Origin of the sequence: Maritalea myrionectae DSM 19524 (genome assembly GCF_000423365.1) — a bacterium.
Taxonomy (GTDB): domain Bacteria; phylum Pseudomonadota; class Alphaproteobacteria; order Rhizobiales; family Devosiaceae; genus Maritalea; species Maritalea myrionectae.
This window is the reverse complement of sequence record NZ_AUHV01000003.1, coordinates 560,816-676,158: the sequence shown is the minus strand read 5'-3', so window position 1 is coordinate 676,158 and position 115,343 is coordinate 560,816. Positions and strand designations below refer to the sequence as shown.

The following is a 115,343-nucleotide window of genomic DNA, read 5'->3' as shown; positions in this document are numbered from 1 at the left end:
AAGCCAATGATAAAGTTGATGCGGTTGTGCTAGACGCTGGCGGCGACGTTGCGCGGCAGATCGCTCAAATGGAAGACCTTATCCAGCAAAATGTAGATGCGATTATCATTTGGCCAACCAATGGCCAAGCGGTAATTCCAGCGGTGCGCAAGGCGCATAATGCTGGCATTCCAGTTATTGTCACCAACTCAAACATTGCCGAAGAAGGCTTTGACTTTGTCCGCTCATTCTCTGGTCCGGATAACGTCACTCAGGGCGCACGCTCCGCTGAAATTATGTGCGACAAGTTTAAAGAAATGGGCATTGAAAACGAAGCCCAAGTTGTGCAGATTTCTGGTCAACCTGGCTACACAACCGCCATCGAGCGGGCCGGCGGCTTTGAAGATCGCCTTCCAGAGGTTTGCCCAAATGTGACGCTGGTGGAAACACAGCCTGGCGACTGGAACCGCGAGAAATCACAACAGGTTATGGAAGCGTTCTTGGTCAAGTATGACGATATTGATGGCGTCTATTCTGGTGACGACAATATGGGTGTAGGTGCCCTAAACGCTGCCAAAGCAGCCGACCGTGCCGGAGACATCATCTTTGTTGGCGCCACAAACTTTGCAGTTGGCTATGAAGCCATGGGTCGCGGGGAATATTGGGGTTCAATCTACCAATCACCCGTTGATGATGCTGAAGCCGCGCTTCAAACAGCGATTGATGTTTTGGACGGTAAAGACATTCCGTTCTTGAACTATTTCGATACGCCAAAAATCACTCAGGACAATATGTCAGAGTTTGATAAGCCCGTATTCTAATCACTCCTGAAATTGGCGCGTATGGCAATCCATGCGTGCCGGTTTCCCGTTATAATACCAAAGAACTCACTGCACGCATCGGTTAGGTCTCGGAGGGGGGAACCATGGCGCAAAGTCATTTGAAAGCTGTCGGCGAGATACTCGCAAAGCACGGCATCTTGGTCGCTTTCATTCTATTTATGATTGCATTTGCACTGCTCAATCCGCGCTTTATCAACTCTGACAATTTGTTGGGTGTGGTGCGCTCTTCTGCCATTCTTGGTGTGATGGCCATTGGCGTCACCTTCGTGGTGGTCAGCGGCAATCTTGACCTGTCCGTTGGCTCAATGATGTCGTTTTCAACAATTGTCGTCCTCGACCTGCATGACAAATTGGGCCCGCTTTTGGGCATTCCAGCTATGTTCGCCATGACCATGGCCCTTGGCGCCTTGATCGGTTTTCTTGTTGGCTATCTCAAGCTCAATTCCTTGATCGTTACCTTGGGGATGTTGTCCGCCATTCATGGCCTCACCTTGACCTATAGCGGCGGCAAAAACATGGATATTGCCGATAAGGATGGCACGTGGTTTGGCTTTTTCGGACAAGGCGAGCTTTTGGGTGTTCCGGTGCCCATTCTCATGTTTGCGCTGTTGGCAGCGGGCCTCACATTAGTGCTGTCCAAAACCCCATTTGGGCGCAAAGTTTATGCTGTGGGTGGCAATGGCGTTGCGGCCACATTTTCCGGCATTCCGCGGGCCCGTATTGTATTTTATTGTTACCTGATCTCCTCGTTCTGCGTTGCCATGGCGGGCCTCATTCAGGCCAGCCGCAGTCTTGGCAGTCAAAACACTGTTGGTCAGGGTCTTGAGCTTCAAGTCCTTGCGGCCGTCATTCTGGGCGGGGCGTCGCTTCTGGGCGGGTCTGGCACCATTTTTAAAACCGTTATTGGCGTGCTCATTTTGGGCTTCATTCAAAACGGCCTTTTGTTGGTCGGGCTTGAATTTTACGTCCAATATATTGTGACTTGGGTCATCATCATCTTGGCAGTCTGGCTCGATATCGCAGCCAAACGTGGCCAACTTTGGTCACCGATAGCCTGATTGGATATGGTGATGAAAAACACAAATCTCGCAAAACGTCTTCAAGACAGCGCCATCTGGATCTTCATCGCGCTTGAACTGGCCTTTTTCGGTATCGCAGGTGAGTTTCTCTCCCTGTCGGACGGCAACTTTTTGGCCCCCGACAATATGCTTTTGCTGATCAAGCAAACGGTCCCCTTGGGCATCATTGCGTTGGGCATGACCATCATCATGATCAATGGCAATATTGATTTGTCTGTTGGCCCGATCTTCGCCTTGTGCGCTATTGTTATGCTGGATTCCATGACCTGGCCAATCTTTGCCGGGCTAGGCGATGGGGTTATCGTTATTGCTTGGGCGTTGGCGATCCTTGTGGGCGTCGTGCTCGGCGCCATCAACGGCTTCATTGTTTGGAAAACCGGGGTCGATGCCTTTATCGTGACCCTTGGGTCGATGCTGGGCTATCGCGGCTTGGTGTTCTTATATAATGGCGAGCAACCGACCTATCATTTGAACTGGACTTTGGTGGATATCGCGGAATCGGCACCGCTTGGCATTCCCTTGCCAATCCTGATTTTTGCCGGGTGTATCTTATTCACCTGGTGGCTCACCAAACGCACGGTGCACGGCCGCAACGCTTTCGCCATTGGCGACAACCGCACCGCTGCGGTAAATGCTGGCATTCGCGTTGGCCCGCACATGGTGTGGAACTATGTCTTGATCGGCCTTTTGGTCGCCATCAGTTCAGCCACCTTCTATTCAGCAAGCGGCTCTGTAAATCCCAATGATGGGATGTTGTATGAGCTTTGGATCATCACCGCTGTGGTGCTTGGTGGCACCAAACTCACAGGCGGCAGAGGCTCCATCATCGGCACTGTGGGCGGCGTGATTGCCATCCAATTGATGCGGAAAGGCTTGGGCCATATCGGTGCAGACACAGCAATGGTCAATCTGGTCATCGGCAGCATCTTGATTGTGGTGCTTTACCTCGACCGCCAGTTGAACCGGAAGGGCGAAGAGGAGTTAAACTCATGAGTGCACAAGCGCCAGTCCTTGAACTGAAAGACATCGTCAAAACATTTCCCGGCGTGATCGCGCTTGATCACGTCAGCCTCGACATCCTACCCGGCGAAGTGCACGCCCTTATGGGCGAAAATGGTGCCGGCAAATCAACACTGATGAAGGTGCTTGGTGGCATTTACCAGCCGGACGAAGGCGACATTCTGGTTGCCGGGGAAAAAACAATTTTGCGTACACCGCTGGAAGCCAAAGGCAAAGGCATCGTCTTTATTCACCAAGAACTCAGCCTGGCGGAAGAGCTTTCTGTGGCTGAAAACATCTATATGGGTGAACTCCCCCGCAAGAGCTTGGGCCGTGTGGACTGGTCCAAGCTCTTCAGCGATGTTGACGAAATATTGGGGCGGCTGAATTGCAACTTCAATGCGCAAACCATTGTTGGCGATCTCTCTATTGCCAACCAGCAAATGGTGGAGATCGCGCGCGCGCTCACAGTTGAGGCAACCACGGTTATTTTTGATGAACCGACCGCATCCCTCACCGATGCGGAAAAAGTGGTGCTCTTTGACATTATCGAAGATTTGAAATCACGCGGCGTGGGCATCGTTTATATTTCGCACCGCATGGAAGAGATATTCAAAATTTCTGACCGCATCTCTGTTTTGCGGGATGGCGAATATCGCGGCACGTTAAAGGCCAGTGACACCAATCAGGACGAGCTTACACAGCTTATGATTGGCCGCAGTCTGGAGCATACGCGGCCCGACCTTTCCCAATCCAATGGCGATGTTGCATTGGAGGTGAAAGGGCTGAGTTGTGGCAAGCTGTTTCATGATGTGAGTTTTAAAGTCCATGCGGGCGAAGTTGTTGGCTTTTATGGTCTTGTTGGTGCTGGCCGCACCGAGGTGGCCGAGACGATCTTCGGCATGCGCAATAAATCCAGCGGCGAAATCTTTTTGAATGGCGAAAAAGTTGAGATCAATTCGCCGGCAGATGCGATTGCGCACGGTATTTCATTGGTGCCGGAAGATCGCAAAGGGCAGGGGCTTGTGTTGGGCATGAATTGTCGCGACAACATGACCTTGCCGCAAATTGATGATCTCACCGTGAGCGGCCTCACAGCGCCTCAATCGGAGCAAGAGATTTTCAAAAAATATCGTGACCAGCTTGAAATCAAGACTCCCAATTGGAAGCAAACAGTTGGTAATTTGTCTGGTGGCAATCAGCAAAAAATTGTGATTGGCAAATGGCTGTCCATGCACCCCAATCTGCTTATCGTGGATGAACCCACGCGCGGCATCGATGTGGGATCAAAGTCTGAAATTCACAACCTCATCCGTGAGCTGGCGGGCCAAGGTTACGCCATCATCGTCATTTCCTCAGAAATGCCTGAGATCTTGAGTGTTTCCGATAAAATTGTGGCAATGTTTCATGGCGAGATTGTCCATACATTCACGTCATCAAACGTGACCGAGGATAAGTTGGTGCAAGCCATTTCAGGCATCTATGAACCCGAAAATGCGGCCTAGACTCACCAGTTTTTGCGCGTCCCTTATCGGCTAAGCCGCTTCAAAACGCATTTCGATTGCAGGCGACCATTTTTTGCGGTCTTCTGTTTGCTATAGTGGCGATGTTACGTGGCAATTGAGGTGCGTTGGTTCAAATGGATAGAGCATTCCAACAAGAAGGTGAGTGGGATTATGTCATCATCGGGGCGGGCACTGCTGGCTGCGTGTTGGCCAATCGTTTGAGCGAAAACCCGGCGCACAAGGTGTTGTTGTTGGAAGCGGGGGGCAATGACAATTATCATTGGGTCCATATCCCTGTGGGTTATCTTTATTGCATCGGCAATCCCCGCACCGATTGGATGATGAAAACAGCCCACGAAGAAGGTTTGAACGGGCGGTCGCTGGTTTATCCGCGCGGTAAAGTGTTGGGTGGCTGCACGTCCGTCAACGGCATGATCTATATGCGCGGTCAGGCACGTGATTATGATATCTGGCAGCAAATGGGCAATTCGGGCTGGTCTTGGGATGATGTGCTGCCCTATTTCTTGAAATCTGAAGATCATCACAAGGGCCAGTCTGCCTTTCATGGCGGCAACGGCGAGTGGAAAGTGACCAAGCAGCGGTTGAAATGGCCCATTCTTGAAGCCTTTCAGGAAGCCGCGGCTGAATTTGGCTATATGCCGACCGATGATTTCAATGATGGCAGCAATGAAGGCTCTGGTTTTTTTGAAGTTAATCAAAAGAACGGCGTACGCTGGAATGCAACGAAGGCTTTTCTTCGACCCGCCATGAAACGTCCCAATTTGAAAGTGGTCACGAATGCCTTGGTGGACCGCATTATTCTAGAGGGGAAGAAGGCCACGGGTGTTGCCTACCACCATAAGGGCCAATTGGTGAATGCAATGGCCAAGCGTGAAATCGTGTTGAGCGCTGGAGCGATCAACTCACCCAAAATCCTGGAGCATTCCGGTATCGGGCGCCCTGATGTCCTGAGTGACTTTGGCATCGAGGTGCTGCATGAGGCCAATGGGGTGGGTGAAAATTTGCAGGATCATTTGCAAATACGCACCGTTTATAAGGTGCATAATACGAAAACGCTAAATGAGGCTGCCAACAGTTGGATCGGCAAAATTGGCATTGCGGCCAAATATGCGTTCAACCAAAGTGGTCCCATGTCGATGGCTCCGAGCCAGTTTGGTTTGTTCACGAAAAGTGACCCTTCGCTGGAAACGCCCAATCTTGAATATCATGTGCAGCCCCTCTCCACGGACAAGCTGGGCGATCCGCTTCACCCCTTTCCGGCGATCACCGTGTCGGTGTGCAATTTGCGGCCGGATAGCGTGGGCAGCAGCCACATTGTTTCGCGCAATCTGGAGGCGCAGCCCAATATTAAATTGAATTATCTGAGTGCAAAATCTGATCAGGATGTGGCGGTAAAGTCTTTGCGGCAGGCGCGCATGATTATGACAGCCCAACGTTTGAAGCCTTTTGCGCCGGAAGAGATTTTGCCGGGGCCGGACAAGAAAACCGATGAGGAGTTGTTGTTTGAAGCTGGTAATATTGCCACCACAATCTTTCATCCGGTTGGCACCTGCAAAATGGGCAATGATGAAAAAAGTGTCGTTGATCCAACCCTAAAGCTGCATGGAATTGGAGGCCTTCGCGTGGTTGATGCTTCCATCATGCCAAAGATCGTTTCGGGCAATACCGCTTCGCCCGTTATCATGATTGCGGAAAAGGCCGCCGACATGATTAAGCAGGACGCACGACGCTGAGGGCTCGAAAAATCCATCATGGCGTTTACGGGCAATGATGTGTTTCGACGTGTCGGCAGATAATAAAAATAACGCCTTGACCTTATAGTGACTGGAAGGATTAAGTTGGCTGAAATCGTCAAGATTCAAGTGAAAGAAAAGCCATGTCCGCCCAAGTAAAGACCGAAGATCAAATCCTCAATCTGTCCATTTCCGGCCTGAGTTGCGCCTCCTGCGTCAAACGCGCCGAAACGGCTATTTCTGGCGTTGAGAGCGTTTCGGATGTGTCGATCAACCTCGCCACAGAAACCGCGCGTATCCAGATGAAAGATGCTGCGGGCCTTCCCGATGTAATCCGGTCAATTGAAACTGCCGGATATGGGGTGCCGACAAAAACGATCACCCTCGATATTGAAGGCATGACATGTGCCTCCTGTGTGAAGCGCGCGGAAGATGGTCTTAAAAAAGTCGAAGGCGTTTTGAGCGCCAATGTAAATTTGGCGACCGAGAGCGCCCATGTTGAGGCCGCATCGAATGTCGCTGTGGCGGATCTGATTGCTGCTGTTAAAAATGCGGGCTATGTGGCGAAGACGCAGATTGATGAGCCCAGCGCGCATGAGGATCGCAGCGCCAAAAAAGATGCCGAATATCAGACGCTGAAACGCAATCTTTGGGTTGCGGCGATTTTCACCGTGCCGCTTTTTGTGCTGGAAATGGGCTCACACTTCATTCCGGGTGTGCACAGCCTTTTGATGGAGAATATCGGACGGCAGAACCTTTATTATTTCTACTTCCTGCTGGCGACCATTGTGCAGTTTGGTCCGGGGATGGTTTTTTATAAAAAGGGTATTCCCGCGCTGTTACGCATGGCCCCGGAAATGAATTCTCTTGTGGTGCTGGGGTCTTCCGCTGCGTGGGGATATTCAATTGTTTCCACGTTTGCCAGCAGCATTTTGCCTGCAGGCACAGCGAATGTTTATTACGAAGCCAGTGCCGTGATCATCACGCTCATTTTGCTTGGGCGGGTGCTTGAAGCCCGGGCGAAGGGGCGAACCAGCGAAGCGATCACCAAATTGATGCAGTTGCAGGCCAAGTCTGCGCATGTTTTACGCGATGGGGCCTTTGTGGAAGTGCCTTTGCATGAAGTTGTGGCCGGAGACATTGTGCGCGTGCGTCCTGGTGAGAAGGTGCCTGTTGATGGTGAATTGACGAAAGGCAGCAGCTTTGTTGATGAGGCCATGATTTCCGGCGAGCCTGTGCCGGTGGAAAAGACGACCGGCAGCGAAGTGATTGGCGGGACGATCAATAAAACCGGTAGCTTTGAATTTAAAGCGACCAAAGTTGGTGCTGATAGTGCGTTGGCGCAGATCATCAAAATGGTTGAAAACGCTCAAGGGGCGAAGCTACCGATCCAAGCCTTGGTGGATAAAGTCACTGCAATATTTGTGCCTTTCGTGATGTTGATCGCGGCGCTGACGGTTGCTGTGTGGCTGTTCTTTGGACCAGATCCTGCCCTCTCATTCGCGTTGATCAATGGCGTTGCCGTGCTGATCATTGCGTGCCCTTGTGCCATGGGGCTGGCGACGCCAACCTCCATTATGGTGGGCACGGGCCGTGCCGCTGAAATGGGCGTGTTGTTCCGCAATGGCGAGGCGTTGCAGGATTTGAAAAATACCCATGTTGTGGCCGTGGACAAGACTGGCACATTGACCTTGGGTCGACCCGTTTTGACCGATTTGAATGTGCTGAATGGCTTCGACGAAGCCGAAGCGCTTTCCCTTGTCGCTGCGGCAGAAGCCAATTCAGAACATCCGATTGCTGAAGCCATTGTGGTGGCGGCGAAGGAGCGGGGATTGGACGTGCCAGAGACCACGCGTTTTGACTCTGTCACCGGCTATGGGATCGAGGCGGAAGCCAATGGTCGCAAAATCGAAGTTGGCGCAGATCGCTATATGGTGAAATTGGGCCATGATTTGAGCGAACATGAGCACATCGCTGCCCAGTTGGGTCGCGAGGCGAAGTCTCCGCTTTATGCCGCGATTGATGGTAAGATCGCTGCCATTATTGCCGTGGCTGATCCGATCAAGGAGACCACGCCAGCCGCAATCAAGTCCTTACATGATTTGGGGCTGAAAGTGGCCATGATCACAGGCGACAACAAGGCGACAGCCGAGGCGATTGCGCGCGAGCTAAAGATCGACAGTGTGATTGCCGAAGTGTTGCCTGCCGGCAAAGTGGACGCCATCAAGCAATTGCAAGAAAACAATACCCATGTGAGCTTTGTGGGCGATGGCATCAATGATGCGCCAGCGCTTGCTCAAGCAGATGTGGGTGTGGCCATCGGCACGGGCACGGACATTGCAATTGAAAGCGCTGATGTGGTGCTCATGTCTGGCGACATGCGTGGCGTGGCGAATGCGATTTCCTTGTCGAAGGCGACCATTAAAAACATTCACCAGAACCTGTTTTGGGCGTTTGCCTACAATGTCAGCTTGATCCCTGTTGCGGCGGGCCTTCTTTATCCATTCACGGGCACAATGCTGTCGCCAATGTTGGCGGCTGGGGCCATGGCGCTGTCCAGTGTGTTCGTTTTGGGGAATGCACTACGTTTGCGGCGCTTTAATGCGCCAGCAGCAGTTGCTGTGACTGAAGGCTAGAGGCCGTCGTGACAAGATATTGGATCATTGGCGGATATGGGGATGTCGGCTCTGCGGTGGCGCAGAGCCTGATCACAACCCTGGCGGCGGGCGATGAACTTTTCATCGCGGGTCGCAATTTAGGCAAAGCGGAAGCGTTGGCCGGTGAATTGGGCGACCAGGCTAAAGCCATTGAATTGAATGTGAACGGCCCTGTTGTGGCCGGACAGTTCCAACCAGGCGATGTGGTGGTGAACACCGTTGAAACCATTAGTGACGAATGGCTGTCGGCTCTGGCGCAAACGGGCCTGTCATTCATCGATGTGTCGGCCACCGAGGACTATTTAAACCGGGTGAGGGGGCTGTTTGGCCAGTATGGGCAAAACAGCCTTTGTATCACCGAGGTGGGTGCATCGCCCGGGCTGACCAATTTGATGGCCGCAAAACTGGCGGAGCAGGAAGCTCAGGTCGACCGTATTCACACCTTCATTGAAATGGGCATGGGCGAGCATCACGGTTATGCGGCCACCAAATGGTTTTTTGAGGCCTTGGCCAGCCCTTACCCTGTTTTGATTGATGGCGCGCAAAAAGTGCTTTCGCCGCGCGATCAGCTCATGAGTGTTGAATATAAGTTGCCGAAAACGCGGCAGGCGACAGCGATTGGTGTTGGATTTTCGGATCAAATATCCATCGCAAATCGACATAATCTCCATGCTGCGCAGACATTTGTGGGTGTTGCGCCAAATTGGATGAACAATGTGCTTGGCCAATTGGTGCGTTTGCCGTTCAGCACTGTGTTGCGTCGCCATTCGGGATTCTTAGCGGGCATGATGTCGAAATTTCCGCCCGTTGGCCCTGTGCGGACCTCGATAAGATCGGTCGCTTATGATTCTGAGCAACAGATTTTGGGGAGCATTGAGATGCTGGGGGGCGATCAGTCCGAATTGACCGCAGAAATTGCGGCAATGGGTGCGCGAGCTGCCGACGTGCAAAAGCAAACAGGTGTTATTTCCCTGCCGGATATTTTGGACCTTGATCAAGTCAAACAGCAATTGCCGCGCCTCACCTGGCGATGAAACGCGTGCTAAATTGTGTGATTTTTAGTGGTGAGCGTGCTGTTCTGGATCCGCAATCCATTTGCCCAAATAGTAGCGCTCAAACACAAAGACCGCAGCGATAGCCACCCACGCGATAACCACAATGGTGGGGTCGCTGCCCGCTTTGGTGATGCTAAACGCGGCCAGCACGACAGCATCGAACACGAGTGCGGCGATCAAGATATAGGGGGAAGCCCCGATCTCTTTTCGGCGATAGCGGAACACGCCCCAATGCACCAGCATATCCATCACCAGATAGAAAAAGGCACCAAGCGACGCAATGCGGCTCAGGTCGAAAAAGATCGCGAGAAATGAGGCAATCACCACAGTGTAGATTAATGTGTGACGCTGGATCGTGCCGCTCATGCCGAAATGGCTGTGCGGGATCATCTTCATATCGGTGAGCATGGCCAACATGCGCGACACCGCAAAAATACTGGCAATGACGCCTGACGCGGTCGCAATCGCGGCCAAAAGGATGGTGAGCGTAAAGCCAATTTGGCCCAAGGCAGGTTCGGCGGCTTCGGCCAGCGCATAATCCTTTGCAGCGATGATTTGGTCGATGGGCAAGCTGGCATTTACGCCGAAGGCGACCAGCAAATAAGTAGCGGTGCAAATCAGGATTGAAATCACAATGGCGCGTCCCACATTTTTATGCGGGTTTTCGACTTCCGCGCCGCTGTTGGTGATGGTGGTGAAGCCTTTGAAGGCGAGAATACCGAAGGCAATCGAGGCAACAAAACCGAACCCATCGACATTTGATGACGCGGTTTGGGAGATCGAGAAATCAAAGCCGCTAGCCCAAAGCGCGGCACCGCCAAACAGGCCAATACCAGCGATTTTGAACACAGCCATAACAATGGAAATCATGCCGATGGAACGATTGCCCGCAATATTGACGATAAAGGCGAACAATATGACGCCAACAGCCAGAACGGGCACCAATATGCCGCCGGAAATATCAAAGAATCGCAATACATAGGTGGCAAATGTGCGTGCCACCAGGCTTTCTGCGATCACCATGCTCAGGGCCATGAGCAAGGCTGCGCCCGCCGCAACGGCGCCCGCGCCATAGCATTTTTGCAAGATCATCGCGATGCCCCCTGCGGAGGGCCAGGCGTTGGACATTTTGATATAGCTGTAGGCGCTGAACAGGGTGACAATTGCGCCGATGATAAAGGAAAGCGGGAAGAGGTTGCCCGCGAGTTCGGCCATCTGCCCGGTGAGGGCAAAGATACCTGCGCCAATCATAACGCCGGTGCCCATGGCAACTGTGCCGCTCAAGGAAATTGAGTTGGCCTTATAGTCACCTTGCTTTTGGTCGCTTTCCATCTCTCCCCCTTCGTGGCCGTGTTGTCGATCACATATTATGTGCTTGGTACTCAACGCCGTTGGCCACCTGCAGTTCCCGAATATATTTGACGATGGCGGCAATGTGCAATTGGGTCATGTCCGGTCGGGGCGGCATATTGCCAAAGTTCCAGTGGTGTTGCGGCACACCATTTTGGGCTGCGCTTAAAAATGCGCCGTCGCCATGATGGCCCGGATTATAGATATCGTGCACCAATGGTGGCCCGCTATCGCTGCCGCCTGCATTTTCACCATGGCAGCTGGCGCAGTTGGCTTTAAAGATTTCTTCGCCCTTTGCTGCCAGAGGCGAGAGCTCGGTTGCGTTGACCGCGACGCGCCCCGACATATTTTGAGTGTCAGGATAATTTGTGGCGGTGAGCATGTTATATCCCACCCCGACAAGGCCAAGGATTACAAATCCCAATAAAACATACTTCAATGCTGCATCCTTCCCCGACAAATCTAATGTGCGCCTAGGTTGCAACCTTCCAGCGCTGGAAGGTCAAGGGAGATGTGGCGCACTGCGGCAATTTAACCTCGGCATACTGTGCACCGGGTGATTGACCTTACCCCTGCTGGAACCTACATTTTTAGTTAAGATTTTATTCATCGCCTAATTTTGAACTTTTTGTCTGGGCACAAGGGCCACATGAACAAGAACGTCCTCATCCTCTCAGCGCTGGCCATTGTGGCGCTATTGGCTTTCGTTTATGTGCGGAGCAATACGCCCGCACCGACGCGCGCGCCGATGGTTTCGGTGACGCCGATTGAGGTGAGTGGGCAGACCGCGCTCGGAAAATCAAAATTTGAAGAGAATTGCGCCAGTTGCCACGGGGAAAACGCAACTGGACTTGATGGAGTTGGGCCACCTCTTGTGCATAAGATTTATGAACCCTCCCATCATGCGGACATTGCCTTTATGTTGGCCGTGCAAAATGGTGTTCGCGCCCATCACTGGCCGTTTGGAAATATGCCCGCCGTCGACATTGAGGAAAGTGATATGCAGGCGGTAATTGCCTATATCCGGAAATTGCAGGTGGCAAACGGAATTGATTAGAACAGCTTGTCATAAACTCAGTTTGCTTAATGTGACGTTCTTGGCGCTCGCATTTGTGCTCGCCATTGCGACGGCATTGCCGGTCAATGGGGCGACGTTGGTTTTTGGCGATCACGGACACGAGGTGGTTGCGCAAGATACACATGCCCATTCGGCCAAGACTGGCTATGAAATGGGCTGTGGTGATCAGGCAAGTGTTCATTGTGGCGTGAAAATTGCTGTTGCTGGCTGGCACTTGCCGACAGGTTTTGTGGCCATCGCCCATAGTTACGCACAAAGCAATATGCAGATGCTTTTGGCGCGTTCGATCGCGCAGGAGATACCTCCCCCCCGACTCTAAATGTTGAGCCCAAACCGCTTTTCAAAAATTTAGAGGACAATCATGAACAAAATTGAACTTACAATCGGCGCTGTGTTTTCATTGGCAATCACTGGGGCTGCGCTCGCCCACGGGGGTGCAACCGGTGTTGTTAAAGAACGTATGGACGGCATGATGGCGATGGGGAAGGCCGTTAAATCCCTATCGTCAATGATGCGCGGCGATGTCGATTATGACGCTGATGTGGTCAAAACCAATGCGCAAACCATTCAGCAACATGCGGGCGAAACGCTGACCAAATTGTTTCCAGAGGGCACTGATGGTGCCCCTTCCGAGGCGAAGCCTGAAATCTGGTCTGACTGGTCAGAGTTTGAAATTCTTGCCAAGCAGCTCGAGACTTATGCGGTTGCATTGGAAGCTGCGGCGCCGAACGGGCTGATGATGCAGGGCCAGAACAATGGTGGCATGATGGACAGCTCAGATATGATGAGCGGTTCGGGTATGATGGATAGCTCGGGCATGATGGGCAGTACTGGTGGCATGATGGGTGGTTCGCAAATGATGGACCCGGAAGATCTTGCCAATATGCCCGCCGATGGCGTGTTCAATATGCTGGCGCAAACCTGTGCCAGTTGCCATGGCAAATTTCGCGTTGAGAAGAAGTAATGGTGAACAGACTAATTGCGCTTTTGATGGGCGCAACAGCGGTAGCTGTTGCGTCCACCATTGCCATTGTGTTTTGGCCCATTGGCAATCCACCTGAATTGAAACAACTTGAAGGTAATGCAAAACGGGGCGCCTATTTGGCCAGAATGTCGGGCTGTATCGCTTGCCATACGGATGGCGAAAATGGTGGAGCGGCCCTGGCTGGCGGTGTGGAACTCGACACGGATTTTGGCACCTTTTACTCGCCCAACCTCACCCAATCTGCGGAACATGGCTTGGGCGATTGGACGATTGATGAGTTTGCCAAAGCGGTGCGCCAGGGTGTCTCTCCGGATGGGGAACCCTATTATCCATCATTTCCATATCCGTTTTATGCCAAGATGCCCGATCAGGACATTGCCGATCTGTGGGCGGCATTTCAAACCGTGCCTGCCGTGGATGAACCTTCAGTGCCGCACGCCATGAAGTTTCCATTTAACTTCCGGCCGGGATTGAAATTGTGGCGCGCGGCGTTTGTGGATTTTTCTACATTCGAGCCGGACGAGACCCAATCGGATATTTGGAATCGCGGCAAATATATCGTGAGAGGGCCCGCCCATTGCGGTGCGTGTCATACCCCACGTAATTTTGCGGGCGCGCGCAAGGCGAGCTTTGATTTACAAGGGGCGAACAAACTTCCAACCGGTGGCAAAACACCTGCCATTCACGCGACGGCGCTCAAGAAAAAAGGCTGGACCCAAAGTGCGCTTGCCTATGCGTTGAAAAGCGGTGTGAAGCCAGACGGTGACGTATTCGGTGGCAGCATGGTTGAAGTGGTGCATGACGGCACATCATTTCTTGCACCGAAGGACCTTGAGGCCATTTCGATTTATTTGTTGGGAGAAACCGATGTTGCAACCCAGTAGGCGAGATGCGCTGAAACTATTAGGTGGCGGCGCGGCAGCGCTGGTTATGATGCCATCCATGAGCGGGGCAAAAGAGGGAGCCGGGACCAGTTTCAAACTGGTGGCACAGCCGGTGCAGCACAAACTGCACCCCGCTCCTGATGCTCAAGAATCCACATTGTGGAGCTACAATGGACAGGTGACCGCGCCAACCTTGCGCATCAAGCAAGGGGAGCGGGTGACCATTGAGTTTACCAACGCCTTGCCGGAACCTACATCCATCCATTGGCATGGATTGCGGATCGCAAACGAAATGGATGGTGTGTCCGGATTGACGCAAGACCCTGTGCCGCCCGGTGGGCGTTTCACCTATGAATTTGTGGCGCCTGATGCTGGCACCTATTGGTATCATGCGCACCACAAAAGCTGGGAACAGGTGGCCCGCGGCCTTTATGGCGGTCTGATTGTTGAACCGGCAGACGGGTCAATATTGCCGGAAGCGCAAGATCATCTTTTGATTATTGATGATTGGCGGTTGGATGGCGAAGGCAAGTTTGATGCGGCCAGTTTAGGTGCGCCCATGGATTGGAGCCATGGGGGGCGTATGGGCAATTGGCTCACGGTGAATGGGCAAAGCCTGCCTACTATCTCACTGCCCAAGAATGCGCCTACCCGGTTGCGGTTGGTCAATGCCAGCAATTCGCGCATTCTGGACATTGATCCCGCACGATTTGGCGGCAAAATTCTCGCGTTTGACGGACAGGCTTTGCCCGACGCCCCGATGGAGCTTGGCTATACACCCTTATTGCTTGGTCCGGCCCAACGTGTGGATCTGCTGGTCGAGCCAGAGGAGGACTTTGTGCTTGAGGAACTGTCTCAACAGCCTTTCGCCTTTTGCTCGTTTGAGGTGCGTAACCCAGCGCAAGAAGTGGCTGCGTTTACGGTGCCAAAACCAAACAAACTGCCCCTACCTGCGAAGGATGATCGGTTCAAGTTTGACTTGCGCATGACCGGAGGGGCGATGGGGCAGCTTGATAATATCTATTATCAGGGTGAAAAGTTGGACCGTGGTGGGTTTCAACGCACCAAGCAGTTTTGGGCGTTCAACAATGTCGCCAACCTGGCTGAGGAGCCGCTGTTCAGCGTGAAGAGGGGGCAGACGGTGGAGTTGAATGTTTCTAACATCACAGCCTTTATGCATGCGATGCATGTGCATGGACATCACTTCCTGATTGAAGATCGCGATGGGGGCGGCGTTGAGCAAAGCCCATTGTGGCGCGACACCTTCTTGGTGGGTGCGGAGCAATCAACGCGTATTGCGTTTGTGGCCGACAATCCGGGTAAATGGCTGTTCCATTGTCATATGCTTGAGCACGCGGCATCAGGCATGAATGCATGGTTTGAAGTGACGGATTGACCTCGATGCACATGTTTGGACTAGAAATGGCGCTCAGTGGCGGTTAGATTGTGTTTATGATCCGGATTTTCACTCTTTTGGTCGCAGCGATTTTGTTGCTGGGCCAGCTCAACATGGCCAGCAATGCGGCGCAAGGCGGGAGCTTTGCGCTGATTGAGGTTTATGAGCAATCAGTGGAAAGTGCGCATGGCTGCTGTGATGACAAGGCGGCGGCCACATTGGGCGCAATGGATTGTGCCAGCGAGTGCGTGCACGCCATCCTAAGTGGTTTTGTGCTTGTGATGCCACCAAGGTTAGAGCGCGCTTCTGAAACATTCGTCTTGCCGATGCGGGCCATCGAGGAATGGCCAAACGGACCACCGCCCATATTGCACAACGTCTAAGTCACCTTTTGATGTTGAACAGCCCGTGCCCACGCGCATGGCCTATTATTATATGTGGTAAAAATGAACTCATCTTATTTCTCGCTGGAACGGCGACATATGCTGAAAGGGGCAGGCGCTTTTGCTCTTACCGGCGTGTTGGCTGGTTGCACAACGACGGCCAGTGAAGTCCCCGACCTATCTGCGGCCAAAGCGCTTTATGGGCCTTTGCCGAAAGAACGTTTTCCGATTGCGGCGCTGCCGGTGGAAAAAATTGACCCGCAATATTATCGCCAGACCGTGCGCTATCGCACCAAAGAACCTGTGGGCACGATTATCGTCGATACGTCAGCGTTTTTCCTTTATCTGGTGCAGGCTGACAATAAAGCGATACGATATGGCGTTGGCTTGGGCCGCGCCGGCTTTTCGTGGTCGGGCCGGGCCATGGTGCAATGGAAACGCAAATGGCCAACCTGGACACCGCCTGCCGAAATGATCAAACGCGAACCGCATTTGGCAAAATATAGCCATGAAAATGGCGGTATGCAGCCGGGGTTGAAAAATCCGTTGGGTGCGCGCGCGCTTTACATTTTTAAGGATGGAAAAGATACGCTTTATCGGCTGCACGGTACGCCGGAATATTGGAGCATTGGCAAAGCGGTCTCCAGCGGCTGCGTCAGGCTATTTAATCACGATATTATCGATCTTTATCAGCGGGTTCCGAATAAGACCCCCATTGTGGTGATGTAAAATGAAGAACTTGAATAAATGGACACTCGGTGCGGTGGCTGCACTGATATTGGCTGGCGGATATTGGGGCTATGCCCAATATGTGGTGCCACAAGCAGAGGCGCAAACGGGCCTTATTCCCTATAAAAACACCCAAGTGGTGGCGAGGGGCCAAGAAATATATCAAGCCAATTGCGCGGCATGCCATGGTGATAATCTGGAAGGCGAAGAAAACTGGAAGCAACCCAAGTCATCCGGCCGCATGCCAGCGCCGCCTCATGATGAGACGGGCCATACCTGGCATCATAATGATGAGTTGCTGTTCAACTTGACCAAATATGGGATCGCAAGGCTGAGCAACAATCCAGATTATCAAACGGACATGCCGGTTTATGACGGGGTGCTGAGCGACGATCAAATCATCGCGGTTTTGGCTTATATCAAATCGACATGGCCGGAAGAAATTCAGCAGCGTCACGACCAAATGAACGCTGGCGGATAGCTGAACCCAAATGCCGCGTCGCTTTGGTGACGCGGCAACCCTATCCTCAACGGTGAGGAATGCTATTCAACCTTGCAGATATATTTTGAGTAGACAAACCCGACATCCGGGTCGGCCGAAAACATATCAGCGACGCCATACATCGGGACAACCTGCCGCCAATTGTTTTGTGCGGTCGGCTCCATGGTCCACATGAATGTGCCGGGCAAAAGCTTTGTAATCACATCGCAATCCGTGCTGCCGCAGGTGCGCATGCTGAGGAAATTGTCTCCGTCGGGATTGAGGCCGCAAACGCGATAGAGCTCGCCGGAATAGGCGAATGCGGAGGTGGCGGCAAAGACGATGCCAAAAATGAAACTGAGGCCGAGCAAATATTTCTTCATGATGGGTCCCCTTTTGAACAGGAAAGGATAGCTCTGCCTAACAGTGCGCGGGACCGGGGATGCGGGTCAATGCGGCATGATATCCGGGTTATCGCCTGAGTGGGCAGTTGTCATCTGCTTGTTGACCGAAAATGTTTATATCCCCTATGCTGCGGCTATTGGTTTTGCGTGATGGCGTCACGTTGAAACTAAACTTCCTTTCCGTCCTGGACGCCCGGACAGTCCCTCGTTGAGTGCACAAGGGAAACTATTGTGGGTGAGATCATGAACAATCCAAACACTGCCCATTCCGCTCATTCAAATGCGGATAGCGATATTAATGTGGGCATGGCCTTTATGATTGTGGCCATGCTTTTGCTGCCGGTGGGCGATACGTTGGCGAAGATTTTGACTGACGTTATGCATCCGGTGGAAGTCGGCATGTGGCGCTTTGTGTCGCAAGCCATATGGTTTGTGCCAGTTGGCATTTTCATGCGGCGCTATTTGCGCGGGCCGATGTTGTCGCCGATTGTGGCGCTCTCCGGCGCCCTGATGGTGATATGTGTCGTTGCCTTGATCACTGCTTTTAAGGTCATGCCCATTGCAACGGCTATCGCGATCTTTTTCGTTGAGCCGCTGGTGTTGACGCTTCTGGCGGGTTTGATCTTGCGAGAAAAGATCGGGCCACGCCGCTTGGTCGCCATTGGTGTGGGGCTGGTGGGCGCAATGCTGGTGATCCGGCCCAGCTTCGCTGAATTCGGCTGGCCCGCGCTATTGCCGCTAATTTCAGCCGTGACTTATGCGCTGAATATGATTGTGCTGCGCCATGCCAGCAAGCAACGCTCAGCGCTTACGGTGCAGTTTGGGGCGACGATTTACGCCGCGATTGGCATGGTGCTGTTGAGCACAGTGCTTAGTTTGTCTGGTGGCGTGGAGTTCGCCGGTCCACTGGCAGGCGGTTGGGCTTGGCAGGTGATCGTGGCCGGTGGTGCGCTTTCCGCTGTCACCTTTGTGTTGGTTGCCGAAGCTTTCCGCCGGGCAGAAGCCGGCTTGTTGGCCCCGTTCCAGTATCTGGAAATATTGGGCGCGACGGCTGCGGGCTATCTGGTGTTTGGCGATTTTCCCGACTGGATCACATGGGTTGGCATTGCGATCATCCTGGCCTCAGGCATCTATGTGTTTCACCGCGAACGGGAAGTGGGGCGCTATCGCCCCACCACGACAGAGATTGAGAATGAGTGTGCCCGCTAGGCGCGCATTCAGTTGAGGCAAAGCAAAAAGGGCGGCCCATTGGGCCGCCCTTTTTTTATTAGATATGCAAGTCCGGCTTAGCCTGGGCTAAGGCCACGCAAGCGCTCTGAACGACGACGCAGCAACTCAACTGTGGTCAACAGCAGGATGGACACGGTCACAAGGATCGTGGCGGCTGCCAGAATGGTTGGTGAGATTTGCTCACGCAAGCCAGTGAACATCTGCCATGGCAGAGTTTGTTGACGGGCCGAGCCCACAAACAACACAACAACCACTTCGTCGAATGAGGTGATGAAGGCGAACAAGCCGCCTGAAATCACGCCCGGCAGGATGAGGGGCATTTGCACACGGAAGAAGGTTGTGACCGGATCAGCACCCATATTGGCTGCCGCGCGGGTCAAAGACCGATCAAAGCCGACCAACGTTGCGGTCACCGTAATGATCACAAAGGGAATGCCCAACACGGCGTGGGCGAGGATCACTTTGATATAGCCCACAAACGCTTGGTTGAGACCAAGGCTTGCCTGCAACCAGTTGCCCAAAGGCGCATAGAAGAAGAACATGCCGGTCGCTGAGATGATCAGCGGCACAATCATGGGTGAAATCAAGATCGCCATGATGGCTTGACGACCCGGCACATGAGATTGGCTCAAACCGATCGCGGCCAACGTGCCCAAGCTCACCGAAATGATGGTGGCGATTGGGGCGATGATCAATGAGTTCTTCAGGGGCACCATCCATTCGTCGGACCCGAGGAAATCATAATAGTGCTTCAGGCTGTAGCCTTCTGCCTTAAAGGCAAGCATTTCTGGCGTGAAGGTGAAGAAGTCTTCAGCGTTGAAGCTGAGCCATACAACGGGCACCAGCGGTGCGATCAGAAAGAAAAACACCAGCGCACAAATGAACAGGAAGCTGTTGTGCCACAACACTTGTGCCGGGGTGTAATAGTTTGGCACGCCAGCACGATATTTGCCGGAGCCAATCCAGATGGCAAACCAGCTCATGGAGACGCCCACGACAAGGCCACCCACGATGCCGGCGAACCCACCAAAGATGGCGCCAACTGCGGCAAAGACTGCGGCAGCGCCCCAAATCTTTTTCCATGGTTTGATCGAAATGATCTGGGCCAGCACGGCGGCAAGCGCCGCGCCAATCAACGCACCTATGGGCAGCCCGATTGCTGGGGCGCCATAGATGTTGCCGGTGATAAAGCCAAAGACTGCGCCCAGCACCGCCACCACGGGCATGGTGAAAGTGTACAGATTAGGGCGTTGAATATATGCAATAATCTCGCTCATTGGTTAGCCTCCCAGCTTCACATTGTCGATGCCCACGATCTTATCGTAAGCCCAGTACAGCACCAGAACGACCACCAGAAGGATCGAGCCAAGTGCAGCCGCAAGGCCCCAGTTCAGCGAGCTAGAGATGTGATAGGCGATACGGTTCGAAATAAAGATGCCGCTTGTGCCGCCAACGATTTCAGGGGTGATGTAATAGCCGATGGCCAAAATGAACACCAGAATTGACCCCGCGCCGATCCCCGGAACAGATTGAGGGAAATAGATCCGCCAAAAGGCTGTCCAGTTGGTGGCGCCAAGTGACTTGGCTGCCCGCAAATAGCTGGGCGGGATTGTTTTCATCACCGAATAAAGCGGCAAGATCATAAAGGGCAACAAGATGTGCGTCATTGCCACGATGGTACCGGTTGCGTTGTTCATCAAGATCAATCGGTCAGCGTCGCCAACGAAGCCGAGCCAGACCAATATGTCATTGATCACGCCTTGCTGTTGCAACAGCACCTTCCAGGCGGATGTGCGCACCAATAGGGATGTCCAGAACGGGAGCAGCACCAAAATCATCAAGGTGTTCGCCACGCGCATTGGCAGGTTGGCCAAAAGCCACGCCACTGGATAACCCAGCACAATGCAGGCACCCGTGATGACCAGGGCCATCCACAATGTGCGCATAAACAATTGCATGTAGATTTGCTGGTTTTCAGGCTTGGCCTGCACGCCATCTGGCGTCAGCTCAAGATCAACCGCGTTCAAGAAATAGCCCGGCGTATAATTGGCGGAAAAGACTTGAATGGTGGACCAAACTTCGGGGGAAGCCCAATCTTCTTTAATCTTAGCAAAGCCTTCACGGAAATTGACTTCAGGCAGTTTGTCCACATTGTTGGCAGCAGCCTGCAACGCCTCGGCACCTGGACCTGAATAGTTGGAAATGGCCGTGATGGTTTCAGGGTTTTGCAGATCCTGTGCGAGACCCGCATAAACGGCCTCCCAAGGATCTTCTTCTGCCACTACATCTTCGTCATCAATGACGGTCCAAATGGCAAAATCTGTGTAAGCGCGTGTCGTCCAAGGCAGCATTTCAGCCATTTGGGCAGAAGGCACGAAGCCGATATCACCGGCCATGCTTTCGCCAACGCCCATGCGCCATAATTCCCGACGGCTTTCCAGAAGCTCTTCGCCACCTTCGCCATTGAGCATTTCATACCAAAATGCACCTTCTTTGAAGCGTGGATCAATTTCTTCGAGCGGATCCTGATATTCCTCACCCAGATCGTCAAGTGAACGTCCGGATGTGCGGAACAAAGAGGAAAGCCCGGTTTGTTCGTAGTTTAGGCGTGAGCCAAGTTTTGTGTGTTCTTTAGATTCAACAGCACGGAACAAATCAAAATACAGGTGCCGGTAGACTTCTTCATCCGGGGCCTGATTTGTTGTGCCATCCCACTCTTGCAGCGCCACAACAGTGTGCGGCAGCGTGTTGGAGACAATTTCGTTTTCGACGGAGCGAAAAAGCATGGAGAGAATGGGGATAATAAAGGTTACCACCACGAACAGCAAAAGCGGTGCGATTAGCAACAACGCTCTAATTTTTTGCCGCCGCAATGCGCGCGCTAAGCTCTGCTTTAGCGGCCGACCATCCGCCGATAGCATTGGTTGTTGTGTTGTGTCGCTCATCTTGCCCCCGTCAATCTGCCTGTTTCGGTCTTTTATTTGGATTTATGCATCCGGTGAAAAAGGGGGCACGAGTGGCCCCCTTTTCCTCAAAGATTATTGAGCCAACCAAGATTGGAATTTGGCATCAATATCGTCACGGTAATCAGCCCAGAACTCGTAGTTATAAAGGAACGTGTTCTTAGCGTTGTTAGGATCGGTAGGCATATGTGGTGCCATGTCGATACCCAATTCAGCGTGCTTGCTTACAAGCGGAGCTGAAGATTCACGTGCTGGACCGTATGAAATGTATTTTGCTTGGTCCGCAAGACGTTGAGTGTCTGTTGCGAATTTCACAAAATCTTTAACACGGGCAAGACGCTCTTCAGGCAAGTCAGCTGGAATTACCCAACCGTCAAGGTCAAACACTTGCGCATCCCACAACATGCCGATTGGCTGGTCTTGCTCAACAATAGCTGAGAACAAACGACCGTTATAGGTTGAACCCATGAACACTTCACCGTCAGCAAGAAGTTGCGGTGTATCCGCACCAGCTGACCACCAGATTACATTGTCACGAATTGTGTCGAGTTTCGCCAATGCTTGCTCTTGGCCTTCAGGTGTGGCCAGAACGTCATAAACGTCTTCTTTTGCCACGCCGTCACAAAGCAAAGCCCATTCCATGTTGTTCAATGGACGCTTCTCAAGGGCACGCATGCCAGGATATGTGGCAAGGTCGAACAAGTCACAGATATCGCTAGGTGCTGGTGTACCTTCAGGTACCAAGTCTGTGCGATAGCCTACAGTTGTTGAATACACAATCTGTGGGATAAAGCAGTCGCTCACGATCAAGTCACCAAAGTCATCGCTGGCTGATGTGCCATCAGGCGCTTCAGCAAGCATTTCATCATGGTCAACTTCCATGGCCAAGCCTTCGTCGCAAAGACGGATGGCGCTGGCGGCGGTTACGTCAACAAGATCCCAAGTGACGTTGCCCGCTTCGTTCATGGCACGCATTTTCGCTACAGCTTCAGCTGAGCTTTCGTCCCAAGTGATGGATACGCCATCATTCATTTCCATATAAGGTTCTGCATAAGCCTTGATTTGGCTATCTTGATATGCACCACCCCAGCTTACGATAGTCATGTCTGAAACCATATGGCCGTCTGCCATCGCCATAGTGCTGAGCGAGGCGATTGCCGTTGCTGCAGCCATGGGCTTAATGAATTTCGTAATGAGTTTCATTGAATACTCCCTTTAATTGCCCGGACATTTGAGTAAGAACTGACACCCGGGCATAGCCAGTTCTGTTTATACCTAACCGAGTGATTTACGCATCGAGTGCGCGGCAATCCTCTGCCATCCAACCGATCTTGATCTGTTGGCCCGGCTTTAGACGCACTTGGTCAGGCGCGTTTCTTGTTTTGATGACGAAATCTTCATTGCCCGCCACGCGCAAACGTGTGCGGAAGATGTCGCCCATATAAATGAATTCCAACACTTCAGCGTTGAGCGTGTGCGCATCCGGATCGAGGCGGTCAGTGTTATATTCGACACGCTCTGGGCGGATCGATACACGCGTACGCTCGCCGACTTCGCTTACATTTACAGGCACCGCGTCGAGCACTTCGCCGTCATCCAGCTGCACCACGCAGGTTTTGCCCTTGATCTCTTTCACCACGCCTTCGAGCGTGTTGTTTTCACCGATAAACTGCGCCACGAAGCTGTTTTCAGGTGATTCATACAATTGATCCGGTGGGGCCAATTGTTGAATACGCCCATCGTCGAACACCGCAACACGGTCTGACATGGTCAAGGCTTCCGTTTGGTCGTGGGTCACATAAACTGTGGTAATGCCCAAACGGTGTGCCAAGTGGGTGATCTCAAACTGCATTTTTTCCCGCAGTTGCTTGTCGAGCGCGCCGAGCGGCTCGTCCATCAACACCAATTCAGGTTCAAACACCAAGGCCCGTGCCAAGGCGACCCGCTGTTGCTGCCCGCCAGACAATTGCGCCGGGCGGCGGCCGCCAAAGTCACCCATTTCAACCATGTCGAGCGCGCGCATTACTTTTTCTTCGCGCGTGGATTTGCCCAATTTGCGCACTTCCAAGGGGAAGGCGAGGTTTTCCGCAATGGTCATATGCGGGAACAGGGCGTAGTTTTGAAACACCATGCCGATGCCGCGTTTATGCGGTGGGATACCGTTGATGGATTCCCCGCCCAAACGAATGTCACCATGCGTGGCGTGTTCAAAACCAGCAAGCATCATAAGGCAAGTTGTTTTGCCGGAGCCTGATGGCCCAAGCATCGTCAGGAACTCACCTTTCGGCATGGTCAGGTTGAGGTCTTTTACGACGAGTGTTTCGCCATCATAGCTTTTCTGTACACGTTCGAACTCAACGAATGCGTCGTTGGATGCATCATTTGCCAATTTGTGTCCCCCTAATATTTCCAAGCGTTTCTTCGTGTTTTTGTTTTGCCGATTTGGTGGTCAATAGTTCAATTTCGCTTCTTGCTTCCTATCTTAAATCGGCTTTGTTTCTCTCGTTCGACAAGGTTGTCCCGCAGTGACAAATGATATTTCACGCGTCGCATATTCAGATGTCTCTGGGGCAAATTAATCTTTGATATTTGCGTGCTTTGGTGGCGTAGCTTGCCTGCAGCAAATTGGATGCTTGTGTGTTTGATAAACCTAATTGATGAGCAGCGCTGATCCAACCGGAGGTCACCAAGCGCGTAAACTCGCCGCCAGCGTGGCCAGTTGCCCGCTTATATTTGTTTATCAGCCCACATATTGAGGCACCGATTTTTGTAGGCTGTGGTGCCATTATAGAGCCTCTTTCCGCATGGTTGACCAAAAGGCAAGCGTCATGCGTGTCGCAGCTGAGAGCAGGCGACTGACTTGCAGGTCAATTGAATTTTGGAAATAAGCGTGAGCAGTAGTGCCATCCGCCCGGCGTCCGATGCGGCGGCATCGTGGGCATGCAATTCGAAACTGGTTTTCACACGTTTGTTTCATAATCAATGACTTAAGGATTATAGATAAATGCCTCTCAACGCAAGTCTTGTGCCTGATTCTGACCAGCCCTTTCGCTCAATTTGGGGGTTTTTCTAAATCAAACGGTCAAAATAATTCGATCTTGAAAATATTACTTTTGGTTTTAAAACAATATCTTACGCAGGTTCCGGGGGTGTGATTGGTGCTTTTGTTTCGGTTTCACGAATAAACAGTTACAAATGTGGATATTTCTTCGGTTAAACATATTAAGTGGCTCAATTAACAGGTTAATTCTTGCCGCCCAGGTGGCAATATTTGCGCTGTGCGGGGCGTGAGAATCAGGTGCGCACCGATGCCGATTGTGTGCAATTGAGCGTTGCGCGAATGGAAATCTGTGGCATGGCACGTAGACGCCGTGAGGCGGCGGTTGGCTATTTCGCCCGCGCCGCGTCTAGCCCGTTGGTCAATTTTTTCAAAAGGCGTTGCAGCTCATTGAGTTCGGCATGGTCTAACGATGTGTTGTTGACCATGCAGGCGGTGATGGCTGGTGCTTTATCTTGCAGCGCGCGCCCGGCGGGGGTGAGGCGCACAATGATTTGGCGTTTATCCTGATCGCCCCGGGTGCGCTTGATGTGTCCCAACGCCTCCAGCCGCTTGAGCAGCGGGGTGAGGGTGTTTGTGTTCATCCGCAAGATTTTGGCCAGTTCGGTAACCTTTTGCCCATCGCGCTCCCACAACAGGGTGAGGGTTATATATTGCGGATAGGTAAGCCCAAGCTGCGCCAGATGCGGCGCGTAGCTTTGGTTGATGACGTGGGACGCGGTGTACACCCCATAACAGAACATATCCTCAGCGCGGGTGGGCAATTGCTCCATTGTCATCCTGATGTCCTTAAATTTGGTCGCACACGATATTATTATTGACATGGGCATGAGGTTTCATCAACACTGTCAAATTATATCGCGCACGATACAAAAGGAGAAAGAAGATGAGCTGGTTGCCGAATTTGAAAACAGAAACTGCAGAAGAAGGTTTTGAGCTGGCGATTAAACTTTCGCGGATGGCGGTGAAGAAAACCCAACCAGACGACGCCACCCGCACCAAACTGCGCGACGACTACGCCAACAGCGCCGACAGTTTGACGCTGGCCTCACAAGTGGTGGCGACGAATTTTCAGACCGTCGCGGCGGCTAATGATTATTGGCGGTGAGGGGGTAATTGTGTGGTAAGCGGTCCTTCATAAAGCGGCGGCGCAATTTATGATTTGGTCGCCATACTCAATTGGTTTTCCCAAGGATCAAAAACACTTCATCAGGTGTCACAAACCTTGGGAACCCACCGTCAGCCCACATAGCTTCGTCGTGACTCCAAATCCATTCCACAAAAGGTGAGACTACAAAGTGCTCGATCCGCTTAACTGAGGAATAGTCGTAGTTCTTTCCGGCCGGGTTTTTCTTGATGAAGTGCTTCAAGCTTTCAACCTGTTCAAGTTTATCAGTTAGGCGATTTATTCGGCCATTTATGGTTTTGGGGTTGCCGATTTCAAAGTCAAGAGGGCGCTCAATGGAGACGCATTCAAATACATAAAGGCAGTCACCTATCTGAACGCCAGCGTCCAATTCTCGGTCGCCAGCAGCAGAAAGTAGATTCCCCGAAGTCACGACGAAGCCTCGGCGCTTGAGGGCATCGCGAAATAGTTTCTCAAAAACGGTACCGCTGCTCCCGATCTTGTCTGGCATGAAAACAAATAATGTCGCCAACACATTGGGGATACCTACAAAGTCAATAATACTTGTATTGGCTGCTGGGATTACGGTCGCGCGAGGTCCGCCGCTCCAAGGCGAAATGCGCGATTGATGGCTCCCCCCAAGCGAAAGGTCTGCGACTACCTTGCGAATTTCCTCCAAGCTATGGTCTTTTTGGGAGAGGATTTTTATTCGTTTCACCAGCATCCGGCACAAATCCTCGGAGGAGCCGGCAAACACATGATATCCGCGGGATAATGTTTGCAAGAATGCGTTCGATTTTATCGATTTTAGCAGATTTTCATCGCCTATGTTCAGCGACTTTTGCGGCAAAATCGAGAGCGTCGATAATGCTTCCAATACACTTAGAAAAATCTTAAAGTTGTACCCGTGTTTTTTTGTGAAGGCGGATTCCATAAAATTATGGAATTGAAGAAACCGACCAACGTTAAAAAAATAGGGAATAAAGTTGGTGACGCTTCCGTCAGCGAGTATATGGCCATGGAATTCGCTGCCAGCTAGGTCTCGCTTTGTAAGATTGTAAACGGGAAAGAATACCGTGCCGAGTTCAGAACTATTGGTGACTTCTGGATCGTCCACTTTTTCTTTTGATGAGGCCGTGAGAACTTTGTTGTCCAACCACACGCCCAAAAGAGATGAATACGTGTTTAAAGACTGGTTTCTGTCATCAAATGAGCGAACTAGCTTTCCCAATTCTCTATTCGGTAGGTAATTCCAGTCTCCTTGTTCGTCAATTTGAATGGAAAAACCCTTTCCTATTGCTCTAAGCAATGCGGTTATTCGCCAGTATTGGTAGGCCACCCCTTCGACTTCATATATGCTAAGAAAGTCTTTTTTTCCAAATTCCCGCAGTACAATAATTGGCTCACGTCTTAGCAATTTGCAGTAACTTCGGTAAAATCGTTCGCCGCCGCCGTTATTGCGGCCGATGGTCTTCAGGCCTTTCTTCATCCAGCCGCCCAAGATTAAGTTTGGACCAAGCTGTGTTGAGTTTCCGAATTCTCGTATACTCTCTAACCTGCCGTGCTTTTGGATTGCGAGCTCGACAATTTGGCGCACTAAGCCAACAGTTACCGGATCGGTTTTTTCTTCATGGTTGGGCGATAGAGATACGCCTATCCTGCGGTAGATGTGGAGCCAATAGGCAGCACTTCGCCTAGAGAGGATTTTACCCATTTTGGCATCAAGAATGTCGAGGGCGTTTCTTGCAAAATCCCAAGCGGTTTGGTCTTCGATTGGAACACTGGGTTTAAATTGACTTAAAAACAGCTCACCTCTAAACGTGGCGCATTTTTGTGTGAGAGCAAAATTAATCTCTTCATTGAACAGGGTCATTAGACGCATGAACGCAGGTTGGTGGTAAGGTAGTGAAACTGCTTGGTTCGTATCGTCTTCCACTGCATGTTTCTCCGAATTTGCGTTTAGGCGCGTGTTAGCTGAAGCTTATATGAATCTTTCAAGGATACGAAGGTTTCGCACGGATCAATAAAAAAGAATGACTTTTAATTTGGCTAGGAGGCTGGAAACGCCTTTCAAAAAAACACCGCCCCGAAAAACTGGGACGGTGCAAATTAACACGCATTAATCAAATCCTCTAAACACTCGCCGCAGCACTCAGCCCCTTATCCAACGCCCCAATCATCCGGGTCACATCATCTGCCGTGATCACTAGAGGTGGTGACAAGATAATATTGTTGCCGGAGACGCGGATGGTTACGCCTGCCTCATAGGCGGCGTCGAAGGCGGCGGCTATGGCTGGTTTTGAGGCGGGGGTTTTGGTGGGGCGGTCGTCGACCAGTTCGATGGCGGCCATCAGGCCGATGCCGCGTGTGTCGCCGACGATCTGGTGTTTTTCTTTCAGTTGGGTGAGGCCGTTTTGCAGCTCTATGCCGCGTGCTTTTGCGTTTTCCCACACTTTGGCTTTTTTGATTTCGGCCAAGGTGGCGAGGGCGGCGGCGCAGCCGACCGGGTGGGCCGAATAGGTGTAGCCATGGCCGATATTGCCCACAGCGTCTTTATTGCTTTCGAAGGCTTCGACCACTTTTTCGCCCATCATGGCCGCGCCGAAGGGGAAGTATGAATTGGTGATGGCTTTGGCGGTGCACATCATATCTGGCGCCACGCCCCAGAGGCGCGAGCCGTGCACATCGCCTGTGCGGCCAAAGGCGGTGATCACTTCATCGGCGATCAGCAAAATGCCGTGTTTGTCGCACACGTCGCGTACCATGGGCATAAAGCTTTTGTGCGGCACGATCACCCCGCCCGCGCCCAGCACCGGCTCCATGATCATGGCGGCGATGGTATCTGCGCCTTGGAAGGCGATTTCATCTTCCAGCATGGCGATGCAGCGGTTGGCGATTTCTTCTGCATTGTCGGTGCCGAAAGGATTTCGGTAGGTCCAAGGGGCCGCGATTTGGAAGCAGCCGGCCAGCATCGGCTCATAATTACGGCGGAAATTGGCGTTGCCATTCACGGACGCGCCGCCAAAATGGGTGCCGTGATAGCCCTTTTTGAGGCTGATAAATTTGGTGCGTTCGCCTTCGCCGCGCACCTTATGATATTGCCGCGCCAGGCGCAGGCAGGTTTCAACAGAATCGGAGCCGCCGGAGGTGAAGAACGCGCGGGTCATGCCTTCGGGTTTGAACCAATCGTTCAGCTCAAAGGAGAGTTCGACCGCCTTATCATTGGTGGTGCCACGGAAGGCGGAATAATAGGGCAGCTCGTTCATCTGATCAGTGATGGCCTGTTTGATGCTGTCCACCGAATAGCCCAGATTGGCGTTCCACAGGCCGCCCACCGCGTCCAGCGTGGTGTGGCCATCAATGTCGGTGATTTCCACGCCCTTGGCGCCGCGGATCATTTTGGGCGGATTGTTGCGCATATCGGCCGGGTGGGCCATGGGGTGCCACATATGTTTGGCGTTGTTTTCTTTCAAAAAGTTTGACTCGAGCATCTAGGCCTCCTGATCGGGTGACAAGCCGAGCGACTTTGGCGCTGCGGCGAAACAATTGTTGGCGTGTTGAATATGGGCGGGCGGATTGCTGAACCCTGGGGTGCCGCCGCAAAGGCTTGGTGAAAATGAGCAAACCATCATACGCCCCTAAACAATCAATTTTTGAATGCTGGGGTGCACCACGCCGCCAATTGCGGTGGTGATCCGCGCTGAAGCGGCGGCGACGTGTTGTTTCACCATATGGATTTGTTCATCGGTTTTGCGGGTGGTGGGCATGGCCACCGCAATGGCGCCCGCGGCTGTGCCATCCGCATTAAGATAGGGCGCGGCGAGGCCCGCAACATCGGATTCGAAACCGTGCTCGTTCAAATAATAGCCGTCTCTGCGCGCCCGTGCGACGCGTGCGCGAACGGCATCGGGGTCGATTTCTGTATGATCGGTGTGTTTTTTCAGCGGCTTTTTTAAAAGATTTTCCAATAGATCAGCATCGTTAAACGCCAAAAAAACGATACCAGACGCGGTGGCGTGGAACGGCAGCGGTTCGGTGGGATCGATCATCACGACGGTGCCGCGCTGTGGCTCTTTATGGGCGATGGTGATCAAGGCGTTGGGGCTGCCAACGCTGGCGTGGGCGGTTTCCCGCGTGCAGTCACACAACCACTCCACCGTTTGTGTGGCGATGGCGGTGATCGGCGTGGTGGCTTCGCGCACGCGGGCAAGGTGCAAAAATCCGCTGCCCAGGCGATAGGCCTTGGTAATCTGGTTTTGCTCGATAAAATGATGTTTGCCCAGCGACACCAAAATGCGCCGCGTGGTGGCTTTGTCCATCTCCGCCATGCGGGCCAGCTCAGAAAGGCCAATTTCAGGCTGCGATGGCGTGAAAAAGCTTAGCAAGCGCATCGTTTTATCGATTGTCTTCATGCGGGGTAATACTCAATTAGTTCATATGTTCACAAAAATGTTGACTCAGATTGGTTCCTAATGCAACCATTAAATGTGCCGATGGTGATAATAGTGAACCGTTGGCAAAATTTCGAACGCGGTAGGGAGGAAAACATGCGTGCGATCCGTTCACTAATCTCGGCGGTCCTTATAGGTCTGGCGACAATTTTGGCTGCTCTTTCGCCAGCGATGGCTGAATATCCAGAAAAACCAGTTTCATTTGTGGTGCCATTTCCACCAGGGGATCTGGAGGATGTGCTGACCCGCATGATTGCGGAAGAATTTCAAGACATGTATGGCGTGCCAGCTGCGGTGGTGAACAAGCCCGGTGGGGGTGGTGGACCTTTCCCCGGTGCTGCGGAAGTGGCGCAAGCGCCAGCTGATGGCTATACAATCGGCTCGTTTGTGGTGGATGTGCCGTTGGTGGGCCCTTATGTGGGCATCCCAGCGCTGAACCCAGATCCGTTTGAGCCTGTTGGCATTTTTCTGACCTACCCGTTTGTCATTGCTGCGTCTAAAGCGGCGCCTTATCAATCCATGGAAGAATTGGCCGAGTTTTCAAAATCCAACAATCTTTTGCTGGGGCATTTTGGTTCGTTCCTTGTGCCAACCCAGGTCACAATGGCTTTGGCCGAAAAAAACGGCACCCTTTATTATTCAAACGCGTCATTTGATGCGCTGGATTGTAACACTTTGGCGTCTGGCGATGCGGACGTGATCAACACCACATTGCAACTGATCTTGCCTTGCTTGGACAAAGTGAATGTGTTGGCCACCGTGACTGAAGACCGCATTCCGCTGGTGCCAGACAGCCCAACTGTGGGTGAGCTTGAGCCATCGCTGAACATCGCGTTGTGGAATGGTTTGTTTGTGCATAAAGACACGCCGGCTGATGTGCGTGAGAAAATCGCGGCGGCAGCCCAAAAGGCACTGGCTAGCGATGCAGCCAAGAAGCTTGCTGAAGAAACCGGCGCTGGTGTTTATTGGAAAGGCGCAGAAGAAGCGGCGGCTCAGATTGAATCTGACCGTGTCGTGGCCGAATCCATCGCCAAATTTGCTGAATAATCTCTTGGCCGGGGCCATCGCCCCGGCCATTTTTAAATGGTGAGTTTGTTCAGCCCATGATTCAAGAAAATGAGATTGGCGGCAAATCTAATCGTGCGCTGAAAGTCGACGATTATTTTGTGTCGCCCTACAGTTCGGCACTTGTCTGGTTTGGCATTTGCACATTTTTGGTGGCGGTCTTTCTGGCCAGTCAGCTCGGTGTACAGGCCAAGTTTTTTGATAATATGCCTTTGGAAAAGCAGCCCGGGCTTTGGTCCGCCATCGGCATTATCGGGATGCTGATTTTCGGCTTTTTCCAAATCGTTCAATTTTGGTTTCACCGCAATGGTTTGCAAGCGCCGGGCTTTGTTTCTGAAGCGTTGATCTGGTTGCGTGCAGCTGAGTATGTGCTGTGGTTCATGGCGTACGTTTATTTGGTGCCTGTCGTGGGCTATTTGCCGACAACCATTGGATTTTTGATGCTGATGACATGGCGGTTGGGATACCGCCATCGGCTCTATTTTGGATTTGCGGCGCTCTCCGGATTGTTGATTGTGGTGATCTTCAAAAGCTTTTTGCAGGTCAAAATTCCCGGCGGTGCGCTTTACGAATATTTGCCAGATATGGTGCGCAGCTTTGCCATTCTTTATCTCTAGGGGCTCTTTGTGGAACTTTTGCTGACAAGTTTGAGCGCGTTGGCGCGAATTGATGTGGCAATCGCGTTGTTGATTGGCTCGGTTGGGGGCGTCATTATCGGGGCCATTCCCGGCGTGGGACCAGCTATTGCGATCGCGATTTTGTTGCCGGCGACATTTGCGCTGGAGCCAATAGTGGGCCTGACCCTTTTGTTGGGGATTTACGGGTCGTCCATGTATGGCGGGGCAATCCCGGCGATTTTGATCAATGCGCCCGGCACTGCGGTGAATGCGTTGACCACTTATGACGGTTATCCCATGACCAAACGCGGTGAGGCGACAAAAGCCTTGTCGCTGGCGTTTGGCGCCAGCTTTTGCGGCGCGATTATTTCGATTGTGGCGCTGATGTGCCTGTCGCCCGTTCTGGCGGCAGTGGCCCCAATGTTTGGCTCACGCGAGATCTTTTTGGCGGCGCTATTGGGCATGATCCTGGTGGTGGTGACGCACCGCGGGCAGGCTTTGGCCGCAGGGGCATTGTTGTGCTTTGGCATATTTATCAACACGGTTGGGCTGGAGCCGATCCGCTATACGCAGCGCTACACTTTTGAGCAAGCCTGGCTGGCGTCCGGTATCGATTTGATCGTGGTTGTGTTGGGGTTATTTGCGCTGTCGCAGGCCTTTTTGTTGTTGGTGGGGAAAGACGAACATAATAAACCGCCCGCGCTGGTGGGGCGGCTTTTCGATGGGCTGCGCGATGTGCTGCGTTTGCCAAAAATTGTATTGCCATCTGCCGGGTTCGGCGTGGTGATGGGCATGATCCCCGGTGTGGGTGAATTTCTGGCCCAATTCTTTTCCTATTCACTGGCACGCAAAACATCGGGCAATGGCAAGAATTTCGGCAAAGGCGCGCCCGAAGGGCTGATCGCCTCGGAAACTGCAAACAACGCAGTGCCCGCTGCGGCGATGATCCCGCTATTGGCGCTGGGTATTCCCGGTGAAGCCCTGACGGCGATGATGCTGGCCGTGTTCTATGTGCACAATGTGATCCCCGGGCCACAGCTCTTTGCCAATGATTTTGACTTTATTCTTAGCCTTTATATGGCGCTTTTGATCCTCAATGTTTTGGCCTTCGCGTTCTTGCTGGGCACCACAAAATGGATCACGCAAGTGGTGCGCATTCCCAACCGCTTTTTGGGCATGGTGATTTTGATTTTGAGTTTTGTCGGCGTTTTTTCGCTTCGAAACTCCATCATCGACTGCGCGATAGCGGCGGCATTTGGGATGCTGGGGCTAATGTTGAAGCGGCTAAACTTGCCTATTGTACCAATCATTCTCGGCATGGTGTTGGGCGGCATTATGGAAGTGAAGTTCCGCACCAGCATGGCGCGGGTGCAAACCCCATTTGATTTTATCGAGCGGCCCGTGGCGCAGGTGCTTTTCGCGATTATCGTGATTGTGCTGGTGGCGCATATCTATTCGCTCTTTCGAGCAAAAAAATCTGAGGACTTGGAAGCATGATCAGCCAAAGTGAAATTGATGCACTGCGTCAGCAGGAAATCGCGCCGCAAAAGCTGTTGATTGACGGGCAGTGGGTGGACGCTGCCGATGGCGGCACCATCAAAGTGGTCAGCCCGATTGACGGGAAAGAGCTGACAACGATCGCGGCGGCGACACCGTCAGATGTGGATGCTGCGGTGGTCTCGGCGCGGCGGGTTTTTGAGCGGGGCGACTGGGCGCGCATAGCCCCTCAGGGCCGCATGAAAGTGCTCAATAAGATCGCTGACCTGATCGAAGCCAATGCCAAGGAGCTGGCGGTTTTGGGCGTGCGGGACAATGGCACAGAAATTGGCATGGCCATCAAGGCGGAGCCGGGCTCTGCGGCGGGGACATTTCGGTTTTACGCAGGGGCGATTGATAAGGTCTATGGTGAGATTGCGCCCACGGCAGATGATCAATTGGCATTGGTGCATCGCGAACCGGTGGGTGTGGTTGGTGCTATTGTGCCGTGGAATTTTCCAATGATGATCGGCGCGTGGAAGATCGCGCCCGCCTTGGCGGCGGGCAATAGCGTTGTGCTTAAGCCGTCAGAAGCAGCGTCGTTGAGCCTACTAAGGCTAGCCGAGCTTTGCCTTGAAGCGGGATTGCCCGCAGGTGTGCTCAACGTGGTGACCGGCAATGGCGCTGTGGCGGGGGAAGCCCTGGGGCTACACAATGATATTGATATTATCGGCTTTACCGGGTCTGGCGGGGTCGGGCGGCGTTTAATGGATTATGCGGCGCGGTCCAATATGAAACGCTTATTTCTTGAACTGGGGGGCAAGTCGCCTAACGTTGTGTTTGCCGATACGCCAGATTTGGATCAGGCGGCAAAGGTTTCGGCGGCGGGAATTTTCCGCAATTCAGGTGAAGTCTGTGTGGCTGGGTCGCGCATTCTGGTTGAGCGCACTGTGCATGACCAATTTGTTGAAAAGCTGAAAGCGCAGGCGGCAAAGCTGAAGGTGGGCGATCCACTCAATCTCGATAACAATATCGGGGCGATTACCACCAAACAGCAATTAGAGGGCGATTTGGGCTTTGTTGAGCGGGCGCAAAAAGAGGGTGGCACCTTGGTGTGTGGCGGGGCGCAACTACATCCAGAAGGTGGCGGCTACTATATGGAGCCGACGATTTTCACCGATGTGAAGCCGGAGATGGACCTCTTCCAAAATGAAGTGTTTGGCCCGGTGGTGGCGATCACGCCATTTGACAGTGAAGAGGAAGCAGTCGCACTGGCCAACGGCACTGACTTTGGCTTGGCGGCGGCGGTTTGGACGTCGAACTTATCGCGGGCTCACCGCATGGTGCGCAACATTAAATCGGGCGTGGTGCATGTGAATACCTATGGCGGCGCGGGCAATAATGTGCCGCTTGCCGGCATGCGCCAGTCGGGCAATGGCGCGGATAAATCGCTGCACGCATTGGAGAAATACGAGAATTTGAAAACGGCCTGGATACAGCTGTAGGGGGACACACATATGGCGCAAGATAAAACCATTTTGGTGATTGGCACCTATGACACCAAATCCGATGAGCTCGAATATTTGACCAACGCGATTGTGGGGCAAGGTGGCAAAGTGCTCACCATGGATGTGAGTGTTTTGGGCGATCCGCCGACACCGACCGATGTGTCCAAACATGCGGTGGCGGAGGCCGCTGGTGCGAGCATTCAAGACGCGATTGATGCGGGCGACGAAAATGTGGCCATGCAGATTATGGCGCGTGGTTCGGCTGCGCTTTGCCAGAAGTTGCAGGCTGAGGGGCGGATTGATGGGATGATTGCCATGGGTGGCTCCATGGGCACAGATTTGGCGCTGGATTGCGCCCGCGCACTGCCACTGGGCGTGCCGAAATATATCATTTCCACCATTGCCTTTTCGCCGCTTATTCCAGCGGATCGGTTGGCGACGGATATTCAAATGATCTTGTGGGCGGGTGGCCTTTATGGCCTCAATTCGGTTTGCAAGGCTTCGCTGAGCCAAGCCGCCGGGGCGGTGCTGGGTGCGGCGCGTGCGGCGGTGTTGCCGGATGAGAAGCGCCCCATGGTCGGCATGACCAGCTTGGGCTCAACCTGCCTCAAATATATGAAGGCGCTAAAGCCTGCACTGGAAGAGCGCGGATTTGAAGTGGCGATATTTCACGCCACGGGCATGGGCGGCATGGCGTTTGAAAATCTGGCGCGCGAGGGCAAATTTGCCTGCGTGATGGATTTCGCGCCGCAGGAAATGGGCAATGATTTGATGGGCTCCAGCGTGAGCTCTGGTCCTGATCGATTGCGCGGGGCGGCAACGTCCAGCACACCCGCGATGATCGCGCCGGGATGTGTCGATCTGGTGGATTTCCCCGGGTGGCAACCTTTTCCCGATCAGTTTAATGATCGCTCCTTTCATGCCCACAATCGGCTTTTGTCTTCCGCCACATTGAATGCGGATGAGCGGCGTTTGGTGGCGCGTGAACTGGCCGCGCGCGCGGCGGAGAATAGTGCGCCGACGCATATTATTTCGCCGATTCAAGGCATTGAAGAGTGGGATAAGCCGGGTGAACCGGCGCATGAGCCAGATAATCATGCGGCCTTTGTGGCTGAATTGGCGAAGGCGGTGAGCGCGCCTGTCGGCTTCACTGAAATTGACTGCCACATCAATGACGCTCTGTTTTGTGAAACAGTGTTGTCGATTTTTGATCAATGGCTGGCTGATGGCACGGTGGCCAATCCTAAGGGGTAGCGCCTAAAGCTCTTGCCCTTTTCCGTCCAAAATCAAGCGGGTTTGCAGCAATTGGCCTTCCCGCTTGAGGATAGGATAAGCGATGGAGACCAGCTGCGCATTCAATTCCTTCAGCGCGGCGAGGCTTTCCAGATGCTGTTCACTGGTGGCGATGCTTTTTTCCAAGCCTTCGCGCAGGCGCAACAGGTGCTTTTTGCGGCTCTTCGCCACCAACATGCCCAACTCGTCCTTATCGCGGAAGATCTCACGGGCGGTTTCAATATCTTCATTGACCAGCAATTCGTAGGAATTGATCATATTGTGCAGGCATTGCTCGGCGATGGTGCGCAGTTCCGCTGCGCCGCTTTCAGAGAAATAGAGATTTCGGGCATGCTGCGCCCGGATAACGCCTTCGAGCCGTTGGCTCAAAATGGCGGTGCTGGCTTCGATGGACAGCGCATAGTCTGCCAAGTCCCGCAGGCGGCGGAACTGTGCCTTGGTCATCTCTTTGCTGGGCATGCGGGTCACATATAGGCGAACAGCCTGACCTGCATTGTGCAGCAGGTTGCTCTCACGTTCCAACTGATCGAAGTTGGGGAGCTTTTGGCACAGATACCAGGCCAGCGATTCACGGATCATCTGTTCTGAAATATTGGTCATGCGCACCACTTCGCGCCGCAATGAGGCGAGAGACTGCTGCACTGAATCCAGCGCATTTTCGTCCAGCAAAGAACGCTCCGCCATGGGAGTGGGGTGGTCGCCTTTGCCATTGGTCATTGCCCGCTCGACGGCGCTGCCAATCCAAGGTGTGAACGGCAGATATAACAACAGCAACACGTTAAAGGCGAAGTGGACCAGCACAAGGCTTGGCAGCATGTGCACCCACTGATCGATGAGTTGATAGGCATAGAGGGTGGCAATGAACGCGGCGGTGAGCCCACGCAGGGCCACATTGGCAACAACCGGGCGACGCGCTTCAATAGGCATGGCGCGGGTGATCCAAACGGGCACAAGGGCACCGCCAAGGTTTGCACCGAGGATCAACATAATCCCCACGGGTTGCGAGATCGCCTCGGCGGCAGAAACCACTGCAATCATCAAGACCGCGGCCACGCTCGAATGCATAAGAAAGGCCAGGACCATACCCACCAAAAAGGCCAGGACCAGATCAGCCTCCAGAAATGCCTCCATGGCGGGCAGCAGATCACTTTCCTTGATGGGCGTGACGGCATCGCGCAAAAAGCCCAGAGCAACAATGATCAGCGATATGCCGAGCATGATGCGGCCGGTTTGCCGAATGTTGCGGCCATTGAATTTGAGATAGAGCCACGCGCCGACACCCATCAATACTGGGGCCAACCATGTCAGGTCGAGGGACAGGATTTGCACCACAATGGCCGAACCTACATCGGCACCCAAAATGATGGCCAAGCCCATGGCGATGGACAACACGCCCCCGGTTGAAAACCCCGCGGTAAGAATGGCGACCGCAGCTGAGCTTTGCAGCAAAACCGCCATTGCGGTGCCAGCGAGCGCCGCGCGATAGGGGTTTTTGGCATTGGTCAGGATGCGCTTAAATTCTGGCCCCTTCATGCGCTCTATGCCGTTTTGCACCATGCGCACAGCAAAGAGGAGCAACATAGTTGCGCCAAAAATAGCGATGAGGAATTCCAAAAGGGCCATGTGTTTTCCGCAACTATGCCGAGGTCAGAGCAGCGTTTGTGTTTTCTTCAGTGCGCTGCCAGCGAATTTGTTTTTTGATCATTTCGCGTTGTAGGCGTGCTGGGTAGTCGGTGACAATTGCATCCACCCCCAAATCAATCATGCGTACCATATCGTGGGGATCGTTGACGGTCCAAGGAGAAATGAGCAGACCAAGTTGTTTGGCGTGGGCAACATCATGTTCGGTCACGTCTTTGAAATAGGGTGCCCAAATATAGCCACCAGCATCCGCCACGGCTTGCGGCACGGAGGGCAATGTGCCGACATAGGCGTCGAACGCCGAGGCAGGGTCGCCGCCTGCTGTTGCTTCTTCCTCTGGCAATTGTGAGAGGAAGGATGTGGGCATTTCTGGCGCTTCGATCTGGCACATGCGCAGCATCTCCCAATCGAAGCTGTGCAAGACGGTGCGGGCCTGCACATTGTGGGCACGCACGACATTGACGATGGCTTCGACGGTTTGGGCCTGTCGATCCCGATGATCCGGCACATGCGGATCGGATTTGATTTCCAGCATTAGGCGTACATGCCGAAACTCAGGTCGATTGATCAGGCGCAATAGGTCGGCCAATTGCGGCACCTTTTGACCACTCATAAAGATTTGCTCGGGAAAGCGCTGACCATATTCAGTGAAAATGTTCAGGCCGCCCACATCAAACTGTGACAATTGCTCATAGGTGAGATCAGAAATGCGGGGTTCAGGCGCGTTCAACCAATCGCCTTGCGGGGTGCGGGTGATGTCGCGGTTCAAATGGTGATTGTGCACGATGACGGGAACGCTATCCTTCGTGATCATTACATCAAACTCAAGGGCCGCGACGCCCATTTTGATGGTCCATTCAAAACCCAGAAGTGTGTTTTCAGGCATGATGCCGCGCGCCCCGCGATGGCCCACCACGCGAATGCACTGTTCGTCCCCTTTAAACCCAGCTAATTGTTCGTCGAACATCAATTCTCCAAACGCTTTTGGGTTTCTTTATCAAACAAATGATGATTGTCGGGCAGCACATTGAAGCCCAAAACGGAGCCGGGTTCATAATCCCAATGGCCCTGAATGCTGGCAACGATGCCCGTTTTACCATCCTTTAGGACGCCATGCACCAGCGTGTTGGCGCCCAATTGCTCACACAGGTCAGTCACCACTTCAATGGGGCCGTTTTCATCGACGATCATATGCTCGGGGCGGACACCGAATATGGCGTCACCTTGTTGCACCGAGGTGGTTGGAATCTTCTGGCCGTTTTCCAGCTCAATATGCGCATTGGCAAGGTGGCCGGGCAAGAAGTTCATCGATGGGCTGCCGATAAAGCCCGCGACGAAAATGGATGCTGGTTTCTCGTAAAGGTCGATTGGCGTGCCGAATTGTTCGACATAGCCGCCATTGAGCACCATTAGCCGATCACCCAAAGTCATGGCTTCGACCTGATCGTGGGTCACATAGATGGAGGTGACGCCCAGCTTGCGCTGTAGTTTTTTGATCTCTAGCCGCATTTGCACCCGCAATTTGGCATCGAGGTTGCTCAACGGTTCGTCGAACAGAAATACTTGCGGATCGCGCACGATGGCGCGGCCCATGGCCACGCGTTGGCGCTGGCCGCCCGAAAGCTGACGTGGCCGGCGGTCCAAATAGTCTTGAATTTCAAGAATGGTGGCCGCTTCTTGCACCCGACGTTCAATGTCGGATTTGCTGAACTTGCGCAGCTTTAGGCCGTAGGCCATGTTTTCGCGCACGGTCATATGCGGATAAAGCGCATAGTTTTGGAACACCATGGCAATGTCGCGGTCGGCTGGTTCCAGATTGTTGACCATTTTATCGCCGATGAATATTTCGCCGCTGGTGACAGTTTCCAGCCCGGCAACCATGCGCAAAAGGGTCGACTTGCCGCAACCGGACGGGCCAACAATGACGATGAATTCACCATCGTGAAATTCGCCTTCGACATGGTGAAGGACTTCCACCTTACCGTAGTTTTTTACCAAGTCTTTCAGTGAGATCGTTGCCATTTTTGTTTTCCTACTTGTCGGTCTCAGTGAGGCCTTTGACGAACATTTTTTGCATGGCGATCACCACAAACACAGGTGGGATCATGGCCAGCAGCGCTGTCATCATAATGATATTCCATTGAGGGGATTGTTCTGCGGCTTCAAGCATTTGCTTGATGCTCATCACAATGGTGGTCATGTCTGTATCTGTGGTGATCAAGAGCGGCCACAAATATTGGTTCCAACCATAAATGAACAGGATCACGAACAGTGCTGCGATATTTGTGCGGCTTAGGGGCAGCAAAATATCGAAGAAAAAGCGCATGGGTTTGGCCCCATCGATACGCGCACTTTCCAGCATCTCATCCGGGATCGTCAAAAAGACCTGCCGGAACATAAAGGTTGCGGTGGCCGAGGCGATGAGCGGGATGGAAAGCCCCCAATATGAGTTCAACATGCCAAGGTTTGCCACCACTTCAAAGGTGGGCAAAATCCGCACCTCAACCGGCAACATCAGGGTGATAAAGATCAGCCAGAAAAAGCCCATGCGGAAGGGGAATTTGAAATAAACAATGGCGAACGCGCTTAAAAGCGAAATGATGATTTTCCCAATGGAGATCATCATGGCCATGGCCATTGAATTCAACAACATGCGCCAAACCGGGGCCACTTCGCTGCCTGCCAGGCCCGAGCCAAATAGCGTTTTGGTGAAGTTTTCGAAAAAGTGTCCACCAGGCAGCAAGGGCAGGGGCGCCTGCAACATGCGCGCTTCATCATGAGTGGACGCCACGAAAGTGATCCAAATGGGCAGCGCAACGATCACGATGCCGAAAATCAAAATCAGGTGCGTGACAATTTTGAGAATGGGACGATTTTCGACCATTAGTACTGCACCTTCTTTTCGAGATAACGGAATTGAATGATGGTCATAAAGATCACCATAATCATGAGGATCACTGACTGCGCGGCAGAGCCACCCAGATCGAGGCCGACAAACCCGTCATTGTAAACTTTATAAACCAGAATGGTGGTGGCGTTGGCGGGGCCGCCTTGGGTGACCGCATGCACGATGCCGAAGGTTTCAAAGAAGGCATAAACCGCGTTGATGACCAACAAGAAGAATGTTGTTGGCGAGATCAGTGGGAACACCAGGGTCCAGAAGCGCCGGATCGGGCTGGCGCCATCAATGGCCCCAGCTTCAATGATCGAGCGGGGAATGGCTTGCATTGCAGCAAGGTAGAACAAGAAATTATAGGCAATTTGCTTCCAAGCTGCCGCCAAAATGACCAACAGCATGGCTTGAGACCCATTCAGATAATGGTTCCAATCATAGCCAAAGAATTCAAGGAAATAGGGAAATATGCCCAAGGTTGGATTGAACATAAAAACCCACAATGCACCGGCCAAAACCGGGGCGATGGCATAGGGCCAGATCAAGAGTGTTCGATAAACTGTTGCACCGCGAATGACGCGATCTGCAAAGCCCGCCAGGATCAGGGCGCTGGACATGGAGATGAACGCAACAGCGGCGGAAAAGAAGATCGTGCGGCCGAAGCTGTTGAGATAAATCTCATCAGTGAACAGATATTGAAAGTTTTCGAACCATACAAATTCAGTCGACAGGCCAAAGGCATCTTCAATCAAAAATGATTGGTAGACCGCTTGGGTGGCAGGCCAAATGAAGAATATCAAGGTGATGGCGATTTGCGGTGCTACCAGCGCAAATGGCAACCAAGATTTTGTAAAATGAACACGTTTGAGCATGGCAAAATGTCCTTTAGGCAAAGCCAATCCCAGCGCACCGCAAGGCGCGCTGGGGGAAATTGTGAGGTGTTATTTTACAGAACGCTCGAAGCGACGCAGAAGCTCGTTGCCGCGCTTGACGGCAGTGTCCATTGCTTCTTGAGCGGTTTTGTCGCCAGCCCAAAGTGCTTCCAGCTCCTCGTTGATCACATCGCGCACCTGCACCATGTTACCAAAGCGGATGCCGCGTGAGTTTGGTGTCGGTTCGTTCAAGCTCAACTGCTTGATCGCGATGTCTGTGCCTGGGTTTTCTTCATAGAAGCCCTGGCTTTCGCTCAACTCAGCTGCTGCCTGTGTGATTGGCACATAGCCTGTTTCTTGGTGCCACCATGCTTGCACGTCAGGTGAAGACAAATAGGTCAGGAATTGAGCCAGACCTTTATATTCTTCATCTTCATGACCAGCCAGGGCCCAAAGGGTCGCGCCGCCAATGATGGAGTTTTGAGGGGCATCTGCCACTTCAGTATCCAAAGGCAACATGGTTTGGCCGAAGTTGAACTCAGCCTGGCTCTTGATTGAACCGTAATAGGCGGATGAGTTCATCCACATGCCGCATTCACCATTGGTGAACAGGGGCAAGCTGTCGCCGCGGCGACCGCCATAAACGAATTCTTTGCCTTCGCCCATTTCGGCGATTTTGGCCAAGCGTGAGACCACAGCTTCATTGTTGAAGGTGAATTCAGTATCGAAACCGGCGAAGCCGTTTTCTTTCGTGCCAACGGCCATATTGTGCCATGACGAGAAGTTCTCGATCATCACCCAAGATTGCCAGCCAAAGGAAAGGCCACAAGCCATGCCATTGTCCACCAACGCTTTTGCGGCGGCTTCAACGTCATCCCAGGTTTTTGGCGGCTCAACACCAGCAGCTTCCAAAGCGTCGGCGTTGTACCACATCACAGGGGTGGAGCTGTTGAAGGGCATGGAGAGCAATTCGCCCTCAGGTGTTTGGTAATATGAAATCACCGCTGGCAGATAGTCAGATTTGTCGAACGACTCGCCAGCATCATTCATGAGCTGTTCCACCGGATAGATAGCGCCTTTGGCGGCCATCATGGTGGCGGTGCCGACTTCAAACACCTGCACAAGGTGCGGATGTTCTTTGGCACGGAAAGCCGCGATTGCGGCTGTCATGGTCTCGGTGTAGTTGCCTTTATAGACAGGCACAACTTTGTATTCAGATTGCGACGCGTTAAAATCTGCAGCGATTTTGTCCACGCGTTCACCATTGGTGCCGCCCATAGCGTGCCACCATTGAACTTCAGTCTGCGCATAGGCAGAGCTTGCGCCTAAAGCCAGCGCAGCAGTTGTCATCAGAATTGTTTTCAATGACATTCTATCCTCCCAAATAGTTTTAAGGCCGCCAACTTTATCCAAATGATAAAATAACGCAAGCAGAAATTTTTTGCACATTACATAACATAATGTTATGGATTGCTTTGATTTGGTGGGTATGGAGCGGCGAAAATGAAGTTTCAACTGCGACAATTAGAGGCTTTCCGGGCAACTGCGGAAACTGGGTCGGTGACGCAAGCGGCCAAAATTCTGGGTGTGTCTCAGCCTGCAGTTAGTCGATTACTGGCCGACTTTTCCACAGCCGTGGGCTTTGATCTTTTCGTGCGCAAGCAGGGCACGCTGACGCCCACCAGCGAGGCGCGCTATATGTTGGCCGAAGTCTCGCGCGTATTTGACAGCCTCAATCATTTGGAAGATTTGCGCCGCGACCTAAAAGAACGCACGGGCGGACATATGCGCATTGCCTGTTTGCCCGGGTTTGCCACCAGCCATTTGCCGGGCGTGTTGGCCGAATTTTTGGTTGAACGCCCCGGTGTAACGGTGACGTTGGAACCTGATCGACCGGAACGCATTTTGGAATGGGTGATGGGTGAGCAATATGATTGCGGCATCACGGATGGCTTTTCGGGTCACCCGGCAATTGAGCGCGTGGATATACCCATTCGCACAGTGTGCATATTGCCAGAGGGACATGCGCTTGGCCGCAAAGAGGTGATCACCCCGGAAGATTTGGCTGATGAAAAGATCGTTCATTCACGGCGTAACAGCACATTTTTTGTGCAGCTTGAAAGCTGCTTTTCGCAACGGGGCGTGCCGTTTAACTCGTGGATCGAGGTGCGCCAGTTTACGGCGGCGTGCACCTTTGTGAGCCAAGGGCATGGCGCTTCAATCGTGAGTGCGCTGGACGCGGCGCAGTTTGAAGGGAAGGGGTTGGTTGCCCGACCGTTTGAGCCGGATTTGAGCCATGACCTGTCCATTTTGCGGCCGATAACGGGCACACGACCATTGCTTGTGCTCGATTTTATTGAAGCGTTTGTGGAAAGCCTGCAGCCCTTTATCCATCAATAGGACTTGGAATTGCTCATCCCATTTTGGCCGCGCCATCCATGACCATTTGTTTGACCTGATCACGGATCTTTTTGAGTTGGTCCAATTCCGCTTCCAACTCGTCGGATTGGCAATGGGTGAGGACATAATTTGCGGTTGCCAGTACATCGCGCCAGCGTGGATTTTGCGGTAGCGTGTCGATGCTGAAATATTTGTCCAACGTGCGTGTTTGTAACGACGAGCGGTCCAGATGAACGCGCCAAATGCCGCTTTGCTCAGCCAAATCGAACTTGGATTTCTGGCTGCACTTTTGCCAAATCTCCAACGCTTGTGACATCAGCGCAACCGTGGCTTCGCGATAGGCAAGGCGTTGGTCATCCAGGTCGTCGTCAAGGGGAGTATCTCCGGCAGACGGCGAAGTCCGTGGCGTTTTGGGCACCTCAATGGTATCAAGCGCCCGGCGCAGAATGGCGGGGTCCTGATCTTGAGACCAATCGGCACTGTTTGAGGGCAGTAGGATAATATTGAGACCGCCGCCCATTTCCTGATCCATTTCAAAGGCATGTAAGCTGATCGGTTCGGAATGTCCGTGCAACTGAATTTGATCGAGGCGCGCGCTGCCTTCCAGTTTGCAGTTTTCAAGCAGCAATTCAAAGCTGGTGTCCGGCAAGAGCTTTTTGATGTTGGTGCGTGCGCCCGCATGGGTGCCAAGCCATTCTTCCGCAAAGCGGTTGGCGTAGAACAGGTCGCCTGTTTCTTCCACACACCAGAGGCCGACATGAAGGCTATCCAGCAATCCTGCCATGCGTGTTTGCGATAAGCGTAGCGCGTCTTCCACTTGAATACGCCGCTTCATTTCCGCGTGTAGTTGCGCGTTTTCGGCGCTGGCCATGCGCGCCCTTTGCGCTTCGAGCAATGTATCGACTCGGGCGAGTAGTTCGTCTTTTACGAACGGCTTGACCACATAATCATTGGCGCCAGCTTCCAGCCCAGCAATAATATCGCGGGTGCGCGAGCGCGCGGTGACCATGATGATGGGCAATTCCAGCCGATCAAAGCGTTCGCGCAGTCGACGCGCCACTTCCAACCCGCTGAGGTCGGGCATCATCACATCGAGAATGATGAGGTTGGGGCGTTGCTTTTCGATCATTTCAAGCGCTGTGGCGCCATTGTCGGCAGTGCGTACAGCAAAGCCCTGCGGCAGCAACACATTGCGCAGAACCTGCAAATTGATGGGCTCATCATCAACAACAAGAATTTGCGGCACGCCTTCTTGCGCGGGCGTGTCATCTTGCATCCAGTTTTCATCACTGCTGTTGAGCGTTTCTTGATAGCCCTCGGATTGGCGCGAAATGGCGGGGGCACCTTCTTGCTCAAAGTCCTTCGCCGTGGCGGCGTTGAGTTGCAGCGTAAAGACAGAACCTTCGCCCAACGTGCTGTCCGCAGAAAGCTCGCCGCCCAAAATGGTCGCCAAATGCCGCGCAATGGTCAGCCCCAATCCGGTACCGCCAGTTTTGCGCACGGTGTCTACACCGTCGGCTTGCACCAGCGGTTTGAACATGCGGCCCAAATCGGCCTCGGAAATGCCCATGCCGGTATCGGCGATGGAAATTTGGACCTGCTCATTGAGGGTGCTGGCGGTGATGCGAATGGTGCCCGCTTCAGTGTATTTAATGGCGTTGCCCACAAGGTTATGCAGGATTTGCTCAAGCCGTACCGGGTCCGCCATCACCAGCGGTGTGTCATTAGCGATGTCAACCTCAAGGGTGACCGGCTCGCCGCGCAAAAGGGGTTCAGACAACAGCAACACATTGCGCACACTTGTCGCGACATCTACCGGGTGCATATCCAAACGCATTTGCCCTTGTCGAATGCGATAAAGGTCCAGCAAATCATCGACCAGCCGCGACAGTTTGCGGGCGCTGAAAGTGATCAATTGCAGTTGGCTGCGTTGACGTTCTGACAAATCCCCCGCTGCGCCGGCGGTGAGGGTTTCAGAAATGCCCACAATGCCATTGAGCGGCGTGCGCAGCTCGTGAGAGGTGTTGGCCAAGAATGTATCTTTCATCCGGTCAGCTTCTTCGAGCTGGGCGTTCTTTTCCTCAATCGCGGCCACGTTGGCATTGATTTGTAAAAGCTGATCGCGCACCGCGTCGCGCATGCGGCCAAAACTGTCTGTCAGGCGCTTGAGTTCAATGGGTTTTTCGATGTGCGGCATGGTGCGGTTTAAATCGCCCGCCGCAATGGCTTCGGCCGTGTCCGTGATGCGCAGGATCGGGCGGGTGGCGCTGCGCGCTAGATGGGTGGCGATTAAAAACAGGATTGGAATGGCTAAGAGCGCCAGGGCACTGACCGTCGCAATCAGCGTATTCACGCTGGCATAGGCCCTTGATGTGGGCACCTCGCTGACTAGGAGCCAATCGCGGTCAAACACTTGCACCGTGCCGAATGCGGCGAGGGCAGGGCCATTGGTTAAGCCCACAGGGACTTTTGCGGTTTCATTTCTATTGGCCAAAGACGGGATGTTCGCGGCATTGGGCTTATCGCCCAGGTCGAGCTGGCTGTCTGTTGGGCGGCTGAGCACTTGCCTGTTCGAGGAGAGTAAGAAGACATGCCCGGCCTCAGACGTTTCAGACTGGACCAGTCGCTCCACCCCATTGGTGGGCAAGCGGAAGACCACCACGCCGCTGGGGCGGGAATAGAATTTAACTTTGACCGCCAAATAGGCTGCAAATTCACCGGTCACCGTGTCTTGTGCAAAATCGTGGAAGACGATGCCCATATCTTCATCTGTTGAGAGCAGCTGTTTGGCGACGTTTGAGACCGGGGCGTTGGAAAGGGGGCCGTAAATTGAGGTGGCGAGGTAATTGTCTTTTTCAACGGAGTAGACCACGCGACCCTGATTGTTGATCAAATAGAGATTGTCATATTCCGCTGACTCAATGAACGCCTCATATTCACCGTGAAATTGGGCGTGCATATTGTCGTAGATCAGTGCGGTGCTGATCAGCTTATCGCGGTCAGCGCGGTTGGCCGTTCCGCCAACGCCAAATGCGACGCGCAGGATGCGGGCGGCCTCTTCAGGTTCGGGGGAAATCTCGCGAAAGCCGTAGCTGAAACCATAAAACTCACCAATCGAATACCTGACAATATTGGTTTGGCTCAAGGAATCAGCCTGGCGGGAGGCGAATTGTAGATATTGGCGGATTTCAGCTTGCTTCGCGTCGTTGATAAACTCGAGTTTCGCGAAGTTTTCGCCTTCAAGATTGGCGATCAAAACATAGAAAAATGTTGCGCTTACAATCAGAAGCGGTATCAGCGAAATGCTGGTAAATGCCAACAACAGACGCGCATGCAGGCCTTTAGGTGCCATCTTGTTCGGCCGCATATAGTCCAATTTAGGCCTCCCTCGATCACCTTTCGACATCTTATCCACAGTTCTGGTCTTTGTAATTTATACTAAGTGATTGAAACTACTCGCCATAAAATCGATTTTTACGATTTTTCCGCAGATTTTTCAGAATGCGCTGCGTGACTTTTGGTATTCAATTGGTTTGGTATAAAGTCGCCTGCAACGATAAATTTGTCAATAGACGAACAGGTAGGACTGAGGGACTTGCGGCAATCACAATGATCGCAAGTAGAGGATAATATATTAGGAGGAATTCCCATGCGTCGAAGCATGATTCTGTCAGCGGTTACCGCTGCGCTTATGGCTGGCACATCTGTTGCCCAAGCCGAAGATGTCATTTTGACAGCGGTGCCCCACCAAACAACAGCTTTCGCTGAAGTTTATAACCCGTTTAACCAAACATCAGATGTGCGCTCTGTACGTGACTTTATGTTTGAGCAGCTCGTGGTGTTTAACCGCATTCAAGGCGGTAAAGCTGAATATCGCTTGGCCGAGAGCTTTGATTATTCTGAAGATTTGAGCTCGGTTACGTTCAAAATCCGTGATGGCGTGAAATGGTCAGATGGCGAAACATTGGACGCCAATGACGTTTACTTCACTTTCAATTTGATCAAAGAACATCCGGCGCTGGACACACGCGCCCTTTGGGAAAAGATCGACAGCGTTGAGTTGGTTGACGATCAACATGTGAAAGTGAACTACAAAGAGCCAAGCACTGGTTTGATCTTTGACGTTGCACGTATCCACACTGTGCCTGAACATATTTGGGCCGATATCGAAGATCCTGTAAGCTTCACCAACCCAGATCCAGTTGGTTCTGGCCCACTGACCGAAATTCGCCGCTTTACGCCGCAAGAATATGTTCAGTGCCGCAACCCATACTATTTCCAAGCTGAAGATTTGGACGTTGATTGCATGCGCTTCCCGCAAATCGCAACCAACGACCAAACTCTGACCGCTGCGGCGAAGGGTGAGTTGGACTGGTTTGGTTCATTCCTGCCGGACATTGAAAAAACCTATGTGGCAAAAGATCCTGAAAACCACAAATATTGGTTCCCAGGCGGCTCATTGGTTATTTTCAACTTGAACATGAATGCATCTGCTGAAGGCAACAAAGAAGCCTTTAATGATGTTGATTTCCGTCGTGCCTTCTCTATGGCGATGGATCGTCAGGCCATGGTTGACATCGCTGGCTACGGCTACCCGACCATCAACAAATACCCATCTGGTTTGGGCCGTGGTTACCACGCCTGGAACAACCCGGAAGCTGACGCACAATACGGCAAATATACCGAATATGATGTTGAAGCTGCGGCAGCACTTTTGGATGGCGCTGGCTATAAAGATGTGGACGGCGATGGATTCCTGGATACACCTTCAGGCAAGCCAATTCAGTTCGATCTGATTGTGCCGAATGGCTGGACCGACTGGGTGAACACTGTGCAATTGGCCGTTGAAGGTTTGAACGAAGCGGGCATTAATGCCAGCGTTTCAACACCTGAAGCCGCTGCATGGACCCAGCAATTGCTGGATGGGTCTTACCAAGGTGCCATCAACGCGCTGGTGGTTGGCGTAACGCCACATATGGCGTTTGACACGTTCCACTCTTCCAAAGCGATGACGAGCCGCTTCTCTGTGACTGGCTACACCAATGAAGAGTTGGATAAGCTGTTGGATGGTTTCTTTAAGACAGCGAATGCTGATGAGCAGCGTGAGATCATGGACGAAATCCAAATGATTTTGTCAAAAGACATGCCGCACATCCCTGTGTTCAACAACCCTTACTGGTACCAGTACAACACAGCACGCTTTGAAGGCTTCTTCTCTGCGGACAATGCCCAAGCGGTTCCAACCGTTCACGATGGCAACCCAGAGCGTATCCTTCACCTGCTTTCAATCAAGCCGAAGAGCTAGTTCCTCCCTTTTGAAAGCTTGAGTGGATGGGCGGTGCAATGCACCGCCCATCGTTTAAAAGATTGGAAGACCAAAATGTCCTTCATCATCAGACGTATTATGTTTTATCTCGTGGCATTCTTGGTGGCAGCGACCATCAATTTTCTGCTGCCCCGCCTGATGCCGGGTAACCCCATCGATATTATGTTCGCCAATGCGGGCAACACCATGCCCCCAGAAGCCAAGAAGGCTTTGGCCGAAACATTCGGCTTTGTCGAGCGCCCTCTCATCGAAGAATATTTCATCTATCTGAAGTCCGTTTTTTCCTGGGATTTTGGTGTTTCAATCAAAAAATACCCACTTACGGTTATGGATGTTTTGATGCAGGCCCTGCCATGGACATTGTTCCTCGCGGGCACGTCTGTGATCCTTGCCTTTTGCATCGGTTCCTTGCTGGGCATTTATGCCGCTTGGAAACGCGGTGGCGGTTTTGACAGTATAATTTCGCCTTCGGCTTTGGCGGTGCAATCTGTGCCTGCCTTGGTGATCGGCATTCTGACGCTTTATCTGTTTGGCCTGGTGCTCGAGGTTTTGCCCACCAGCTATGCCTATGATCCGTCACTCGATCCCGGTTTTAGTTGGGCTTATATTTCTTCGGTGTTTTATCACTCGCTGATGCCCATTGGCACGCTGGCCTTTGTGTCTATCGGTGGCTATTTGATCACCATGCGCAACAATATGATTGGGCAGCTGGGCGAAGAACATGTGGTCATGGGGCACGCCAAGGGCCTGACGGATAAGCGCGTGCGCTACAATTATGCGGCGCGAAATGCGTTGTTGCCTTCGATGACGGCGTTTGCGTTGAGCCTCGGCTCGGTCATGGGCGGCTCATTGATTATTGAAATTGTGTTCAATTACCCCGGTTTGGGTAACATTTTGTTCCAAGGAATTATCGCGCGGGATTATCCGTTGATCCAAGGGCAGTTGATCATCATGACGTTGGCGATGCTGACGGCGAACTTGTTGATCGACTTCATCTATATTTTCCTCGATCCACGGCTGCGGAAGGCATAAATCATGTTCAAATTTCTCTCGATTATTCTGCGAAATAAGAAAGCTACCGCTGGCCTGTTGATCGTTGTGGCCTATATTTGCCTTGCGCTCGCGGCACCGTTTGTGACCAGCCATGATCCGGCGAAACGGGTGGCCCGGCCACACCAGGCGCCTTCGGTCGAGCATGTGATGGGGTCAACACGCATGGGCCGCGATGTTTATACCCAATTTGTGTGGGGTACGCGCACATCATTGATGGTTGGCTTTTCGGCTGGTCTGATCGTTACTGTGATTGGCACGCTGATTGGCGTGACCGCGGGTTATTTTGGTGGGGTCATAGATGAATCTTTGAACTTCATCACCAATATCGCACTGGTCATACCGCAATTACCGCTCTTATTGGTGCTTGCCGCCTTTATCGGCAAGTCTGACCCCTTTATGATTGCGATTATTATTGGCTTAACCTCCTGGGCGTGGGGGGCGCGGGTCACCCGTGCCCAGACCTTGACCTTGCGACGGCGTGAATTTGTGGAAGCGTCGGAGCAGATCGGTGAGCCAAGCTGGCGCATTATTTGCGTTGAGTTGATGCCAAACCTGTTGTCTATCATTGGCTTCAACTTTATCGGGTCCGTGGTTTACACGATCATTACCCAAGCCACGCTTGAGTTTTTGGGGCTGGGCGATCCACTCGCCGTTTCCTGGGGCAATATGCTTTATAACGCGCAAACCTCTTCCGCGATCACTGTCGGGGCGTGGTGGGAAATGCTGGCGCCATGTTTTGCGATTGTCACCATTGGCATTGGTTTGAGCCTGTTGAACTTTGGTGTTGATGAGATTTCAAACCCACGTCTGCGGACTTTGGGCGCGATCAACAAAGCGGTGAAAGCGCAAAAGAAGTTCGACCAAACCTATAAAAGCGCGAAAGGAGCTGCATCATGACACAATCAGAACGGTTCCTCGATTTGAAAGGGCTTGAAGTCGATTATATGACTTTGGATGGTCCGTTTCGCGCGGTGAAAGGCGTTGATCTGCACATTAATCGCGGCGAGGTTTTGGGCCTTGCCGGGGAAAGCGGATGCGGCAAATCGACAATTGCTTACGCCTTGATGCGGCTGCATCGTCCACCTGCGTTTATTTCAGGTGGCACCATCACCATTGATGGTGAGGATGTTTTGTCTTTTGACGAAGAAAAGCTGGCGCAATGGCGTTGGAGCAAAGTCTCTCTGGTGTTCCAAAGTGCGATGAATGCGCTCAACCCGGTGTTGACGATATTTGAGCAGTTCCGCGATGTATATCATCGGCACACGGGCGAAGACACCGCGGCAGCGCGGGTGCGGGCCGAGGAGTTGATGGACCTAGTGGGCATCGATCCGGCGCGCCTGGACGATTATCCGCACCAATTGTCTGGCGGTATGCGCCAGCGGGTGGTGCTGGCCAATGCGCTTATTCTTGAGCCGCAAATGATCATCATGGATGAGCCAACCACCGCTCTCGATGTGGTGGTGCAGCGCGAGATTTTGCAAGAAATTGCTGGCCTGCAGAAAAAGTTCGGCTTTTCGATCCTGTTTATCACCCATGATTTGGCGCTGATGTCGCAATTTGCAGACCGCATCGCCATCATGCTGCAGGGTGAGATTGTGGAAGTGAACAGTGCGCATGAGATTTTGCACAATCCTCAGCATGATTACACCAAGCAACTTTGGGATGCGATGCCCAGCTTTGATGATGCAAAGGGAGTGGCATAATGGCTGATCAACCCTATTTGGAAGTTAAAGGCGTTTCGAAAACCTATACGCTGAAGACGATATTTAGCGGCAGCAAGCAGGTGAAAGCGCTTCAGGATATTTCCTTCAAACTGGGCCGGGGCGAAGCCTTGGCATTGGTGGGGGAAAGTGGCTCTGGCAAGTCCACATGTGGCCGCGCCATTGCGGGCATGTTTGATATTGATGAAGGCGATATCCTAGTGAATGGCAAGAGCATCACCAGCGCCCGTAACTCAAAAGAAAAGCGCGAAAACGCGCAAAAAGTGCAGATGGTGTTTCAAGATCCATTTGCGTCGCTCAACCCCACCCATACGGTGCGTCACCATTTGGCACGGCCACTGACGTTGCACAAGCGCGTGCCTGAAGGTTCGACGCTGGAGCAAGAGTTGGTGCGCACGCTTGAGGATGTGGAACTAGAGCCAGATGTGATGCTGGACAAATTTCCGCACGAGCTTTCGGGCGGGCAGCGGCAGCGGATCAATTTGGCCCGGGCGCTGGCTGTTGGTGCGGAATTGATCATTGCGGACGAACCCACATCGATGCTCGACGTGTCGATCCGTCGGTCTATTTTGAACCTGATGAACCGGCTGAAAACAGACCGGGGGATTACGTTTCTTTATATCACCCATGATTTGGCCACGGCGCATTACCTCACAGAAAATACTGCTGTGATGTATGGCGGGCGTATTGTTGAATATGGTCCGTCGGATGCAATTGTGCGTGATCCGCAGCACCCATATTCGCAGTTGCTCTTGTCCTCTGTGCCCAACGCGCATACACGCATTAATGCGGATTTTGAACATGCGCGTGATTTCTCGAAATTCGCGGATCGGGTGCGTACGGAAACAGCAGCCAGCACGGCGGGGCTGAAAGAAATCGCTGCTGGACGGTTCGTGCGGGCCGCTTAGTTTGGAGAACGCGTCGCGTCGGTGATGGCGCTTTTAGCTGGAGGATCGATTATGACGAATGCGGCCAAGAATGGATCTGACATGAAGGTGCGCCAAGCGCACCCCAGCGACGAAGCAGCGATCAGCTATATTTGTGTCTGCACTGCAGCTGGCGGCGGCGACGCGCGTTCTCTCTATTCACGGTTGGATTTGCCCGGACTGATTTGGGCGGTGCCCTATTTGCATTTCAACCCGGCGCATTGTTTTGTGTTGGAGCGAGACAACTCGGTTGTCGGTTACATCGTTACCGCGGCCGACACACGCGCCTATGAGCAATGGCAACATGCGCGCTGGTGGCCGCAGGTCAATGAGGGTTTACGCGATTTTACGCCGGAAACGGAAGCGGACCAGAATTTTCTTGATGCCTTGGCGCAAAACCAACAACCCGCGCCTGACTATGCGGATCAATATCCCGCGCATCTGCATATCAATTTGTTGCCAGAAGCGCAGGGCGGTGGGTTTGGCCAAAAGCTGATGCACGCCGCTCTTGATCAATTGCGGGCAGACGGCGTGTCCGGCATCCATCTTGGAGTGAATCGCAACAATGTCCGGGCGATTGGCTTTTACAAAGCCATGGGATTTGAGCAGGTGGCTGACGAAGGCGCGCCCATTTTTGCGCGCGCCCTCTGAGATGTGCTGATTTATTTGCCTTTGGCCCAACGGTACACAAAGGGCAAAATGAGCGCATAGACGATGCCCAATGCCCACACCGCGCTTGCCATGGCGAAAAAGCCATTAAGCGGCTGTTTCAGGAAGTCCCGTGTGGCATTGAGCTGTTCGGCTTTCTGATCATATTCAGGACCTTCGGTCAGACCAGTGTGGGCCAGTTCCTGGGCGTAATAATTGTCCAGAAATTCAGGCATGAAAACTTGCGAATAAAGCACATTGAACAGGCCGAATATGACACCGGCGACCAATGCAACGCCAAGGCCGATCCCAATCGCCGGCAACAAGGCGGGTGCGTGCCCAAGCTGGGCTTTTGCGCCGCTCAGCGCGGGCCAAATCATCGCCAATCCCAAAAACATGCCGATATAGCCTGTTAATGCTGCCAACTGGAAGGTGGTGGGATTGTCGAGCGGGAAAATGGCATAGCCTAATGTGGCCAGTATGCTCATGATGAGGCCGCCGATTGCGCCCCATTTGATTATGTTTAAAGTCATTATTTGCTCCCCAAAAATGTGATAAATGTGCGGTGCTACTTCTTTTGTGCGCGGATGCGGGCGCGCAGATATTTGGCGGCGGAGCGATAATGACTTGGCCCCGCAGCTTCAGCCCAGCGACCCGGCGTCCAATCATTATTGGCGCCTTTCATCGGGCCGCCATAAAGCTCTTTGTCGCTGTGATCTTCCATAAATTTGCGGATCTTTTTGTGGTTTTGTTCCAGCAGTTGGACAACGTCATTCCACGATAGATTGGCTTGCTGTTCGCGCAAATTGCCGTTGTAGCGCTTGAGTTCGCTCCATTTGTAGCCTTTGGCGGGAAAGAAGACTTCTTTGCCTGCCATGCCATCATTGTACCAGCCAAGGAACAACTCAATCCAATGGGCGCGGTGGCCGATAACATCTTTGATCGACGTGTCTTCGTCGTCCTTCTCTAGCGCAAAATCCGCATCGATGGTTTCGAGCAGTTTTTCGAGCTTGCCATATTCTTTGTCGGTAACAGCAATAAGGTCGTCTTTATTTGTTGCAGCAGGCATTTTCTTCTCCTTTACAAGGACAGATTGAACCTGCCAGCGGGACTTACATTGACTTGAGTCAAGTTCGGTCGCATTTGTCCGACAATTTTGTTTTTTGTTAACGCTGAGCGTGAGCAGTTGGTCCGATTTAGTGTTTTGTAACAATTGGAAACCTATGGTCTCCTCAGGAGATTATTATGCTGCGAGTAATTAATTGTATTGCTTTCGCGCACGACTTTGCCCTGGTGGCGCTGGCGGCTGTGATTTGTGCTGTTGGCGCGGCTGTGTCGGTCCACTTGCTTAAAAAGGTGTTTGTTACGGCCAGCACAGCACGTTTTGCCTGGGGCTTTATTGGGGCGATCGCAGCTGGGTCTACCATTTGGTGCACGCATTATGTAGCGATGTTGGCCTTTGAACCCGGGGTGCCTGTTGCCTATGATTTTGGGCCCACTCTTCTTTCACTTTTTGTCGCAATTGTAGGTTGCGTGGCGGCCTATGGCATAGCGGGTGAACGGTTTGCGTATGCAGCGCCGGTTGGCGGGGTTGTCTTTGGGTTGGCGATTTCAGCTATGCACTATACGGGCATGACCGCATTCTCCACACGGGCCGTGATGGTCTGGAACATGAATTATGTCGTGGCTTCAGTCGTGTTGGCGGTATTACTTGGGGTGCTGGCCTTTTACCTCACGCAGCGTATGCGCGGGATTCGCCGCATCGTTGAAGGTGCCGGTGTGATGGTGCTGGCGATTGTCAGCTTACATTTTACCGGCATGGCGGCATTGGAGATTACACCACTTGCTGCAAGCGCAACTGAGGTGACCACGGCAGAAGCGCGGGACATGATCGCGATTGCTGTTGCTGGGGTGTGTCTTTTGGTGCTGGGGACTGGGGCGGTCGCCTATTTTCTCGACAATCAGGTGCGGGCATTTGCAACACTGCGCTTTCGCCATTTGGCAGAGAGTGCCGTGGATGGCATGGCGGTGGTGCGGGGCAATCAAATTCTGGGCGCAAATAGCGAGTTTGCGCGCATGGTGAAAATGTCCAAGGCAGATATTGTTGGCAAGTCAGCTGAAACCTTTATTGATCAGGTCGGGCAATATCAGGAAGGCAAACTGAGTGCGGCTGATCTCAAGCGTGCCGATGGCACATGCTTGCCGGTAGAACTGGCGGTTCAAACCGAGCAGGTGAGCGATGATGGCCAACCGCTGACGATTTTGGCTTTGCGCGACATCAGCCAGCGTCTGGCACAAGAAGAGAAAATCTCGTTTCTAGCGCAATATGACAGTTTGACCGGACTGCGCAACCGCGCTTCCTTCCTGGAAAACACTCAAAGTATTCTGGAGTGGGCTGGCAAGGAAAGTTGCTATGCCGTGATCGCCATTGATCTGGATCGCTTTAAAGAAATTAACGACATGTATGGCCACGCCGCAGGCGACAAAGTGCTGGTTAAAACGGGTCAACGGTTGAAGGAAACCTTGGCAGCACACCAATTTGCGGCGCGGATTGGTGGTGATGAATTTGTGGTGTTTTCCGAAATTGAGCATCAGGATGATGCCATCCATTTGGCAGAACGCTTGGAACGCGAACTGGGGCAAAATATTGAGCATGAGGGCGTTGTGCTGAAAAGCCCGGCCAGCTTTGGTGTGGCGCTTTACCCTGAGGATGGGCGACAGATCAACACATTGCTGAACAATGCGGATCTGGCCATGTATCGCGCCAAAACCTCCGATGATCAGCAGATTTGCCTTTATGATAAGGGGATGGATGACAGCATTCGCAAGCGCCGTCAGTTGGTGGATGAATTGCGGCTGGGCATTCAAACTGACCAGCTGGTGCTGCATTATCAAGTGCAAATGAATGTGCCCGATGAAACAGTGGCAGGCTATGAAGCACTTGTGCGCTGGCACCATCCCGAAAAGGGCCTCATGCCGCCCATGACCTTTATTCCTTTGGCTGAACAAACCGGGTTGATCGGCATGTTGGGCGAATGGGTGTTGCGCAAGGCGTGCGAAGAAGCGGCAGGCTGGCCCTCAAAACTTCCCGTTTCGGTGAACCTTTCGCCAGCGCAATTGACTGCGCCTAATTTTGCGGAACAGGTGCAAGACATTTTGCTCGAGAGTGGGTTGCCGCCGGAACGCTTGGAACTTGAAGTGACCGAAAGCAGCTTTATCAGCGATCAGAAGAAGGCCATATCGGTGTTGCAAAAGCTCAAGGATATGGGCATTGCCATTTCTGTCGATGATTTTGGCACAGGCTATTCTTCACTGGCCATGTTGCGGGCTTTCCCATTTGATAAGATCAAGCTCGATAAGTCTTTGATTGATGATATTGACAACAATCAACGCTCAAAAGGCGTGTTTCGGGCGGTGCTGTCGCTTGGGGATGCCCTGTCGGTGCCCATTTTGGCTGAAGGGGTGGAGAATAAAGAGCAGCTTAGCTTTTTGCTCGAGCATGGGTGCCACTTGGTACAAGGCTTTTACTATGGCAAGCCGCAGCGCTATGAAATGTTGAGCCCGCAAAAAGAAACCCCGGTTAAGGTGGTTGGCATCAAGGGCTGACAACCCCTGCATTTGAGCTGCGCGGCGGGCATGACAGAGACGAACCTGTCGTGCTTTTTTTATGAATCGCGGGAGTCAAAACAAGATGACTTGTCATTAAATGATAAGTCATATAATCTAGCAGTGGGGATGAGTGAAAAGAGATATGACGGACCTAAAAAGCAATTCCATATTGCGGCTAGATCACATTCCGGAGACAGCGAGTGAGCTTTCCGTTGCGGCACAGCGCTTGGCGCGGCTGTTGCGCGGACAAATTTCGATGTTGTTGGCGGCCAATGGCGATCTTGGCTTGGTGGAATGGCGCATATGTTTGTGTATTTCACAAAGCGAAAAACCATCGCAAAAAGAGCTTGTTGATTTCGCTGGCATTGAGCAGGCGCAAGTCAGCCGTGCTCTAATGAAGCTGGAGCAAAAAGGCATAATTGAATCCAAGCAATCGGCGCGGGACCGTCGGGTGCGGATTTTTGCCTTAAGCGAAAAAGGCCAAGCCTATTTTGATCGGGTGCAACCTGTGATCGAGGGCTATCACCAGCAAATTGATGCGGTTTTGAGCGAAACGGAAAAAGCACAATTCCTCGACATGGTTGAGCGCGTGGCGAAGGCGGCGCAATTGGCCAGCAATGATGAAGCGCAACAAGCAGGATAATCGATATCCTGAAGCGCGTTGAGCATGAACAGTTTCGAAAGAAGCGATAGGGAGGAATAAAATGAACAGAATTATTGCAGTTGCATGTGCGGCGATAATGTCGATTGCCGGGCCAGCTTTGGCGCAGGATTGGGCGCCATCTGGGTCGGTTGAATTGCAAATCGGCTTTGGTGCCGGTGGCGAAACAGACACGCTTGGCCGTGTGATCGCGGCGACCATGGAAGAGCAAACAGGCTGGAACGTGGTGCCACAAAACAAACCTGGCGGCGGCGGTATTGCCATGTTCACTGGGTTGTTGAATGCGGACGCCGATGGGTCCGTTATCGCGATGGGTGTATCCATGCCTGTCTTGATCAACCTCACCTTGCGTGGCGATCAATTGCCATTTGATTTGGACAGCTTTGATTATCTTGGCACGGTGACGCGGGCACAATTGGCGATTATCGCGAGAGACGACGCGCCGTTTGATGATATTGCGAGCTTGGTAGAATATTCGAAAGAGCAGGGCGGTGTGCCTGTTGCGTTTGACGCGAAGCCGCAAGAGTTGATGCTGATGGCACTCAACGAGCAGACGGGCGCTGGCTTTAAGCTGGTCTCGACGAAGAGCTCTGCTGAGATGGTGCAGTTTGTGTTGGGCGGCCAGGTGCAGGCCTCGTTCAATGCGGGGACGCATATTCAATATTTGGAAAAAGGCGATGTAAAGATGTTGGCAAGTGCCAATGCGGATCGCCATTCCTATGCGCAAGATGTACCAACTTTGCAGGAGCAAGGGTATGATCTTTACACCGACCCTTATTTCTACTTTGCAGCGCCTAAAGGGCTTTCAGATGACGCCAAGTCCGCTTTGGCGGCGGCGTTGGATGCTGCCATCAAGTCTGACAAAGTGCAGGATGTGGTGACCAATGTGATGCAAAACAGCACCAACAATTTGGGACCAGACGGCACGAAAAAAATGATGGAAGACGGGCTGGAAAGCGTTGGCGACTTGTTCAACTAAGCTTGAATTGGCTGCCCCTTTGAGGGGGCAGCCTTTCCCTTTTTCAGGACTTCATTCATGACTGATCGATTGACAGGCATCGCCGTTATTTTGTTTGGCGCGGCCCTTTTTTTCCTGATCACGCCCGCCGCCACCGAAACGGTGGGATATGGCTGGCTGCGGCCCAACACGGTGCCGAATGTGATGGCGGTGATTATGATTCTGGCCGGGACGACATTGGCGATTTCCACACCGCAAGAACAGCAGATCGATTTTCCGAAAATGGCGCGGGCAGCAGGCTTCCTGTTGGTGATCAGCATTGGCCTTTGGGCGATGGCGCAATGGCGATATGTGTTCGTTGCGCCGATGCTGGCCCTTGTGTTGATGGTGCTCGTCGGTGAGCGGCGCTGGCCATGGTTGCTGGTCGGGGCGGTGGTTTTACCTGTCACTATTTCCTTTCTCATTGAATATGTGCTCGAACGCCCTTTGTTCTAACTGGATAATTTATGGTCGATCTTTCCGTTATTTTAGCTGGATTTGCTGACGCTTTTACCCCCATCAATTTGATGTTTGTGGTGTGTGGCGTCATGTTGGGGCAGTTTGTGGGGGCAATGCCCGGCATTGGTCCGGTGATGGCCATGGCTATTGCTATTCCCTTCACCTTTGTGATTGACCCGCTGCCTGCGATTGCCTTTTTGGTCGGCATCAATAAGGGCGGTTTGGTGGGCGGTGCGGTGCCTGCGATTTTGATCAATACGCCCGGCACGCCAGATGCGGCGGCGACCGCGATGGATGGGCATCCGTTGGCGCAGCAGGGCAAGCCGGAGAAAGCGACCAAGATGGCGCTCTATTCGTCTGTCACGGGCGACACATTTTCCGACATTGTGTTGGTGACGATTTCCGCGCCGCTGGCGCTGGTGGCGTTGAAGATGGGGCCGGTGGAAATTCTCGCGCTGATGGTTTTTGCCTTTTCCGTGATTGCGGGACTTGTGGGCAAGAGCATTTCCAAAGGCATCATCGCGGCAGCGCTGGGCATGTTGGCGGCGACTGTTGGGTTGGACCCTGAACACGCGACGCCGCGCTATTATTTCGGCTATTTTGAATTGTTTGACGGGTTGTCTTTGGCAGCCGTGGCCATCGGCATGTTGGCCGTGGCCGAAATCTTGCGGCGGCTGGCCAGCAGCAAGAAGGGCGCGTCTGCCACCATTGATCAGCCAAAGGACATGACTGCGGCCGATCGGCGCGTGAGCTTTGCCGAATATTGGGCTTGTCGCTTTACCATGCTGCGTGGTGCTGCCATTGGCACCATATTGGGGGCATTGCCCGGTGTCGGTTCCACGGCAGCGGCCTTCATGTCCTATGCTGCGACCAAGAAATCATCGAAAGACCCTGACAGCTTTGGCAAAGGCAATTTGCAAGGCATTGCCGCAGCGGAAAGCGCCAATTCTGCGGTGATGGGGGCCAATTTGATTCCACTTTTGACACTCGGCATTCCTGGCAGTGTGGGTGCGGCACTGATCATTTCCGCCTTCGTCATCCATGGTATTCAGCCGGGGCCGTTGCTTTTTGAAGAGCAGGGGCGGCTGGTCTATGGCTTGTTTGGGGCGATGATTATGGCCAATTTTGCCAATCTGTTTGTGGGACAATTGGGATTGCGGCTATGGTCCTTTGTGATCCGCGCGCCGGAATCCGTCATTTTCTCCACCGCCATTTTGCTATGTATCGCCGGGGTCTATTTGGCCACTGGCGGCGTGTTCGGCGTGATTATCATGCTGATGGCAGCAGCGCTTGGCTATGTGATGACCAGCTTTGGTTTTTCGCCCGTTATTTTCATCATCGCCTTTTTCCTCGGCGGGCGATTTGAAATTGCCCTGTCGCAAAGCCTTGTTCTGCTGGATGGCAATGTGCTGGCCTTGATCAATTACCCCATAGCTTTAGCCCTATTCGCGATCGCTTTGATCACCATGGTGTGGATGATCTGGGCTGATCGCCAAAAAGAATTATAGAGGTTTTTATGACCCAGAAGAAAAATGTCCTTTTCATTATGTTTGATCAGCTCCGGTTTGATTATCTGAGCTGTCAGGGGCATCCACATTTGAAGACGCCGCATATGGACAGTTTGGCAGAAAAGGGCGTGCGCTTTACCCGCGCTTATGTGCAGTCGCCCATCTGTGGGTCGTCGCGCATGAGCTATTATACGGGGCGTTATGTGCACAGCCATGGGGCGCAGCGGAACAATTTTCCGCTGAAGGTGGGCGAGTTTACGCTTGGGGATCATCTGCGCAATGGGGACATTGACTGCTATCTGATTGGCAAAACACATATGCAGGCTGATGAGGCCGGGCTGAAGCGGTTGGGCATTATGCCCGATAGCGTGATTGGCGCACGGCAATCGGAATGCGGGTTCGATGCCTATATTCGCGATGATGGATTGTGGGCCGAAGGGATTGGCGGGCTCTATGACAGCAAGCGCTCGCCCTATAATGAATATCTGAAAGATAAGGGCTATGAAGCGCATAATCCCTGGCATGAGAATGCCAACGCGGCGCTGAATGAAGAGGGCGATATTGCTTCCGGTTGGTTGATGCAAAATGCGGATCAGCCCGCCAACATCAAGGAAGAAGATTCCGAGACACCTTGGCTGACCAGCCAAGCGATCCAGTTTATGGAGGAGCGCCGCGATGCGGATAAACTGTGGTTGTGTCACCTCTCCTATATCAAGCCGCATTGGCCCTATATTGTGCCCGCGCCCTATCATGACATGTATGGCCCAGAGCATATTTTGCCGGTGCAGCGCAGTTCTCAGGAGAAGGCGTATCCGCACCCGGTTTATGGCGCCTATATGGAAAATCTGGTGGCGCAGAGCTTTTCCAAAGATGAGGTGCGGGAGAAGGTGATCCCCGCCTATATGGGTTTGATCAAACAATGTGATGATCAAATGGGGCGGCTGTTTGCTTATCTCGAAGAGACCGGACAAATGGACAATACCATGATCGTGATTACATCCGATCATGGGGATTATTTGGGGGATCATTGGCTGGGTGAAAAAGACCTATTCCATGAATGTTCGGTCAAAGTGCCGCTGATTATTTATGACCCGAGTGCCGACGCTGATGCGACACGAGGCACTGTGTGTGATGAGCTGGTGGAAGCCATTGATCTGGTCCCGACCTTTTTGGAATGGTTTGGCCAGGACATTCCCAACCACATTGTGGAGGGCCGCTCTCTAATGCCCTTCTTGCAAGGTGAAAAGCCAGAAGATTGGCGCGAATTTGTGATCTCTGAATATGATTATTCCACCACATTGGCAGCGGAAAAATTGGCCCTGGAGCCTGAAGACTGTCGGTTGTTTATGGTGGCGGATAAGGATTGGAAATTGGTGCATGCCGAGGGAGATATGCGCCCGATGCTGTTTGACCTGAATGACGATCCGAATGAGTATTATGATTTGGGCGATAGCGCGTCGCATTTTCCGGTGCGGGAACAAATGTATAAGCGTTTAGGAGCGTGGGCGCGGCGCATGTCGCAGCGCACGGCCATCTCGGACGCGCGCATCAGGAAGATGCGTGGCAAGGCGCTGGACAAGGGCATTTTCTTGGGCCTTTTCGACGGAACCGAAGTGCCTGAAGAGAAGGTTGAGCCGATCAAAGGTAAGGGCAAGAAAGCCAACTAGCCTGTCGGTTCACGAAAATTTGCACCCCTATCCACATGCCGTGCGATGGGTTTGTCCGATGCGTCTAAATCGCCTTGTTGGCGATAATTGCCGATGCTGAACCCTAGCTTTTTGCCTCCTTTCACGCGCCCAAAGCGATTTCAATTTCAACAGTTCGCCTTTTGGAAGAGTTCAATGTCGCTTCGGTGACAGGTGCAACTTGGAGAATGAGCCATTGCATATTTTATGCTTTGGGTTGAAAAGGGCTTTTGAAACGGCTTTATCACTATGGTAGGGTTTAGCGGTTAAGATCGATCGCAAGTTAAGTGTTTGGAGTAGCAGCAAATTGTCGAATTTGGTGCGTATGGTTTTTGTTGGGGTATCATTGGGGGCTGCGCTATCTTTGGCTGCGGCGCCCGCTTTTGCGTTCGATTTTGGGCAACTTTGGCCGTTTGGCGGCGGTGAAGCCCGCGTGAGCAATGCTGCTGAGGTGACCCCGGTCGCCGGTGAAGTGCGCTACGCGACGCAAATTCAAGTTGATAAGGCCGAGCTGGAACAAGTGATTGCGGATGCTTCGCTGTTGGTTGGTGATCAGGGCGAGGCGCCGGAAGATAGCGTGAGCCTGTTGACCCGCGCGCAGGTCGATCAAAAACGTATTGTTGCCGCGCTTTATGGTGAGGCTCATTATGGTGCCGTGCTGACCATTCTTATTGATGGGGTTCCGTTGGATCAGGTGCCGTTGGACATCAATTTGCAGGGCAAAGTGGCACAGGTGACCATTCAGGTGGATGCCGGGTCGCAATTTGTGTTTTCTGCGCCAGATGTGCGCGTGAATGACCAACCGCTGGTGGTTGCCGATTATGGATTGCGGGCAGGCGAAACCGCCAAATCGGATGCCATCCTTAGCGCGCAGAATGCCATTATGACGGAATGGCGCGAAAAGGGTTATGCTTTTGCTGAAGTGGTGGACCGCACCATTGAAGCCGATCACAGCGTCAATCAATTGGACGTTTTGCTGCGCATTGAAACGGGCCAATTGGCCCATATTGGCGATGTGCGGGTGAGTGGTGCAAAAGATATGCGCGAAGACACCATCATTGAAATTGCTGATTTGCCGCGCGGCGAGATTTATCGACCACAGACCATCAAACGTGCGACACGCGATCTGCAAGAGCTTGGCGTGTTTAATAGTGTTGTGATCAAACGCGAGCGGCGCGCGGATCGGCCAGACCTTGTGGACCTTGTTATCGAGGTTAGCGAGCGTAAGCCGCGCACCATCGGCGTGGGTGCCACCATTGGCAACACCGATGGATTGGGTGTTGAGGGTTTCTGGGTGCACCGCAATCTATTTGGCGGCGCGGAAAAAGTGCGCGTTGAAGGGTCGGTCAATCGCATCGGCCAAGGTGGCCTTGATAAAATGGATTTCCACACAGCGTTGGTTTATTTCAAACCGAATGCTTTTGGCCCAAAAACAAGTTTTGAAGGCAAAATATCGTTCGATATTGAGAACCCAAAGGCCTTTACAAAGCGTGGCGGCAAAATTGAAACCAGCCTCAGCCATCAGATAAATGACGATTTGAGTGTTCGGGGCGGTTTGACGGGTGAGTATGCTGTGTTGACGGTTGATGGCGTGACCACCAATCAGTCGATCATATCGGCACCATTTGAATTGACCTATGACACGCGGGATAATTCGCTAAACCCAACCGAAGGCTTTTTCGCTGTCGCCTATGCTGAGCCGACCTATGCGATTGCTAATCAAGCGCAATTTATCAAAACCTCAGTGAAAGCCAGCACCTATTATGCCTTTGATGATGAGGCGAAGCTTGTGCTTGCGGGGCGCGTGGCGGCCGGATCTATCATTGGGGCGGATTTGGCTGATGTGCCGGTCGATCGGCGGTTCTTTGCCGGCGGCGCTGGGTCCATCCGTGGCTATGCGTTCCAAGCGGCAGGGCCTCGCACCTTATCTGGCAATCCTTCGGGCGGCCTGTCGTTCCTCGAAACCTCGGTTGAGGCGCGTTATCGCGTGACCGAGCAAATCGGGGTGGTTGGCTTTGTGGATATGGGCGGTGCCTTTACGTCAAGCGTGCCCGGTCAGGGCGGCGACTTATACACTGGCGTTGGTGTAGGCGTGCGTTATTTGACGCCGCTGGGGCCCATTCGGGCTGATTTGGCCATTCCTTTGAAAAATATTTCTGGGGAACCAAATTATGGCTTATATCTTGGTATAGGACAGGCTTTTTAGAAGCTGAACCCAACCAAAGGCACCTTTATGAATGCGGCTAAAATCTGGATTTGGCGGATTACGCTGCCCCTTGTGGTGGCGGTTGCGTTGGCGCTTGGTGCTGTTTCATTTTTGTTGCTCACCGCGCCAGGGCGCGACTTTACCGCTGACTATATCGCGCGAACCGCGAGCACTGAGGACCAGCAAATTGAAATTTCTGGCCTCAGGCAGGTTTTGGGCGACAAACTTCGCATTGACGAAGTGCGGGTATTGGACAAACAGGGTGTTTGGGTCAAGCTCAAAGATGTGCAGCTAGACTATCAGTTTCGACAGCTCTTTTCTCGCAGGTTGATGTTGGACAAGCTGGTGGTGGGGCAGGTGCATGTCAGCCGGTTCCCAGAGGCTGCGCCCAATGAGACGCCGGCCGAAGGTGGGTTTAAGCTGCCGCAACAATTGTTGCCGGAGCCGCTGCGCGCTGCCGACATCAATCAAATCGATATTCAGGACATCATTTTGGATGCCCCTGTGTTGGGGGTTGCACGCCGTTTGTCGCTTCACGGCAATATCGATGCACGCAACGCGCCCTTGACCACGGAAGGTGATTTGCGCCTGATGTCTGCTGACCGTGATGTGCCGATCATGCAGGCCGATTGGTCAATCGCGCCGCAAGCGGATGGGTTTGGTTTGAACCTACGCATTGACGAATCCGGCAATGGTTTTTTTGCTGATTTGATCGACATTCCGGGGCGGCCAGCATTTGAAGCAGAAATCGCGACGCGTGGTCCCCTTTCTGCCTTGGCGGCAGACCTTAAAGTTGCGTTGGATGGTCGGGAAACAGCTGTTGGGCAATTGCTGCTCAATCTGGAAGGTGAAGACCAGGGGCTTGAGGCTGACTTGCAAGGCCAACTGGCGCCGCTTATGCCGGACATGTTGGTGCCGTTTGTGGCGGGCAATTCCGAGCTGACCCTGCGCGCAGCGCGGCAAGCCAATGGCCAGTTTGTGATCGACACAGCGCGATTTACGTCGGCGCTTACCACGTTCAGCGCTTCAGGCACCTATGCCACAGACAATGTTGATTTGGCGCTTGAAGGGCGTTTTGGCGATGACGAGACCGAAGTCGCGTTTAATCCAAACGAACAAGGAGAATTTCGCCTGGGTGCGGTGACGCTGGATGGGAAATTGAACGGGCCATTGTCCGGTGTAACATTGCAGCTTGAGGGCGCATTGGCGCAGTTTGACAGCGCACAGGCGTCGGTGCGCGATGCCCAATTTGTGCTGACTGCCGAAGCGTTTGATCTTAATGAGCCGCGTGGGGCCATGCGTTTCGCTGCGCGTGCCGAAGCAGCGCAGATCGACAATCCGCAGATCGATCCCTTGCTTGAGGGGCCCATCACGCTTGAAACCGCCCTCGATATCACGCCGGACCAAATCGCGTTTAATGGGCTCGCGCTGAAAAGCCAGGGCATGAATGCGGCTGGGCAAGGTGCGTTCGAGCTAAAAACGCAGAATTTGTGGGCTGAGGTGGACGCAAAAATTGATGGCGCGGCGCGCGGCATTTATAGCCAATTGTTCGCCGATGGCACCGCCGACATTGAGCTGCGCTTCGTTCGCGATGGGCAAAAGCTGGCGGCTGAGCGTTTGATTATCGGTAGCCCCAACCTCAATGCAGAGCTAAGCGCCGAATTGACGGGCGAGGGCCTTGGGGCAAAGGGCCAAGTGGGGTTTGCCGAACTGGCAGCTTTCGACCCGCGTTTGCAAGGGCAGGCGCGTTTTGATCTTGATGCATCGGGCACATTGGCCGATCCGCAATTGAAGTTGCAGTTGACCAGCGACGGTGTCGCCCTTGAAGGCGAACCGCTGGACGATCTGAGCGGGACGATTGAAGGCGGGTTTGCTGACGGTGTGCGCGTAGATGTTTCCGCCAACTATCGCCAATCGCCTGTAGCGATCAAGGCTGAGTTTATGCAGCAGGAGGATGGCCGGCGGATGGTTCGCGATCTGGTGGCCGAGTTGCCGGGCGGTCGTGCCCAGGGGGCCCTAGTGATTGGAAATGACGGGCTGTTGGATGGTAGTCTTGATCTTGATTTTCCGGATTTGAAGGAACTGGCGCCGCTATTGTTGCAGGACCAAATGGCGGGCAATCTTAAAGGCAGCTTGGTGCTTGAAGCTTTGGACGGGAAACAGAATGCGACGCTGAAGCTGCAGTCGGATAGTTTATCGACGGCGACAGTGACCGCGCAGAATACGTTTATTGATGCGCAGGCAAAAGATGTGTTCGGCGAATTGCTGCTGGCGGCAAACACAAATATCGAAACAGTCGAAATCGCCAATGAGCGATTGAGCGATCTACGTTTTGACGTGCAAAGCGAAGGGGAGACCTATCCCTTTGTGTTGCAGGGCACTTATGCGGGCGAGGCGGTGCGGGTTGCGGGCGCAGGGCAGTTGAATGAAGCGGGTGCCGGCGTGACGCTTTCAGAATTGAGCGGCCGCTATCAAAATATACCGTTGCGTTTGGCAGAACCTGCGCAAATCGATCAAAGGGCTGAGGGCATCGCAATTGATCTACCCGAGTTGAGGGTGGGTCCTGGCCGTGTGTCTGCGAATGGCTCGATCGGCGATCAGCTTGATATAGATGTGCGATTGACGGATATCCCGCTGAATTTGGTGGAAAATGTTGCCAGCACAGGACAGGCTCTTGAAGGTAATCTAACGGCAACCGCCAAGATCACAGGTGCGCCAGCAAATCCGAAAATTGACTATCAATATCAGGCCCAAGGGGTTTCTGTGGCGCTCAGCCGATCCAATCAATTGGCAGCGCTCTCCCTGACTGGGAATGGCGAGCTAGCCAACAATCAGTTGGTGATGGAGAATGATATTGGCGGCGGCGGTGCGTCTGCCCGGGCGAACGGTCGGATAAATCTCCAGTCCAAGGCATTGAATGTGGATGTTACGGGGCAGTTGCCATTTGAATATTTGGCGCGGCCACTGTCGCGATCTGGTATCCGGCTGACCGGTGCAGCTTCTGTTAATGCGCAAATCTCAGGCAGTTTGGATGTGCCGCGCTATCAAGGGCAGATCAACACCAGTGACGCAAGGCTTTTAGATGTGGCATCGAAAGTCTCGGTTTCGGGCATTTCCGGCACCATCGCGCTCAACAATGATCGCGCGCAAGTGGTCAAGTTAAACGGCGTCATTGGCGGCGGTGGGCAATTGTCGATCACTGGCGAGACATCGCTGCGTGCAGCGGATAATCTGCAAAGTGATTATGCTATTCGTGTCCGCAATGGATCATATGAAGATGGTACGCTTTCAACTCAGTTTAATGCCGATTTGACCTTGAAAGGTCCACTCGCCACTGGTGGATCGATTGGTGGTGTTGCCAATATTGATCAGGCCAGCATTGTTATTCCTGAGCAGTTGGGTGGCGGTGTGTCGCCTGTTGATATACAACATAAGGGCGCCTCGGGCGCGGTGCAAAAGCAAGCGGCGGAGTTGGCCCCCAAACCATCGTCGGCGGGCGCTGCTGGCGGCATGAATTTGGATATTCAGGTCAATGCCCCGCGGCGCATTTATGTGCGCGGTCGTGGCGTTGACGCAGAGTTGGGCGGCCAGATGCGTATTTTGGGCACAACGGGTAAGCCATCGCCATCCGGACAAATTAGCCTGCTGCGTGGGCGAGTTGACTTGCTGACCAAGCGTTTTGATTTTGACACAGGACGGGTCATGTTCCGTGGCACCATGGACCCCTCATTAAACTTCAGCGCCAGCACGCGCGGTGATGGCTATATCTATTCCATCATCGTGCAGGGCTATGCATCGGCGCCAGAATTTTCATTCCAATCAACCCCCAGCTTGCCGCAAGATGAAGTGGTGGCCAATTTGTTCTTTGGCAAGAGCCTTGGGGAATTGTCGCCGTTGCAATTGGCACAATTGGCCAATGCGGTGGCGACGCTGAACGGCTCTAATTCCGGGCCAGGTTTGCTTGATCGGTTGCGCTCGTTGGCGGGGGTCGACAATATCGACATTAAGAGCAATGAGCAGGGCGAAACCACAGTGGGCGTGGGCGCTTATTTGAATGATCGCACCTATGTGAATGTGGAAAAGGGCAGCAGGGCCGAAGACGATAAGGTGACGATTGACCTTGAAATTACAGATAGTTTGAAGGCGCGCGGTGAAACCTCTGGCGATGGCAACACCGAGGCCGGTATCTTTTTTGAACGCGACTATTAAGGCTGGGCACAGTTGATTATTCGGGCCGGGCTGCGTACCAGTGTGTCATGATTATTCTCGACAACATCATTTCCGACCGTGGATCTAAATATGCGGTTTCAGGCGGTCCGTGTCATTCGCCCGATGATGCCAAGGCGTTTTTGAAGCAGCTTAAACGTAAGAAGAAATTTGCCAAGGCGACTCACAACACATGGGCTGTGATTTGTGGTGATGAAGAGATCAAAAATGATGATGGCGAGAGCGGCGCGGGCATGATCATATTGCAAATGCTGGCGCGTGAAAAACTATATAACCACATCATTGTGGTGACGCGCTGGTATGGCGGCAAGCATTTGGGCGGCGATCGCTTCCGTCATGTGAAGGACGCGGTGCGCACCTATCTTGACGAACTTTAGGTGAACTTTCGGAAGAATTTTGTGCGGTCAAACATGACTTCCAATTCTTCCATGCGTTGACGCGTTTCGGGCCAAGTGCGGGTTTGCACGTCGGCAATAATGGTTTCCACCAACAACATCATGGTCACGGAACTGTCCCACGCGGACGGCACGACAATTTTAAGGCTGAAGGTGTGGTCGGCCAGTTTGGCGATGGGTGAATGCCATTGGTCCGTAAACAAAACGATTTTTGCGCCTGCTTCAGCCGCCATTTCCGCGAGACGTAGGGTGCTGGTTTCATAGCGGCGCACATCGAAAATAACGATCACATCGTCTTTTTTAATGTCGAGCAGATAATGCGGCCATGCGTTGGAGATCGCTTGAATGTGGGTCACATCTTTGCGCAGCACTTGCATGTGCAAGAAAAAATAGTCCGCCAATGATCGGGTGATGCGCCCGCCCACCACGAACAGCGAACGTGATGTGTCGGCCAGCATTTCGCAGGTGTGATCGAATGTTTCGATGTCCAATTGACCCAGTGAATGGCGGATATTTTCAATCACAGCTTCGGTGAATTTGTTGACAATATGCTCGTTGGGCGCTTGCCCAGCCCAGGTGTCGTGTTTCGCGATGGGGTCGGAAATGGTGGCTTCAACTTCGTTGCGCAAGGCCGCTTGAAAGTCTGGAAAACCGGAAAAGCCAATTTTTTTGACCAGTCGCGCCACTGTGGGGGTGGAGACCCCGGCGCTCTTGGCGACAGCAGTGATTGAGCCCAAGCCTGACACTGGATAATTCACCAATAATGACTGGGAAAGCTGGCGCTCTGCCCGGGTCAGATGGTCTGCATTGTTTTGCAACAACTCAGCAACTGTGCTGGTGCTTTTTGACACGACAAAATCTCCATTTCTTTTGGTTTATCAACAAACGAAATGAATATGAAGAAAAGATTTCAGAAAAGATATTGACAGGCTGGGTCTTGGTGAAGAAATATATACAGACGAGGAGTGGTTGTGCATATTTCTTCAGGAAAACCAAAACACATGAATTCAGAATTTGAGGCCGTGCGGTTGGAAAATCCGGACGGTACGTCGCCAGTTCTTTTGATTTGCGAACACGCATCCAATTTCTTCCCGGCACAGTTTGATGGGCTGGGATTGAAGCCAGAGGTGCAGCAAAGCCATGTGGCTTGGGATCCCGGTGCCTATGAAGTGATGCGCCGCATGGGCGAGCAGCTCAATGCCAAAATGATTGTGGGCGGCGTTTCGCGGTTGGTTTATGATTGCAACCGTCCGCCAGAGGCGAAAGATGCGGTGCCAGTGCGCAGCGAAGTTTTTGATGTGCCGGGCAACCAGAATTTGAGCGTGGACCAATATATGGAGCGGGTGGAGCTTTGTTACACGCCGTTCCACAAGCAGGTGGCGCAGGCCATTAGCTGGTCGAAGGTGCCGCCAGTTGTTGTGACCATCCATAGCTTTACCCCGGTCTACTTTGGTACGCACCGCGAAACAGAAGTCGGCATTTTGCATGATGAAGACACGCGGTTGGCGGATGCGATGCTGGACGTAGCGGATGAGTTGTCCGATCTTAAGATCGAGCGTAATGAGCCATATGGCCCTGAAGATGGGGTGACTTATACGCTAAAGCGGCATGGGCTTGAGAATAATCTTTTGAACGTGATGATTGAAGTGCGCAATGATCTGATCAAGACGGATGCGCAGCAAGCCGAGATGGCGCGACTGCTGGCCGAAATGGTGCAGCGGGCGTTGGCGCAACTTGATGAGGCGAGCAAGGGGGAGGCGAGCTAATGCTATCAATGATGGGCAAATATGTCCGCGTTGTAGATGCGATCAATTATCGGATGGGCCGACTGATCATGTACTTCATCTTCGTGATGATGGGCATTTTGCTGTGGTCCTCGATTTCAAAAACATTCTTTTTGCCCTCGCTCTGGACGCTGGAAATGGCTCAGTTCGCCATGGTGGCGTACTACATTTTGGGTGGCCCCTATTCCCTGCAAATGGGGTCCAATGTGCGCATGGATTTGTTTTACGGCGCTTGGTCGGACAAGAAGAAGGCGCAGATCGATGCGATCACCGTGTTCTTTTTGATCTTCTATTTGGGCGTCATGCTTTATGGCGCTTATGACAGCACCAGCTATTCCTTCCAATATGGGGAACGTAGCCCCACCGCATGGCGGCCCTATTTGTGGCCGATCAAAGTTGTGATGTGTTTTGGCATTTTCATGATGCTTTTGCAGTCAATCTCCGAACTGTTCAAAGACATTGCCACCCTTAAAGGAGTGAAGCTTTAATGCCTTATGAGTTGATTGCCATCTTTATGTTTGCGTCCATGATGCTGATGCTCATGACCGGGCAGCGCGTGTTCGGGGCGATTGGGGCGGTGGCCGCAGTGGCCGCGATTTTCCTATGGGGTACCGGTGGGTCCGATATTCCGTTTTCTTCGGCCATGAAGCTGATGAAATGGTATCCGCTTTTGACCCTGCCCATGTTTATTTTTATGGGCTATGTGCTGTCAGAATCCAAAATTGCTGACGATCTTTACCGCATGTTCCATGTGTGGATGGGGCCGATCAATGGCGGCTTGGCCATCGGCACCATCGGCTTGATGGTGTTGGTTTCGGCCATGAACGGCCTGTCGGTGGCAGGCATGGCAATTGGGGCGACCATTGCGCTGCCTGAATTGCTGCGCCGTGGCTATGACAAGCGCATGGTCACGGGGGTGATCCAGGCCGGGTCCTCGCTCGGCATTTTGGTGCCGCCCTCCGTGGTGTTGGTGCTTTATGCAATGATCGCGCGGGCACCTGTGGGCCAATTGTGGTTGGCGGGTGTGGTGCCGGGCTTGATCATGGCGGGCCTGTTTATCCTTTACATCTATATCCGCTGTCGTATTCAGCCGGAGCTTGGGCCTGCGCTCAAGGAAGAAGATCGCGACGTGACGACGGCCGAAAAATATCGGTTGCTGGGTGCTGGGATACTGCCGATTACCATTTTTGCGGCGATGATGGTGCCGTTTATCAATGGCTGGACAAGCCTTGTGGAAAGCTCAGCCATTGGGGCGATCACAGCGTTTCTCGCGGCGGTGCTGAAGGGTCGGATGAACCGGAAGGTATTTGAAACTTCGGTGCGGCAGACTTTGCTGATTTCGTGCATGTTTATGTGGATCATTTTGGCGGCATTGGGCTTTGGCGCGGTGTTTGACGGGTTGGGCGCGGTGCGCGCTATTGAAAGCCTGTTCACCGAGCAATTGGGCCTTAATCCCTGGGTGATCCTGATCATCATGCAGCTTTCATTCTTGCTGATGGGCACGTTTCTGGACGACACAGCGATGCTGGTGATTGTCGCACCGCTCTATGTGCCGCTGGTCGCCGCGCTCGGCTTTGATCTGGTCTGGTATGGGGTGCTTTACACCATCACGACGCAGATTGCTTATATGACGCCGCCCTTTGGCTACAATTTGTTCTTGATGCGGGCCATGGCGCCACCTGAAATCACCCTCAAAGATATTTACGGCTCGATCCTGCCGTTTGTGCTGGTGATGATATTGGCGCTTGGCTTGATCATGGCCTTTCCGCAACTGGCACTCTGGCTGCCGGAAACGGTTTACGGAAAATAACCCACTAATAAGACCCAGAAAATGGGCGTTCAACGCTTCAAACAAGGAGAAGGAAATGACCAACAGACGTAAGTTTCTAGCCGGTGCCGCGATGGCCCCAGCCGCAGCTTTGGCCACACCAGCCATTGCGCAAAACAAGATCCGCTGGCGGATGCAGACATATGCTGGCCCAGCTTTGGCTGAACATGTGATCAAGCCTGCCATCGACAGCTTTAACAAAATTGCTGGCGATGAGATGGAAATCGAATTGTTCTTCGCTGACCAACTCGTCCCAACAGGCGAATTGTTCCGTGCCATGCAAAAAGGTACAATTGACGCTGTGCAGTCGGATGATGACTCCATGGCCTCACCGACAGAAGTGACCGTTTTCGGCGGTTATTTCCCGTTTGCCAGCCGTTATTCTTTGGACGTGCCGGTACTGTTCAACCAATATGGTTTGAATGAAATCTGGGACGAAGAATATTCCAAAGTTGGTGTGAAACACCTTTCTGCTGGTGCATGGGACCCATGTCACTTCGCGACAAAAGACCCGATCAATAGCCTTGAAGATCTCAAGGGCAAACGTGTCTTTACCTTCCCGACAGCTGGTCGCTTTTTGAGCCAGTTCGGTGTGGTGCCTGTCACCTTGCCATGGGAAGATATTGAGGTTGCCGTGCAAACGGGTGAGTTGGATGGTGTGGCCTGGTCAGGCATCACTGAGGATTACACAGTGGGCTGGGCCGATGTGACCAACTACTTCCTCACCAACAACATTTCTGGTGCGTGGGCAGGGTCATTCTTTGCCAATATGGATCGCTATCAAGAGCTTCCAGAGCATCTGAAAGAGTTGTTGAAAATTACCATGGACAGCTCTCACTATTATCGCCAATGGTGGTATTGGGGCGGTGAAGCTTCACTGCGCGTACACGGCGAGAAGATGCAACTCACAACCATTCCAGACAAAGAATGGGAGCAGGTTGAAACGGCGGCTTTGGAGTTTTGGGATGAGATTGCAGCGCAATCTGAAACCAAAGCGAAAGTGGTTGAAATCTTCAAAAAGTACAATGCGGACATGCAAAAAGCAGGTCGTCCGTATCGCTACAACACATAATTCAACTGGCCCCGGGGTGTGCAACTTGCCATCCCGGGGCATATTGCCAATTTGAAAATGACGGACCAGACATATGCCGGGTAATTTATCATTTGAGACACTGAAAGAACTGGTCAAAAGCGGTGAGGTGGACACCGTGATTGCGGCGCTGCCCGACATGCAGGGCCGGTTGATGGGCAAGCGGTTTCACGCGGTTCATTTTGTGGAAAGCGCATGGGAAGAAACCCATTGCTGCAACTATCTTTTGGCAACCGATTTAGAAATGCACACGGTGGAAGGCTATAAAGCCACCAGCTGGCAATCCGGCTATGGCGATTATGTGATGCAGCCGGATATGACCACTTTGCGCCTGGTGCCCTGGCTTGAAGGTACCGCGATGGTGTTGTGCGATGTGCTGGACCACCACACCCATGACGAAATTCCCCATTCGCCGCGTGCGGTGCTGAAAAAGCAGATCGCCCGGTTGAAAGAGTTGGGCTTCGAAGCCATGACGGCGACCGAGCTGGAGTTCTTTATCTTTGAAAAGAGCTTTGATGAGGTGCGCAAGTCTGGCTTTAGCGAATTGGAGCCGATCAGCGGCTATAATGAAGATTATCATATCCTGCAAACCACCAAAGAAGAGTCGGTGATGCGCCCCTTGCGCAACCATCTCTATGCGGCGGGCATTCCGATTGAGAACTCAAAAGGGGAAGCCGAGGCCGGGCAGGAAGAGTTGAACATTCGCTATGGCGAAGCGTTGGATTGTGCGGACAATCACACCATTGCCAAACATGCAGCGAAAGAGATTGGCTGGCAACAGGGCCATGCCGTGAGTTTCTTGCCGAAATGGCATCATGACCGTGTGGGCAGTTCGTCTCACGTGCACCAATCACTTTGGAAAGATGGCAGCAATGCCTTTTATGACCCCAATGCCGAGTTGGGCATGTCTGAGCTGATGCGCAATTATATGGCCGGGCTGATCAAATATGCGCCGGACTATACCTATTTTCTGGCGCCTTATATCAACAGCTATAAGCGCTTCCAAAAGGGCACCTTTGCCCCGACCAAGACCGTTTGGTCTGTCGATAATCGCACGGCGGGTTTCCGCTTGTGTGGCGATGGCACCAAAGCCATCCGGGTGGAATGTCGCATTGGCGGATCAGATTTGAACCCATATCTGGCGGTAGCGGCCCAATTGGCGGCCGGCATTAAGGGCATTGAAGAGAAAATGGAGCTGGCGTCCGCCACATCTGGTGATGTGTATGAGGCGCAAAAGGCTGATGAAATTCCGCAGACCTTGCGGGCGGCAATGGTGACGTTGGACAAGTCCGACATGTTGCGCGCGGCGTTTGGTGATGCGGTGGTTGACCATTATGTGCGTGCCGCAGAATGGGAACAGGAAGAGTTTGATCGGGTGGTGACAGATTATGAAATCGCCCGTGGGTTTGAAAGAGCGTAATATATGACCAAAAATGTGACATGTATCTCTCCGATTGACGGATCGGTTTATGCCGAACGTCCGGTGCTGAGCGAAAGTGATGCGAAAGCGGCTGTGGCCAAGGCGGCAGAGGCGCAAAAGGCCTGGGCCAAGCGCCCATTGGACGAGCGCATTGCACTGGTGCGCGCGGGCATCGCCAAAGTGGGCGAGATGAATGACCAGATCGTTGAAGAACTGGCGTGGCAAATGGGCCGCCCGGTGCGCTTTGGTGGCGAGTTCGGCGGCTTTGAAGAGCGTGGCCTGCATATGGCGAATATCGCCGAAAAGGCATTGGCCCCGATCGAGATTGAAGAAAGCGACCAGTTCTCGCGCTATATTGAGCGCATTCCGCACGGGGTCGTGCTCGTGGTGGCACCGTGGAATTATCCTTATATGACCGCCATCAACACCGTTGCCCCCGCCCTGATTGCGGGCAACAGTGTGATGTTGAAACATGCCTCGCAGACCTTGCTGGTGGGCGAACGGATGGCTGAAGCGTTCCATGCGGCTGGTGTGCCGGAAGAGGTGTTCCAGAATGTCTTTTTGGATCATGACACCACTTCTGCCTTGATCGCAGCGAGGTCATTCGGTTTTGTGAACTTTACCGGCTCAGTGGGCGGCGGCGTCGCCATGGAAAAAGCGGCGGCAGGCACCTTTACGGGTGTGGGCACCGAACTGGGCGGCAAAGACCCCGGCTATGTGATGGAAGACGCGGATGTGGACGCGGCAGTGGCTACGCTGATCGATGGCGCCATGTTCAATTCCGGCCAGTGCTGTTGTGGCATCGAGCGGATTTATGTGGCTGAGAGCCTGTTCGACGAGTTTGTCGAAAAGTCTGTGAAGCTGGTGTCGAGCTATAAGTTGGGCAACCCGCTCGACAGCGAAACCACCATTGGTCCGATGGCACATAAGCGCTTTGCCGAAGAAGTGCGGGCGCAAACCAACGAAGCCATTGCGGCAGGGGCGAAGCCGTTGATTGATCCGGCGCTGTTCCCTGAAGATGATGGCGGTGCATATCTGATGCCGCAAATTCTGGTGAATGTGGATCATTCCATGCGGGTGATGCGCGACGAAAGCTTCGGGCCGGTTGTGGGCATCATGAAGGTCAAAGACGATGCGGAAGCCATCAAGCTGATGAATGATAGCGAGTTTGGCCTGACCGCAGCGCTTTGGACCAAAGATATTGAGCGGGCCAAACGCATTGGCGACCAGATTGAAACCGGCACCGTGTTTATGAACCGGGCCGACTATCTGGACCCGGCTCTGTGCTGGACCGGCTGCAAAAACACCGGACGCGGCGGTGGCCTTTCCGAGATTGGCTATCACAATTTGACCCGTCCGAAATCTTATCATTTGAAGAAAGCCTAAAGAATGAAGTTAGTTGGCAATTGGAATTATCCAACACCGATCCGGTTCGGTGCTGGGCGTATTGTTGAAATCGCGGATGCATGCGCAGCGGCAGGCATTAAAAAACCTTTGCTGGTGAGCGATAAGGGCTTGGCCAATCTGGAGATCACCACCAAAACACTCGACTTGCTGGACAAGGCGGGGCTTGGTCGCGCCATGTTTTCCGAAGTTGATCCCAACCCAAATGAGAAAAACCTTGAGGCAGGCCTGACGCAATATCGCGAAGGTGGCCATGATGGGGTGATCGCCTTTGGCGGCGGCTCAGCACTGGATTTGGGCAAAGTGATTGCCTTTATGGCCGGTCAAACGCGCCCGATTTGGGACTTTGAAGATATTGGCGACTGGTGGACCCGCGCCGATGCGGATGCGATTGCGCCGATTGTGGCGGTGCCGACAACGGCGGGTACCGGCTCTGAAGTGGGGCGCGCTTCCGTGATCACCAATTCGGTGACCCACGAGAAGAAAATCATCTTCCACCCGAAAATCTTGCCTGCGGTGGTGATTTGTGACCCGGAGCTGAGCGTCGGCATGCCGCCCTTTATCACGGCTGGCACGGGCATGGATGCGTTCGCGCACTGTCTTGAAGCGTTCTGTTCGCCGCATTATCACCCCATGAGCCAAGGCATTGCGCTTGAGGGCCTGCGGCTGGTGAAAGAATATCTGCCGAAAGCCTATAAGGACGGATCTGACATTGAAGCGCGGGCGCATATGATGTCAGCCGCGGCGATGGGCTCCACAGCCTTCCAGAAGGGCCTCGGTGCTATACACGCGCTGTCGCACCCGATTGGTGCGGTGCACAACACCCACCACGGCACCACCAATGCGGTGGTGATGCAGCCTGTGCTGCAGTTTAACCGGCCCGCGGTGGAAGATCGCTTGGCCATGGCCGCGAACTATCTGGGCATTTCGGGCGGCTTTGACGGGTTTTATGCCTTTGTGGGCGAACTCAACGACAATTTGGGCATCCCGAAAAACCTAACCGATCTGGGCATTGAAAATCCGGATTTGGACAAGCTGACCAAATCAGCCTTGCAGGACCCCAGCACGGGCGGCAATCCGGTTGAGATGACTTATGACAATACGCTCGACTTGCTGAAATCTTGCTTCTGACCCTCAGTCGTTCCCTGTAGACGACGACCTAGGCCGGCCACTTTGTGGTCGGCCTTTTTTTGTGATCTGGTGTGAGACCCTTAGCTAGATTTGTCCCGCTTTTGGAACAGCAGGCTTACGAGGCCCAACAGGGCGGACACCACGATCAGGAGCAGCGACACTGCGTTCAGCACCGGAGTGGAGCCAAGCTTCAAACGGTCAAACATATTGATGGTGAGTGGCGCATCGGAGCCGACCAGCATCAAAGTGGTGTTGAAGTTTTCAAAGCTCATCAAAATGGCGACAACGCCTGCGCCTGCAATGGCCGGAAACAGGAAGGGCATGGTGATCTGCCGGATCGCGCCCAGCCGTGTCGCGCCCAGATTAAGCGCAGCTTCTTCCAGTGACCGATCAAACTTTTCCAGCCGCGCCGAGATCACCAAGGTGGCGAAAGTGGCGATAAAGCTGAATTGACCGAGGATCACCAACGGCAGACCAGGACGCAGACCGTCAAACCACATGCCGGTGGCGTTTTCCAGATTGTTGGCCACGGCGTTGGAGAACACCAGAATGGAAATGCCCAGGATAATGCCGGGAATGATCAGCGGCAGCAGCATCAAGATATAGAAAAATTCTTTGAACTTGAAATCGTGCCGCACAAACAAAAAGGCATTGGTGGTGCCCACTGCAATGGAGAGCAGGGAAACCCAGAAGGCCACAAACATGGAGGTGCCGATCGAGCGCAAGATTGAGCGGTCATTAAACACGCCGATAAACGGGTCTTCATCGCCGAAGAACCATGCCCAGGTGAACCCTTCCCATGGCAGGGAGGGGAAGACGCTGTTGTTGAACGCCATCAGGCACACCACGGTGAGCGGCAGCGCCAGATAGACAAAAAACAGCGTCACATAGGCACGATAGGTCCATTTGAAGGTGTTGGATTGGGGAAGTGTTCTGATCATTTTACCGCCCCACTGTGTCGGTGAGGGATTGGCCGGAAAGTTTTAGGCCAGCCCACACAATGGTTGAGGACAGGATCAAGAGCAGGAAGCCGAAGGCCGAGCCCAACTCCCAGTTAAAGCGGGTGATGAACTGATCATAGATCAGGCCGGTGAACCACAAACTGTCTTTGCCGCCCAAAAGGATCGGCGTGAGATAGTTGCCCAGCGACAGCATAAACACCACGATGCAGCCCGAAACGATGCCGGGCATAGCGTGGGGGATGATGATTTCGCGCAGGACCGTGATGCCGTTGCCCCCGAGATCATAGCCCGCTTCAATCAGGCTGTCGTCGAGGCTATCGAGCGTTGTGACCAGTGGCACCACCATGAACAACATGGAGGTGTAGACAAGGCCGACCATAATGGCGGCGTCATTGTACAAGAATTCAATCGGCTCTGAAGCGAGGCCAATATATTGCAGGAACGACGAGAAGATGCCGGTTTCGCGCAACAAGATCATCCAGCCAAAGGTGCGTACCAGCTCGCTGACCCAGAAGGGAATAAGGCACATCAAAAACAAAGTGGTTTTGGTGCGGCCGCGGGTGAGCTTGGCGATGTAATAGGCGACCGGAAAGCCGATCAACAGCGTTAGAAATGTGGCCGAGATCGACATAAAGGCCGTGCGGGCAAAGGTGTTCCAGTAAAGCGGCTCGGTGAAAAACACCATATAATTGCCCAGGCCGGTCACATATTCGCGCACGCCGGTTTTGACGCTGATCGACACCAGAAACATAAAAATGTGAGGGATGATGATCAGCAGCGCCAGCCACAGCAGAAAGGGCGTGAACAGCAGATAGAGGCTGAGGCGAGAGTGAACGCTGTTCATTCTAACTCTCCTTATAGCAGCGGGTTTGCGCTGCTTCCCAGCCGATATAGACTTTGTCGCCTCTGGTGAGGTCGCGGAACTGCCCGGTTTGCGGGATCGCCACGTTCAGCTCGCCGCCGGATTTTTCTTCGCGCAGCAAGATGTGGCTGTTGGCGCCGTTAAACAGGATGTTTTCGATAATACCCTGATTGAGATTCTCAACATTGTCGAGTTGGTCGGCGCTGGTGGCCAGCCGGATCGATTCCGGCCGCACATACACTTTGGCCTTATCGCCTTGTTGCAGATTGCCGGAGGCGTCGTGGCCCTTGATGTTCAACCCGTCATCACTGACCAGCGTGGCGGCATCGCCATTGATGCTGTCCACTTTTGCGGTGAAGCTGTTGGCTTCGCCCACAAAGCCCGCGACAAAGGCTGTTTTGGGTTCGTGATAAAGCTCACGGGCGGCGCCCACCTGTTCGAACTCACCATGGTTCATCACCGCGATCTGGTCGCTCATCACCAGCGCTTCAGATTGGTCATGGGTGATATAAACAAAGGTGGTGCCAAATTCTGATTGCAGCTTTTTCAGCTCAATTTTCATATGCTCGCGCAGCTTCAAATCGAGCGCGCCGAGGGGTTCGTCCAGCAAAAGGACATCAGGCTCCAGCACCATGCAGCGGGCAATGGCCACGCGCTGTTTCTGGCCGCCGGAAAGCTGGCTGATATGGCGACTGCCGACGCCGGGCAGTCCGACCCGTTCCAAAACGGTTTCTACCCGCTTGGCAATATCTTCGCGCGGCACGCCGCGCTGGCGCAGGCCAAAGCCGACATTGGCGGCAATGTCCATCATCGGGAACAGCGCCAGATGCTGAAACACCATGGAGACGGGGCGCTTGTTGGGCGGTACGCCGATCATGGACTTGCCTTTGATCAGCAAATCGCCGCTGGAAGGCGTTTGAAAGCCGGCCACCATGCGCAACAGGGTGGTTTTACCGCAGCCGGACGGGCCCAATATCGAAAAGAAAGTGCCGGTGGGCACATTGAAACTGACATTATTGACCGCTTTGAAACCATCAAAATCTTTGTTGATGTTGCGGCATTCCAAATCAAATGCAGCAGCGGGATTGGTGTTTTGTGCAGAGGCAGGTTGCTGGCTCATTCAAGGCTCCGGCGATGCAAAAGAGGCGCGAAGTTCGCGCCTCTCTTTAAAGATTGATGTGCGTTCGCTTAGTTTGCTGCTTTTACGCGATCAAGTACAGCGCCTTCGAGAGTTTCGAGGTTCGCTGGCACGGTTGGGTACCACTTGATGTTGTCAACAGCTTCTGGTGGGAAGCTTTCCTGATAGCGTACCTTCAGGGCTTCATCCACGCCTTCATCGCCACCTTTAGAGGCTGTGAAGTTGCCTGCAGAATTTGTGATCATCGCAGCAATTTCAGGCTGCATCACAAAGTTGATCCACGCATAAGCCGCTTCGTCAGCACGACCACGCTTAGGCAGCACGAATGTGTCGATCCAGCCCAAAGCGCCAGCTTCAGGGGCCACAAAGGTGATGTCTGCATTGTCTTCGTTCAAAGACCAGCCGCCTGTATCCCAAGCCATGGCTGCAACCACTTCGCCAGAGCGCAAGAGGTTTTTGATCTCGTCGCCACCGCCCCAATATGTTTTCACATTTGGCTTACATTCGATCAGCTTGTCTTCAACTTTGGCCAAGATGTCTTTATAGGCTTCTTCGTCATTGTACGCGGCGAAGGGGTCAAGACCCATTGAGAAGGCGAAGCCGATCAATGTTGGGCGCTTCAAGCGGTAGGATACTTTGCCAGCAACTGAAGCATCGCAAAGATCAAGATAGTCTTTCACATCGCCTGCTTCGGCTTTGTTGACCACCAGGCCTGATGTGCCCCAAACGTGCGGCACGCCATAGATTTCATCATTATAGGTGGTGTTGCCCTTGGTGGCTTCCAGCATGGACGTGATAAACTGGCTCTCGTCGATTTTTGAAAGATCAATTGGCTTGTAAATGTCGAATTCAGCCTGTGCACCGGCGATCCGGTCTTGGCTGGGCTGGGCCAAATCGAAGCCGCCGCCATTTGTGGCGCGCAGTTTGGCGACCATTTCTTCGTTGTTGGATTTGGTCACTTCCACTGTGTGGCCAGTTTCCGCTTCAAACAACTCAATAACATTTTCCGGTGCGTAGCCGCCCCAGGTCAACAAACGCAACGTTTCAGCCTGCGCAGAAGTTGCGCCCATAACGCCTGCTGCGAGCAGTGCGATGCCTGATGTCAGAATCTTTTTCATGATTTCTCTCCACTTGAATTGAACGTCCAGCCAAAAGTTTGCCCAGTGACATGCGCCCTTATTATTATCGCGCCACGGTTGTGCGATGCCGTGAGGTCTAATCAACAACCTTAGCACTTTTGTGACAGTTTGAAGATATTCATTCAGTTTGATGTGTCCTGTCAAGAAATTATCAGTTTTGTCACATTTGACTGAATGGAAAAAATGCAATTCCGGGCAATCTTGCGCAAGTCTTGCTGTGCGAAGACGCCCGTATTTGCTTAGCCGATCACCAATTGCCGATAGATTTGCGGCAGGGCTTGGGTCAGTTTTTCTGGCTGTGGAATAATAGAAAAACGGCCAGGGCCGAACATGCGGGAAAACCAGCTTTGGCCCTTGGCGTCGATGGTGATGCCATAGACGGCGTGCCCGAGGCGGCGGGCTTCATTGATCGCCACCCGCGTATCTTCAATGCCATGGCGGCCTTCATAATGGTCAAGATCGTTGGGTTTGCCATCGGTGATCACGAGCAATAGCCGTTTGTTGCTGGATTGTTTGGCCAGCTCCACGGATGTGTGCCGGATGGCGGCCCCAAGTCGCGTATAAAAGCCGGGGTTGAGCGCACCAATTTTTTGTTCGACGCTCTCGCTCATCGTCTCGTTAAAATCTTTGCATTTGGTCAGATATACGCGGTCGCGTTTGAGTGAGGAGAAGGCGTTGATGGCAAAATTGTCGCCACAGGCGTTCAGACCCCATGCGAGGGCAGCCAAGGCCTCACGCTCGACTTCAATGACGGACCTGTCGCCGACCGCGCTTTCTGTAGACCGGGACACATCCAGCAAAATGGAGACGGCCAAGTCGCGCGCTTCGGGGCGGGATTGCCGCCAGATATTATCATTGCTTTCGCCGCAGGCTTTCAAGTCTGCCTGCGCCCGCACGGCGGCTTCCATATCCAAATCATCTCCATCGCGCTGGGCGGGGATGATGACGCGGCCGGGGCGCAGGGCTTCAAATTGACGTTTCACCGCATTGATCCGGCGGGCGGAGTTTGCGTCGGCGCGAAAAGAGGGGACTTCGTCTTTGATTTCACCCTTGCTTTCAAACACCTGACAATGGTCAGGCAGATAGGCGTTGGTGCGCACGTCCCATTCAGGATAGAGGGTTTTGCCCGCCAAGCGCTCGCGGTCCACATCTTCGGGGGCGAGATCCAAGTGTAATTTCAAACGGGTTGCCGGGGCTTTGGAGATCTGGCCGAGGCCAATCTCGTCCTGATCGTCCGCTGCCTTTTTTGCGTCGTCATTGTCGTCGTCATCGACACGACGATTGAGGTTCATAAACTCTGCCCAGGAAAGGATCGCCTCGAATTTGTGTAGGATCAGGCTGTCCTTGCGCTCGGCCTGATCGGACTTGCGTCGCCGAGCGCGGAAAAGACCCTCTTTGTTGACCTCCTCGGCGCGTTCGGCATCCATGGTGGCCACATCAGATGGGGCGCTGAACAGCAAATCGCGATTTTCACACCACATGGGGACGGGCGCAAAGGGGCAATAATTGGAGGGCGCCGCTATATCCTCGAAATTGCCTTTTTCGATACGGTCCAAATAGATCTCAGCCAGTGTGCCCAAGGGGGCAGGGTGGCCCAGCAAGTGTTGGATAATTTCTTCAATGGCTGCTTCTGATTTCGGCAATTTATGCGCAGGGCGAACATAGAGGCTCATGGCGGCCAATTCGCCGTGCAATGCCGCAAGACCGGGACATTCTGTCAGGACTTGATTGGTGACCTTTTGTGCCCGCGCCAGCGCCATCAAGTCAGCCGCCAGTGGATTGTCTTGCGGTTCGAATGGCGTGGAGAATGCGGCACTTGCAGTCAACCAAATATAAAGGGCGGCGTTGGCGTTTTGATCAGGAAAGAAGGCCAGCTTTTCGGGCAGGCGCAACACTTCGCCATCAAAAGACGCGCGCGCCACCGCCAAGCGTTCATGCCCCAGCTTTTGCCGAAAAGACAGGCGCTGGTCGCTGGCTTCTGCTGCAACAGGACGGATGTCGACACTATGATGCCCGCCTAAACCCCGGAAAAAGACCGCCAAGCGTTTTGAAAGCACGCCGAGTTCAATCGCGGCGTCTTCAAACTGCACGGGTGCAGTCGCTTGGGTGGCGAAATCATGCCAGATTTTGCCAATTGTTTCTTCTGGTTCCCAAGGTTCAATATGGCGGGGATCAAAGGTCTTATCCATCTTGCTATCCAATCACCGCGGCAACCAGATCATTAAGACCCAGTTTCACGTCTTCATCATCGGTCAGGGGTTCAATCATGGCAGATTGCACCGCGCGTTCCACGGGCATGCCTTTTTCGATCATGGTGGCGGCATAAACGATCAGGCGGGTGGAAATACCCTCTTCCAAATCCTGCCCTTTCAAGGCCCGTAATTTGCCAGCCAGACGCACCAGAAGGGCGGCCCGGTCTTTGCCAATGCCACTTTCCTGCATGACGATTTGCACTTCCTCGTCAAAGGCGGGGAAGTTAAATTCCATGGCCAGAAAACGTTGGCGTGTGGACGGCTTTAGGGTTTTCAGAATGTTCTGATAGCCGGGGTTGTAAGACGCCACCAGCATAAAGCCGGGGGCTGCTTCCAACTCTTCGCCTGTGCGGTCGATAGGCAGAATGCGCCGATCGTCGGTGAGCGGGTGCAGCACCACGGTCACGTCTTTACGGGCTTCCACCACCTCATCGAGGTAACAAATGGCGCCTTCCCGCACGGCGCGGGTAAGGGGACCGTCCACCCAGACAGTCTCGCCGCCTTTGAGCAAATAGCGCCCGATCAGATCGGCTGCAGATAGATCGTCGTGACAAGCGACGGTGTAGAGTTTTTTGCCGAGCTTTGCCGCCATGTGGGAGACAAAGCGCGTTTTACCGCACCCGGTTGGTCCTTTGAGCAACAGGGGCAGATTGTTGTCGTGTGCGGCTTCAAACAGATCACATTCGTCTGCTTGCGGCAGGTAGAACGGGGCTGATGCCCCGTCCTTTCTGATGTTTTTGTCAAAAGTACCATGCATGATGCTTACTCCGCTTTGTCGTTGGCACTGGCCACGACTTTGCCTGGTTTGATGACTTCTTTTTTCGGTACAAAGATCGCGTAGAGGAACAGCAGCACGCCGAGTACAACGGCAACGCCAGCCCCGAAACGCATCCACATGAACAGGGCGATCTCATCTTGCACGCTCATATAGTCTTCGCCGCGTACCCGTTGCAGGTGGGTTTGCACGGTGCCAGCAAAGGTGAGCACGAAGGTCATGAACACCATGCCACCTGACATGAGCCAGAATGACGCCATATTGAGCACCTGATTGTAAGGATCACGGTTTTTCAAAATGGGCATTGCATAGGTCATGATGGCCAAGTTCAGGGCCACATAGGCACCGAAGAAGGCAAGGTGACCGTGCGCTGCAGTGATCTGTGTGCCGTGGGTGTAGAAGTTAACCCCATGCAATGTGTGCAAGAAGCCCCACACGCCAGCGCCGAAGAAGGCGAGGGTGGCACAACCAAGTGACCACAAGAGTGCAGCCTTGTTGGGGTGATCACGACGGCCTTTCCACACCATGACAAAGGCAAACGCCATCATGCCAAAGAATGGGATCACTTCAAGTGAAGAGAAGACTGAGCCGATCCACTGCCAATAGCCGGGAGTGCCGATCCAATAATAGTGGTGGCCTGTGCCCAAAATGCCAGAGAACAAGGCAGTTGCAACGATGACATAGAGCCATTTTTCTACGATCTCACGGTCCACACCTGTCAGTTTGAGCATGAGATAGGCGAGGATTGAAGCCATGATCAGCTCCCAAACGCCTTCCACCCAAAGGTGAACCACATACCACCAATATTGCTTATCAAGCGCCAGGTTTTCTGGGTTGACGAAAGCAAACAGGAACAAGAGTGCGAGACCCCATAGGCCAACGATCAAGATGTTGGCGATGGCTGTTTTGCGGCCTTTCAACACGGTCATGGAAATGTTGTACAAGAAGATGAGTGCGGCAGCGACGATGCCCAGTTTGACCCAGCCGGGTTGCTCCAGGAATTCGCGGCCATCTTTGCCCAACAGCCAGTTGCCTTCAAAAATATTGAAGACATAAGTGATCACCACACCAACGGTGCCGAGAACCAGGATGGCGAGTTGGATATAGGCCAGCAGGGGCGAGTGGATCTCGCGCTCTGCTTCTTCCGGAACCAGAAAATAGGCGGCCCCGAAAAAGCCGGTAATCAACCACACGATCAGGCTGTTGGTGTGCAGCATACGGATAATGTTGAAGGGCAGAATGTCAGACAAGAAATTGGGGATGACATACACCAGACCTGCCAACAGACCGCCGGTGACCTGCACGGCGAAAAGGATCAGCGCGAAAGTGAAATACGCCAATGCGATTTTTTGAGTTTTATATTTCATTGTTCAGCCCTTTCTTAACCGGCATCATTGGGCGGCCAGCCCTGAGTGTCGATTGTGCCTGTCCAGAGCAAAAAGTCTGTCAGGTGCTTTAATTCTTCATCGGTCAAATTGAATTGCGGCATTTGGCGACGGCCTTCGATGCCAGTGGGTTGGGCTTCCATCCACCCTTTGAACACTTCAAAGGCGGTTTCGTGGTCGTCTTGAACGCCCCAGCGCTGCATCACATTGCCCAACTCCGGTGCGAAATAAGCCCCTTCGCCCAAAATTGAGTGGCAGTTGATGCAGGCTTTGACTTCCCAAAGGCGTTTGCCCTTGGCGACGCTTTCAGTCAGCCCAGCGTGATCGGTTGAAACATTCTGAATGTACCAATGAGAGTGGGCAGAAAGACCCACAAAAATCAGGATGAAGAACAAGGACCCGCCATAAAATATATTGCGTGCCGCGTTCTTCGTGAGAACTTCCCGCATGCTTACCTCCTTTTAGAAACGTGCAGATGGAGGCAAATTAGCGATTCAGCTGATTGCTTCTTTGCGCGGGCGCAAAGAAGCAGGCATTTGCTACTGCTAAATTCAAGAAAAATGGAGATTTGGCATGGTGAGCACGCCCGAGAAATTTGATTGGCTTTTTGTGGTTCTATACCCGTTTGTATGGGGTGCCGTGGCGATCAACCTGTTTATGCTCAGCCTTGGCTGGCAAGTTTTCGGCCTGTCCGTGTTGTCGCCCTATCAGGCCATGTTGTTTGCGCTACCGTTTGCTGTGCCTGCCAACTGGCTTTGTTTGCGGTGGGTGCGTGGCCTGATTGCTGAGGCTGAGAAATAGACCGCGCATTTTCATTGGTAGAATGCGCATCGTGTTACCTACCTCGATCTGCTTGCCCCATTTATTTAACATGCGAAAGTAAATTCGTCGGCAATATTGCTATGCTTTGAATAGCAGTGGTGAAAGTCTTGGATTTTTATTCATCCTTAACTCGTCCCGTGGATAATGAATACAATTGTCCATCTAAAGGTTGTCATCATGTTTGCGAAATTTGGGATTAAAGCACGGATTATTGGTGGTTTTGGCACCATAATTGCGTTTCTGGTCGTTGTTAGCGTTGTGGCCTATTGGGGCCTGCAAACGCTTTCAACTGTATCGGACCGCTATCAGCGGACGATCGAGCAGGCAGGTGAGGTCAGCGATTATGTCGCGGACTATCACCAGATGGTTCTCTCCATCCAAAAATATTCGTCTGCGCCCACGCCCGCTTTAGCGCAGGAGGCGCGTGTTTGGATTGATGATGTGGCCACAAATGATCCTGACGGTGTCGCAAAGTTCGACAATCTGCCCGTCGCCATGGCCGAAATTGAAGCCATTGAGGTTTCTGCTGCGAACCTGCGTGATGTTTTTGATACAATTATTCTTTTGGAAGAGCAGCGCGCTGAAACCTTGACGCAGCTGGGCGAGGCAACCAACAGCCTTTCTCAAACTTCCAAGGCTATGTCTGAAACGACGAACTTGGCCTTTATGCCGGCCCTTGCCGCTGCGGTGAGCCAAGCGGCCACCCAAGTCAGCCAGTTGCAAATGTTGGGTTACCGTTATTTGCAGACCGCGGACGAGGCCATTTTTGCTGAATTTGATGCACAAGCAGGGGCAACCGTTCAAACTTTTGATAAGCTGATTGCTTCTGATGGTGATGGACCATTGGGTGAAAAACTAGCGGCAGTATCCAACAGCGTTAAAACTTACCGCGAGTTGATGGCACAAAGCCGCGATCTGACGTTGACGATTGATGAGTTGGCCGCACAGGATATGCAGTCTTACGCTGATCAACTGGCGGCGAGTTATGCTGAGCTGACAACTGTTTTGCGCCAAAGCCAAGATGCGCTTGGTCCGGTTGCCAAAGCCACAGCGCAAAATGCTACAATCATTGTTTTGGCGGTTGGCATTTTGGCTACCCTTTTAGGTGCAGTTTTGGCCTTTGCCACAGGCAATTGGTTGACCCGCACAATTTCCAACATGTCCGACAATATGGAGCGATTGGCCAAGGGCGAATTTGATGTGGATCTAAGTGATGCACCACAGTCAAATGAACTCGGTTTGATGGCGCGTGCGCTTGAAACTTTCCGGTCTAACGGGCTGGAAATGCGTCAGCTGGATGAAGAAAAAGAACAGACGCAAGCCCGCGATCGTCGCGAGCAAGAGGTGCGCAACGCCTTGCAAAATGAAGTGCGCCGCGTGGTTTCTGCTGCAGTGTCTGGCGACTTCTCTCAGCGAATTGAGGGGCACTATGACCAGGAAGACTTGAGCCAATTGGCCGCTGCGGTCAACTCTTTGGTGGAAACGGTGGACCGTGGGTTGGATGAAACCGGTGAAGTGTTGGCGGCGCTGGCACAAACTGACCTCACCAAGCGGGTGAATGGCCAATATGAAGGGGCGTTCAACAAGCTGAAAATGGACACCAACCAAGTGGCTGATAGGCTTGCAGAAATTGTTGGCCGCTTGCGCCGGACCTCAGGTGGGGTGAAGCAGGCCACAGGCGAAATTCTTGCAGGTGCCAATGATTTGAGTGAACGTACAACCAAGCAAGCCGCTACCATTGAAGAAACGTCGGCCGCGATCGAGCAATTGGCCAACACAGTGTTGGAAAATGCGCGGCGCGCGGATGATGTGTCGGCCAAATCGCGGCAAGTGAGCGAAGAAGCCACGGCTGGTGGCGAGGTGATGGAACAAGCGAACGCTGCCATGGAGCAGATCAAAAGCTCATCTGCCAAGATTTCAAATATCATCGGCATGATTGACGATATCGCCTTCCAAACCAATTTGCTGGCCTTGAACGCTTCAGTTGAAGCTGCCCGAGCTGGCGAAGCGGGCAAAGGTTTTGCGGTTGTGGCGGTTGAGGTGCGGCGCTTGGCGCAATCTGCCGCGGAGGCTTCGAATGAGGTGAAAGCCCTGATCGAGCAAAGCGCGACAGAGGTTCAAGGCGGTTCTGATTTGGTGGAATCAGCTGCCGAACGCCTGCGTCATATGCTTGCTGCGGTGAAAGAAAACGATTCGCTGATCGAGGGGATTGCCCGCGACAGTAAGGAACAGGCCTCAGCGATTGAAGAGGTGAATGTTGCCGTACGTGAAATGGACACCATGACGCAACATAATGCCGCGTTGGTGGAAGAAACCAATGCCGCAATTGAGCAAACAGAAGCGCAGGCTAATGAGTTGGATGGAATCGTCGAACTGTTCAGAACGGAAGATGCGATGTCTTTCTCTGAGGAAGCGCTTGATGAAGGCTTTGCCGCATAGTTCTGGCAAAGATGCCTAAATTGATTGAGCCGCGTCTGCCTACAAGTGGACGCGGCTTTTTTGTGTTTTAGGACGTTTAGTTAAACGTCAAATGGCCCAATTTTTCAGGATTTCGCAGAATATAGAATTCGGCAATTTTTCCATCTGGTGACCATGAGAATGACCATACTTGCAAATCTCCGACCTCATCAACGACCAGCAGACCAGGCGTGCCATTGATGCTGGTGAGCTTGATATCTTCAGGGCCGGGACGGCCATATTTGTTGGCCACCCCAAAGAAGAACCGCATAATTTTTTCGCGCCCATAGATCGGCAAAAGGGTGGCAGATTTTAGTCCGCCGCCGTCGGTGACCAATACGGCATCTTCCGCGATGAATTGGACAAAATCGTCAATTTCACCGGTTTTGAGTGCCGTCATAAACGAGTTCACCAGCGGTTGGTTTGTGGGTGTGGGCAAGGTTTCTTCGCCTTCGCTGCGCACTTTTTGACGGGCGCGGGAGGCCAGTTTGCGGCAGGAGGCTTCGGAACGCTCAAGTGTTTTGGCGATTTCATCAAAGGGCAGATCAAACACATCATGCAACAAAAAGGCGGCGCGTTCGGCTGCGGATAGTTTTTCCAAGGTCAGCATCAGCGCATATGAGATGTCGTCGGCTTTCTCGCTCATTTGATCTGGCGCATCTGCCGTTTCGGTCACCAAGGGTTCTGGTAGCCAAGAGCCGACATAGTTGGTCCGTTTGACCTTGGCCGACCTGAGATAGTCGAGCGACAGGCGGGTGATGATGGTGGTGAGAAAAGCCTGCGGGTTGTCGATGTTGGCCAAGTCCACATTGTTCCAACGCACAAAGCTGTCCTGCACCATATCTTCTGCATCGGCCACCGAGCCAAGCATGCGATAGGCCAAAGCAAACAAGCGTTTGCGTTCAACTTCAAAAATCTCGGTTCTGTTTTGGTCCTGCATCGGGCCCTCCTGTTCTAAGAGGTAGACGGTTGGGCTTTAAAAAATGTGACCGAACTCGGTCACATTTCCAAGCGCTATTTCGTCTGGTCTTCAAAATACAGGAGATAAAGATGACGCGAACACTTCAATGGTTGCTTGTGGGCTGGTTTCTCATGCTGGCGGTCTGGATGTTTTTCAGCCCGATGAGTTGGTATCAAATCACGCCCGGCGTGAAAGAAATGGGGCCGTTTAACATGCATTTTGTGATGGATCTTGGCTTGGTGTTTTTCGCCAGCGCCGCGGCCATGGCCTACGGGCTATACAGGCACGATAAGACCGCAATTGTATGCGGGGCGTTCTGGCCGGTTTTACACGCCACTTTTCATATTTTTATTTGGTTTCAACGCGGTGTGCCGCTCGATCTGATTGCCTTCAGCAATCTGTTTGGCATTCAACTGCCCGCTTGGGCCGCACTGTTTCTCGCTTTCAAACATCCAAATCGGAGAGTCCAAAATGCTTAAATCGATTTTACACAGCAGCACCCGCAAATTTGAAGATCAATATGGCTATGATGGCGGCTATATGCACCAGATTATCAATGTGTCCAATGGGGCAGGGTTGCGGCTTGGGTTGTTGCCATTGCTCAGCCAATATCGCGGCCCAAAAAAAGCAAAAGATATTTGGGCGGGGGCGGCGCTGGCCTCCACAATGGATGGGGATTGCGGCTCCTGTGCGCAACTAATTGTCGATCAGGCAATTGAGTTGGGGGTGAACCCGATGGAGTTGGAAGCATGTGCTACGGGCAACGCCCGCACCGACACCGATTGTGGCCTTGGGTTTTTGTTTGCACAAAATGCTATTGTAGGCGGGCCGGACATTTTGGATTTACGGGCTGAGATCGTGCAGCGATATGGCGAAGAGGCGGCTGTTGCTGCCAGTTTTGCCGCCGCGTGTGGACGGGTTTACCCGGTGTTGAAACGGGCAACGGGCAATGTGGATGCCTGTGCGATTTTGCGTTTTGGACCCGCCGCGGAAAATGCCCCCGCTTGACAGAAACTGAGAACAGCGCTACCCCAAAAGAACTGCAGGGGGGTCCCGCCTAGGGGACTGAGAGGCTGACAGAATAGCAATATTCGGTGACGCGACCCTTTGAACCTGACCCAGTTGATACTGGCGTAGGAAGCGAAAATTTGCGGCACCGAACTAGGGTCGTGATATCTTTGTTGAGGGGATTAGTCCCTTCGTTTCCAGCCATAATTCTTCTGGTGTCTTTTTGAGTTTAGAACTTAAGGAGCGCCAAAATGGATTTGCCTAATCCCAAAATTACCGAAGACCAACTGCCCGCATCTCGCAAAATTTATGTTGAGAGCGAACGCTTTGATGATGTGCGTGTGCCCATGCGCGAAATTTCAGTCCACCCGACAGCGGGCGAGCCGCCCTTGCCGGTTTATGACAGTTCCGGGCCGTACACTGATCCGAATTTCACGGCGGATATTCAAACCGGGCTGCCGCAATTGCGGCGCAAATGGATTGAAGCACGGGGCGATGTGGAGACCTATCAGGGCCGCGATATTCAACCCGCTGACAATGGCTTTGTGGAAGGAGATCGGTTAACGCCTGAATTTCCGGTGAAACCGCAGCCGTTGCGGGCGATCGATGACAAAGCGGTGACCCAGCTTGCCTATGCGCGGCAGGGCATTGTGACGCCGGAAATGGAATTTATCGCCATTCGTGAAAATCAGTTGCGCGAAGCGATCAAAGAAGAACGCGATGGCGAGGATTGGGGCGCAAACATCCCCGATTATGTGACGGCTGAATTTGTGCGGGATGAAGTGGCCGCGGGCCGCGCCATCATCCCGGCCAATATCAACCACCCTGAATGTGAGCCAATGATTATTGGCCGCAATTTTCTGGTGAAAATCAACGCCAATATGGGCACCTCTGCGGTCACCTCGTCGATGGAAGAAGAGGTGGACAAGATGGTCTGGGCGATCCGCTGGGGTGCGGATACGGTGATGGATCTTTCCACGGGCCGCAATATTCACAATACGCGGGAATGGATTATCCGCAATTCGCCGGTGCCTATTGGCACGGTGCCGATTTATCAGGCGCTGGAAAAGGTGAATGGCATTGCTGAAGACCTGACATGGGAAGTGTTCCGCGACACACTGATCGAGCAGGCCGAGCAGGGGGTGGATTATTTCACCATCCATGCGGGCGTGCGCTTGCATATGGTGCCGATGACGGTGAACCGGGTAACCGGGATCGTCTCACGCGGTGGATCGATCATGGCCAAATGGTGCCTGCACCATCACAAAGAGAGCTTCCTTTACGAGCATTTTGACGAGATTTGCGATATTTGCCGCGCTTATGATGTGAGCTTTTCACTGGGTGATGGCTTGCGTCCTGGTTCGATTGCGGATGCGAATGACGAAGCACAATTTGCTGAGTTGGAAACGCTGGGTGAACTGACCAAAATCGCCTGGGCGAAAGATTGTCAGGTGATGATTGAGGGGCCGGGCCATGTGGCCATGCACAAGATCAAGGAAAATATGGACAAGCAATTGGAGTGTTGCCATGAGGCGCCGTTCTATACGCTTGGGCCACTGACCACTGATATTGCGCCGGGCTATGATCATATCACTTCTGGCATCGGGGCGGCGATGATCGGCTGGTTTGGCTGTGCCATGCTCTGCTATGTGACGCCGAAAGAACATTTGGGTCTGCCCAATCGGGATGATGTGAAAACTGGGGTGATCACCTATAAGATTGCCGCCCATGCAGCGGATTTGGCCAAGGGGCTGCCCGGGGCGCAGCGGCGCGATGATGCGCTGAGCCGGGCGCGGTTTGAGTTCCGGTGGGAAGATCAGTTCAACTTGTCACTGGACCCAGATACGGCGCGCGATTTCCATGACCAGACCTTGCCAAAAGAGGCGCATAAGGTGGCGCATTTCTGCTCCATGTGCGGGCCGAAATTCTGCTCCATGCGGATCAGCCACGATATTCGCGCTGAGGCACAGAAGGAAGGCATGGAAGCTATGGCGGAGAAATTCCGCGAAGGCGGCGATCTTTATATGCCGATCAAGGAGCCGGGCGAATGATCACGATTGCCGGGGCCGGGGTTGCCGGCCTTTGCGTCGCGCTGGAATTGGCGCGGCGCGGGCATCAGGTGACCGTTTTTGAACAGGGCGAAAGCCTTGAACTCAATCAAAGCTCGCATTTGGCCGGGGGCATGTTGGCCCCGTGGTGCGAAAAGGTGAGTGCGCCGGAAGATGTGGTGCGGCTTGGCGCCGGGGCCGCCGAATGGTGGGCCAAAGTGACCGAGGTGCAGCGTACCGGCACATTGGTGGTGGCCCCGCCGCGTGATCAAGCCGAATTGCGCCAGTTTGCTAGTCGTACCGAAAAATATGAGCAGCTTGGGGACAACCGGATCGCGGATCTGGAGCCGGACCTTGCGGGCCGCTTCTCCAAGGCGTTGTTTTTTGATCAGGAGTGTCATTTAGACCCGCGGCAAGCGCGGCAGGATTTGGTGCGGCAGATTGAAGAACTGGGCAGTGAGGTGCGGTTTGGCGAGCCTGCGCCCGAGCGCATCGATATTGATTGTCGCGGCGGTGCCGTCGATTTGCCGGAGCTGCGCATGGTGCGCGGTGAAATGGTGATGCTGGAGTGTCCAGACGTTACGATCACCCGCACCGTGCGCCTGTTGCATCCGCGTATTCCGATCTATCTGGTGCCGCGTGGCAACGGCATTTACATGCTGGGGGCGACGATGGTGGAGAGCGATTCATGGCGGGCGATCAGTGTGCGGTCTGCATTGGAATTGTTGGGCGCGGCCTTTGCGCTGCATCCCGGCTTTGGCGAGGCCAGCGTGATTGAAACCGGCGTCGGTTTGCGCCCGGCCTTTCCTGACAATCTGCCGCGCATCATCAAGCGGGACGAGACCTATCATCTGAATGGATTTTACCGACATGGCTATTTGCTTGCGCCCGCGATGGCGCAGCAATTGGCCGATCAGTTTGAGCAGGAGCAAATGAAATGCGCATCCTAGTCAATGGCGAAGCGACAGAGGTCAACGCAGTCAATATTGCCGCAGCGCTGGACGAGTTGTCCTATGAAGGTGAGGCGCTGGCCACGGCATTAAATGGTCAGTTTGTGGCCCGTGAGCAGCGGCAGGAGACCGTGTTGCAGGCGGGGGATCAGCTCGAAATTCTTGCCCCGATGCAGGGAGGCTGATCATGGAGCTTTATGGCGAAGAGATCGGCTCGCGCTTGCTGTTGGGCACAGCGCAATATCCGTCGCCGCAGATATTGGCGGAGGCGGTGAAGGCCTCTGGCACAGAGATCATCACTGTGTCTCTGCGCCGCGAAGGTGCGGACGGGGCGGGCACTGGCTTTTGGCAATTGATCAAAGCGCTTGGCGTCAAGATTTTGCCCAACACGGCGGGGTGCCACACAGCGAAGGAAGCCGTGACCACGGCGCAGATGGCGCGGGAAGTGTTTGGCACCAACTGGATCAAGCTGGAGGTGATCGGTCATAGCGATAATCTGCAACCGGATGTGTTCGGCTTGGTTGAGGCGGCGCGGATTTTAAGCGATGAGGGCTTTCAGGTGTTTCCTTACACCACCGATGATCTGGTGGTGGGCGAGAAATTGCTGGAAGCAGGCTGCGAGATTCTGATGCCTTGGGGTGCCCCTATCGGTTCCGGTCAGGGTTTGCGCAATCCGGATGCGTTGCGCGCGATGCGGGCGCATTTTCCAAATGTGCCGCTGATTGTCGATGCCGGAATTGGACGTCCCTCTGATGCGTGCATGGCGATGGAGCTGGGTATGGATGCGGTGTTGTTGAACACGGCGGTTGCGAAGGCAGGAGACCCGGCCTTGATGGGGGCGGCCATAGCGAAGTCGGTTGAGGCTGGGCGCAAGGGCTTTGCTGCGCAAATGATGGAACGGCGCGATATGGCTGTGCCCTCCACGCCCATTTTGGGCATGGCGGTGTTTGACTGATGGAAAAATTCTATTTGATCGTCGGCCACGTGGATTGGATCGCCCGTTTGGTGCCTTTGGGCGTGAAGCTGGTGCAATTGCGGATTAAAGACACGCCGATAGATGAGGTGCGGGCGCAAATCCGCCGCGCCAAGCAGATTTGTGATGCCCATGGCTGCCGGTTGATTGTGAATGATTACTGGCAGATCGCGATCGACGAACATTGCGACTTTGTGCATTTGGGGCAGGAGGATATGGACGAGGCGGATTTTGCGGTCATTCGTGCTGCAAATATCCGCTTTGGGCTTTCTACCCATGATGAAGGCGAGTTGGATCGGGCGTTGTCGTTCAACCCTGCTTATGTGGCATTAGGCCCTGTTTATCCGACCATATTGAAGAAAATGAAATGGGCGCCACAGGGGCTGGAGCGGGTGACGCGCTGGAAGCAGATGGTGGGCGATGTGCCGCTGGTGGGCATTGGCGGGCTGAGTGTGGAACGTGCGCCGGGCGTGTTGGCGGCGGGCGCTGACAGTGTGGCTGTGGTCACCGATATTCAGTTTGCGGACAACCCGGAGGCGCGGACGCGGGAATGGATCAAGACATGTTCATGACGCGCTATCAACGGCAAATGCATCTGCCTGAAGTCGGGCGCGATGGCCAAGCGAAACTGGCGCGAGCTCATGTGCTGGTGGTGGGGGCGGGGGGCCTTGGGTCGCCCGTGTTGCACTATCTGGCCGGTGCCGGGGTGGGCAGTTTGACGATTGTTGATCCGGATTGCGTTGAGGAAAGCAATCTGCATCGGCAGCCCCTGTTTGAAACCAAAGATATTGGCGCGTTTAAAGCCAAGCGAGCGCGGGATCAACTTTTGGCGCGCAATCCTTATATTGTGGTGCAGGCGATTGCTGAGGCGTTGACGCCGGACAATGCGGAATCTTTGGTGGCGGACGCGGATATTGTGGTGGATGCGGCGGATAGTTTCGCGGTGTCTTATATCTTGTCGGATCAATGCTTGGCGCAGAAAAAGCCAATGATTTCTGCGTCCGTGCTCGGGCAGGCGGGATATGCGGGCGGCTTTTGCGGCGGTGCGCCGAGTTTGCGGGCCGTGTTCCCGGACCTGCCAACACAAGCGGCCAACTGCGCCACGGCCGGGGTGCTTGGCCCGGTGGTGGGCATGATCGGGGCGATGCAGGCCCAAATGGTGTTGGCGGTGCTGCTGGGGCAAAGCCCGTCGCCCTTGGGGCAGATGGTGCGCATGGATGCGCGGAACCTTAGCTTTTCGAGCTTTAGCTTTTTGGGGGCGGCAGAGCCGTCAGCTGTTTGGCCGTTTTTGGGGCGTGATGGGGTGCGGTGTGATGATCTGGTGTTCGACCTTCGGGGTGAAGGTGAAGCGCCAGAGATGATCATGGTGCAGGCGCAGCGGCGGCAGATTGATGGGCTGGCAGGGGCTGATTTTCCTGACGATCAGCGTTTGGTGTTGGCCTGCCACACCGGGTTGCGGGCATGGCGCGGGGCCAAGCAATTGCAGGCGCAGGGGCACAAGAATTTGGCACTGATGGCGGCCTGTGCATGTTGAAACCCCATAGCATATTGGTGATTGCCGGGACGGACAGCAGCGGCGGCGCTGGCTTGTCGCGGGATGTCGCTGTGGCGACCGAATTGGGGTTTGCGGTGAAGCCTGCGGTGACTGCGGTGACAGTGCAAAGTAATGCTGCGGTTCGGCGTGTCGAACTTATCGAGGCTGACTTGGTGAAGGCGCAAATTGCAGCAGCATTGGAGGATGATGCGCCTGCGGCTGTCAAAATTGGGATGTTGGGCGATGGAGCCGTGGTGGGGGCCGTTGCGGATGCCCTTCAAGGGCGCGATTTGCCGATTGTACTTGATCCGGTTATTGCCTCAAGTTCCGGGGCGCAACTTCTTTCGGATGACGGCATCGTGGCGATGAAAGAACGCCTGTTGCCGTTAGTTACACTGGTCACGCCCAATCTGCCTGAGGCTGAGATTTTGGGGGTTGAGCGGTTGCATAACTCATGCCGTGCCGTGTTGCTGAAAGGTGGGCATGGGGAGGGCGATGTGCTGCGGGATGTGCTGATGCTCAGCCAATGTGAGACTGTATTTACGGCACAAACGCAGGCATTTACCCCGCGTGGCACCGGGTGCACCCTGTCGACCGCGATTGCCTGCGGCTTGGCGGACGGGCTGGCGCTGGCGGCGGCAATACGGCAGGCGCATCACTATGTGCAGAATTGGATCAGTGGGCTGCAAGCAAGCGATTGAGCAGGGTTACCCGCTCGGCATTGTCCTTCGCCACGCTGCCATCTGGATTGAGCTCATTGTTTTCAAAGCCAACGCGCATTTTGCCGCCCAATTGATGTGCGCGGATGAGGCAATCGGTTTCGCCCTGTCCAAAGGCGCAGACGGCCCAATCAGCGATCATTTCAATTTCAGCAAGGCGGTGCAGAAACGGAGTCAGCATCGACGGATCGCTCTGCTGATCGCTGGTATATCGGCCCAATACGAAGAGCAATTGGATGTTTTCGCGACTGATATTGTGGTCAATGCAGATGTGATAGAGCGCGGCAAGATCGTTGGTGTCATAAAGGATATGTTGCACCGCGACACCGTTTTCCTGCGCCCATAGATAAAGCTCTGCGGCGGCCTTTTGGTCGCCGGTGGAGAGCAGTTCTTTGGTTGAAATTGAAACAGATTTTGGCCGAACTTGTTTCACCAGCTCGATTTGCGCGAGGGGCTGATAGAGGCCAACCGCTTCGGTGGTGATTTGAACCTGCATTTTCGGCACTGCGATTCGTAGTTCCGCGAGCAGTTCTTTATAGAGGCCTGCGTCCAGAATATGTTGTTGATCCGCATCGCGCAGATGGGCGTGCAGCCCATCTGCTCCGGCTTCGAAGCAGGCTTTTGCGGTCTGCACCGTTTCTTCAATGGTCACGGGCAGTGCCGGGTGATCTTGTTTGGTTTTGCGGGCCCCGTTGGGGGCCACCATCAGGCGCGGCAACGGAATCATGCGGCAAAAACCTGATCAAATGTTTGGCCCAGCTTGTCGATCAGTTCGCCGATCTGATCATCCGTGATGATAAAGGATGGCGCCAACAGGATATGATCGCCGGAAATGCCATCTTTTGTGCCATTGCCGGGATAGATCATCAGTCCGTTTTCCATGGCTTTTTGCTTTAGATGCGCGTGGATTTTACGCGCCGGATCAAACGGCTCCTTGGTTTCTCTATCCTCGACAATTTCAACGCCGATAAACAGGCCACGCCCACGAATATCGCCAACATAGGGATGGTCACCGAAACGGTCTTGTAGTGCAGCCTTGAATTTTACACCCATTTGTTTGGATCGGTCGACCAGCCCGTCCTGGGTTAGACGGTGCAAAACTGCATTTGCCGCAGCGGCGGCCATGGGGTGGCCCAAATAGGTGTGGCCGTTTTTAAAATAGCCCGCGCCATCGCGGATGGTGTCGGCAATTTCACCTGTGCAGAGCATGGCTCCGATGGGTTGATAGCCAGCCCCTAAGCCTTTGGCGATGCCCATAATATCTGGGGCGACGCCATCTTGTTCACATGCGAACAGGGTGCCGGTGCGGCCCATGCCGCACATCACTTCGTCAAGGATGAGCAGGATGCCATATTGGTCGCAGATTTCGCGGATGCGTTTGAAATATCCTTCAACCGCTGGCACAGCGCCGGCGGTTGCGCCGACCACAGGTTCGGCCACAAATGCCATGACGCTTTCCGGGCCGAGCCGCAAGATTTCGGTTTCCAATTCGTTGGCGGCGCGCTTGCCATAATATTCGACGCTCTCATTTGGCGCGCGGTGACGATATTCGTAGCACGGAGAAATGTGGAAGGTTTCAAACAGCATGGGGGCGTAGGGCGCGCGCCGCCATTTGTTGCCGCCAGTTGCCAGGGCGCCCAGTGTATTGCCATGATAGCTTTGCTGTCGGGCGATTACCTTATGGCGGTGGGGCTCGCCCTTATCGATGAAATATTGCCGCGCCAATTTAAGCGCAGATTCCATCGCTTCGGAGCCGCCGGACACCAGATAGACTTTGTCGAGATCGCCCGGCGCATACGTAATCAGGTTTTCTGCAAGTGTTTCGGCGGGCGCGGACGTGAAGAAGCCCGTGTGCGCGTATGCAAGTTTATCGAGTTGGTCGCGCATGGCCTGTTTGACAAATTCGTCTGAGTGCCCAAGGCAGGACACGGCTGCGCCACCGCACCCATCCAGATATCGTTTGCCATTCTGATCGATCAGATAGGCGCCATCGCCGGCAACGGCTTCTAAGGGTATTTGGGTAGATGTGCGGTGAAAAATTTTGCTCATTGGTCGATCTTTTGATGAATATTGGCTACTAATTTTGTAACTTAATATTTGAAACATATGTTTTGAGACTTGACAATCCATGAAACAAATGAAAAATTTTTGTTGCAAAGAGGGATTTCAAGCGAGGACAATTGCAGTGGTTCAATTTGAGGAACGACTGGCGGCTGAATATGGCGCTTTGAGCAAACAGCTCAAAGCTGCGGCCGACTATATTGTCAAGAACCAGGTTGATACGGCAACGCGATCCCTTCGATCCATCTCAGAATCCAGTGACATTTCGCCCGCAACCTATTCGCGGTTGGCGCGGGCGCTTGGTTTTTCAAATTATGAAGAATTGCGTGAAATGTTGCGTGGTGCGCTTGGGCGCAGCGTCAGCAATATGACCGATAAGGCGTCACAGTTGCAGGCGGAAGCTGAAATGGGCGATTGCACCCCATTTTTGAACAAGCAGTCGGCGGCCTGTGCGGCCAATATCGGGCAGTTGACGCAAAATATTCCGCAGGATCGATTGCAGAAGGCGGTGCGCTATTTGAGCAATGCCCGCAACGTGTTGCTGCTTGGGTCGCTGAGTTCAACTGGGATTGTGGAATATATGGCTTATCTGGCCAACTATTTCACCTCCAATTGGCGCATCGCTGGCCGGGCAGGCGCATCGCTTGGGGCAGAAATTTCTGCACTCAACAAAAATGATGTTTTGTTGGTTGTCACAAAACCACCATTTGCGCGGCGCACCATAGAAGGTGTGCGGGCGGCTGTGCGCATGGGCGCGAAGGTGATTGTGATTACGGACACCCATTCTTGCCCCGTGCTGGCGGAAGCCGACACTGGGTTTATTGTGGCGACAGACAGCCCACAATTTTTCTCATCCTACGCGGCAACCATCGTGCTGATCGAAACGATCATCGGGATGCTTGTGGCGGGATCAGGCAAGGCGGCGAAACAACGTATTTTCGAAGTCGAATGCCTTAATCAACAGTTCGGGGAAACCTGGAATGCGTAAAACTAGTCTAACTTTAAAGGGAGGTCTTATGAATAAGTACCTTAAAACTTTTGCCGTTGCGGCAATTGCTGGCGCTATGGTTGTGCCAACTGCTCAAGCTGAGGAGTTTGTGACCATCGGTACCGGCGGTGTTACCGGCGTTTACTACCCAACAGGTGGTGCGATTTGTCGTTTGGTCAATAAAGGCCGCAAAGATCACGGCATCCGCTGTTCAGTAGAATCTACAGGCGGTTCTGTTTACAACATCAACACCATTCGCGAAGGCGAGTTGGAATTTGGTGTGGCTCAGTCTGACTGGCAATATCACGCCTATAACGGCACATCACGCTTTGAAGAAGCTGGTCCGTTTGAAGAGCTGCGCGCTGTATTCTCTGTGCACCCAGAGCCTTTCACCGTTGTGGCACGTGCCGATTCTGGCGTGACAAACTTTGACGACCTCAAAGGCAAGCGCGTGAACATTGGTAACCCAGGTTCAGGCCAACGCGGCACTATGGAAGTGTTGATGGAAGCCAAAGGCTGGACAATGGATGATTTCGAGTTGGCCACAGAGTTGAAAGCAGCCGAACAGTCTGCTGCCCTTTGTGATAACCAAATCGACGCGATGGTTTACACCGTTGGTCACCCATCCGGTTCAATCCAGGAAGCCACAACTTCATGTGATTCAGTGTTGGTGAATGTTGACGGTGAAGCTGTAACTGGCTTGATCAATGACAATTCATTCTACCGGACAGCAACCATTCCTGGTGGCATGTATCGCGGCAATGATGAAGACACATCAACATTTGGTGTCGGCGCAACATTTGTGACCTCAACCAACGTGTCTGAAGAAGCTGTGTACACAGTTGTTAAATCAGTTTTCGAAAACTTCGATGACTTCAAACAGCTGCACCCTGCTTTTGCAAATCTTGATCCTCAAGAAATGGCAACTGCTGGCCTTTCAGCACCATTGCATGATGGCGCCGCGAAATATTATCGCGAACAAGGCTGGATTGAATAAGTCATACTTATCAACAGCGTGGCGGGGGCCGATTTGCGCCCCTGCCATTTTTTACGGCATAGTTAAATACTGTGCATGGGGACGGCGCTTTGTGCTTTGCGGCTCTAAGCTCAGGCAAAAGGTTTTCTAAGGGGGAGAAAATGGTCAAGAATTCGGATAATGGCAGAGGGCTGAGCGAAGCTGAACTGCAGGAGTTGGTCGCGTCGAGTGACGCTGGTTCGCGTTCCCCTGAAGGGGCCGTTGGTTTGTTTCTGGCGGTTGTGGCTTTGGTGTGGTCCGTTTTTCAGGTCGCGCTTGCGTCTCCACTTTCAAACTATATTTTGCCCAGTGATTTGATCAATAACTCGCGGCAATTGCATTTGGCCTTTGCCCTATTTTTGGCCTTTATGGCCTATCCTGCGCTCAAATCGAGTCCGCGCCATAAAATCCCGGTGCAAGACTGGATTTTGGGCATTTTGGGTGCCTTTATCGCCCTTTACGGTTTTTTCTTTTACGACAAAATTGTCGCCGCCGGTGGGCTGGCTGACGATACTGACAAGTGGGTGGCCCTTGTCGGTGTTTTGATTTTGTTTGAAGGCACAAGGCGGGCGCTTGGCCCGGCAATGGCCATCATCGCCACGATCTTTATGCTCTATGTGTTTTTTGGCTCTTCTGATTGGGTGCCTGAAGTTATGCGCTGGAAGGGCGCATCGCTGAAGAAAGCCATGAGCCATATGTGGATCACTTCAGAGGGCGTGTTCGGCATTGCGCTTGGGGTGTCGACGAAATTTGTGTTCCTATTTGTGTTGTTCGGCGCGCTTTTGGATAAGGCTGGCGCGGGCAACTATTTCATTAAAATGGCCTTCGGCGCTTTGGGGCACCTTAAAGGTGGTCCGGCGAAAGCGGCGGTGGTTGGTTCCGCGGCGACGGGTTTGATTTCCGGGTCGTCCATCGCAAACGTGGTGACCACGGGTACTTTCACTATTCCTTTGATGAAGCGCGTTGGGTTTACCAGCGAGCAGGCCGGTTCGGTTGAAGTGGCCTCATCGGTGAACGGGCAAATCATGCCCCCTGTGATGGGCGCTGCGGCGTTCTTGATGGTGGAATATGTGGGCATTTCCTATGTGGAAGTGATCACCCATGCCTTCCTCCCTGCAACCATTTCTTACATTGCTTTGGTCTATATCGTTCACCTTGAAGCGGTGAAACGCAACATGCCGACTTTGGGCAATAAGGTCGTTTCTGTTGGCCGCACGATCGGTGGCATGGCCGCGTTCTTTGCTGGCTTTGCAGCGCTTTGTTACGGCATTCAATATCCAGTGCGCTGGGTCACGGCTTTGGTGCCGGAGAATGCAGGCTGGGTCTTGGCGCTGATGTTGTTTATGGCCTATGTCGGCTTGGTTTGGTTGGCTTCAAAAACAGACGATCTGGTGCCAGATGATCCAAACTCGGAAGATGTTGAGCTGCCTGAAATCGCTGAGATTTATAAAGCCGGTCTTTATTATCTGTTGCCAATTGTGGTGCTGGTCTACTTCTTGATGATTGAGCAAAAATCACCAGGGTTGTCGGCCTTCTGGGCGACTTCACTGCTGTTTGTCATCTTGCTGACACAGCGTCCGCTGAAAGCCATTTTCCGCAATGCCGGTGATTATGGCGAAAAGGTCAAGCTGGGCATCATGGATTTGATTGCAGGGTTGATTGAAGGCGCACGCAATATGATTGGCATTGGCCTAGCGACGGCCACCGCTGGCATCATTGTGGGCACGGTGACGTTGACGGGCATTGGCCAAGTGATGGCCGACTTGGTTGAGTTGATCTCGGGCGGTAATTTGATCCTGATGCTGATTTTTGTTGGCATGCTCTCGCTGATTTTGGGCATGGGCTTGCCGACCACGGCGAACTATATCGTGGTGTCGAGTTTGATGGCCGGTGTTGTTGTGGAATTGGGCGCACAATCTGGTTTGATTGTGCCGTTGATCGCGGTCCACTTGTTCGTGTTCTATTTCGGGATCATGGCGGACGTGACGCCCCCGGTGGGGCTGGCGAGTTTCGCGGCCGCGGCCGTTTCAGGCGGCGACGCGATCCGCACGGGCTTTATCGCGTTCTTCTATTCATTGCGCACAGTGGCGCTGCCGTTCTTCTTTATCTTCAACACAGATTTGTTGTTGATCGATGTGACGTGGTGGCAAGGGATCATCGTATTTGTGGTCGCGACCATAGCCATATTGGTCTTTACCGCAGGCACCATGGGGTGGTTCCTCACGAAAAGCCGGATCTGGGAAAGTGTTGCGCTGGTGTTGATCGCCTTCGCGTTGTTCCGTCCCGATTTCTTTATGGACCAAGTTCAACCACCATATCGTGATGTGGCATCTGCTGCCTTCACTGAAACAGTAGGCTCGGTTGATGCCGATAAAGAAATGCGGATCGTTGTGAGCGGGCCGGATTTTGACACGGGCGAGCCAAAAGAACGCACCTTGGTGCTGAACTTTAATGAAGGCACCACTGCTGATGAACGTTTGGATGCGCTCGGATTGGCCTTTATGGCCGAGGGTGATCAATTGCTCATGGAAGAACCCTTCCCGGGCACTCCATATTTCGACAAGATGAGTGACTTCGACTTTTATGGTGATCAGCCTGTGACCTTGCAGGAAGCGAAAGTGCGGGTGCAACAATTGCCGCAAGAACTGATGTTTATTCCAACATTTATCTTGCTTGGATTTGTGGCGTTCTTGCAGTCGCGGCGTGCAAAAACCTTGAGGGAGGTGAGTGCATAATGAGTAAATCGGTTTTATGTGCGGTCGATATCAATCGGCCTGATGATGAAAAGCATATCTTGGAAGAGGCTTATCGTTTGGCCAAGTTGGACGATGCACGTCTAGATGTGATCACGGTGGTGCCGGACTATGGCATGAGTGTTGTCGGCAGCTATTTTGAAGCTGATCACACAGATAAGATGAAAGCGGCAGCGCATGATCACCTTATTAAGGTGGCAGAAAGTGTTGTTGGTGCTGAGGCGAACAAGGATGTGCGCCACATCGTGTCTGTGGGCAACGCCTATGAGGAAATTTTGCACACGGCGAAGAAGGCTGGCACTGATCTTATTGTGATCGGTGCGCATAAGCCGGACTTTCGTGATTTCCTTTTGGGGCCGAATGCGGCGCGCGTTGTGCGCCACTCTACCTGCTCCGTTTATGTGGTGCGCTAGGTTTAGCGCATCGCAAATTGATTGACGGGGGCGTTTATCGCAATGGCGCTGTTGGAAAACTCAGCATCAACCCGGTAGACGCCTTTTAGCCGTTCTGGCGAGAGCACATCGGCCAAAGGCCCTTTGGCCACCATTTCGGATTCGTGCATCAGCACTGCACTGTCGCAATAGCGTGCGGCCAAATTGATGTCGTGAAATGAGGCGATAACGGTTTTGCCTTTGGCTTTGATATGGTCCAGCAACCTGATCTGAAAATAGATATCCAGGTGATTATTGGGCTCATCCAGCACATAGACTTCCGGATCAAGCGCCAAGATTTGGGCAAAAAACAAACGCTGCTGTTCGCCACCGGATAAATAACCGGCATTTTCGTCGCGTCGGTCCCATAGCTCAACCAACTCCAGGGCTTCGCGAATACGCTCGGCTTCCTCCTGTTTGGCGCAGGAGAGCGGAAACAGGCCCAACCCAGCGACCTGTGCGATGGTGAGGCCAGCCAATTGCGCCTTTTCCTGCAGCACAGTGCCCACTTTGGCGGCAAAGCCTTTGCGGCTCCAGTTTTCGAGCGGCACACCGAATGCCTCAATGCTGCCAGCGGTGGGTTTCTTTTCGCGATAGAGCAGACGCAGCAAGGATGATTTGCCTGCGCCATTGGGGCCGAGAAGGCCCATAAAACTGCCTTGGAGCACCTCGAATGTGCAGTCCTGCACCAGCGCTTTGCTGCCGATTGAAAAGCCAACATTGTTCAATTTGAAAATCGCATTAGTGTGTGGAGTTGGCGCTTTATGCAACATGGCGTGTCTGCCTTAGAATAAAGATAAAAGGGGGCGTGGCGAACAAGGCGAGCAGCACCGCCAAGGGCAGTTCGCTCGGGGCCAGCAATGTGCGGCATAGCAGGTCGGTAAAGGTCAGAATAAGGGCGCCGAAAATCATGGCAAGGGGAATGAGGTTTTTGTGGCCGGAGCCACACAATTGCCGCGCTAAATGCGGCACGATCAGCCCGACAAAACCCACAATGCCCATGATGGAAACGCTGAGGCCCGTCAGGAGAGCAGTTGCCAAAAATATCGAGAGTTTGAGTGGTCCTGTGGCTACGCCGAGTGATGTGGCGCGCGCGTCGCCCATCAATAATGCATCCAATTGTCTATGTTGGGTGAGTGCCATTGCGGCAACGATAAGTGTAGCGATGGTGATCAGCGGTAAATCATTCCAGTTGGTGCCTGCGGCTGAACCCATCAGCCAGTTGAGCGCCGCCTTGGCGGCATTTGGCTCAGAAATGTGGAGCAGGAATGCGGTGAAGGATTGAAACAACAATGAGACCGCCACACCGGCCAGGATCACCAGCAGTCGGTCCATGGGGCGTTCGCGGCTATAGGCCATCAAAAGAGTGAAGGCGAAAGCCGCTGCGGCACCCAAAAAGGCGATTAGCGGCAAACCAAAGGCTGCGACGATGCCCGCTGGTAGCCAAATGATTGCCGCCACGGCTGCGGCTGAAGCGCCTGAAGACAAGCCCAGCAAATAGGGATCGGCCAGCGGGTTGCGCAGGGCTGTTTGAATGAGTGTGCCGCTCAGCGCCAAAGCGGCGCCGACCACGGCACAGGCCAAGACGCGCGGCAATCGCCATTCCCATATGATCATGGTGAGGCTCGATTTGGCCTCTGGCGCACGCAGCAACACCGCGAGTTTTTGATCCCAAGGAATGGGCGCGGTGCCCCAAAAGGTGCCCGCAATCACCATGGCAAATAAGGCGATACAGGCACCGATTGTGATGAGAGGAAGCCGCGCCGCCTGCATCTTATTGGTCCAACTCTTCGATCTGTTGCGCGAGGTTTTCCACGCCGTCGGTAAAGCGCATGCCCAACACTGTTTGGGAGAAGGGGATAATCACAAAACGTTCATTTTTAACCGCCTGCAGTTGCGCCAATACGGGGTCAGTTTTTAGCTTTTGGATTTTCTCATCGGCCGGCGACCAAACCGCATCATTGATCACGATAATCTCTGGATCGTGCTGCACAACATGCTCCCAACCGACATTCACCCAGCGACCTTCAATGTCATCGCTGATGCTGTTCAAGCCCAGAATGCGCATGAGCAGGGCAGGGCTGCCACAGCACCCAGCCGTGTAAACAGGGTCATCGTCGCTATCGTAGAAAAAGGCAGAGCGCCCTGCACCTGGGTTGAGGGTGCGGACTTTTTCAATGCGGGTGGCGGTTTCTGCCATCAATTGCTCTGCGCGGTCTTTAACGCCAAATATGTCGCCAATGATTTTAATGTCTTTTAGGATCGGCGCTGTGGTGACAGGCACGTTCTTCGGATTGTACTGATCGCAAGAGGCGTCCACCAAATAGGTAGCGACGTTCCGCCCGTTCCACTCCTCTTGCGTGCCAACATTTTTCTCTGCAAAGGCGGAGGCAAAGCCTGCAAACAAAAAGTCTGGTTCTTCAATTAACACCACTTCTTTGGCGGGATAGTTTTCCGCGATGACGGGCACCTGATTATATGCGTCTTGCCATTGCGCGGGGATTTCATCTTCCAAATAGGCGGTGCCGACCATGTGATCTTCCAACCCAAGGGCGAGCATCACCTCGGTTGCCTGTTGGTTGAGGGTGATGGCACGGGTGGGCGCTTCCTCAATGGTGATGGGCACGCCACAGCTTTCATATTCAATTGTGTCGGCAAATGATGGCGATGCCATAAGAGTGGAGATGACGGCGGAAAGTGCAATTTTTTTGATCATTATTCTGTCTTCAATTCATTTTTGTAATGTTATTACATTACGTGTTGTGCGGTTGGCAAGTGTGAATTGCCTGCTATTTTTTGTGCTCAGCTTCACTCGTTGGCATGCAGCATTGCCTTCTCCGGCGATGGTTCAGCCGGTGTCGGTGCGAAGGGCAGACGCAATGGTGATGTGCGCTGATGGATCAGCACGTCATCGACGAACTTTGCCACGTCCTGTTCTGAATTGAGCTGATACCAGTCGCCCTTGGGGTAATGAACCACCACAGGACCATTGTTGCAGGGAAACAGACAACCCGTGCTGGCGATCAAGCATTTCGAGCCGAGGCCAGCTTGTTGCACAGCGGCTTTGAGGGGCTCGAGCAGACCAAAGCTGCCGCGCATATGGCAACGCGGGCCTGTACACACCAGCAAATGATGCTCATAGGCCGGTGGTTCATCCCAACCTTTGCCATTCATGCCGTCAATTTTGGGTGCGATTGGTTCAGCTCGATAGGGGCGGTTGGCCACCAGTTTGAGCAATTCCTGATCTTCATCAAGATCGGCCGCAATCGCCAATTTTACCTGATGGGCAGGCTGGCGGGTGAGCCAATCTGCCGCTGCGTTCGGCACCCATTTGCGCAGGCTTTGCGAAAAGGGAATGCCAATAGGCCGCAGAACAATTCGCGTTGCGCCATTGGCCAAGGCGCGATCCAGCGCATTGAACATATGGTCGCCTTGGTGCTCAAGGCGCACCACGTCACACGGCGTTTCATTCGCCGCCACTAAAGTTTCTGCTAACGCCGCAAATTTGCGGTTTGATACGTAACTTGCACTAACTAGGAAGATTTCAAATTGCATTGTCCGCTCCCCAGGGTGGGTACGGTACAGCAATTTTGAATGGGCCAAATGGCCGCAAGAATATTCATCGCTACTCCTTACCGGGACACCCCGCCCGATTGTGGTTGATATTATGCGATGGCAGGTCTCCTGACTTGCGGGTCATTGCGATGTCTGAACCTTCCCGGCACTTGGCCAGTGGTGATCTCAGCTCGCTATCCGCTCACAGTTGCGGGGGCAGCTATGGACTTGATCCCCTGTTTGGGTCGATCGCACCATATTCCCTTTTCATCCAGTTTGTCGTTAGAACGCCCTGGAACCATCTAGCCTCTAATAAGAAGCAGGAGACCTAATTTGTCAATCCACGAGAGGGCGTGATTGGTCAAGGCACTGATTGGCATGAACTATCCACCAAAGATGCGATCTTCAAGGGGGATGGAATCAATGCGGTCCGTGAGGTTTTTCAGCAGCAAATGTTCAGCGCGATTGAGCTTGGTCGCCGGGTTGGTGGTGACATAAACATCGATTTCCGGCGGATCGTCATAGGGCGGCAGGCGGTGCAAATAGCCCATTTCTACGTCACGTTTCGCCACATGAACCGGCAGCGGGCCAATGCCTAACCCTGAGAGAATCATCCGGCGCACCTCTTCAAGGTTGGCAGATGACCCAACGACAGCATCCTCCGGCGCCGCTTTGGCGCGCAACAGCGTGACCGGGCGCAGCACATCTGACAATTGGTCGGTCGTGAACGACACCCAATTGTTGCCTGCCAAATCTTTGGTGGTGAGGTTTTTCTTCCCGAAAAGCGGGTGTTTCGGGCCGCAGTATAAGCCAAAATGCTCACGAAACATGTGCTTGTAGTGCAGCTTGGGATGCTTGTTATAGACAAGGCAAATGCCAAAGCTGGCCTGACGTGACACCACTTGCTCAATCACATGGTGGCTGGGACCAACGATGATTTCAACGGTGGCTTGCGGGTGCTGAATATGAAAATCGCCCAGAATGTCATCAAAAAATTCGCAAAGCACATGGCTGGCCATGGCGATTTTGACGTGGCCCTGTACGGTTTCTTGAATATCCCGCATCAAAGTGGAGAGGCGCAGGATTGATCCATTAATATCCACAGCTTCGCGATAAAGCTGTTTGCCTGCATCGGTGACATTGAATTTGCCGGGGCCGCGCTCAATCAATTTCCGGCCTAAAGTTTCCTCCAAACGCTTGAGCGCCGAGGAAACGCTGGGCTGTTGCAGGCCCAATCTGGACGCGGCAAGGGTGATGGATCGAGAATCCACCAACACCACAAACATGCGCAAAAGGTTCCAATCTAGCTGTCTGGCTAGGTTTTCAGCATCTCTATCCATAGGTATAGATTAAATCAATAATCAAGATTGTAAATATCTATTTGATTTATGGATGGGGATATCCAAACCTATGCCTATTGGAGGGGACTAATGGCAACAATTGAACAGAGTGAGAAGAGGGCTCCATGGGTGCTGCTCTCCCCAGCACTGGTGACCATCGCGCTGTTGTTGGTGATCCCATTGATGTTTATCGTGGTGTATTCCTTTTGGTTGCGTACCTCCGTGGGCGGCGTTGAAGCCGCGTTTTCATTTGGCAATTGGCAAGAAGCACTCACCGATCGGTTTTACCGCGACATTTTGTTGAGCACCATTCGCATTGCCGCGATCACGACTATTGTGTGCGCATTTGTGGGCTACCCTGTGGCGTATTTTGTGGCGCGGGCGCGGGGCGTCAATCGGGGCTTTTTGCTGTTGCTTTTGATGCTGCCGTTCTGGGTTAGCTACATTATCCGCACCATGAGTTGGATCAACATTCTTGGTGTTTCCGGCGCGCTTAACTCCTTGTTGTTGGCGGTTGGGGTGATCGATGAGCCGATCCAGATGCTTTACAACGAGACCACCGTTATTTTGGGTCTGGTGCACTTTTTGCTGCCCTTTATGATTTTGAATACCTATGTGAGCCTTGATGGGATTGATCGCGCGTTGGAAGACGCGGCGAACTCCTTGGGTGCAAATCCAATGCAGACATTTTGGGAAGTGACGCTTCCCCTATCAGTTCCAGGTTTGGCAGCCGGGGGGCTGTTGTGCTTCGTGCTTGGCGCTGGCACCTATATCACCCCGGTTATACTTGGCGGTCCCACCGATGCCATGTTTGCCAACCTGGTCTTTGAAGCCATCATCACGCAGCTCGATTGGCCGCTGGGGGCAGTGCTCTCGCTGATGTTGCTGGTGGTGCTGGGCGCGGTGGTGCTCACCTATAACCGGTTTATGGGACTGGGACAGATTGCGAAGGGGATAGGATAATGCGCGGTTGGCCCCTTATTCGAGCTTGGACTATTTTGGTCTATACCTTCATGTTTTTGCCCGTGGCGGTGGTGATTTTGCTTGCCTTCAACGCCAACCAGTTCGGGGCCTTTCCCATGACGGGCTTTTCACTGCGCTGGTTCGTGGCACTATGGGAAAATGACGCGATTGTGCGGGCATTTCAAACCTCTCTGACCCTTGGTTTGATGACGGCGATTATTTCGACCACCCTTGGCGTTTTGGCGTCGCTGGCGTTGGTGCGGTATGATTTTCCGGGCAAAAACAGCATTAGTACCTTGTTGATCGCGCCGATTTTGGTGCCCGAAGTGGTGCTGGCGGTGGCGTTGCTGTTGTTTTTACAAATGCTCAATATCCCTAAAAGCTTCTTTTTGCTTTTGATGGGCCATGTGATTTTCACGCTGCCCTTTGTTGTGCTTGTGGTGCAAGCACGGCTGGTGGCGGTGAAGAAGGATTATGAAGAGGCGGCGCGCAGCCTTGGGGCTTCGCCGATCCAAGCGTTTTTCCAAATCACACTGCCGCTCATTTTACCCGCGGTCATGGCTGGGGGGCTGTTTGCCTTCACCATTTCTTTTGACGACATCACCGGCACACTTTTCTGGAAGCCGGGCGGGGTTGAAACCGTGCCGACCCAGATTTTCGCCATGCTGCGGAACTCCATTTCACCGGAGATCAACGCACTTGGGGCGGTGATGATTATGCTGACAACAGGTTTGCCATTGATTGGCATTGGCGTGGCCAGGTGGTCTGCCTCAAGGCGCAATAAATAGCGCTGCAAGAATCGAAATCGAACAATCCTACGGAGGGAATAATGGACGATACTAAAAGATATGAACGCCTAAGAGAGATGTATGGCAATGGTGACATTGGCCGTCGGAAATTTCTTGGGCTTTTGGGCGCTGCTGGTGCGGCCTATGGCGTGCAAATGCCATTCGGCAACATGGCGTTTGCCCAAGATGTGAGCCAAGTGCGGTTTGATGGCTGGGGCGGTGTTGTCTCAGAAGCGTTCCGCGAAAAAGCGTTTGACCCGTTCACTGCCAAGACCGGCATTGAAGTGGTTGATGGCACATTCGGCAGTGGTGACGAATATTTGGCACGCGTGAAAACAGCACAAGAAGGCGAATATAACATCGCCCACCTGTCTGGCGTGTTTGATTATGCCCGTTATCACAATCTCGGCTATTCAACTGCCTTGAACACCGACAATATTCCAAACCTTGATTTGGTTATTCCAAAGCTTGTGGATGTGTTCCGCGCTGTTTCAGGCGATGCGCTTTCATGTGTGCCTTATGACTATGGCACCACAGGCCTAGCCTATAACCGCAAATATATTTCTGATGAGGAAATGAAAGAGCAAGGCGCTCGCATCATGCTCAATGAGAAATATAAAGGTAAAATCGGCGGTTGGAGCGATTGGCGTACCCGGATTTGGTATGGCGCGCTGCAAACAGATCAAGATCCGAACAACATCCAAGATATGGATGCGGTTTGGGATGCGATCCGCACACACCGTGATCTGGCCCTTAAATATTGGGGTTCTGGCGCGGAACTGATGAGCCTTCTTGCAGAAGAAGAAATCTATGTCACTGAAGGCTGGTCTGGCCGTATCTATGCGCTGCAAGAGCAGGGTCACGATATTGGCTATTATGATCCACCAAACGGCTTTGGCTGGCAGGAATGTCTGTTCGTGATCAAAGGCTCACCATTGGGTGCGGTGGAAGAGTTGCTCAACTTTATGTTGGCACCTGAAACGTCAATCGCGGTGGCTGAAGCGCAGAACTATCCACCTGCGCTTGATCCTTCAAAAGTGGATTTGGGTTCAAAAATCCCAACACTTCCAGCGTTTGACCCATCAGGCAAATTGGACGGCTTGACCTTTGCGAACCCAGATTACTGGAATGGCAATGAAGCAGAATGGTCCAAGATGTTTGGACGCGTTCAAAAGGGCTATTAATTTTATCAATGTGGTGGGCGATGGATGCCATTGCCCACCATTTTTGCACGGGATGAAATCATCATGAGCACCGCCGTTACCTTAGACAACATCGTTAAAAGATTTGGCACGTTCACAGCCGTGCATCCGCTCAATCTGGAAATTGAGCAAGGCAGTTTTCTCACGCTTTTGGGGCCATCTGGCTGCGGCAAAACCACAACTTTGCGTATGATTGCAGGTTTGTTGGATCCCACCGAAGGCGATATTCTGGTGAAGGGGCAGCGGGTCAATACTGTGCCCATCCACAAGCGCAATTTGGGCATTGTGTTCCAAAGCTATGCGCTGTTTCCGCACAAAACGATTTTTGAAAATGTGGCCTTTGGCCTGAAATATCGCGATGTGTCGAAGGCCGAAGTAGAGCAAAAAGTTAAGGCCGCGATGGAGTTGGTGCAATTGCCCGATATGGGCGATCGCTATCCCACGCAGCTTTCTGGCGGGCAGCAGCAGCGGATCGCGCTGGCCCGGGCAATTGTGATCGAACCCGATGTTTTGTTGTTGGATGAACCGCTTTCAGCGCTGGATGCCAATCTGCGTGAAGACATGCGGGTTGAGTTGAAAAATATTCAGGAAAAACTGGGCGTTACCACCGTTTTTGTGACCCACGATCAGGGTGAGGCCTTGGCCATGTCCGACAATATTGTGGTGATGCGTGACGGGCGCATTGAGCAAGTGGGCAGCCCTTGGGATGTTTATAACCGTCCAGCATCCGAATTTGTGGCGCAGTTCCTTGGTGCATCCAACCTTATGGATGTGTCTGTTGAAGGCGCTGGGGCGGATAAGGTGGCGATTGAATTGCCGCATTTTGGCAAGCTGGAGGTGGATACAACCCAAGTGCCGAAAGGCAATGCCTCGCAAAAAGGCAAACTGGTGTTGCGGGCCGAAAAACTTCAATTGAGCGACGCGAAAGCAAAATTGCCCGCCGGGCATGTTTCGGCCAAGGGTACGGTGGAAGCTGTGGATTATTTGGGGCAGTCCGTGCGCTATTTTGTGCATGTCGGCGACCAAAAGTTGCAGGCGATCAATACTGTGGGACAGGCCCTGTTCAATCAGGGCGAGGCGGCCCAAGTTCACTTCGATCCGCAAAACTGCACATTGCTTGGAGATTAGAGGCGGTGTCGGACCATCTCTTTTATCAAAGCAGGCAGACAAGGCCATTTATCGACCGCGCCGAAGGCATCTATTTGTGGGATGTTGATGGGCAGCGCTATCTCGATGGCTCCTCTGGTGCGATGGTGTCCAACATTGGACATTCGCATCCACATGTTTTGTCCTGCATGGCCGAGCAAATGCAAAAGGCAACCTTTGCCTATCGGTTGCATTTTCAAAGCGATATTGTGGAGCGCTTCGCCAAGCGGCTGGCGCAAAAAGCACCGGCTGGATTGGACAAGGTTTTCTTTGTTTCCGGCGGTTCTGAAGCCGTGGAAACAGCGATCAAACTCGCGCGGCAAGCAACGATTGCACGCGGTGAACCCGATCGGTTCAAAATCATTTCGCGCACGCCTTCCTATCACGGGTCAACGCTTGGCGCGGTTGCCGTTACCGGCACACCACCCTTTGCCGATCCGTTCGCGCCGATGATGCGTGAGATGCCAAAAGTGCGCGCGCCGCTGCATTATCTTGATGGGCTGGACATGGATGATCCGGCCACCGGGGCGCATTATGTGCAGCAGATGGAAGAAAAAATTTTGGCTGAAGGGCCGGAGAGCGTTCTGGCGGTTTTGGTGGAGCCAATAGGTGGGGCCTCCACCGGGGCACTTGTGCCGCCCGCTGGCTATATGGAAGGGCTCCGGGCGCTCTGTGATAAATATGGATTGTTGTTGATCTATGATGAAGTGATGACGGGTGGCGGGCGTACAGGCACCTATTTTGCGGCGGACCATTTTGGTGCCACGCCTGACATGATCATCAGCGCCAAGGGGCTCGGCGGGGGCTATGTGCCTCTTGGCGCGGTGATCTCCCGCAACGACCTGGTTGAAGATGTGCTGGACCATGGCGGCTTTTTGCACGGCT

Annotated in this window: 102 protein-coding genes and 2 riboswitches (2 of these 104 running past the window's edge); of the genes, 65 read left to right on the top strand and 37 right to left on the bottom strand. The window is 53.2% G+C overall.

Going from position 1 to position 115,343, the window contains the following annotated elements:
* The 7 genes from G549_RS0109395 to G549_RS0109365 all read left to right on the top strand — a co-directional run.
* On the top strand, nucleotides 1–800 hold the 3' portion of the coding sequence (locus tag G549_RS0109395; RefSeq protein ID WP_027834818.1) for a sugar ABC transporter substrate-binding protein. The gene continues 160 nt to the left of window position 1, outside the view; only the last 800 of its 960 coding nucleotides appear in the window; its start codon lies beyond the left edge, outside the window; its stop codon occupies nucleotides 798–800.
* A 104-nt stretch (nucleotides 801–904) separates the two neighbouring features.
* The gene (locus G549_RS0109390; protein ID WP_027834817.1) at nucleotides 905–1,879 is read left to right on the top strand and encodes an ABC transporter permease; all 975 of its coding nucleotides are present in this window, start codon (nucleotides 905–907) and stop codon (nucleotides 1,877–1,879) included.
* 12 nt (nucleotides 1,880–1,891) lie between these two features.
* Nucleotides 1,892–2,893 (top strand): ABC transporter permease, encoded by a 1,002-nt coding sequence (locus tag G549_RS0109385; RefSeq protein WP_027834816.1) that lies wholly within the window; start codon nucleotides 1,892–1,894, stop codon nucleotides 2,891–2,893.
* Nucleotides 2,890–4,404 carry a sugar ABC transporter ATP-binding protein gene (locus G549_RS0109380; protein ID WP_027834815.1) on the top strand — a complete coding sequence of 505 codons (1,515 nt, stop codon included), beginning with the start codon at nucleotides 2,890–2,892 and terminating at the stop codon, nucleotides 4,402–4,404. Before G549_RS0109385 ends, G549_RS0109380 begins: the two co-directional genes overlap by 4 nt.
* Nucleotides 4,405–4,538: 134 nt before the next feature.
* Nucleotides 4,539–6,158 carry a GMC family oxidoreductase gene (locus G549_RS0109375; protein WP_027834814.1) on the top strand — a complete coding sequence of 540 codons (1,620 nt, stop codon included), beginning with the start codon at nucleotides 4,539–4,541 and terminating at the stop codon, nucleotides 6,156–6,158.
* 143 nt (nucleotides 6,159–6,301) lie between these two features.
* A complete protein-coding gene (locus G549_RS0109370; RefSeq protein WP_027834813.1) occupies nucleotides 6,302–8,794 on the top strand; it encodes a heavy metal translocating P-type ATPase in 2,493 nt (830 codons plus the stop codon).
* 8 nt (nucleotides 8,795–8,802) lie between these two features.
* Nucleotides 8,803–9,849, top strand: coding sequence for a saccharopine dehydrogenase family protein (locus G549_RS0109365; protein WP_027834812.1), 1,047 nt, complete (start codon nucleotides 8,803–8,805; stop codon nucleotides 9,847–9,849).
* A gap of 24 nt (nucleotides 9,850–9,873) precedes the next feature.
* On the opposite strand, the gene G549_RS0109360 is transcribed toward G549_RS0109365, so the two are convergent.
* On the bottom strand, nucleotides 9,874–11,202 hold the full coding sequence (locus tag G549_RS0109360; protein WP_027834811.1) for an APC family permease: 1,329 nt from the start codon (nucleotides 11,200–11,202) through the stop codon (nucleotides 9,874–9,876).
* A 28-nt stretch (nucleotides 11,203–11,230) separates the two neighbouring features.
* Complete coding sequence (locus tag G549_RS0109355; RefSeq protein ID WP_246778359.1) at nucleotides 11,231–11,659, bottom strand: c-type cytochrome; 429 nt, start codon at nucleotides 11,657–11,659, stop codon at nucleotides 11,231–11,233.
* A gap of 210 nt (nucleotides 11,660–11,869) precedes the next feature.
* On the opposite strand from G549_RS0109355, the gene G549_RS0109350 reads away from it, so the two are divergent.
* The 8 genes from G549_RS0109350 (at nucleotide 11,870) to G549_RS0109315 (ending at nucleotide 17,156) form a co-directional block, all read left to right on the top strand.
* The gene (locus G549_RS0109350) at nucleotides 11,870–12,277 is read left to right on the top strand and encodes a c-type cytochrome (protein WP_027834809.1); all 408 of its coding nucleotides are present in this window, start codon (nucleotides 11,870–11,872) and stop codon (nucleotides 12,275–12,277) included.
* Nucleotides 12,270–12,617: a hypothetical protein gene (locus tag G549_RS0109345; protein WP_156905524.1), complete on the top strand. Its 348-nt coding sequence runs from the start codon at nucleotides 12,270–12,272 to the stop codon at nucleotides 12,615–12,617. Before G549_RS0109350 ends, G549_RS0109345 begins: the two co-directional genes overlap by 8 nt.
* Before the next feature lie 42 nt (nucleotides 12,618–12,659).
* Nucleotides 12,660–13,262, top strand: coding sequence for a c-type cytochrome (locus G549_RS0109340; RefSeq protein ID WP_027834807.1), 603 nt, complete (start codon nucleotides 12,660–12,662; stop codon nucleotides 13,260–13,262).
* Nucleotides 13,262–14,167, top strand: a complete 906-nt coding sequence (locus G549_RS0109335) for a c-type cytochrome (RefSeq protein WP_246778358.1) — start codon at nucleotides 13,262–13,264, stop codon at nucleotides 14,165–14,167. Before G549_RS0109340 ends, G549_RS0109335 begins: the two co-directional genes overlap by 1 nt.
* Nucleotides 14,151–15,563, top strand: a complete 1,413-nt coding sequence (locus G549_RS0109330) for a multicopper oxidase family protein (protein ID WP_036221809.1) — start codon at nucleotides 14,151–14,153, stop codon at nucleotides 15,561–15,563. Before G549_RS0109335 ends, G549_RS0109330 begins: the two co-directional genes overlap by 17 nt.
* A gap of 56 nt (nucleotides 15,564–15,619) precedes the next feature.
* A complete protein-coding gene (locus tag G549_RS0109325; RefSeq protein WP_027834804.1) occupies nucleotides 15,620–15,946 on the top strand; it encodes a hypothetical protein in 327 nt (108 codons plus the stop codon).
* 63 nt (nucleotides 15,947–16,009) lie between these two features.
* Nucleotides 16,010–16,675 carry a L,D-transpeptidase gene (locus tag G549_RS0109320; protein ID WP_027834803.1) on the top strand — a complete coding sequence of 222 codons (666 nt, stop codon included), beginning with the start codon at nucleotides 16,010–16,012 and terminating at the stop codon, nucleotides 16,673–16,675.
* A 1-nt stretch (nucleotide 16,676) separates the two neighbouring features.
* Nucleotides 16,677–17,156 (top strand): c-type cytochrome, encoded by a 480-nt coding sequence (locus G549_RS0109315; RefSeq protein ID WP_027834802.1) that lies wholly within the window; start codon nucleotides 16,677–16,679, stop codon nucleotides 17,154–17,156.
* A gap of 62 nt (nucleotides 17,157–17,218) precedes the next feature.
* Here the strand turns inward: G549_RS0109315 and G549_RS0109310 are convergent, their stop codons facing one another.
* Nucleotides 17,219–17,539, bottom strand: coding sequence for a hypothetical protein (locus tag G549_RS0109310; RefSeq protein ID WP_027834801.1), 321 nt, complete (start codon nucleotides 17,537–17,539; stop codon nucleotides 17,219–17,221).
* A 264-nt stretch (nucleotides 17,540–17,803) separates the two neighbouring features.
* Between G549_RS0109310 and G549_RS19720 the strand changes: the two genes are divergently transcribed.
* On the top strand, nucleotides 17,804–18,769 hold the full coding sequence (locus tag G549_RS19720) for a DMT family transporter (RefSeq protein WP_210162415.1): 966 nt from the start codon (nucleotides 17,804–17,806) through the stop codon (nucleotides 18,767–18,769).
* Nucleotides 18,770–18,846: 77 nt separating this feature from the next.
* On the opposite strand, the gene G549_RS0109300 is transcribed toward G549_RS19720, so the two are convergent.
* The 5 genes from G549_RS0109300 to G549_RS0109280 all read right to left on the bottom strand — a co-directional run bounded on the left by G549_RS0109300 (nucleotide 18,847) and on the right by G549_RS0109280 (nucleotide 25,590).
* Complete coding sequence (locus G549_RS0109300) at nucleotides 18,847–19,773, bottom strand: ABC transporter permease (RefSeq protein ID WP_245985827.1); 927 nt, start codon at nucleotides 19,771–19,773, stop codon at nucleotides 18,847–18,849.
* Nucleotides 19,774–20,070: 297 nt separating this feature from the next.
* On the bottom strand, nucleotides 20,071–21,735 hold the full coding sequence (locus tag G549_RS0109295) for an ABC transporter permease (protein WP_027834799.1): 1,665 nt from the start codon (nucleotides 21,733–21,735) through the stop codon (nucleotides 20,071–20,073).
* A gap of 93 nt (nucleotides 21,736–21,828) precedes the next feature.
* Nucleotides 21,829–22,956 carry an extracellular solute-binding protein gene (locus G549_RS0109290; RefSeq protein WP_027834798.1) on the bottom strand — a complete coding sequence of 376 codons (1,128 nt, stop codon included), beginning with the start codon at nucleotides 22,954–22,956 and terminating at the stop codon, nucleotides 21,829–21,831.
* An 85-nt stretch (nucleotides 22,957–23,041) separates the two neighbouring features.
* Nucleotides 23,042–24,142 carry an ABC transporter ATP-binding protein gene (locus G549_RS0109285; protein WP_027834797.1) on the bottom strand — a complete coding sequence of 367 codons (1,101 nt, stop codon included), beginning with the start codon at nucleotides 24,140–24,142 and terminating at the stop codon, nucleotides 23,042–23,044.
* 998 nt (nucleotides 24,143–25,140) lie between these two features.
* On the bottom strand, nucleotides 25,141–25,590 hold the full coding sequence (locus tag G549_RS0109280; RefSeq protein WP_027834796.1) for a MarR family winged helix-turn-helix transcriptional regulator: 450 nt from the start codon (nucleotides 25,588–25,590) through the stop codon (nucleotides 25,141–25,143).
* Between the two features lie 107 nt (nucleotides 25,591–25,697).
* Here G549_RS0109280 and G549_RS0109275 point away from each other — a divergent pair, with 107 nt between their 5' ends.
* Nucleotides 25,698–25,919 carry a hexameric tyrosine-coordinated heme protein gene (locus G549_RS0109275; RefSeq protein WP_027834795.1) on the top strand — a complete coding sequence of 74 codons (222 nt, stop codon included), beginning with the start codon at nucleotides 25,698–25,700 and terminating at the stop codon, nucleotides 25,917–25,919.
* 67 nt (nucleotides 25,920–25,986) lie between these two features.
* On the opposite strand, the gene G549_RS0109270 is transcribed toward G549_RS0109275, so the two are convergent.
* From G549_RS0109270 to G549_RS0109255, 3 genes are all read right to left on the bottom strand, one after another.
* Nucleotides 25,987–27,873 (bottom strand): hypothetical protein, encoded by a 1,887-nt coding sequence (locus G549_RS0109270; RefSeq protein ID WP_027834794.1) that lies wholly within the window; start codon nucleotides 27,871–27,873, stop codon nucleotides 25,987–25,989.
* A gap of 196 nt (nucleotides 27,874–28,069) precedes the next feature.
* The gene (locus G549_RS0109265; RefSeq protein ID WP_027834793.1) at nucleotides 28,070–29,428 is read right to left on the bottom strand and encodes an aminotransferase class III-fold pyridoxal phosphate-dependent enzyme; all 1,359 of its coding nucleotides are present in this window, start codon (nucleotides 29,426–29,428) and stop codon (nucleotides 28,070–28,072) included.
* A gap of 147 nt (nucleotides 29,429–29,575) precedes the next feature.
* The gene (locus tag G549_RS0109255; RefSeq protein ID WP_027834792.1) at nucleotides 29,576–30,349 is read right to left on the bottom strand and encodes an IclR family transcriptional regulator; all 774 of its coding nucleotides are present in this window, start codon (nucleotides 30,347–30,349) and stop codon (nucleotides 29,576–29,578) included.
* Between the two features lie 135 nt (nucleotides 30,350–30,484).
* Between G549_RS0109255 and G549_RS0109250 the strand changes: the two genes are divergently transcribed.
* The 5 genes from G549_RS0109250 to G549_RS0109230 are packed head-to-tail and all read left to right on the top strand — an operon-like array spanning nucleotide 30,485 to nucleotide 36,308.
* Entirely contained in the window at nucleotides 30,485–31,435 is a 951-nt protein-coding gene (locus G549_RS0109250; RefSeq protein WP_027834791.1) for a tripartite tricarboxylate transporter substrate-binding protein, read from the top strand.
* A 56-nt stretch (nucleotides 31,436–31,491) separates the two neighbouring features.
* A complete protein-coding gene (locus G549_RS0109245; protein ID WP_051213586.1) occupies nucleotides 31,492–32,070 on the top strand; it encodes a tripartite tricarboxylate transporter TctB family protein in 579 nt (192 codons plus the stop codon).
* Nucleotides 32,071–32,079: 9 nt separating this feature from the next.
* A complete protein-coding gene (locus tag G549_RS0109240) occupies nucleotides 32,080–33,567 on the top strand; it encodes a tripartite tricarboxylate transporter permease (protein WP_027834789.1) in 1,488 nt (495 codons plus the stop codon).
* Entirely contained in the window at nucleotides 33,564–35,051 is a 1,488-nt protein-coding gene (locus G549_RS0109235) for an aldehyde dehydrogenase (protein WP_051213585.1), read from the top strand. The genes G549_RS0109240 and G549_RS0109235 overlap by 4 nt, the downstream gene beginning before the upstream one ends.
* 12 nt (nucleotides 35,052–35,063) lie before the next feature.
* Nucleotides 35,064–36,308, top strand: a complete 1,245-nt coding sequence (locus tag G549_RS0109230; protein WP_027834787.1) for a Tm-1-like ATP-binding domain-containing protein — start codon at nucleotides 35,064–35,066, stop codon at nucleotides 36,306–36,308.
* A 3-nt stretch (nucleotides 36,309–36,311) separates the two neighbouring features.
* Here G549_RS0109230 and G549_RS0109225 read toward each other — a convergent pair whose 3' ends face one another.
* From G549_RS0109225 to ugpB, 6 genes are all read right to left on the bottom strand, one after another.
* Nucleotides 36,312–37,970 (bottom strand): Na/Pi cotransporter family protein, encoded by a 1,659-nt coding sequence (locus tag G549_RS0109225; protein WP_027834786.1) that lies wholly within the window; start codon nucleotides 37,968–37,970, stop codon nucleotides 36,312–36,314.
* Between the two features lie 13 nt (nucleotides 37,971–37,983).
* Complete coding sequence (locus tag G549_RS19710) at nucleotides 37,984–38,955, bottom strand: glycerophosphodiester phosphodiesterase family protein (RefSeq protein ID WP_036221799.1); 972 nt, start codon at nucleotides 38,953–38,955, stop codon at nucleotides 37,984–37,986.
* A complete protein-coding gene (locus G549_RS0109215) occupies nucleotides 38,955–40,010 on the bottom strand; it encodes a sn-glycerol-3-phosphate import ATP-binding protein UgpC (protein WP_027834785.1) in 1,056 nt (351 codons plus the stop codon). Before G549_RS0109215 ends, G549_RS19710 begins: the two co-directional genes overlap by 1 nt.
* Nucleotides 40,011–40,020: 10 nt before the next feature.
* Complete coding sequence (gene ugpE, locus G549_RS0109210; protein ID WP_027834784.1) at nucleotides 40,021–40,872, bottom strand: sn-glycerol-3-phosphate ABC transporter permease UgpE; 852 nt, start codon at nucleotides 40,870–40,872, stop codon at nucleotides 40,021–40,023.
* Entirely contained in the window at nucleotides 40,872–41,753 is an 882-nt protein-coding gene (ugpA, locus tag G549_RS0109205; RefSeq protein WP_027834783.1) for a sn-glycerol-3-phosphate ABC transporter permease UgpA, read from the bottom strand. Before ugpA ends, ugpE begins: the two co-directional genes overlap by 1 nt.
* 69 nt (nucleotides 41,754–41,822) lie before the next feature.
* Nucleotides 41,823–43,124, bottom strand: coding sequence for a sn-glycerol-3-phosphate ABC transporter substrate-binding protein UgpB (gene ugpB, locus G549_RS0109200; RefSeq protein WP_027834782.1), 1,302 nt, complete (start codon nucleotides 43,122–43,124; stop codon nucleotides 41,823–41,825).
* A gap of 132 nt (nucleotides 43,125–43,256) precedes the next feature.
* Here ugpB and G549_RS0109195 point away from each other — a divergent pair, with 132 nt between their 5' ends.
* Nucleotides 43,257–44,153, top strand: coding sequence for a LysR substrate-binding domain-containing protein (locus tag G549_RS0109195; RefSeq protein WP_027834781.1), 897 nt, complete (start codon nucleotides 43,257–43,259; stop codon nucleotides 44,151–44,153).
* A gap of 13 nt (nucleotides 44,154–44,166) precedes the next feature.
* On the opposite strand, the gene G549_RS19705 is transcribed toward G549_RS0109195, so the two are convergent.
* Nucleotides 44,167–47,520, bottom strand: coding sequence for a hybrid sensor histidine kinase/response regulator (locus tag G549_RS19705; protein WP_051213584.1), 3,354 nt, complete (start codon nucleotides 47,518–47,520; stop codon nucleotides 44,167–44,169).
* Nucleotides 47,521–47,802: 282 nt separating this feature from the next.
* On the opposite strand from G549_RS19705, the gene G549_RS0109185 reads away from it, so the two are divergent.
* The 6 genes from G549_RS0109185 (at nucleotide 47,803) to G549_RS0109160 (ending at nucleotide 53,830) form a co-directional block, all read left to right on the top strand.
* Entirely contained in the window at nucleotides 47,803–49,458 is a 1,656-nt protein-coding gene (locus G549_RS0109185; protein ID WP_027834780.1) for an ABC transporter substrate-binding protein, read from the top strand.
* Between the two features lie 75 nt (nucleotides 49,459–49,533).
* Complete coding sequence (locus G549_RS0109180; protein ID WP_027834779.1) at nucleotides 49,534–50,511, top strand: ABC transporter permease; 978 nt, start codon at nucleotides 49,534–49,536, stop codon at nucleotides 50,509–50,511.
* A gap of 3 nt (nucleotides 50,512–50,514) precedes the next feature.
* Complete coding sequence (locus G549_RS0109175; protein WP_027834778.1) at nucleotides 50,515–51,429, top strand: ABC transporter permease; 915 nt, start codon at nucleotides 50,515–50,517, stop codon at nucleotides 51,427–51,429.
* Nucleotides 51,426–52,235: an ABC transporter ATP-binding protein gene (locus G549_RS0109170; protein ID WP_027834777.1), complete on the top strand. Its 810-nt coding sequence runs from the start codon at nucleotides 51,426–51,428 to the stop codon at nucleotides 52,233–52,235. Before G549_RS0109175 ends, G549_RS0109170 begins: the two co-directional genes overlap by 4 nt.
* Nucleotides 52,235–53,161: an ABC transporter ATP-binding protein gene (locus G549_RS0109165; RefSeq protein WP_027834776.1), complete on the top strand. Its 927-nt coding sequence runs from the start codon at nucleotides 52,235–52,237 to the stop codon at nucleotides 53,159–53,161. Before G549_RS0109170 ends, G549_RS0109165 begins: the two co-directional genes overlap by 1 nt.
* Before the next feature lie 51 nt (nucleotides 53,162–53,212).
* On the top strand, nucleotides 53,213–53,830 hold the full coding sequence (locus tag G549_RS0109160) for a GNAT family N-acetyltransferase (protein ID WP_051213583.1): 618 nt from the start codon (nucleotides 53,213–53,215) through the stop codon (nucleotides 53,828–53,830).
* 11 nt (nucleotides 53,831–53,841) lie between these two features.
* Here G549_RS0109160 and G549_RS0109155 read toward each other — a convergent pair whose 3' ends face one another.
* Both G549_RS0109155 and G549_RS0109150 read right to left on the bottom strand, forming a co-directional pair.
* The gene (locus G549_RS0109155) at nucleotides 53,842–54,360 is read right to left on the bottom strand and encodes a DUF4199 domain-containing protein (RefSeq protein ID WP_027834774.1); all 519 of its coding nucleotides are present in this window, start codon (nucleotides 54,358–54,360) and stop codon (nucleotides 53,842–53,844) included.
* A 35-nt stretch (nucleotides 54,361–54,395) separates the two neighbouring features.
* Nucleotides 54,396–54,896, bottom strand: coding sequence for a ClbS/DfsB family four-helix bundle protein (locus tag G549_RS0109150; RefSeq protein WP_027834773.1), 501 nt, complete (start codon nucleotides 54,894–54,896; stop codon nucleotides 54,396–54,398).
* A 176-nt stretch (nucleotides 54,897–55,072) separates the two neighbouring features.
* Here G549_RS0109150 and G549_RS19700 point away from each other — a divergent pair, with 176 nt between their 5' ends.
* The 9 genes from G549_RS19700 to G549_RS0109095 all read left to right on the top strand — a co-directional run bounded on the left by G549_RS19700 (nucleotide 55,073) and on the right by G549_RS0109095 (nucleotide 69,556).
* On the top strand, nucleotides 55,073–57,433 hold the full coding sequence (locus G549_RS19700; protein ID WP_051213582.1) for a bifunctional diguanylate cyclase/phosphodiesterase: 2,361 nt from the start codon (nucleotides 55,073–55,075) through the stop codon (nucleotides 57,431–57,433).
* Between the two features lie 145 nt (nucleotides 57,434–57,578).
* On the top strand, nucleotides 57,579–58,079 hold the full coding sequence (locus tag G549_RS0109140) for a MarR family winged helix-turn-helix transcriptional regulator (protein WP_027834772.1): 501 nt from the start codon (nucleotides 57,579–57,581) through the stop codon (nucleotides 58,077–58,079).
* Nucleotides 58,080–58,140: 61 nt separating this feature from the next.
* Nucleotides 58,141–59,076 (top strand): tripartite tricarboxylate transporter substrate binding protein, encoded by a 936-nt coding sequence (locus tag G549_RS0109135; RefSeq protein ID WP_084634107.1) that lies wholly within the window; start codon nucleotides 58,141–58,143, stop codon nucleotides 59,074–59,076.
* 57 nt (nucleotides 59,077–59,133) lie between these two features.
* Entirely contained in the window at nucleotides 59,134–59,550 is a 417-nt protein-coding gene (locus G549_RS0109130) for a tripartite tricarboxylate transporter TctB family protein (RefSeq protein ID WP_027834770.1), read from the top strand.
* An 11-nt stretch (nucleotides 59,551–59,561) separates the two neighbouring features.
* Nucleotides 59,562–61,061 (top strand): tripartite tricarboxylate transporter permease, encoded by a 1,500-nt coding sequence (locus G549_RS0109125; RefSeq protein ID WP_027834769.1) that lies wholly within the window; start codon nucleotides 59,562–59,564, stop codon nucleotides 61,059–61,061.
* An 8-nt stretch (nucleotides 61,062–61,069) separates the two neighbouring features.
* Nucleotides 61,070–62,728: an alkaline phosphatase family protein gene (locus G549_RS0109120; RefSeq protein WP_027834768.1), complete on the top strand. Its 1,659-nt coding sequence runs from the start codon at nucleotides 61,070–61,072 to the stop codon at nucleotides 62,726–62,728.
* A 325-nt stretch (nucleotides 62,729–63,053) separates the two neighbouring features.
* Nucleotides 63,054–64,952, top strand: coding sequence for an autotransporter assembly complex protein TamA (locus tag G549_RS0109105; RefSeq protein ID WP_156905523.1), 1,899 nt, complete (start codon nucleotides 63,054–63,056; stop codon nucleotides 64,950–64,952).
* Between the two features lie 27 nt (nucleotides 64,953–64,979).
* A complete protein-coding gene (locus G549_RS0109100; protein WP_027834766.1) occupies nucleotides 64,980–69,161 on the top strand; it encodes a translocation/assembly module TamB domain-containing protein in 4,182 nt (1,393 codons plus the stop codon).
* A 47-nt stretch (nucleotides 69,162–69,208) separates the two neighbouring features.
* Entirely contained in the window at nucleotides 69,209–69,556 is a 348-nt protein-coding gene (locus tag G549_RS0109095) for a YigZ family protein (RefSeq protein WP_027834765.1), read from the top strand.
* On the opposite strand, the gene G549_RS0109090 is transcribed toward G549_RS0109095, so the two are convergent.
* Entirely contained in the window at nucleotides 69,553–70,425 is an 873-nt protein-coding gene (locus G549_RS0109090) for a MurR/RpiR family transcriptional regulator (RefSeq protein WP_027834764.1), read from the bottom strand. The two genes, G549_RS0109095 and G549_RS0109090, sit on opposite strands and share 4 nt — an antisense overlap.
* Nucleotides 70,426–70,575: 150 nt before the next feature.
* Here G549_RS0109090 and G549_RS0109085 point away from each other — a divergent pair, with 150 nt between their 5' ends.
* The 7 genes from G549_RS0109085 to G549_RS0109055 all read left to right on the top strand — a co-directional run bounded on the left by G549_RS0109085 (nucleotide 70,576) and on the right by G549_RS0109055 (nucleotide 78,231).
* Entirely contained in the window at nucleotides 70,576–71,340 is a 765-nt protein-coding gene (locus tag G549_RS0109085; RefSeq protein WP_027834763.1) for an N-formylglutamate amidohydrolase, read from the top strand.
* The gene (locus G549_RS0109080; RefSeq protein WP_027834762.1) at nucleotides 71,340–71,846 is read left to right on the top strand and encodes a TRAP transporter small permease subunit; all 507 of its coding nucleotides are present in this window, start codon (nucleotides 71,340–71,342) and stop codon (nucleotides 71,844–71,846) included. Before G549_RS0109085 ends, G549_RS0109080 begins: the two co-directional genes overlap by 1 nt.
* Nucleotides 71,846–73,168 carry a TRAP transporter large permease gene (locus tag G549_RS0109075; RefSeq protein ID WP_027834761.1) on the top strand — a complete coding sequence of 441 codons (1,323 nt, stop codon included), beginning with the start codon at nucleotides 71,846–71,848 and terminating at the stop codon, nucleotides 73,166–73,168. The genes G549_RS0109080 and G549_RS0109075 overlap by 1 nt, the downstream gene beginning before the upstream one ends.
* A gap of 55 nt (nucleotides 73,169–73,223) precedes the next feature.
* Entirely contained in the window at nucleotides 73,224–74,258 is a 1,035-nt protein-coding gene (locus G549_RS0109070) for a TRAP transporter substrate-binding protein (protein ID WP_027834760.1), read from the top strand.
* Between the two features lie 73 nt (nucleotides 74,259–74,331).
* Nucleotides 74,332–75,696, top strand: a complete 1,365-nt coding sequence (locus tag G549_RS0109065; RefSeq protein ID WP_027834759.1) for a glutamine synthetase family protein — start codon at nucleotides 74,332–74,334, stop codon at nucleotides 75,694–75,696.
* A gap of 3 nt (nucleotides 75,697–75,699) precedes the next feature.
* Entirely contained in the window at nucleotides 75,700–77,082 is a 1,383-nt protein-coding gene (locus G549_RS0109060) for an aldehyde dehydrogenase family protein (protein WP_027834758.1), read from the top strand.
* A gap of 3 nt (nucleotides 77,083–77,085) precedes the next feature.
* Nucleotides 77,086–78,231 (top strand): iron-containing alcohol dehydrogenase, encoded by a 1,146-nt coding sequence (locus tag G549_RS0109055; RefSeq protein WP_027834757.1) that lies wholly within the window; start codon nucleotides 77,086–77,088, stop codon nucleotides 78,229–78,231.
* Nucleotides 78,232–78,311: 80 nt separating this feature from the next.
* Here G549_RS0109055 and G549_RS0109050 read toward each other — a convergent pair whose 3' ends face one another.
* The 8 genes from G549_RS0109050 to G549_RS0109015 all read right to left on the bottom strand — a co-directional run bounded on the left by G549_RS0109050 (nucleotide 78,312) and on the right by G549_RS0109015 (nucleotide 87,193).
* Nucleotides 78,312–79,172, bottom strand: a complete 861-nt coding sequence (locus tag G549_RS0109050) for an ABC transporter permease (protein WP_027834756.1) — start codon at nucleotides 79,170–79,172, stop codon at nucleotides 78,312–78,314.
* 1 nt (nucleotide 79,173) lies between these two features.
* On the bottom strand, nucleotides 79,174–80,037 hold the full coding sequence (locus tag G549_RS0109045; RefSeq protein WP_027834755.1) for an ABC transporter permease: 864 nt from the start codon (nucleotides 80,035–80,037) through the stop codon (nucleotides 79,174–79,176).
* 1 nt (nucleotide 80,038) lies between these two features.
* Nucleotides 80,039–81,175 (bottom strand): ABC transporter ATP-binding protein, encoded by a 1,137-nt coding sequence (locus G549_RS0109040; protein WP_051213581.1) that lies wholly within the window; start codon nucleotides 81,173–81,175, stop codon nucleotides 80,039–80,041.
* 68 nt (nucleotides 81,176–81,243) lie between these two features.
* On the bottom strand, nucleotides 81,244–82,311 hold the full coding sequence (locus tag G549_RS0109035) for an extracellular solute-binding protein (protein ID WP_027834753.1): 1,068 nt from the start codon (nucleotides 82,309–82,311) through the stop codon (nucleotides 81,244–81,246).
* 260 nt (nucleotides 82,312–82,571) lie between these two features.
* The gene (locus G549_RS0109030) at nucleotides 82,572–84,521 is read right to left on the bottom strand and encodes a nitric oxide reductase activation protein NorD (protein WP_027834752.1); all 1,950 of its coding nucleotides are present in this window, start codon (nucleotides 84,519–84,521) and stop codon (nucleotides 82,572–82,574) included.
* A gap of 4 nt (nucleotides 84,522–84,525) precedes the next feature.
* Nucleotides 84,526–85,341 (bottom strand): CbbQ/NirQ/NorQ/GpvN family protein, encoded by an 816-nt coding sequence (locus G549_RS0109025; RefSeq protein ID WP_051213580.1) that lies wholly within the window; start codon nucleotides 85,339–85,341, stop codon nucleotides 84,526–84,528.
* Between the two features lie 5 nt (nucleotides 85,342–85,346).
* Complete coding sequence (locus G549_RS0109020) at nucleotides 85,347–86,726, bottom strand: cbb3-type cytochrome c oxidase subunit I (RefSeq protein ID WP_027834750.1); 1,380 nt, start codon at nucleotides 86,724–86,726, stop codon at nucleotides 85,347–85,349.
* Nucleotides 86,727–86,740: 14 nt separating this feature from the next.
* Nucleotides 86,741–87,193: a c-type cytochrome gene (locus G549_RS0109015; protein ID WP_027834749.1), complete on the bottom strand. Its 453-nt coding sequence runs from the start codon at nucleotides 87,191–87,193 to the stop codon at nucleotides 86,741–86,743.
* 124 nt (nucleotides 87,194–87,317) lie between these two features.
* On the opposite strand from G549_RS0109015, the gene G549_RS0109010 reads away from it, so the two are divergent.
* Both G549_RS0109010 and G549_RS21325 read left to right on the top strand, forming a co-directional pair.
* Nucleotides 87,318–87,545, top strand: a complete 228-nt coding sequence (locus G549_RS0109010) for a hypothetical protein (RefSeq protein WP_027834748.1) — start codon at nucleotides 87,318–87,320, stop codon at nucleotides 87,543–87,545.
* A gap of 198 nt (nucleotides 87,546–87,743) precedes the next feature.
* Complete coding sequence (locus G549_RS21325; RefSeq protein ID WP_051213579.1) at nucleotides 87,744–90,005, top strand: methyl-accepting chemotaxis protein; 2,262 nt, start codon at nucleotides 87,744–87,746, stop codon at nucleotides 90,003–90,005.
* A 76-nt stretch (nucleotides 90,006–90,081) separates the two neighbouring features.
* On the opposite strand, the gene G549_RS0109000 is transcribed toward G549_RS21325, so the two are convergent.
* Nucleotides 90,082–90,963: a sigma-70 family RNA polymerase sigma factor gene (locus G549_RS0109000; RefSeq protein WP_027834747.1), complete on the bottom strand. Its 882-nt coding sequence runs from the start codon at nucleotides 90,961–90,963 to the stop codon at nucleotides 90,082–90,084.
* A 110-nt stretch (nucleotides 90,964–91,073) separates the two neighbouring features.
* Between G549_RS0109000 and G549_RS0108995 the strand changes: the two genes are divergently transcribed.
* The 9 genes from G549_RS0108995 (at nucleotide 91,074) to thiD (ending at nucleotide 98,198) form a co-directional block, all read left to right on the top strand.
* The gene (locus tag G549_RS0108995; protein ID WP_027834746.1) at nucleotides 91,074–91,463 is read left to right on the top strand and encodes a hypothetical protein; all 390 of its coding nucleotides are present in this window, start codon (nucleotides 91,074–91,076) and stop codon (nucleotides 91,461–91,463) included.
* Nucleotides 91,456–91,992, top strand: a complete 537-nt coding sequence (locus tag G549_RS19690; protein ID WP_210162414.1) for a hypothetical protein — start codon at nucleotides 91,456–91,458, stop codon at nucleotides 91,990–91,992. The genes G549_RS0108995 and G549_RS19690 overlap by 8 nt, the downstream gene beginning before the upstream one ends.
* 26 nt (nucleotides 91,993–92,018) lie before the next feature.
* Nucleotides 92,019–92,141: riboswitch (TPP riboswitch) on the top strand.
* A gap of 102 nt (nucleotides 92,142–92,243) precedes the next feature.
* On the top strand, nucleotides 92,244–94,043 hold the full coding sequence (gene thiC / locus G549_RS0108985) for a phosphomethylpyrimidine synthase ThiC (protein ID WP_027834745.1): 1,800 nt from the start codon (nucleotides 92,244–92,246) through the stop codon (nucleotides 94,041–94,043).
* Nucleotides 94,040–94,990 carry an FAD-dependent oxidoreductase gene (locus G549_RS0108980; RefSeq protein ID WP_027834744.1) on the top strand — a complete coding sequence of 317 codons (951 nt, stop codon included), beginning with the start codon at nucleotides 94,040–94,042 and terminating at the stop codon, nucleotides 94,988–94,990. The genes thiC and G549_RS0108980 overlap by 4 nt, the downstream gene beginning before the upstream one ends.
* Nucleotides 94,978–95,175, top strand: a complete 198-nt coding sequence (thiS, locus tag G549_RS0108975) for a sulfur carrier protein ThiS (protein ID WP_027834743.1) — start codon at nucleotides 94,978–94,980, stop codon at nucleotides 95,173–95,175. The genes G549_RS0108980 and thiS overlap by 13 nt, the downstream gene beginning before the upstream one ends.
* 2 nt (nucleotides 95,176–95,177) lie before the next feature.
* Nucleotides 95,178–95,945, top strand: a complete 768-nt coding sequence (locus G549_RS0108970; protein WP_027834742.1) for a thiazole synthase — start codon at nucleotides 95,178–95,180, stop codon at nucleotides 95,943–95,945.
* Nucleotides 95,945–96,535: a thiamine phosphate synthase gene (locus tag G549_RS0108965; RefSeq protein WP_027834741.1), complete on the top strand. Its 591-nt coding sequence runs from the start codon at nucleotides 95,945–95,947 to the stop codon at nucleotides 96,533–96,535. The genes G549_RS0108970 and G549_RS0108965 overlap by 1 nt, the downstream gene beginning before the upstream one ends.
* Nucleotides 96,532–97,497, top strand: a complete 966-nt coding sequence (locus tag G549_RS0108960) for a HesA/MoeB/ThiF family protein (protein WP_027834740.1) — start codon at nucleotides 96,532–96,534, stop codon at nucleotides 97,495–97,497. Before G549_RS0108965 ends, G549_RS0108960 begins: the two co-directional genes overlap by 4 nt.
* Nucleotides 97,491–98,198 (top strand): bifunctional hydroxymethylpyrimidine kinase/phosphomethylpyrimidine kinase, encoded by a 708-nt coding sequence (gene thiD, locus G549_RS19685; RefSeq protein ID WP_036221794.1) that lies wholly within the window; start codon nucleotides 97,491–97,493, stop codon nucleotides 98,196–98,198. Before G549_RS0108960 ends, thiD begins: the two co-directional genes overlap by 7 nt.
* Here the strand turns inward: thiD and G549_RS0108950 are convergent.
* Together G549_RS0108950 and G549_RS0108945 are read right to left on the bottom strand one after the other, a co-directional pair.
* Nucleotides 98,173–98,943 carry a beta-keto acid cleavage family enzyme gene (locus G549_RS0108950; RefSeq protein ID WP_027834739.1) on the bottom strand — a complete coding sequence of 257 codons (771 nt, stop codon included), beginning with the start codon at nucleotides 98,941–98,943 and terminating at the stop codon, nucleotides 98,173–98,175. The two genes, thiD and G549_RS0108950, sit on opposite strands and share 26 nt — an antisense overlap.
* Nucleotides 98,940–100,265: an aspartate aminotransferase family protein gene (locus G549_RS0108945; protein ID WP_027834738.1), complete on the bottom strand. Its 1,326-nt coding sequence runs from the start codon at nucleotides 100,263–100,265 to the stop codon at nucleotides 98,940–98,942. Before G549_RS0108945 ends, G549_RS0108950 begins: the two co-directional genes overlap by 4 nt.
* 136 nt (nucleotides 100,266–100,401) lie before the next feature.
* Here G549_RS0108945 and G549_RS19680 point away from each other — a divergent pair, with 136 nt between their 5' ends.
* The 4 genes from G549_RS19680 to G549_RS0108925 all read left to right on the top strand — a co-directional run bounded on the left by G549_RS19680 (nucleotide 100,402) and on the right by G549_RS0108925 (nucleotide 105,446).
* On the top strand, nucleotides 100,402–101,265 hold the full coding sequence (locus G549_RS19680; protein WP_205468082.1) for a MurR/RpiR family transcriptional regulator: 864 nt from the start codon (nucleotides 100,402–100,404) through the stop codon (nucleotides 101,263–101,265).
* On the top strand, nucleotides 101,258–102,262 hold the full coding sequence (locus G549_RS0108935) for a TAXI family TRAP transporter solute-binding subunit (protein WP_425462131.1): 1,005 nt from the start codon (nucleotides 101,258–101,260) through the stop codon (nucleotides 102,260–102,262). The genes G549_RS19680 and G549_RS0108935 overlap by 8 nt, the downstream gene beginning before the upstream one ends.
* Nucleotides 102,263–102,402: 140 nt before the next feature.
* Nucleotides 102,403–105,015, top strand: a complete 2,613-nt coding sequence (locus G549_RS0108930) for a TRAP transporter permease (protein WP_027834736.1) — start codon at nucleotides 102,403–102,405, stop codon at nucleotides 105,013–105,015.
* The gene (locus tag G549_RS0108925; protein ID WP_027834735.1) at nucleotides 105,015–105,446 is read left to right on the top strand and encodes a universal stress protein; all 432 of its coding nucleotides are present in this window, start codon (nucleotides 105,015–105,017) and stop codon (nucleotides 105,444–105,446) included. Before G549_RS0108930 ends, G549_RS0108925 begins: the two co-directional genes overlap by 1 nt.
* Nucleotides 105,447–105,448: 2 nt before the next feature.
* Here G549_RS0108925 and G549_RS0108920 read toward each other — a convergent pair whose 3' ends face one another.
* The 5 genes from G549_RS0108920 to G549_RS0108900 all read right to left on the bottom strand — a co-directional run bounded on the left by G549_RS0108920 (nucleotide 105,449) and on the right by G549_RS0108900 (nucleotide 110,359).
* A complete protein-coding gene (locus G549_RS0108920; RefSeq protein WP_051213577.1) occupies nucleotides 105,449–106,237 on the bottom strand; it encodes an ABC transporter ATP-binding protein in 789 nt (262 codons plus the stop codon).
* The gene (locus G549_RS0108915) at nucleotides 106,227–107,237 is read right to left on the bottom strand and encodes a FecCD family ABC transporter permease (RefSeq protein WP_027834733.1); all 1,011 of its coding nucleotides are present in this window, start codon (nucleotides 107,235–107,237) and stop codon (nucleotides 106,227–106,229) included. The genes G549_RS0108920 and G549_RS0108915 overlap by 11 nt, the downstream gene beginning before the upstream one ends.
* 1 nt (nucleotide 107,238) lies before the next feature.
* Nucleotides 107,239–108,180 carry an ABC transporter substrate-binding protein gene (locus tag G549_RS0108910; protein ID WP_027834732.1) on the bottom strand — a complete coding sequence of 314 codons (942 nt, stop codon included), beginning with the start codon at nucleotides 108,178–108,180 and terminating at the stop codon, nucleotides 107,239–107,241.
* A 92-nt stretch (nucleotides 108,181–108,272) separates the two neighbouring features.
* Nucleotides 108,273–109,019 carry a (2Fe-2S) ferredoxin domain-containing protein gene (locus tag G549_RS19675; RefSeq protein ID WP_156905522.1) on the bottom strand — a complete coding sequence of 249 codons (747 nt, stop codon included), beginning with the start codon at nucleotides 109,017–109,019 and terminating at the stop codon, nucleotides 108,273–108,275.
* A gap of 102 nt (nucleotides 109,020–109,121) precedes the next feature.
* A riboswitch (cobalamin riboswitch) is annotated at nucleotides 109,122–109,337 on the bottom strand.
* Between the two features lie 65 nt (nucleotides 109,338–109,402).
* Nucleotides 109,403–110,359, bottom strand: a complete 957-nt coding sequence (locus G549_RS0108900) for a LysR family transcriptional regulator (protein WP_027834731.1) — start codon at nucleotides 110,357–110,359, stop codon at nucleotides 109,403–109,405.
* A 90-nt stretch (nucleotides 110,360–110,449) separates the two neighbouring features.
* Between G549_RS0108900 and G549_RS0108895 the strand changes: the two genes are divergently transcribed.
* The 5 genes from G549_RS0108895 to G549_RS0108875 form a co-directional block, all read left to right on the top strand.
* Nucleotides 110,450–111,322 (top strand): ABC transporter permease, encoded by an 873-nt coding sequence (locus G549_RS0108895; protein WP_027834730.1) that lies wholly within the window; start codon nucleotides 110,450–110,452, stop codon nucleotides 111,320–111,322.
* Nucleotides 111,322–112,110 carry an ABC transporter permease gene (locus G549_RS0108890; RefSeq protein WP_027834729.1) on the top strand — a complete coding sequence of 263 codons (789 nt, stop codon included), beginning with the start codon at nucleotides 111,322–111,324 and terminating at the stop codon, nucleotides 112,108–112,110. Before G549_RS0108895 ends, G549_RS0108890 begins: the two co-directional genes overlap by 1 nt.
* A gap of 41 nt (nucleotides 112,111–112,151) precedes the next feature.
* On the top strand, nucleotides 112,152–113,294 hold the full coding sequence (locus G549_RS0108885) for an extracellular solute-binding protein (protein ID WP_027834728.1): 1,143 nt from the start codon (nucleotides 112,152–112,154) through the stop codon (nucleotides 113,292–113,294).
* A gap of 63 nt (nucleotides 113,295–113,357) precedes the next feature.
* The gene (locus G549_RS0108880; RefSeq protein ID WP_027834727.1) at nucleotides 113,358–114,440 is read left to right on the top strand and encodes an ABC transporter ATP-binding protein; all 1,083 of its coding nucleotides are present in this window, start codon (nucleotides 113,358–113,360) and stop codon (nucleotides 114,438–114,440) included.
* Between the two features lie 5 nt (nucleotides 114,441–114,445).
* Nucleotides 114,446–115,343: the 5' portion of an aminotransferase family protein gene (locus tag G549_RS0108875; RefSeq protein ID WP_051213575.1), read on the top strand. The gene runs 437 nt beyond the window's last position; only the first 898 of its 1,335 coding nucleotides appear in the window; the start codon lies at nucleotides 114,446–114,448; its stop codon lies beyond the right edge, outside the window.

Bases quoted from the DNA above. Each gene is read 5' to 3' on its own strand.
- G549_RS0109390 (WP_027834817.1), top strand. From the start codon at position 905: ATGGCGCAAAGTCATTTGAAAGCTGTCGGCGAGATACTCGCAAAGCAC.
- G549_RS0109385 (WP_027834816.1), top strand. From the start codon at position 1,892: ATGAAAAACACAAATCTCGCAAAACGTCTTCAAGACAGCGCCATCTGG.
- G549_RS0109380 (WP_027834815.1), top strand. From the start codon at position 2,890: ATGAGTGCACAAGCGCCAGTCCTTGAACTGAAAGACATCGTCAAAACA.
- G549_RS0109375 (WP_027834814.1), top strand. From the start codon at position 4,539: ATGGATAGAGCATTCCAACAAGAAGGTGAGTGGGATTATGTCATCATC.
- G549_RS0109370 (WP_027834813.1), top strand. From the start codon at position 6,302: ATGTCCGCCCAAGTAAAGACCGAAGATCAAATCCTCAATCTGTCCATT.
- G549_RS0109360 (WP_027834811.1), bottom strand. From the start codon at position 11,202: ATGGAAAGCGACCAAAAGCAAGGTGACTATAAGGCCAACTCAATTTCC.
- G549_RS0109350 (WP_027834809.1), top strand. From the start codon at position 11,870: ATGAACAAGAACGTCCTCATCCTCTCAGCGCTGGCCATTGTGGCGCTA.
- G549_RS0109340 (WP_027834807.1), top strand. From the start codon at position 12,660: ATGAACAAAATTGAACTTACAATCGGCGCTGTGTTTTCATTGGCAATC.
- G549_RS0109335 (WP_246778358.1), top strand. From the start codon at position 13,262: ATGGTGAACAGACTAATTGCGCTTTTGATGGGCGCAACAGCGGTAGCT.
- G549_RS0109330 (WP_036221809.1), top strand. From the start codon at position 14,151: ATGTTGCAACCCAGTAGGCGAGATGCGCTGAAACTATTAGGTGGCGGC.
- G549_RS0109325 (WP_027834804.1), top strand. From the start codon at position 15,620: ATGATCCGGATTTTCACTCTTTTGGTCGCAGCGATTTTGTTGCTGGGC.
- G549_RS0109320 (WP_027834803.1), top strand. From the start codon at position 16,010: ATGAACTCATCTTATTTCTCGCTGGAACGGCGACATATGCTGAAAGGG.
- G549_RS0109315 (WP_027834802.1), top strand. From the start codon at position 16,677: ATGAAGAACTTGAATAAATGGACACTCGGTGCGGTGGCTGCACTGATA.
- G549_RS0109310 (WP_027834801.1), bottom strand. From the start codon at position 17,539: ATGAAGAAATATTTGCTCGGCCTCAGTTTCATTTTTGGCATCGTCTTT.
- G549_RS19720 (WP_210162415.1), top strand. From the start codon at position 17,804: ATGAACAATCCAAACACTGCCCATTCCGCTCATTCAAATGCGGATAGC.
- G549_RS0109300 (WP_245985827.1), bottom strand. From the start codon at position 19,773: ATGAGCTGGTTTGCCATCTGGATTGGCTCCGGCAAATATCGTGCTGGC.
- G549_RS0109295 (WP_027834799.1), bottom strand. From the start codon at position 21,735: ATGAGCGACACAACACAACAACCAATGCTATCGGCGGATGGTCGGCCG.
- G549_RS0109290 (WP_027834798.1), bottom strand. From the start codon at position 22,956: ATGAAACTCATTACGAAATTCATTAAGCCCATGGCTGCAGCAACGGCA.
- G549_RS0109280 (WP_027834796.1), bottom strand. From the start codon at position 25,590: ATGACAATGGAGCAATTGCCCACCCGCGCTGAGGATATGTTCTGTTAT.
- G549_RS0109275 (WP_027834795.1), top strand. From the start codon at position 25,698: ATGAGCTGGTTGCCGAATTTGAAAACAGAAACTGCAGAAGAAGGTTTT.
- G549_RS0109265 (WP_027834793.1), bottom strand. From the start codon at position 29,428: ATGCTCGAGTCAAACTTTTTGAAAGAAAACAACGCCAAACATATGTGG.
- G549_RS0109255 (WP_027834792.1), bottom strand. From the start codon at position 30,349: ATGAAGACAATCGATAAAACGATGCGCTTGCTAAGCTTTTTCACGCCA.
- G549_RS0109250 (WP_027834791.1), top strand. From the start codon at position 30,485: ATGCGTGCGATCCGTTCACTAATCTCGGCGGTCCTTATAGGTCTGGCG.
- G549_RS0109245 (WP_051213586.1), top strand. From the start codon at position 31,492: ATGATTCAAGAAAATGAGATTGGCGGCAAATCTAATCGTGCGCTGAAA.
- G549_RS0109235 (WP_051213585.1), top strand. From the start codon at position 33,564: ATGATCAGCCAAAGTGAAATTGATGCACTGCGTCAGCAGGAAATCGCG.
- G549_RS0109230 (WP_027834787.1), top strand. From the start codon at position 35,064: ATGGCGCAAGATAAAACCATTTTGGTGATTGGCACCTATGACACCAAA.
- G549_RS0109225 (WP_027834786.1), bottom strand. From the start codon at position 37,970: ATGGCCCTTTTGGAATTCCTCATCGCTATTTTTGGCGCAACTATGTTG.
- G549_RS19710 (WP_036221799.1), bottom strand. From the start codon at position 38,955: ATGTTCGACGAACAATTAGCTGGGTTTAAAGGGGACGAACAGTGCATT.
- G549_RS0109215 (WP_027834785.1), bottom strand. From the start codon at position 40,010: ATGGCAACGATCTCACTGAAAGACTTGGTAAAAAACTACGGTAAGGTG.
- ugpE (WP_027834784.1), bottom strand. From the start codon at position 40,872: ATGGTCGAAAATCGTCCCATTCTCAAAATTGTCACGCACCTGATTTTG.
- ugpA (WP_027834783.1), bottom strand. From the start codon at position 41,753: ATGCTCAAACGTGTTCATTTTACAAAATCTTGGTTGCCATTTGCGCTG.
- ugpB (WP_027834782.1), bottom strand. From the start codon at position 43,124: ATGTCATTGAAAACAATTCTGATGACAACTGCTGCGCTGGCTTTAGGC.
- G549_RS0109195 (WP_027834781.1), top strand. From the start codon at position 43,257: ATGAAGTTTCAACTGCGACAATTAGAGGCTTTCCGGGCAACTGCGGAA.
- G549_RS19705 (WP_051213584.1), bottom strand. From the start codon at position 47,520: ATGCGGCCGAACAAGATGGCACCTAAAGGCCTGCATGCGCGTCTGTTG.
- G549_RS0109185 (WP_027834780.1), top strand. From the start codon at position 47,803: ATGCGTCGAAGCATGATTCTGTCAGCGGTTACCGCTGCGCTTATGGCT.
- G549_RS0109180 (WP_027834779.1), top strand. From the start codon at position 49,534: ATGTCCTTCATCATCAGACGTATTATGTTTTATCTCGTGGCATTCTTG.
- G549_RS0109175 (WP_027834778.1), top strand. From the start codon at position 50,515: ATGTTCAAATTTCTCTCGATTATTCTGCGAAATAAGAAAGCTACCGCT.
- G549_RS0109170 (WP_027834777.1), top strand. From the start codon at position 51,426: ATGACACAATCAGAACGGTTCCTCGATTTGAAAGGGCTTGAAGTCGAT.
- G549_RS0109165 (WP_027834776.1), top strand. From the start codon at position 52,235: ATGGCTGATCAACCCTATTTGGAAGTTAAAGGCGTTTCGAAAACCTAT.
- G549_RS0109160 (WP_051213583.1), top strand. From the start codon at position 53,213: ATGACGAATGCGGCCAAGAATGGATCTGACATGAAGGTGCGCCAAGCG.
- G549_RS0109155 (WP_027834774.1), bottom strand. From the start codon at position 54,360: ATGACTTTAAACATAATCAAATGGGGCGCAATCGGCGGCCTCATCATG.
- G549_RS0109150 (WP_027834773.1), bottom strand. From the start codon at position 54,896: ATGCCTGCTGCAACAAATAAAGACGACCTTATTGCTGTTACCGACAAA.
- G549_RS19700 (WP_051213582.1), top strand. From the start codon at position 55,073: ATGCTGCGAGTAATTAATTGTATTGCTTTCGCGCACGACTTTGCCCTG.
- G549_RS0109140 (WP_027834772.1), top strand. From the start codon at position 57,579: ATGACGGACCTAAAAAGCAATTCCATATTGCGGCTAGATCACATTCCG.
- G549_RS0109135 (WP_084634107.1), top strand. From the start codon at position 58,141: ATGAACAGAATTATTGCAGTTGCATGTGCGGCGATAATGTCGATTGCC.
- G549_RS0109130 (WP_027834770.1), top strand. From the start codon at position 59,134: ATGACTGATCGATTGACAGGCATCGCCGTTATTTTGTTTGGCGCGGCC.
- G549_RS0109125 (WP_027834769.1), top strand. From the start codon at position 59,562: ATGGTCGATCTTTCCGTTATTTTAGCTGGATTTGCTGACGCTTTTACC.
- G549_RS0109120 (WP_027834768.1), top strand. From the start codon at position 61,070: ATGACCCAGAAGAAAAATGTCCTTTTCATTATGTTTGATCAGCTCCGG.
- G549_RS0109100 (WP_027834766.1), top strand. From the start codon at position 64,980: ATGAATGCGGCTAAAATCTGGATTTGGCGGATTACGCTGCCCCTTGTG.
- G549_RS0109095 (WP_027834765.1), top strand. From the start codon at position 69,209: ATGATTATTCTCGACAACATCATTTCCGACCGTGGATCTAAATATGCG.
- G549_RS0109085 (WP_027834763.1), top strand. From the start codon at position 70,576: ATGAATTCAGAATTTGAGGCCGTGCGGTTGGAAAATCCGGACGGTACG.
- G549_RS0109080 (WP_027834762.1), top strand. From the start codon at position 71,340: ATGCTATCAATGATGGGCAAATATGTCCGCGTTGTAGATGCGATCAAT.
- G549_RS0109075 (WP_027834761.1), top strand. From the start codon at position 71,846: ATGCCTTATGAGTTGATTGCCATCTTTATGTTTGCGTCCATGATGCTG.
- G549_RS0109070 (WP_027834760.1), top strand. From the start codon at position 73,224: ATGACCAACAGACGTAAGTTTCTAGCCGGTGCCGCGATGGCCCCAGCC.
- G549_RS0109065 (WP_027834759.1), top strand. From the start codon at position 74,332: ATGCCGGGTAATTTATCATTTGAGACACTGAAAGAACTGGTCAAAAGC.
- G549_RS0109060 (WP_027834758.1), top strand. From the start codon at position 75,700: ATGACCAAAAATGTGACATGTATCTCTCCGATTGACGGATCGGTTTAT.
- G549_RS0109055 (WP_027834757.1), top strand. From the start codon at position 77,086: ATGAAGTTAGTTGGCAATTGGAATTATCCAACACCGATCCGGTTCGGT.
- G549_RS0109050 (WP_027834756.1), bottom strand. From the start codon at position 79,172: ATGATCAGAACACTTCCCCAATCCAACACCTTCAAATGGACCTATCGT.
- G549_RS0109045 (WP_027834755.1), bottom strand. From the start codon at position 80,037: ATGAACAGCGTTCACTCTCGCCTCAGCCTCTATCTGCTGTTCACGCCC.
- G549_RS0109040 (WP_051213581.1), bottom strand. From the start codon at position 81,175: ATGAGCCAGCAACCTGCCTCTGCACAAAACACCAATCCCGCTGCTGCA.
- G549_RS0109035 (WP_027834753.1), bottom strand. From the start codon at position 82,311: ATGAAAAAGATTCTGACATCAGGCATCGCACTGCTCGCAGCAGGCGTT.
- G549_RS0109030 (WP_027834752.1), bottom strand. From the start codon at position 84,521: ATGGATAAGACCTTTGATCCCCGCCATATTGAACCTTGGGAACCAGAA.
- G549_RS0109025 (WP_051213580.1), bottom strand. From the start codon at position 85,341: ATGCATGGTACTTTTGACAAAAACATCAGAAAGGACGGGGCATCAGCC.
- G549_RS0109020 (WP_027834750.1), bottom strand. From the start codon at position 86,726: ATGAAATATAAAACTCAAAAAATCGCATTGGCGTATTTCACTTTCGCG.
- G549_RS0109015 (WP_027834749.1), bottom strand. From the start codon at position 87,193: ATGCGGGAAGTTCTCACGAAGAACGCGGCACGCAATATATTTTATGGC.
- G549_RS0109010 (WP_027834748.1), top strand. From the start codon at position 87,318: ATGGTGAGCACGCCCGAGAAATTTGATTGGCTTTTTGTGGTTCTATAC.
- G549_RS21325 (WP_051213579.1), top strand. From the start codon at position 87,744: ATGTTTGCGAAATTTGGGATTAAAGCACGGATTATTGGTGGTTTTGGC.
- G549_RS0109000 (WP_027834747.1), bottom strand. From the start codon at position 90,963: ATGCAGGACCAAAACAGAACCGAGATTTTTGAAGTTGAACGCAAACGC.
- G549_RS0108995 (WP_027834746.1), top strand. From the start codon at position 91,074: ATGACGCGAACACTTCAATGGTTGCTTGTGGGCTGGTTTCTCATGCTG.
- G549_RS19690 (WP_210162414.1), top strand. From the start codon at position 91,456: ATGCTTAAATCGATTTTACACAGCAGCACCCGCAAATTTGAAGATCAA.
- thiC (WP_027834745.1), top strand. From the start codon at position 92,244: ATGGATTTGCCTAATCCCAAAATTACCGAAGACCAACTGCCCGCATCT.
- G549_RS0108980 (WP_027834744.1), top strand. From the start codon at position 94,040: ATGATCACGATTGCCGGGGCCGGGGTTGCCGGCCTTTGCGTCGCGCTG.
- thiS (WP_027834743.1), top strand. From the start codon at position 94,978: ATGCGCATCCTAGTCAATGGCGAAGCGACAGAGGTCAACGCAGTCAAT.
- G549_RS0108970 (WP_027834742.1), top strand. From the start codon at position 95,178: ATGGAGCTTTATGGCGAAGAGATCGGCTCGCGCTTGCTGTTGGGCACA.
- G549_RS0108965 (WP_027834741.1), top strand. From the start codon at position 95,945: ATGGAAAAATTCTATTTGATCGTCGGCCACGTGGATTGGATCGCCCGT.
- G549_RS0108960 (WP_027834740.1), top strand. From the start codon at position 96,532: ATGACGCGCTATCAACGGCAAATGCATCTGCCTGAAGTCGGGCGCGAT.
- thiD (WP_036221794.1), top strand. From the start codon at position 97,491: ATGTTGAAACCCCATAGCATATTGGTGATTGCCGGGACGGACAGCAGC.
- G549_RS0108950 (WP_027834739.1), bottom strand. From the start codon at position 98,943: ATGATTCCGTTGCCGCGCCTGATGGTGGCCCCCAACGGGGCCCGCAAA.
- G549_RS0108945 (WP_027834738.1), bottom strand. From the start codon at position 100,265: ATGAGCAAAATTTTTCACCGCACATCTACCCAAATACCCTTAGAAGCC.
- G549_RS0108935 (WP_425462131.1), top strand. From the start codon at position 101,258: ATGCGTAAAACTAGTCTAACTTTAAAGGGAGGTCTTATGAATAAGTAC.
- G549_RS0108930 (WP_027834736.1), top strand. From the start codon at position 102,403: ATGGTCAAGAATTCGGATAATGGCAGAGGGCTGAGCGAAGCTGAACTG.
- G549_RS0108925 (WP_027834735.1), top strand. From the start codon at position 105,015: ATGAGTAAATCGGTTTTATGTGCGGTCGATATCAATCGGCCTGATGAT.
- G549_RS0108920 (WP_051213577.1), bottom strand. From the start codon at position 106,237: ATGTTGCATAAAGCGCCAACTCCACACACTAATGCGATTTTCAAATTG.
- G549_RS0108915 (WP_027834733.1), bottom strand. From the start codon at position 107,237: ATGCAGGCGGCGCGGCTTCCTCTCATCACAATCGGTGCCTGTATCGCC.
- G549_RS0108910 (WP_027834732.1), bottom strand. From the start codon at position 108,180: ATGATCAAAAAAATTGCACTTTCCGCCGTCATCTCCACTCTTATGGCA.
- G549_RS19675 (WP_156905522.1), bottom strand. From the start codon at position 109,019: ATGCAATTTGAAATCTTCCTAGTTAGTGCAAGTTACGTATCAAACCGC.
- G549_RS0108900 (WP_027834731.1), bottom strand. From the start codon at position 110,359: ATGGATAGAGATGCTGAAAACCTAGCCAGACAGCTAGATTGGAACCTT.
- G549_RS0108895 (WP_027834730.1), top strand. From the start codon at position 110,450: ATGGCAACAATTGAACAGAGTGAGAAGAGGGCTCCATGGGTGCTGCTC.
- G549_RS0108890 (WP_027834729.1), top strand. From the start codon at position 111,322: ATGCGCGGTTGGCCCCTTATTCGAGCTTGGACTATTTTGGTCTATACC.
- G549_RS0108885 (WP_027834728.1), top strand. From the start codon at position 112,152: ATGGACGATACTAAAAGATATGAACGCCTAAGAGAGATGTATGGCAAT.
- G549_RS0108880 (WP_027834727.1), top strand. From the start codon at position 113,358: ATGAGCACCGCCGTTACCTTAGACAACATCGTTAAAAGATTTGGCACG.